Genomic DNA, 115,343 nt, shown 5'->3' with positions numbered 1-115,343 from the left:
AGTTAAAAATATCCAGATGTTACTATAAAAATTTAGGTTAAAGATTGATAATTATAGCAACTAATTCTGAACAATTTTTAGATTAGTAACATTAATTACTATACAATACACAAATAAATTAGTTAAATTTGCTTACTATAAATATGCGCGTAGGCGTAGCCCGCCGTAGGCATCGCGTTTCTTTAGAGACTGTATCTGTAAGTCTGCCTTTTGGCATTGGTTCAATGTCTTGGAAAGTTGACACCACACAAAAGAAAGCGGCTTAGTCGCTTTATGTGGAATTGGTGACGCGCATTGCTATACAACCTTTGGAAGTTGACCAGGGTTTAGTACGAGAAGCGATGAACTCTCTTTATAGTTTATTTGGTACAACCCGCGAAGTTCTCAAAGCCGCCGAGCTGGATGTGGGTGCTTCTCGTGATTCAGTGGGGGGAATTGCGATCGCTGTAAATCAACAATATACACTATGTAGCGATGGTTGCACTCACCAACAAACTTTAGTCATCAATGTTATAAGGTTGACTCTTAAGGTTACAGCATAAAGCCTTAGAGCTAGAACATAAAGCCTTGAGGTCATAACATTAAGGCTTCAGGCTATAAAATAAAGCCTTAAAGTTACAACATTAAGCCTTAGAGCTAAAACATAAAGCCTTAAGGTTACAACATTAAGCCTTAAAGTTAAAGCGATCGCTGTTGACATAGAATACAGACCATTTATAGGGGCACAGCAATGCTCATTTGTGTCAACTTAAGCTTAAACCCTTATTGCACAAGCATTTTACCCCACCCTAACCCTCCCCGTATGTATTGGGGAGGGAACTAGATTTCCGGCTTCCCCCCAATGCATCGGGGGGATTGAGGGGGGTAATTTGACTTGTGTGTACACGGTAGCCTTAGCAACGGGAGGGGAAGTTTTGCCTTTAGACAAAACTGGGGTGGAGTGACGCGGATAGTGATTGTAAGCAAGTGGACTTAATACCAGGTGATTCTAGGGCTTTGACGTTAAGTTGACACCTATGATCATTGCTGTGCGTTATTGTCTATTGCTTAAACATAATATTATTTTGCCAAAAATCAACCTTTGATGATTAAATTCCGAGAAATCACGGGCATCAATAAAAACTTTTACTAAAAAAATGCGTTTTTTGCTGAACCATAATCCAGGTTGATTGAGAGAAAATAGCCCTGTAAAGCTATTAAAAGCGTAAATTTATGCCTCGAAAAAAACGTAGTTCCCGAATTCTAGAAAAAGCTGAATTTAGAGTTGCCGGCTTGAAAGCTATCGATCCAAATATCAATTTTGATGATACTTACAACTTGCAAAACTTGACTCAATTAATAGACAATTTTCACAATATGCTTGATGAGTATAACGCTGCTCTAGCTATGATTGACTCTTCTAGAAAAAAGCTGGATGAGATGGAAAAAACCTTAAGTCAGGTTTCAGACAAAATGCTGACTGGGGTTGGTTTCAAGTACGGCAAAAACAGCAACGAATATGAACTTGCAGGCGGCGTTAGAGACAGCGAACGTATCCGTAAAAGCAGGTTGACACGCTTGAAATCTAACACAGATAAAACATCACATGAAAATGCAATAACCGCCTAGTACCGCAAAGCGGAAGTCAAAAGTTAACACTGAGCGTTCGCGCAGCGTCTCGCAGAGAAGTCGAAGTGTCAAAAGGCTTATAGAATCTGCTTTTAACTTTTTTAGAATGATATCTGTAAAAATTCAAGGTGTCCACCAGAACCCCGACTTCCTAAAGAAGTCGGGGTTCTATTTCATCACGAATGATTCAGGAATGCTATATCAGTAAACCAAAAAGTTTTTAAGAGAAGAGCGATCCATAGAAAGTATGTAGCTTATGATACTTACAAATACAGAATATTCTGACTAGCAGACATAGTATAGATTATGATTACTTATGATTAGCTAGCCGAAAATGGTCAATATTAACCTGATGGAATATAGATGCTTTCAACGACTTGATATTTCCGCTCAATAGCTTGAGATAAAAATGCTAACATTTGTTTTAATACAAAAAGTGTGCGATAAATTAATCGACTACCTTTCCTTTTTAGGCTGATTTTGAGCCGAAGTAGATTAACCCAAATATTAACAAGATATTGGATATACCAACAAATAGTAATCTCAAGACTGGATTTTTATTATTAGTTTTAATTCGACAAATATTTTTCAGCCTATAACTAGTTTCAATCCCAAATCTTTTTCGATAATCTTGATAGATGTAATCTAGATTTGTTTTTACCTTGTGAGCAACATAAACAAAGTATTTAACTCCACGCTGATTATGCTTTCCCTTTCGATATTTACAAATAATCCATACATCAAATGTAACTGAATCATCTTTATCCCTGGTTATTGTATAAGTAGTTTTATAACTTTTCCTGCCCTTTAAAAATTGCTTTATTCCTCCTTTCTTTCCCGTCTTGATAGCAGGCATAAGAAAAGGAATATCTAATGCCTGCAACCATCGGATTACAGGAGTATTAAAAAAGCCTCTATCTAAATAGAGTTTCTTCACATTTATTTTAAGAGAGTCGAGTTCTGCTAATAAATATGTAATCAGAGCAACACTAGTATCTAATTGGCGAACACCTCTAATTGCAAGGGTTACACGCTTATTATTAGTAATCACATATAAAGTTGCATAAGCGTAAAATGAATGAGTACCAGCTTTGGCTTGACTTTGATATATGTATGCTGATTCCCCTGATGTTGGCTTACCATAATAGCAAATTAAATTTAAATCAATCGCTATTTTTAAACAACCTTTTTTTAATCCTAAAGGAATTCGGCTTTTTAATGCAAGATTAATTTGTGTCTCTAGTTCCTCAAAATTATTAATCTTGTTGAGATGGTATCTAATATCATTGGCTGTGGGAACATTCTTTAATAGTTTAGCTGTGTTCTCAATACTATCTCCACTACTAGCTGCCTTTATTAGAATCTCAAATAAAGTTTTTTGGTCGCATACACCTTGAGTTTCAATGGAGAAATTTTCTACCAAACACTCAATAACTTGATCAAGGGTTTCTGAGTCTGTTAACGTCGGTTCTTCCGTAGACTCTCTCCTTTTGGTTTTTCCTAGAGATGAAATAGTCAATTTTCTCAGCCAAATATACGACACACTAGTTTGATCATTTCATATTTTGAAATACTGCAAAATATGATAACTATTTATTATATTGTCTGTATTTAATAATACTTGCTCTACTTATCTATTTATTGGTGATGCCTGTGGTGTGAGTAGCGATCGCCCTTTTGGAAAAACTTTTTGGTTTACTGTATATAGTAAACTTTGTATTAATCCAGAACTTCCGAAATCTTAAAATTGAATGACCAGGTTTATACATGATAAATTTGCCAAAGACTATCTAGAAGAACTACTAAAAGATTACGGAGAAGTCAAGGCATCAGAAAAAGTCTCAGGAGAGATTAAAGAAATAGATGTTTTATTCACTCCTGCTAAACAGCAAAGCTCTAATATCCAAATACTGGGTTTGCTAGGAAGATTTGCCCAACAGCCTGCAATTATATAGGACTCCTATTTGATTTTTGAAAAAACTCCGTACATCTGGAGAGTAGCGAAATCAAAGGTAGTGTGTCGGATAAACCACTCAAACATCCACTTTAAATGAGAGAATGAAGGAACCAAAGCACAAAAACGTCGAACCCATGTTTTAGCCTGCAACCAAATATCCTCAATAGGATTTTGTACTGGGCAATTGGGAGCTTTAGCGTTCGCAATGTATTTTCCATTGTTCAGATGACAACCCAAGATTTACCTCGTCCAAAAAACCTCGAACTTCTTTAGAACGGTGGTAACTAGCGCCATCCCAAAAAATTAGTAATTGCTGATCGGGAGAGTCAGCTAGCAGATATTGTAGGTAATCAATAGTATTTTTTGAATTTCCCGCATCATAAGCTTTGAGAACTAATTTTCCTTGCAGATAGTCAATTGCCCCATAGTATGTCTGCTTATCTCGTTCATTAACAACTGGGACTGATATTTCTTGGTCACTTTTTCCCCATACGTAACCATCTTATTTCTCCCCACATTAAATGGCATTCATCAATTAGCAGTACTCTCAACTTTCCTGTTTCGATTTCCACGCTTGTGATGTGCCAGCAATGTCTCAATCTCTTTTTTTTTGCTGCAACAGCATTCTCGTCGGCTTTGGGATTCAGCTTTGTGGTTTTCTTCCAACTGATGTCAGCGGCATCAAATAAGTCGTAGTAACTTTGTTTTGAATCATAAACTACGTCGTACTCAAAAGCTAATTTGTACTCCAGTTCACCCAGTTCCCAGCAGTTCTTGGTTTGCAGCCAACTCAACACTTCTTCTCGCTGTTCAGCACTCAGGTAGCTTTTTCTCACGAGTGTAGTTCAAGCACAGTCCATTAATTCCATCCTGCTCATAGGCTTGTTTCCAGCCTGTTATCGAGCCTAAAGACACATCTAGAATAGCTTGGATTTCTTCGTACAAGTAATCTTGGTAAATCAATTTAACTGCCAAAGCTTTTCTTGCTTCACGGGCATCACGACAAGCTGCTATGAAATCTTGTAACTCAGCGATGGCTACGCCCGCCGCAGGCATCGCAGTTGCCACTCCTCCAGGTAGTATTGCCGATTGTAGATGCTGGTTTATCATTGTCTGCTCTTACACTTGTCAACTCATCCGTATTATCTCGTAGTCTTTTTCAAAAATCAAATAGGATTCCTATAGTTTACAACTTGCGCGAAAACTTGAGAGTAAATCAAGAATTAGAAGCAGATGATAGGGAGTTAATTATGCGACTAGAACCACTTTATCAAAGAGACAGAGAACAAGCCAAAGAAGAGGGAAGGCAAGAGGGCAGGCAAGAAGGAAGACAAGAGGGCAGGCAAGAAGGAAGGCAAGAAGGAAAAGAAGACTTAATACTGCGTCTACTAAATCGTCGTATTGGTGAAATTGATGCATCATTAATCGGGCAAATTAAAGGTTTATCGATTGAACAATTAGAGAATTTAGGAGAGGCATTGCTAGATTTTTCTAGTGTTGCTGATTTAGAAACTTGGTTAAACCAACAATCAAGCTAAATTCATTTCGATTGATAATGAGCTAATTATGCGACTAGAGCCACTTTATCAAAGAGACAGAGAACAAGCCAAAGAAGAGGGAAGGCAAGAAGGAAGGCAAGAGGGCAGGCAAGAAGGAAGGCAAGAAGGAAGGCAAGAAGGAAAAGAAGACTTAATACTGCGTCTACTAAATCGCCGTATTGGTGAAATTGATGCATCATTAATCGGGCAAATTAAAGGTTTATCGATCGAACAATTAGAGAATTTAGGAGAGGCATTGCTAGACTTTTCTAATGTTGCTGATTTAGAAACTTGGTTAAACCAACAATCAATCTAATTCATTATTGCTACACCTTGCGACTAGAAGTCGCGGCTATACAGACTTGTGTTGAGCGAAGTCGAAATACAAAACCCACCTACGTGGGTTAAAAATTCTTGATTTACTCTTAGTCCACGGAGGTGGACTTTGTTTATGTAGTAGCGAATTCTATTCGCCTCATACTTTTCAAAATTTCAGTATAAAAAACCTGCAAACAACCGATTACCACTAAGGCTTTCAGTAATAAAAGTAAGCTAAACTCTTATAGCCAAGTATTGACTAAAAATATTTCATAATTAAAGATAGAACATCCCAATGGAGAACATAAAAATGCTAGAACAATATCGTAAACACGTTGCTGAAAGAGCAGCACTCGGTATTCCCCCTTTACCATTGGATGCGAAGCAAACATCAGAATTATGTGAATTACTGAAAAATCCGCCCAAGGGTCAAGAGGAGATATTATTACATTTATTGAGCGATCGCGTTTCTCCTGGTGTCGATCCAGCAGCTTATGTCAAAGCTGGATTTCTTACCGCCATTGCCAAGGAAGAAATCACCAGTCCGTTGATTGCGCCCATCGAAGCGGTGCAATTGCTGGGCACAATGATCGGTGGTTACAATGTGCAATCTTTAATCGATTTGCTACAATTGCCCACTGTATCCCTCTCCGACTCATCCGAAACACCTCTGGTAATGGGTGGACAAGGAAAGGAACCCATTTCCGCCTACGCCGCCAACGCCTTAAGCAAAATACTCTTAGTGTACGACGCTTACCACGATGTTTTAGAGTTGTCTAAAACCAATCCTTTCGCCAAGCGGGTGATTGACTCTTGGGCGGAAGCTGAATGGTTTACCCTCCGCCCTACAGTTCCAGAAGCGATTACTGTCACCGTTTTTAAAGTTCCTGGCGAAACCAACACCGACGACTTATCCCCCGCCCAAAGCGCCACAACTCGCCCAGATATTCCCTTACACGCCTTAGTGATGTTAGAGTCACGGCAACCGGGAAGCTTGGCAACCATTGCCGAGTTGAAGAAAAAAGGGCATCCTGTAGCTTACGTGGGGGATGTAGTTGGTACAGGTTCCTCGCGTAAATCTGCCATCAACTCCGTATTGTGGCATACAGGAAATAATATACCTTTTGTGCCAAACAAACGCGCTGGGGGTTATGTTTTAGGTGGTGCGATCGCGCCAATCTTCTTTAACACAGCAGAAGATGCCGGTGCTTTGCCTATTCAGTGCGATGTCACCAAACTAGAAACCGGTATGGTAATTACCATCCATCCCTACAAAGGCGAAATCACAAACGAAGCAGGCGAAGTCATTTCCACCTTTGCCCTCAAACCTGACACCATCCTCGATGAAGTTCGCGCAGGTGGACGCATCCCCCTACTTATCGGACGTACCCTCACCGACAAAACCCGTCTTGCACTTGGTTTAGAACACAGCACAGTCTTTACCCGTCCCCAGCAAGCCTTTGATACAGGCAAAGGCTACAGCTTGGCACAGAAAATGGTAGGTAAAGCTTGCGGATTACCTGGTGTGCGTCCCGGCACATCTTGCGAACCCATCATTACTACCGTTGGTTCTCAAGATACCACAGGCCCCATGACCCGCGACGAATTGACAGAACTCGCTTGTCTTGGTTTCAGTGCAGACTTAGTGATACAAAGTTTCTGCCACACAGCAGCTTATCCCAAACCAGTAGACATCCAAACCCATCACGAACTCCCCGACTTCTTTGCTTCTCGTGGCGGTGTCGCCCTCCGTCCCGGTGATGGTATTATCCACTCTTGGTTAAACCGGATGCTGCTACCCGATACCGTAGGAACTGGCGGCGACTCTCACACCCGCTTCCCCTTGGGTATTTCCTTCCCCGCCGGTTCTGGCTTGGTAGCCTTTGCAGCCGCCTTGGGTGTCATGCCTTTAGATATGCCAGAGTCAGTTTTGGTAAGATTCAAAGGTGAATTGCAACCAGGTATCACCCTACGGGATGTCGTGAATGCCATTCCCTACGTGGCAATTCAAAAAGGTTTGCTGACAGCAGAGAAGCAAAATAAGAAAAACGTTTTCTCCGGGCGAATTCTGGAAATAGAAGGTTTGCCAGATTTAAAAGTTGAACAAGCCTTTGAACTCACCGATGCTAGTGCGGAACGTTCTTGTGCCGGATGCACAATTAAGCTGAGTGTAGAGACAATTTCGGAATATCTGCGTTCTAACGTAGCGTTGCTGAAAAATATGATAGCACGAGGCTATCATGATCCGCGTACCATGTTGCGCCGTGTGGCAAAGATGGAAGAATGGTTAGCAAATCCCGTGTTATTAGAAGGCGATGCCGATGCGGAGTATGCTGAAATAATTGAAATTGATTTGAACGAAATCAAAGAGCCAATTGTTGCTGCTCCCAATGACCCCGATAATGTTAAATTATTATCGGAAGTTGCTAACGATCCAGTACAAGAAGTATTCCTCGGTTCTTGTATGACGAATATTGGTCATTATCGGGCAACAGCGAAAGTTTTGGAAGGCGCAGGTGAAGTAAAAACTCGCCTGTGGATAGCACCACCAACGCGCATGGATGAACACCAATTAAAAGAAGAAGGTGTATACAGCATTTTTGGGGCTGCGGGTGCGCGTACAGAAATGCCAGGATGCAGTTTGTGTATGGGTAATCAGGCGCGAGTTGCTGATGGCACAACAGTGTTTTCTACGTCTACCCGTAACTTCAATAATCGCATGGGTAAAGATGCGCGAGTGTATCTTGGTTCAGCAGAATTAGCCGCAGTTTGTGCGCTGCTGGGACGACTTCCGACAGTGCAGGAATATCTGGATATTGTGGCGAGTAGAATTGAGCCTTTTGCCGATGATTTGTATCGGTATTTGAACTTTGATCAAATCGCCGGTTTTGAGGATGAAGGGCGAGTGATTTCTAAAGAAGAACAAGCTTTGTTGGTCTAATCTAAATTAAGGTGGGCTTTTTTAGCTCACCTTGACATTAAATATTTTGAGGACGCGATAAATCGCGTCTCTACATGAGGGTTTTGGGCTTATCTGAACTGTATTGCGTTATTGCCATGAAAAGGATGTATCCTTTCATTTTCAAATACCTCTTGGGCAAGGATTTTTATATATCTACCCCTGTCTAAACTTGAGACAAAGTTAAGTTTGAGACTAAAGAAATTTTTAAACTGTCATTGGATAATAATTCTCAATATCAAATTTGCCAGGAATTTGGTTCTCCAGTTGGTAGGATTAAACTGAGTATAGGCGTAAAATGACGTAACCGTTCTAGCGTTCCTTCTACTGGCTCATCTAATTTTTTTGCAGCATGAACAATATGATCAGCAGGAATAATACCCTCTATCCAAGGTGCTAGTCCATCCAAATCCTGTGAAACGGCTACTAAATCATTTAAAGTTGGTGTGAAATTACCTAATGTCTCTACATCAATTTCAGGTACGCTAAATCCTAAAGCAGAGAATTTTAGTAAATGCCTGAGTGTTTCTAGTATAGGTTCATTCAGTCGAGCTGAAAATTGAATTACATGAATCAGAGAAAAACTATCTTCAACCCAAGGTTTTATTCCATTTAAATTTTGAGATAAAATTAGTATATCTCTAATTTTGACATTCCACTTTTTTAGTAATTTTAAGTTTACTAGTGGAAGTTTTAAATTTAGCAGAGAAGTAAATGCTTGGAAACGAATATAAATTTTTTCTACTGATTGATTCAATTCTGCTGCCCCCAAGACTAGATGCATCGCTGATACTTGTGCTTCTAACCAAGGGCTTTCTCCATCTAAGTTTTGGGATAGCAGAAGTAAATCATCTTCTGTTGGAATTAAATTCTCTAAGGCTGGCAGGTCTAATTGTGGTAATTGCAAACCTAAACAGACAAATTTTTCTAATCGCTGATAAGTAGCTGCTACTGATTTATTCAATTTTGCAGCCCCCAAGACTAAATGCATTGCTGATACCTGCGCTTCTAACCAAGGTCTTCTTCCATCCAAGTCTTGGGATAGCAGAAGTAAATCATCTTCTGTTGGAATTAAATTCTCTAAGGCTGGCAGGTCTAGTTGTGGTAATTGCAAACCTAAACAAACAAATTTTTCTAATTGCTGATAAGTAACTGCTACTGATTGATTCAATTGCTCTGCCCCCAAGACTAGATGCATTGCTGATACCTGCGCTTCTAACCAAAGGCTTCTTCTATTCAGGTCTTGGGATAGCAGAAGTAAATCATCTTCTGTTGGAATTAAATTCTCTAAGGCTGGCAGGTCTAATTGTGGTAATTGCAAACCTAAACAGACAAATTTTTCTAATTGCTGATAAGTAGCTGCTACTGATTGATTAAATTCTGCTGCCCCCAGGACTAGATGCATTGCTGATACTTGTGCTTCTAACCAAGGGCTTTCTCCATCGAGGTCTTGGGATAGTAGAAGTAAATCATCTTCTGTTGGAATTAAATCCTCTAAGGCTGGCGGGTCTAATTGTGGTAATTGCAAACCTAAACAGACAAATTTTTCTAATTGCTGATAAGTAACTGCTACTGATTTATTCAATTTTGCAGCCCCCAAGACTAAATGCATTGCTGATACCTGCGTCTTTAACCAAGGGCTTCTTCCGTTCAGTTTTTGGGACAGCAGCCATACATCATCTTTTATTGGAATTAAATCCTCTAAGCCTGGCAGGTCTAATTGTGGTAATTGCAAACCTAAACAGACAAATTTTTCTAATTGCTGATAAGTAGTTGCTACTGATTGATTCAATTTTGCAGCCCCCAAGACTAAATGCATTGCTGATACCTGTTCTTTTAACCAAAGATCACTTTCATCCAACCAAGACTCATTTTCATCCGGGTCTTGGAACAGTAGGCGGAAATCATTTTCTGTAAGAGTTAAAGACTTGATGCATTCTGAGTCAATATTTGGTATCTTAAATCCTAATTTTGGAGAAAACTGCTTTATGCGTCTAAGAAGCTCCTCTATTGTTTTATTCATTTTCTTTGACGCTAGTAGTATTTTATAAAAAAACGGTTCTTGCGGAGCTAACAATAAGCTATCCCCAGGTAAAAGTAAAATTCCTTTATCATTATGTTGGATGAGTTGAATAATTTCTTTAGTAAAAACTGTTTGCCTTAATCCATATTTTGTCAATAAACTTATTCGCTCAAATTCCAGCCATATACCAGCAATCTTATTAAGCTCGTTAAGTAAATCTAAACAATTGTGTGTATTTGTTTCTTGTAAGCATGTGTCTATTAACTCATCAATTAAAGAACAACTAACTTGAGCAATAGGTATATAAATATCCTTTTTCTCTTCTACTTGCCGAAAAATGTGAGCGAGAACCAAATTAGCCTGCTCAATGTGTTCTCGTATAACTAAATCCACTGCTGGATGATGACAAGTAACACGCAGTGTACGCCCCCTTCCAGAAGGATTCCAGCGAGCCTGTGCTATTGTAGAGCTTACATCGTTAGGTGTCAGGGGGTCAGACAAACCGATATGGTCTATCAAAACATCAGAGAGAGTGCGGATATCAATAGCTAGCAATCCTGCCAACTTCAGTAGATAACCCACCATTTTTTCTCGGATTTGCTGCTCTTCAGAATATCCACCCACTGTTAGTCTCGACTGTAGAGCTTCAGGACGGTCATCACGATCTATGCGCTCAACGTCTGCAAACAAGCAACGGGCAAGTTCCAACAAACGCTTTGGTTTCAATGTCTCCTTGCTTAGACGTGAGCTACACTGACTCACACTTTCCAAAGATTTAAGCAAGTTACTAGAAAGAGAGCCACCTTCTGATTCTGGCATCCAAAGCTCAAGTGTTTTCAGCAAGCATCGGTGTAGTAGCCATGCCATTACCGCATCTCTATCCTCTGTACGATCCTGATCTTGGAGACGTTGGGCTTTACGCACGAGACGAGGATTACTCTGATGTACTTTATCTATGGCACTCCGAATAACAGTTTCCGGTTTAGTTCCCTCTAATGACAGTGGATTTACCTTAGCTGCTTGTGTAAACCCACTAGCCAGTACTGCCTCACGCACAAATGGTGCAGTTACTACTAACGCTGTTTCAGCATCTGTCAGTTCAATGGGGGGATCGGAGCGAAACACTAACAAATCTAGCGCCTCTAGCACTCTGATTGGCAGTGCCTCATCTCGCCACTGATCTTGGGGAAAACTATTAATTGCTGCTTCCCACTCTTGCCAACAAGCAGCTAATATCTTAGCTACTTGCTGCTGGAGTTGTGCAACAATTAAATTTGCCTCAGTGCCTTTATTTTTCCAAAGTGGTGACTGTAATGCAGCTTCAGACCAGGGATTACTAGCTTTACCTTTACCTGTTGCCGCAGTAACGCTCTCACAAATTATCTGTGATAAGGTATTATCTTCAACAGCACTTTCATGAGCGTAGTAGATTTTCTGTGGCTGCTTACCTTGTTCTACTATTAAGATGTTTAGTCTTGCTTGTGTTTCGTCGAGAACTTCTTTTAAAGTACAGGCGAAGTGTTGTGGATCTAGTACCTCAGCCAGAGCTTTAGAGAAAAGACTAAACCCATCTTCACCTCCTACATACTGACTTACCTGACCAGGCCCACAGGCAAACACCATTACAAAACTACGCCGTGAAGCTTGTCGCCGATCACCTTTGCTCCAACCAACAAGATAAGTATTTTTGAAGCCTAACTTAACACCCTCACGGCAAGCATCAATGAAAAAGATAATAGTCTCTGCACCTGACTGATCGATGATGTCACCTATATCTGTAGTTACCAGATATTCTTCAACATACTCAGCGTCATCTAACACTGCATCGGATGGGATGAGGTAATCCTTACCTTTGCAATGCATTCCATGTCCTGAGAAATAAAGGAGCAGTGTCTCTACTCCTTGCGCCTCCTTGCATTCCCGCCGTAAGGCTTGTAATAATTTACTACGTCCAGTTTGTGAAATGCCATCTGTACCTAGCGAGTGGATAGTAAAGCCAGATTTTTCTAAAGAGGCGTGGAGGTTTTCTATATCTCGACAGACAATAGGTAGGTTGGTAATAGCATCACTTTCGTATTCAGGAACTCCAATCAGTAGCGCTCGACGTTTTTTCATTTACTACTCCGCAAAAGTTAGAGTAATTGCCCCTTTGCCACCTACCTTAGCTGTACCAATTAGCTCTACACCGCCTTCAGCACTCACCTCAACTTGAACTGTGACTTCTTTGAGCCGAAAGCCACCAACCTTCTTAATATCATTAAGCAAAGTACCTACTCCTTGGCATAACTTGTTTAAGTTATCTCGAAGTAATTCTGTGGGAATATCGCGTAAAACTACTTCTGCATCAAGAGAAAAAATGCCTTTTACTTCTTCGTCTTTGTCGGGTAGGCTCACTAAAATTGGAATCGTGTCCATCATTTATACCTTCTTCTAAAGTTTTAAACAGAGATAAAATTTACAAACAACCAAGTATTAATTCTAGCTTAGGCTTAACATAATATAATATAATTCTACTGATAAGTATAGATACTAGGTTTTTAAACTTACTATATGGGAGTAAAACAAAGGTGTAATTGTCTTTTTGATTAACCTCAAAGTGCGATCGCTGTAAACTGTTAAAGTCTAACTTCGTCTGAGATTACCACCTTGTTTGATGAAATTTTGCAACGAATGCGGGATAAAGTTTATTCTCGTCAGTATTTAATGACGCTACACGCTGAAGAAGAAATGAGCGATGACAATCTAACAATCTATGACATTGAAGAAGGCATCTTTACAGGCGAAATACTGGAACGTCAAAAAGATAAAGTGACAGCAGAATCTAAATATCGCATTAGAGGTTTAACTCTTGATGCAGGGGAAGTCGAAATAATTGCCAAGCTAAGTCCAACTGGAAAACTTGTTATCATTACAGTATACATACCCTAATAACAGGAAAGCGCCAAATGCTGTGTGATATTTGTGGAAGCGAAGGTGTAAAAGTCCGCCAAATTACTAGAACTTACGGCAAGGGTAAAGACCTGCTAGTAATAGAAAACATTCCAGTAATAACCTGTACTCATTGCGGCGAAAGTTATTTAACTGCTGAAACCCTTCACAGAATTCAACAAATTAAAACTAACCGGAAAAACTTAGCTGTGGAACGTCCTGTAGAAGTGGCTAGTTTTGGATCATGAATAATTGCCAAAATTAACTGTTGCTTCAGGTATTCTATTATTAAAAAGCATTTATGGACTTCTACACAACAGTTTTACAAAAGAGTGCTGGTTATTGGGTTGCTTTATGTTTAGAAAATGGGCTGGTAGGATAAGGGTTAAATCAAGAAGCAGCAATCAAGCAACTTAACGAAGCGATCGCCTCTTTTGTTCAGTCTATAAAATCGAATCTAATATTTACCATACTTCACTCACTATAGAAGAATTACATGAGTTTTTGGCAGTGGAAGACACTGAATTAGTATGATAAATCTTCGAGATCAAGAAAGTTTACGTCAAAGTTCGTAAATGTAGACGATCGTAGACTTCGGATATTAATGGCTGTACGATGTCTACGACGGGCTACGCCTACGCCATCTCACTAATTTTTTATACCAACCATAATTCATGTCTTCATCCCCAGATGCGCCTATAGTAGTCTGAGACTTGCTGCAATTGATTAGACAAGATCATAGTTGTTAGTTATCCATTTTTCTCCACCCTGCACAACGTTAGTAGGGAAGGGGTTGGGAGTTAAATCTATGACTCAACTTAGAAGCATAGACTAGATAGCCCTGAAAATGGGGCTGAAGCAGGAAATATAACTGTATTGTAACGGTGGCTTTAGTTGACGTTGCAAAAGTTTACATTTAGAATGGAGTCGTCAAAAACAGATAAGTATTTATTCTTATTTATCCTGATAATTTGACATTCAATGAGTATATGTTCTTATCTATATCAAAAATTTAATTTTCTAGAGTTAAAGAATGTTTACAAAAGTATTGATTCCTTAATACAATTAAATTAAAAGCGATAAGCCAAATTGATTGTCAGAAGTGATGAATGCTATTGAATTTCCCTGGCTAACAGCCATAATCCTCTTACCCTTGGTGGCTACCTTAGCCATCCCCCTAATCCCAGACAAGGAAGGTAGAACTGTCCGCTGGTATGGTCTGGGAGTTGCTTTTGCCGACTTTGCACTGATGATTTATGCCTTTTGGTATAACTACGACTTCCAGAGTTCAACACTCCAACTCGTAGAAAACTATCCTTGGATACCGCAGTTAGGTTTGCATTGGGCTGTGGGGGTTGATGGTTTATCGATGCCCTTACTACTTCTGACAGGCTTAATAAATACCCTCGCAATATTCGCGGCTTGGAAAGTTACCACCAAGCCGCGATTATTTTATGGTTTGATGTTAGCGATGTACAGCGCCCAACTTGGCGTATTTGTTGCCCAAGATTTGCTGTTGTTCTTCCTAATGTGGGAAATCGAGTTAGTGCCGGTTTACCTGCTGATTTCCATTTGGGGAGGACAAAACCGCCGTTATGCCGCTACCAAATTCATTCTTTACACCGCTGCTGCATCAATATTTATCTTGATTGCTGGTTTTGCAATGGCATTCTCTGGAGATACCATCACTTTCGACATGGCGACTCTAGGAATGAAAGAATATCCCAAAACCTTAGAATTGCTAGTTTATGCAGGTTTCTTAATAGCCTTCGGTGTGAAGTTACCAATTTTCCCTTTACACACTTGGCTACCTGATGCTCACGGTGAAGCATCAGCACCAGGTTCGATGATTTTGGCTGGTGTGTTGTTAAAAATGGGTGGTTATGCTCTCATCCGCTTCAATGTGGAAATGTTGCCCAATGCACATGTGACTTTTGCTCCAGTATTAGCAGTTTTGGGTGTGGTTAATATTGTTTACGGTGCTTGCTGTGCCTTTGCTCAAACCAATCTCAAACGCCGTTTGGCTTACTCTTCAATTGCCCACATGGGGTTTGTGCTGATTGGGATTGCCTCTTACACAGAGCTTGGTATCAGCGGTGCAGTATTACAGATGGTTTCCCACGGCTTGATTGCTGCTAGCTTGTTCTTCCTGTCTGGCGTGACTTACGATCGCACCCACACCTTGATGATGGATAAAATGGGCGGTATGGCCAAGGTAATGCCCAAAACCTTTGCTCTGTTTACCATTGGTTCAATGGCTTCTCTCGCCTTACCCGGAATGAGTGGTTTTGTGGGTGAGTTGATGGTGTTTCTGGGTATCGCCAGCAGTGATGTTTACAGTTCCAGTTTCAAAGTTGTAGTCGTGCTGTTGTCAGCAGTTGGCGTGATTTTGACACCGATTTATTTACTGTCGATGCTGCGTCAAGTGTTCTACGGTGAGCAAAATAAAGAGTTGCACTTGGATGCTGTAATATCTGATGTTAAACCCCGCGAAATATTTATTACTGCTTGTTTGCTACTGCCAATCATCGGAATCGGGTTTTATCCCAAGTTGGCAACGCAGACGTATGATGTGAAAGCAGTAGAATTAGCCGCTCATGCTCGTCAAGTTTTACCAGTTGTTGCTCATCAACAACCATCAAGTCTGTACTCGCGTATTTTCTCTGCACCAACATTGGCTACTTCTCAAGTTGAAAGTTCGATTAACATTTCTGAGTAAATTAACTTCCCATTAAGGGGTCTGCAAGTAAATTCTAAATATTAGGAGAATAAAGGGGTGGTTTCATAACCACCCCTAAAATTTTGGAATTATTGAGTTGAAATAGATTTTTAGGTAGGGGCAATTCATGTAGACGCATTCGCAGACAGATGCTACGCGAATACTAACGCACCTCACTCACTACCCCATGAATGCAACAATTGTTGTCAAGCTTGGACAATAAAGGTATCGCTACCGAATCACTGCTGTTGCTTTTGCTTTTTCGGCATCACAGGAGCCAAAAAATACTTGATGCCCGTTTATGCGGCGTAATCGGATAAAGTCGAGCTTAGGCTTGCTTATCTGAATTATCAAATTCTGCGACTCTATAAAAGTAATAGACATATCCAGAAATTAGTTATGCGTTACCTGCAACCCTTGTAGAGACGTTGTAATGTAATGTCTCTACATTCTTTTTCACCAGATGTTGAATACAAGAAGAAACGACAGAAATATCTCTGTAGCTTTAATGTTAGTTTTATTCATATACTAGCAAACGCAAGCCTGAATCTTAGAAAAAATTTAAGTTTTAATAAGTACCATATTTCCTCACAAGTTCCTCACATTCTTTTTTATCAGATGTCTAATATAAGAACAAATGACATAAATATCTCTATAGTTTTAAGATTGATTTTATTGATATTCCAGCAAAATCTAGCCTTAGTACTGACAAAGTTTAAGTTTTAATAAGTACTATATTTCCTCACAAGTTCCTCAGATTCTTTTTGTAACTTCAAGATAGAGACACTCAACTATTGCAATTAATTACCTTGAGGGTTTACAGCCTTCTGGCGTTGGGGTCTTTCGGCAAAAGCTAGACTACCTCTTTTTTTAGCAAAGGTATTGAGGCTTAATTCTACTTTTGCATCTACAGGAGAGTTATCTCATGGATTTTACAGAGAAATTGCCATTTTTTAATCTCAAGACTTTAGGCTATTACAGGTGAGTTCTACGAAGGTGTTGCTATACCTACACTAAGTTAATTCCTGCCACAGTTAAAAACGATTTAGTTTCTAAATAAAGTAAACCTTCTAGCAATTTATCCTGCACTAGTTAAATAGTTGAGGGAGATGCATTTTGACTGCATTTTTCATGAAAAAACAACTTTAACAACATAGGTACAATCAATATGAACTTTAAACAATTTGGTGTATTACTGTCTCTATCTACAATTCTTGGAATGAATGTGCTTACGACCAAGGTTTTGGCTGGAGAGCCTAGTATTACTTTTGGAGATGCACTCGGTTCTGGTGGATGTAGTGTTGCCGATCAGCTTCCTGGAGATGATGGTAGAAGCTTATCGATCGTCTTGGATAACTTTAGTGCATTCAATGGTCAGCGTCAAAAGTGTATTTTACGTGTTCAAACTTTTATTCCAAGTGGTTTTATAGTCCAAGATGTACAAGTACTGTACCAAGGAACTACTGATATTGATAGAGGGAGTAAAGGTACCAGCTTAAGCAGAACTTATAGCTTTAGTGGTGGTGCTCTTGGTCAAGCCGTAGCTCCCCCTAAAACTACCAAGTTTACATCTAGTAAGGCATTTGCGGAGCAAGATGAGATTACTGTTCTAGCTGCTACAGGTTTATGTAGTGGTGGTGGGCAAGGACTATTAGGTATTAATATGATTGCACAATCCTCACGAGCAAGTTCTATTTTCGTTGATACAGCCGATATCAATGCTGGGGATGTGAGACTTTATTTTGACCTAAAGCGTTGCTAGTAGTTGCTTTTAGCAATTCTGCGGATAGATGGTGATACACCGAACCAAATTCCAAATTTGGTGGTCTTCAATGAGTGATGGGTCTAAATCCCCCACTCATTGAATCTACCGAATGTATTCTTCTTTAAGATTACAAATTTCTGTTGATGGAGAGGAAGTTATGTTGAGATTAAGTGATGCACGTAATTTTTTCATATTAATCTGCTTGTTTTTTTTGTATTGTTATGATGGCAATTCATCTAGTACTGCTGCTGCAATAGACAACCAGCCAAAGTTTTTGGTTAATAAGAGATGTAATATAAGTTTCGATCCGCAAATAAATCAGTTTACACTTGGCTCTCCTATAACTGTAAACGCACAATCGCCAAGGGCTAGATGTATCGTTAGAATTGATACCTCTAATACTCAAAAGCAATTTAGGCTCGTGCCTTTAGCTTTAAAAGGTGTAGTCAAGAAAGCACCAGCACGAGTAGCTATCACATCATTTTTACTTGGCGATAAACCAACTCCATATCAAATGATCTATGGAAGTGCTATGAATTTTGATTTGACTAATCAAATACCTCCAACTAACTATACAACTACAGGAAAAAGTGTTTTAGGCGTTAATTTAGTATTAATGACGAACGGAGGAGAATTAGAGTTTACAGAAATGAAGTTTGCACTTCAACAACAATAAAATTTGGTTTTAGCGCTCCTTCAGGAGAAAGGTGAAGAACAGTAATATGTTGGGGTGGTGCGATCGCGGTTGATTAAATAGCAGTTCTCAATTCCATGTAATACAGTCCGTTTGTAGCCTTGGCGAATGGAATGACTCTGTTGGCGAATTGCGTAGGCGCAGCCCACCGTAGGTATCGCTATCCTCAAAAGCTTGAGATGTCGTAGCGTCTCACCTCAGAAATTGCGGTATGAGAGCTAATAATTTTTACTGAATCTAAAAAGAATTTATCATTACCAATGGCTTAGATTGGCTTGTAAACGAGTCTTCGATACTCGTGGATGAGTCTTTGATGACTCTTTTACTTCTTTAGCCTTTTTTTACAGGACTTCTCCAGCCCGAAAAATCTGTTCAGCAGTTAAATTCAACTCTGGGAATACTGGCGACTGAATGCGGTCATTTCCCCGAAATTGCCTAACTTGATACTCACCTTCAATTAATTGGTAAATCGAGATAGTTGGTTGTTTAGGATTGCCAATAAACCGCCTACCACCTAAACCTAAATAGTCTACAATCCAATATTCAAGAATGCCCAAAGACTCGTAATCCTCTAGTTTCAAAGCATAATCATCACTCCAGTTGGTTGAAACAACTTCTACAACCAACTTGACGGAACTACCCAGCGTAATGATAGATTCTTTTTTCCAGCGTGGTTCATTGCTGAGAGCTTGTCTATCAAGAACAATGACATCTGGTTCATAACCGGAATCAGTATTAAGTGACTTGATGACGCATTCTTTAGGGATAAAGCAAAGGATTGACAAACGGGCAATTTCAATAAACAAAGAACCATTTATAAACCCAGCTATCTCTGAGTGCTTCCCTCTTGGCTTAGGCATTTCAACAATTACCCCATCATGTAGTTCATAATGCCTGTCTGAAGATTCGGGATACCAAGCGATAAATTCATCAAATGTTACTTGTTTGGTTAAGGCTTGAGTCATGCTTTGCCTTTTGCTTGATGTCAAATTTGACCCCTCTCCAAACCTCTCCCCGACACGAAGAGAGGCTTAATCAGCGAACTTAGGTTAAACTTTCGCCGCAGCAGCTGGTAAACTCACTTTCAAGCGCTTAAACATTGCTTCTCGTGCTTGTACAGCAAGGCTATCGTCAAAAGGTTTTAAGGTAATTTCCTGCTGATACTTTAGCCGCAGTGCTGTTTGAATTAACCAATCGGCGACAAAGGGATTTTTTGGTAACAAAGGGCCGTGGGAATAAGTAGCGATCGCATTCTGATAAAATGCTCCTTCTGTCCCATCTTCACCATTATTCCCCAAGCCGTATACCACTCGCCCTAAAGCTTCCACTTTTCCTAGTTTGGTACGTCCGCCGTGATTTTCAAAGCCTACCAAATACGGTGTACTACCCGTCATCTCTTTTAAATCCCGCGCTAGACGTGAAGCTGTCACTTCAATTACCAAGTTCCCAATACAGCGCTTAGTATTTTCACCAGGATGCACAGAAACTAAATCGAGTATTCCCAAACCATCAATTCGTTGTCCCAAGCCTGGTTCATAATAATGTCCCAGTAATTGGGGTGAACCGCAAGTAAATACTCCCGGTGTTCCATTTTCGATTTTGTCGCGCATTGCGTCAGCTTTTGCACCTTGCAAATCACGCATGACAATTTCTTGCTGACGATCTTGTGCGCCACCACCAACTATGACATCTACAGTTTTAATATCTGCGGCTGTGGAATTTTGATCTAGGGGTAATACTTTCACATCGTATCCCCGCCATTGAGCGCGACGTTCTATAGTAATTACATTACCGCGATCGCCATAAGTACTCATCAGCGTCGGATAAAGCCAACCAATTGTTAATTCTAAATTTTGAGAACTCATATTCATAATTCGTAATTCGTAATTCGTAATTCGTAATTGGATTAGGTGTTGGGAACTGAGGAATGGGAAAAATTTCTTTAATTCCCACTACCCAATTTAAAGAATTTTACGACCAGTCAGAACTTCTCGCACTTCTAGCATGGCTGAATAGGTGGGTAGAATATGCAGAGTTTCATTCTCTGGTGTATGCTCTAATGCAGTAGCGATCGCTTGTCGCAAATCTTCTTCGACAATTAGATTTAAGTTGCTCTCAAGGGACTTTTGGCTGTAACGTAGACGTAGTGCCATATCGTAGACGCGATCGCCACTCACTACTAAAGTCCCGCCGCGTTCGACTAATTTCTCGGTGTCTACGTCCCAAATCCAGGATACATCAGTGCCATCGGGTGTGCGATCGTTCAAGACTAGCAGTGTGGTTTTATCTGTGCTTTGAGTAACTACGCGAATGGTTTCATTCGTTCCCACAGGATTTTTTGATAACAATATTCGCACTCGTTTACCGTTAATTACTAAATCTTCAGCCCGACCAAAAGCAGCTTGAAAATTGTTAATACTATCTCTGATTGTTGCTTCATCAACTCCTAACTCAATAGCCGCAGTTGCCGCCGCCAAAGTATTATATTTGTTGTACAAACCAACTAGAATTTGCGACCATTCACTACTTTCGAGAGTCGGTTTACTTTTTGTAAAACCACACTTAGGACAAGTAAAATCTCCCAAATGAGACAAATAAACACCCTTGTAATCTAAAGAATGTCCGCATTTTGGACAATAAATAGAATCAACAGCGTGAGGAATAGCTTCTAGATAATGTTCTGGTTCATTCAAGCCAAAAAATAACACCCGTTGGGGTAACTGCTGACCGAGGTTAGATAAAGTTGGGTCATCAGCATTGGGAATTACTACCGTTTCTGCTGGTAGGGTAGAAATAACTTTTGTCCAACGCTTACTGATTGTATCTACTTCCCCGTACCTATCGAGTTGGTCGCGAAACAAGTTTAAACAGAGAATAATTCGTGGCTGGAGTGGCGCTAATACTCTTGGTACAATATTTTCATCAACTTCTAAGATGGCGTAATCAGTATTTAGCGTACCTAGTAAGTTGGTGCTTTCTAACAGCGCCGTCATCAAGCCATTTTCCAGATTTGCACCTGTAGAATTATGAGTGACACGAAAACCCTTACGTTCTAATATCGTGCATAAAAGCAGCGCTGTAGTCGTTTTGCCGTTAGTACCAGCAATTAAAATCACTCCATTTTTAACTTGCTGACTCAATAATTGTAAGAGTCTGGGTTCAATACGACGAGCAATCGAGCCTGGTAATACACTAGCAGCACCCAGACGGAGCGATCGCACTATAAAGGTCACACTCTTTGCCACTGACACTGCGAAACCCAATCGCAGCCTATCTATGAATTGTATTTTGTTTCCCACATCTGTACCCTAGTCTTCTGGCGGTTGCTAATTAAAAGTGCAAATTTAATCTTGTGAGTTTAGCGAATCCTGGCTGAAAAAGCCAGTATTCGCAATTTGAGATTTTGGATTGTTGCGCTACTTTACCTCTGTTTTGACTTGCGCGTAGCGATACCAGCCACTTGCGAGAGATAATCTCAGTAGGCGTTATCTTAAAAAATAGTGCGTGGGCGTAATTACATATCCAGCCCAGTTGGCCAAATTCAGCACAAACTCACAACAAGTAGTAGCTTGCAAGGTTCCTTTTGATGAATAGCACAAAGTTTCTTTTTTTACATAAACAAATTACTGGCTGGCGAAGGTGGTTGTCCAAATGCCTGTTGTTGCTTGTAAGTCTTTTCATTATAAGTATGCAACCTGCATCTGCTGGTCTTAATAATGATTTATATGATGGCAACATCTTTGTCGTTTATGCTGGCAATGGTTCATTGGTTCCTCCCAGACAGTCACTAGCACAGACTTTAGCGGAACATAAACCCGTATTTTTGGCTTTTTATCTGGATGATAGTAGCGATTCCAAAAGATATGCCATTTCCATTTCACGGGTACAGGAATTCTATGGTCGAGTAGCAGAGATTATGCCGATTAATGTAGATACTATCCCGCCTAAAGAGACCTACGATCCAACAGAACCAGGATATTACTTTGCTGGGAGTGTTCCTCAAGTCGTGGTGTTAAATAAATCAGGTGAGGTAGTTTTGAATAAAAAGGGTCAAGTAGCTTTTGAAGAGATAGATGATCAATTTCGCAAAATCTTTGATTTATTACCACGCACTGAAACAGCACAGCTAAAGCGGCGAGCCTTTAACGAGTTTAGTAGTGAGTTAGCTAAGTAACTTATGGGGTAGACCAATTTGGTCTGCCCTAATTTTTAGTTATATCTGCTACTACATTGCCACCAAGGTCAAAGCATAATATTGAAATATCTGTGTTAACAATTGAGGAAATTAATCCATAGTCTATAGTCTGTAATCAATGCCCATTGCCCAATAATTAACTAGAGTGTATTCTGATGTCAAAGGTTTACACCACCCAGGAGCTAATTCAAATTTTGGCAGCCGAGCGCCAAGCTTGTCTGAAAGGAAAACGCTTAAAGTTAGAAATAAAAATCTCTGGCAATCCTGTAATTGACCAGTTTATAAGAACTGATGGGTTGCAACAGTTTACTGCCTATCAAGATTTTAAAACTGCAATTCACGAGTATCAGAAAGAAAATCGAGTTTCTGGTATTATTTGGCGAGAAGTGACAGTTAAAGGAAAAAACTTGCACTATCCCGAAATAGATACTGAGTTAATTGCCCTCAATGGTGACTTAGAGATATTAAAAGCCGCTAAAAATTCTATCGTAGAATTTTGGTATGAAGTCACTATAGGAATGGATTTATACTTGAGTTTCAATAATAGTAAACAACACCAACAAATTGTCACCTCTGATGTAGAGAGAATTGTTCAAAGAACAGAGTGGGCAAGTTTGTGCAAGTGGGAAAATTCTAGCTTTTTGGAAATGATTTTGCAGCTAGGATGGGGTAAACCAGAAGAAGCTTATTATAAACGAGGAAGACCGCGATCGGGTAGTGAATATATTCATGCAGTCAATCCCGGAAATCGTCCCATTGGTTGATTGATATGTAGGGTAGGAATACTGAAAACCACGACAAAATGACGGATAGAATTGCGTTTACTTTGCTTTCTTAATAAGGCACTCTATCTGTAACAGAAATTTTAACTGTACAGATAAGTAGTAGCATGAAAGTACGTGATGTAATCAAGCGACTGGAAGCTGATGGTTGGTATCTTGATAGAACATAAAGGTAGTCATCGACAGTTCAAACATCCTGATAAACCCGGTGTGGTTACAGTTCCAGGTAAATTGTCTGACGACTTAGCCCCTGGTACTCTCAGTAGTATTTGGAGGCAAGCACAGTTATAAGGAGAACCGCAATGCAGTATGTAGTGGTGATTGAAAAGGCTGAAGGTAATTACTCTGCTTATGTCCCTAATTTACCAGGTTGTGTAGCTGTGGGTGAAACTTTAGAAGAAGTTAAGCAGATGATTGCAGAAGCTATTGAATTTCATATAGAAGGAATGCTAGAAGATGGTTTACCTATTCCTAAACCTACAAGCATTGCTCATGAGGTTGAAGTTGCAAACTACAGCAAAATATAATTATAGAAAACTACTAAATTAGCACTAAACAATCCTTATAGTATTTTCTCAAGTTAGTTTTGAAAGTTTATAGTAAGGACTTTAGTGCTTAGAAAACAAGGACTAAAGTCCTTACTACGAACTTGTTAAGAAACGATGCTTATCGACTTTGAACTATGGACTCTTGACTAGAGTTTTCAAGTTCTGGAAGTTCTACTCTGGCGGGTTTCCAACCTCCTGCCCAAGCAAGACATAGATGACGGAAACGATCGCCCCGCACCTCAAAATTTGGGTACTGGTCGAAACTCGCACAAGCTGGAGATAGCAACACTACAGGCGCTTGATACTGCTTGGCTAATTCTGCCGACTTGGGAACTGCCCTTTCCATAGTTTCCACAATATGGTAGTTATCATACCCCACCTCTCGCAGACGTTTGGCAAATGCGGGTGCAGCAGAACCAATCAATAACACAGCAGCAGCTTTGGTTTGAATTTGTGCTAGCCAAGCAGTATCATCACCTGCTTTGGCTTCTCCACCAGCAATTAAAATCGCTGGACTGTTAACAGATGCTAAACCTACTTCAGCCGCATCATAGTTGGTGGCTTTGCTGTCGTTAATAAAATCAATCCCTTCCCATGTGCAGATATGCTCCAAACGATGGGCAACACCAGGAAATTCCCGAACTGCACGCGCGATCGCATCACGATTAATTCCCGCTAATCTTGCTGTTGCTACTGCCATCAACAGATTTTGCTGGTTATGTTCTCCCACCATTCGCAAACTAGATACTTTCACAATCGGTTCTGGTGTCGAGGTTGCAGTCAATTTTTCCACAACCCAGCCGTCTTCGATATAAAAGCCTTTTTCGCTAATCAGAAAATCTTTTCCTCTGACACTTGTCCAATAGGCATCAGGCCAAGCACTTAAACCTAACTGGCTCAAGTAGGCATCATCGCCATTGAATACTTGCAACTCCGACTGACGTAATAACTTGGCTTTGATGTTGTAATAGTTCTCTAAAGTCTGATGGCGACTGAGGTGATCCGGTGTGAAAGTCGTCCAAACACCGATCCGGGGAGCAAGAGAACTCGAAGATTCTATTTGATAGCTGCTAACTTCCGCAATCACCCAATCGAGTGAGGAGTGAGGAGTTAGGAGTGAGGAGTTAGGAGTTAGGAGTGAGGAATTATCAAATGCTCCCCCTGCCTCCCCTGCCCCCCCTGCTTCCCCTGCTCCTCTCCCCCTGTAAGATAGGGCAACTTCACAAGCGGCGTAGCCAATATTACCGCAGGCGGGTGCATTTAATTCTGCTGCTTGGAATATGGCAGCAATTAAAGCTGTGGTAGTAGTTTTGCCGTTAGTACCGGTAATTCCTACCCAAGGTAGCGATCGCAAATTTCGCCAAGCGAGTTCCATTTCGCCAATGGTTTCAATACCTAGTTGGCGTGCCTCAACTAATACGGGAATATCCCAAGGCACGCCAGGACTAACGACTATTAATTGGGGTAAATTAGCACCATTCAATTCTAGGGATTGTCCTAGTTTAACGGTTATTTGCTCGGCAGCGAGTTCTTGTTGTTGTTCTAGGAGGGTTTTGGAGGTGTTGCGATCGCTCAGCTCTACCTCCCAACCTTCCCGTTTCAACAATCTCGCCGCAGCAACACCGGACTTTCCCAATCCAATAACAGTAGCTTTGGACATAGATTGCAGCAGAGTGTCCCTGGTTAAGCACTCCCTATAGTAGCCTTTCTTGGCAAAAATTACACAAGTTTTTGTTGACCTACGCTACAGATTTTTGACGATCGCACCGAAGTCAGCTAAAACACGGGCATGATTGCGAACTAATCCCAGCAGATGTAGTCGATTACGCTTGACTTCTGGATCGGAGTCCATAACTAAAACGCTATCTGGGCCATCAAAGAAGTTACTAACTGCTGGAGCAATTTTTGTGAGTGCTGCTACTAATAGTTGATAATTTCGTGTCTGCTGTGCTGCTGAGGCAAGCGGCACTGATTCGATTAGCGCATTATACAAAGCTATCTCAGAGGGCTTTTGAAATAATTCTTGACGAACTACGGTTGTTGGTTCTAGTTGTTTTGTATCCAAATCACCTTGGGCGGCTAATCGTGTGGAACGGTTAACAGTTTCGTAGATGTTATCTAAGGTACTATCCTTGCGGATTTGTTGTAAGTAGAAGGCGCGATCGCGGACATCCAATAAATCTTTTAACGTCCGTTCTGTGTATTCTGGGTCATTTTCTCCCAAAACTGCATTTACTAAGTCGTAATCAATCTGCTTTTCTTCTTGTAGTAAAGTGCGGATGCGTTGCAAGAAGAACTCTTGTAATGCTGTGGTTAATGATGTCCCATCTTTATGATATTTTGCTGCAAAGTCTGTTGCTATTTGCGCCAATAAATCATCTAAATTTATCGGCAAATTATCAAACCAAACAATTTTAACTACAGCATTAGCTGCACGGCGCAAGGCGAAGGGATCAGATGAACCGGAAGGAATTAAGCCTAAACCAAAGATACTCACTAAAGTATCTAATCTATCTGCTAAACCGACAATTTTACCCGTGAGTGTTTCAGGTAAAATATCACCGGCTCCCTTTGGCAAATAATGTTGATAAATTGCCTTTGCTACTTCGGCATCTTCACCGCTGGCTAAGGCATATTTTTCTCCCATAATGCCTTGTAATTCGGGGAATTCATACACCATTTGAGTTACCAAATCTGCTTTACATAATAAAGCAGCACGTTGGATTCTTTGGCTTTGATTTTCCGCTAATTCTAATTGACTGCTAATTTGCTCGGCAATTTGAACTATTCTATCTACCTTGGCACGCACCGAACCCAATTCTTCTTGAAAAGTTACTTTTTCTAACTGAGGTAAAAAGCTTTCTATTGGCTTAGTTAAATCAGCTTCATAGAAAAATCTACCATCAGCTAATCTGGCACGAATTACCCTTTCATTGCCGACAGCAACAATATCTGATTTTTTGGGATCGCCGTTAGAAATGGTGATGAAATTTGGTAATAATTCTTGCTCAAAACTCCCTGGTTTGAATACAGGAAAATAACGTTGATGAGTAACCATCACTTCAGTAATTACCTCAGTTGGTAATTCTAAAAATTCTGGTTCAAATTTACCAACAACTGCGGAGGGATATTCTACAAGGTTGGTTACTTCCGCTAATAAATCGGGGTAAATTACTGTATACCCGCCTAAATTCTCTGCGACTGCATTTACTTGCTCTTTGATCAGATTTGCCCGTTCTTCTGGGTCAACGTTGACATAAGCAGACTTGAGGGCGGTAACATAATCAGTAGCTTGGGGAATTGTCACAGGTTCAGGATGCAAAACCCGATGACCTTGAGAAATGCGATCGCTCTGAACCGTTTTAGAACCATTTACTAATTCTAAAGGCAGCACCGTCTTATCTAACAAAGCTACCAGCCAACGAATTGGTCGGGAAAACCTCGCATCCCCATTCCCCCAACGCATTAACCGCTTACCTTCTAACCCCCAAATCCACTGGGGAACAAGTTCTGTCAAAATTTCCGCCACAGGACGACCGGGAATTCTTTTTTGCACAAAGACAAATTCCCCTTTGTCAGTGGGGCGAACTGACAGCGCATCCAGTTCCACACCTTGCTTTTTGGCAAAACCTGCGGCGGCGGCTGTCGGCTGACCATCTTTAAAGGCGGCTTGGGCGGGGGGCCCTTTAATTTCTTCTTCTCGATCTGGTTGCTGCGATGGTAGCCCTGTAATCACTACCGCCAGCCGCCGGGGAGTACCGTACACCTGGACACTTGCGCCCTTGAGACTGTTTGCTTCCAGGCTTTGGGGAATGCGTTCCTGCCATTGCACTAAAGCATCACTGAGAAAACTTGCAGGTAGTTCTTCTGTACCAACTTCTAATAGAAACCCAGGCATATAACACTGTTTTCAACTTTGCGTAGCTCAACTTTATCAGTTATTCTCAGGCGATCGCTCGTGATTTTTAGCTGAATCATAGACTTGACATTTTATGCAAAACTTTATAAAACAAGTGCTTCTCTTCATAAATTCATTACATTACATACCGTATTTTGTGCGGTATTTACGGATATATATTTCTATCGTAAGCTTAGTGTTGATTGATGCATTGATATATGCATTATGACAATCAATTTTGGAGTTATGACCATGAAAAATATTTTCGCCAAAATCACCGCGATCGTAGCAACCAGTGTTGCGATCGCTACTAGTGCTAACAACCCAGCCCAAGCTATTGAATTAAACTTTAACTGGCAAGGTGATGCTGGTTACTCAGCAACAGGTTCATTCAGCTACGACGAAACTACAGCACCAACAATCATTTCAGAACTTGGTAGTGGAGCCACCAATTTTTTACAATCCTTGAGTGTCTCTTTCTTAGACCCATCTAAAAATCTTCTGGGAACCTATAACACCGTTAGTGGTGGAGTATCAGAATCTAACTTCTTCGCTTTCAATTTTAATACTTCCACTCAGACATTATTTGGCCCCTTTGATGTCGCCGGAGGAACGGGTGTAATTGGAGAATATTTCTTCCAGGGAACGGTTGGCGACTCTTTGTTTTTACGTCAGGATATCGATCAACAGGGAACGTCAACAACACTGGATCAAAATTCCGGCTCTATTCAAGTGTCCAAAGTCCCAGAGCCTGCTTCTCTCTTGGGTTTGCTAGCATTTGCTGGTTTGGGTGTAGCTTCAACTTTCAAGAAAAAGCAAGCCTCTTACTAGAAATTAGGGCTTTCTAGTCAGAGCTTGCCAAATTTACTGAATCTCTATTCTAGCCCTACTAGTTCAGTTAACTAGTGGGGTTATCATATAACCTCATTAGAAATATGAGTAAAAAAAATTTAGAGACGTAGCACTGCTAAGTCTATACAAGGATTCTGGATAACGCATATTTAATTTCACCAAATGTCTATTAGTTTGTCATCAACACTTTTACAAAGCTCAGGGCTGAGTGAAATTAATTTTTACTTTTACCCCAGCATTTATGACTCAGCACCCAACACTGTTTTGCTCAGTGCCTTTGAACTACTCAAAAAGTTGGATTTTGCTTAATGAATACAATACTGATAACTTGGTTCAAAATACTTCATGTGCCAGTTGAAAAGGCGGAATGAGGGTTATATGCATAACAGTGAATATAATGTTACAATTCTCCAAGTATAAATTGAGGCATTAGTTCGGAGATAAACAGACCAACTATTGTCATCATCACTAGAAAATAAAGTCTATATTTCAATAGCCTAACCTGTGTATACAAAGTCATATTTTAATTTTTAAGTGTTTTATGCAGTACAAAAATTATCTTGTGAAAACTATGAAGAAAATTTCTAACCAATGTTTAACACATTTTTTTTAATCAAACAATTTAATCAGTCAAAATACAGCATTTGTAAATAAATGAGGTAACAAAATGCAGGGATACAAATCAGATATAAACAGTTTCTATCTCTGCCTACTGCTTCCAAAAAGCTAGCTTTGTACTTCATGCAAAAAAATTCTGTAAATAATAAAAATAGCAGCCCCCACTGGCTATTCATTAAGTCATCCGATCGTCTCATGCTATCTTCACAAAATTCATAAATAGTTCATGCATATTCTGATTTATTCCTACAACTATCATCCAGAGCCAATTGGAATTGCTCCGTTAATGACTGAATTGGCAGAAGGACTAGTAAAGCGAGGTCATCAAGTGCGAGTGATTACGGGAATGCCCAACTATCCTCAGCGCGAAATTTACGATGGGTATCAGAATAAATGGTATCTTACGGAACAAAAAAACGGCGTCACAATTGCGCGAAGTTACGTGCGAATTAAGTCTAAACCTAACCTCGTGGATCGGCTGTTGCTGGAGTTGAGCTTTGTTTTCACGAGCTTACCCCAAGCCTTTAAAGGTGGGCGGCCAGATGTGATTATTTTAACAGTCCCGCCGCTACTAGGTACGTTGCCAGCAACAACATTGGGCTGGTTATACAACTGCCCAGTAGTTCTAAATGTGCAAGATATTTTACCAGAAGCTGCTGTGCGTATCGGGCTATTAAAAAACAAGTGGATGATCCGAACTCTTGCAGCTTTAGAGAAATTTGCATATCGGACTGCACACACTATTAGTGTGATCACTGATGGGTTTCGGGAGAATTTAGTAAATAAGGGAGTACCGGTTAATAAAATCGTTTGTATTCCCAATTGGGTAAATGTAAATTTCATTCGCCCGTTACCGAAACAGAGCAACTCTTGGATATCTAACCATCAATTAGATGGGAAATTCGTAGTGCTTTATTCAGGCAACATTGCTCTAACGCAAGGTTTAGAGACAGTAATCGAAGCAGCCGTTTGTTTACGTCATATCAAAGATATTGTCTTTGTCATTGTTGGGGAATCAAGAGCATTGCAAAGGTTGCAGGAATATTGTCTATCAAATGGAGCTGATAATGTTTTGCTACTACCGTTACAGCCGCGAGAAAAACTACCTGAAATGCTAGCAGCTTCTGATGTCGGGCTAATTGTGCAAAAGCACAATGTGATTTCGTTCAATATGCCTTCAAAAATACCACTTTTGTTGGCGAGTGGTCGCCCAATTGTGGGTTCAGTTCCCGCCACTGGTACTGCTGCTAAAGCCATCGAACTCAGCGGTGGTGGGATAGTTGTTGAACCAGAATCGCCCCAGGCAATGGCCGCGGCGGTGCATGATTTATATGCTAATCCGGCTCTAGGGAGGAAGCTAGGTAACACAGGAAGACAATTTGCCGAAGAAAACTATTCCTTAGAGCAAGCGCTCGATCGCTATGAGTGGCTTTTTTCTCATATTGTTACCAACCGAAAATCAACTGTGGGGATTTTACCAAAATTCGATTCTAAAAAATCAGTTGTAGATGGTTGAAGGGGATTGAGGATTTCTCACTCGTTGGCTACACAGACAAAACCCCGATTGGGATAAATTAAATCACCCATTCGGGTGAGTTAAAGATCAACCGATCGGGTGAACTAACTGTAGGAAGTTGAGACTGCTCAAAAATAGGAATCTAGAGAACACTGGCTGATTGCACGTCGTTCTTGGTGAGGATAACTTGATGAAACTCGCAACTTTGATTAAGACAGATGAATTAATCAGCGTAGGCTTACTCCTTCCTGCAAAGAAGTAAAGCTACGCGTAGCGTGTCGCAGACAAGCGTCTCGTAAACAAAGCATCGCTCCAGACTTTTTTCTTCCTTAAGATCAGTATTCACTAGTACTCAAGGGCGATAAACTCATCTATAACTTATACCAATCTCGTCTGCTATGTGGTTATAATGCAAGCAAGCGCTTGCAGACACTCATAGAAAACTTAGCGTCAAGTACGGCACAAACTTATGCATCCTTGATGTAGTCAGCAACTAAGGTATTTGCAACGGCAAGTTTAACCACAGCGACAACACGAGAAATTGCTGGTGTTGCTGCGGTCAATGAGGTAACTTTATTTCGTCATTTCCAAAACAGAAAAGCAACTACTAACTTGCTCTAATTACCGAAGCGATGCCTTCTCTACGAGACGCTACGCGAACGGCGGGCTACGCCTACGCTTTACAGGCATAAGCGCTTTAGCTGCAACAACATGAACCGTGCTTTCTCTCTGAGCTAAGGCACTGGGTTTATACTGACTAACAAAAAACTATAAATTACACTTTAAGAAATTGAACGGAGTTAAGTAATGTACAAATCAACCATAATGTGCTGAACAAAATTGCTTCATTTTAGGTGCTAGACATCGTGAGCGATCGCCCAAATACCCAAACATATTTGTCACCAACATAGAGAAAAAAGGGCTAAAAAACTATTCAGATAATGCTTTTTTAGCGAAGAGTAGATTGCCCAAGTCTAAATCCACAAGACGAGAAAACGAAGATGTCCCATTCTGAGTTCCCTGACTCTCCCTTACCCATTGAAATAGAACAGCCTGCTGTTACTGATTCTAGTCAAGAGTCGCAACAATTGCCACAGCGATCGCCTAAGCCACCTGAAAAACGGCGTTGGCCTCTAATCTTGGGAATTATCCTATTAATTTCAGGTGTTGGTTTTGGTTGGCGCTGGTGGCAAACTAGTAATGCTAGCAATGCACCAGGTGGTGCTGAAGCAAATGCTGCTCAACCTAGAGCAGTTCCGGTCAAGCTAGCGACAGTGAAAACTGAAACCGTTCAAGAAAGTTCGGAGTTTATTGGCTCCTTAGAGGCTCCACGTTCAGTAATCATCAAGCCACAGGTTGAAGGGCGAATTACCGAGATTTTCATCCAAGAGGGCAACCGCGTTCAACAAGGACAAGTCATTATTAGTCTGCAAAGTGATAATGTCCAAGCTCAATTGTTACAAGCTAGAGGCGCACTCCAACAAGCCCAAGCACGTCTTGCTGAACTCAAAGCAGGTACGCGACAAGAAGAAGTTGCCCAAGCTAGAGCGCAGTTAACCCAAGCCCAAGCTCGCTTTAGAGATGCGCAATCGGGATCGCAACCAGAAGAAATTGCTCAGGCTGAGGCTCAAATTCAGTCAGCTAAATCCGATGTGGAACTAGCACAGTCACGCGCCAAGCGATATGCACAATTGAGAAAAGAGGGAGCAGTTTCCCAAGATACCTTAGAAGGATATGTCAAAGAACAGCAAAGTGCTGAAGCTGCCCTAGTCGTAGCCCAGAAACGCTTAGATCAACTCCGCCAAAGCAGAAGATCGAGTGTTAATGAGCTAGGTGGTGCTTTGGAACAACAGAAACAAAACTTAAGACAACTAGAAAATGGTTCGCGTCCAGAAGAAATTGCCCAAGCGCGATCGCAAGTAACTCAAGCAGCTGGACAACTCCAAGCCGCTCAAGTCCAACTGCAATACACAAAAGTCCTTGCACCTTTCACTGGCATTGTTGGTGATATTCCAGCAAAAGTGGGAGATTATGTGGAAAAAGCAGATCAACTGACTACACTAACCAGAAACGACTCTTTAGAACTGAATATTTCCGTTCCCGTAACTGAAGCCAGAAAGTTGCGCTTGGGCTTACCTGTGCAAATGCTGGATGTCCAAGACAAACCCATCGCAACGGGTAAAATCAGTTTTATCTCCCCAAATGCTACTTCCGCTTCGCAGACAGTTTTGGTAAAAGCCAACTTTGGCAATTCGAGAAATCGACTGCTTAATCTTCAGTCAGTGCAAACCAAAGTGATCTGGAATGAACGTCCAGGAATCTTAATTCCAGTTACAGCAATATCTCGCTTGGGTGGAGAGACTTTTGTATTTGTGGCGCAAGCGCCGCAAGAAAAGTCTAAACCTGGAGCGCCAGCTTTAGTAGCTCAACAAAAACCGGTGAAATTAGGAGTTATTGAGGGGAATAATTATCAAGTTATCGAAGGACTAAAAACGGGGGACAAAATTGTTGTTTCCGGCATTCTTAACTTAACCAATGGCGCTCCCATTACTCCTGAAACACAAGAAGTTGGTAGCCAGAAGCCTTAACTGAAGAGCGAAGATGAGGGCACGGGGGCAGAGAAGCAGAGGAGCAGGAGGGAAATAACCAATGCCCAATGCCCCATGCCTCATGCCAAATACCAAATACCCAAAGCCCAATTTTTAAACTATGTTTGTTGACTTCTTTATTAAGCGGCCAATTTTTGCGTCGGTATGTGCGATCCTCATCCTTCTAATAGGATTAATCAGTATTGCAACATTGCCGATCGCTAGGTTCCCAGAAATTAGTCCCACCCAAATCACCGTCACTTCCAACTATAGCGGAGCTAGTGCAGAAGTCGTAGAAAGCGGCGTTACCAATATCTTAGAAAGGCAAATCAACGGGGTTGAGGGACTCAGATATCTGACTTCTAGCAGTAGTAACGATGGTACGAGTACCATTACAGCCACCTTTGATTCCTCACGGGATAAAGATATTGCGGCTGTGGATGTGCAAAATCGTGTTTCTGTTGCCCAGCCGCAACTACCAGAGAGTGTGCAACGCACGGGAGTGCGGGTATCAAAAGAGTCTAGCAACATTCTCTTAGCAATTGGTTTATACCCTGAAAATAAAGAGTACGACAATATATTCTTAAGTAACTATGCTGACCTTTATTTAGCAGATGCTTTAAAAAGAGTTAAAGGCGTGAGCAACGCTCAAATTTTTGGTGAACGCCGCTACGCAATGCGTTTGTGGTTAGATCCGAGTCGCCTTGCTAGTCGGAGACTCACGACTAAAGATGTAGCGAATGCCCTATCCGAACAAAACTTGCAAGTTGGTGCAGGCAGAATTGGACAAGAACCGGCTCCTGAAGGACAAAGGTATCAACTTGATGTGCGTGCTGTCAGCCGATTAACAGAACCATCAGAATTTGAAGAAATTGTCCTCAAAACTGAAGGTGATGGCACATTAGTTAAGCTCAAAGATGTGGGTAGAGCAGAACTGGGTGCAGAAAACTACAGTTCATTTCTGCGATTTGGTGGTAAGGATGCTGTCGGTTTAGGGATTTATCAAGTTCCTGGCAGTAATGCCTTGGATGTGGCTAAGGGAGTCAAAGCCGAATTAAAGCGATTAGCTCCGAGTTTTCCCCCAGGGCTGAAATATGAGGTAGCTTTTGACACGACATCCTTTGTAGAAGAGTCCTTGGCAGAAGTGGTCAAGACTTTGATTGAATCGGTGGTGCTGGTTGTAATTGTAATTTTTGTGTTCTTGCAGGACTGGCGAACTACCTTAATTCCAGCGTTGACAATTCCACTTTCCTTAATTGGGACATTTGCCTTCGTCAAAGTTTTTAACTTTTCCTTGAATAGTTTGACTTTGTTTGGTCTAACTTTAGGATCTGGGATGGTGGTAGACGATGCGATCGTTATAGTGGAGCAAATTAGCCGCTTTATTAAGGATAAAGGTATAAGTCCTCGCCGAGCCGCCAGCGAATCAATGGCGGAACTGTTTGGGGCGGTGATTGCAACTTCACTGGTATTGATGGCGGTGTTTATACCAGTGGCATTTTTTCCAGGAACTACAGGCGCACTTTATAAGCAATTTGCTCTTACTATTGCCTTTTCCATTGCGATTTCGACTTTTTTGGCTTTGACTCTGACACCTTCTTTGTGTGGGGTGTTGCTGCGTCAAGGACAAACACCTTCAGGCTGGCTGGGTTGGATTTTTGGCCACATTAATCGCTTTCTCGACTGGGCACAGCATAATTATAAGCGATCGCTGAATTTTCTCACCCGCTTCAAAAGTGTCATTATCGGGTTGTTTATCGTCTCCTTGGGTATGACTGCTTGGCTGTACACCACAGTACCAACCGCCTTTCTACCCGATGAAGACGAAGGCTACTTCATCACAATTATCCAAGGGCCTCAAGGAGTTTCGCTGCAATATACCAGCGATGTGATTGCAGAGGTAGAAAAAGAAATTCTCCAAATTCCAGAAGTACTGGGGACTTTTGCGATCGGAGGATTTGGTTTTAGTGGTAGCACAGCTAACAGTGGCATCATATTTACAACTTTAAAATCTTGGGACGAGCGCTCAAAACCCAATCAATCAGTACAGGCGATTATTGGCAGCTTGCAAGGGAAGTTATTGGCAATCCCAGAAGCCAGGGTATTTCCTGTGAATCCGCCACCAATTCAGGGTTTAGGCAACTTTGGTGGCTTTGTCTTTCAACTGCAAGACCGCAGAGGTAACAGTGGCTTACAAAATCTAGTCCAGTCAATGGGTCAGTTGCTAGGTCGCGCCAATCAAACACCAGGATTACAGGCTGTATTTAGTACATTTGCCGCAGATACACCACAATTACTTGTGGAAGTAGACCGCAATAAAGCCAAAGCATTGCAAGTTTCCATAGATGATGTCTTCAGTACATTACAAACTGCTTTGGGATCGCAATATGTGAATGATTTCAATCTCCAGCAGCGCAATTACCGAGTATATATTCAAGCAGATCAACAGTTTCGGTCCAACCCAAAAGATATTGGCAAACTATACGTTCGTTCTCAAAAAAATCAAATGATTCCTTTGAGTAACTTAGTCACAGTTACTTCGACGGTGGGAGCGCAAACGATAAATCACTACAATCTGTTCCGCTCAATTGAAATTAATGGTGCTGCCGCCCCTGGCTCTAGTTCTGGAGACGCAATTAAAGCAATGGAACAAGTTGCTAAAGAAGTTTTACCAGCAGGTTATGGTTATGAATGGTCAGGAACTGCATTAGAAGAAATAGATTCTGGTAGTTTAGCACCCCTGATCTTTGGATTAGGATTAATCTTTGTGTTTTTGGTACTAGCCGCTCAATACGAGAACTATGTTGACCCCTTTATCATTCTGTTATCAGTTCCCTTAGCTATCTTCGGAGCGCTCATAGCTCAATCAATGCGGGGCTTTGCTAATGATGTTTACTGTCAAATTGGTCTAGTAATGTTGATCGGTTTAGCTAGTAAGAACGCGATTTTGATTGTGGAATTTGCTAACCAATTACGAGAGCAAGGTCTTTCAATTACTAAAGCAGTAATTGAGGCTTCACAAGAACGGTTACGTCCAATTTTGATGACTGGCTTTTCTACACTTTTAGGGATTTTTCCGTTAGCTGTTGCTACAGGTGCTGGTGCAGGAAGTCGGCAATCTTTGGGAACAGCAGTTTTTGGTGGGATGTTAATCGCTACTTTCTTGAGTTTGTTTGTCGTCCCGATTTTGTATATCGTGATTAAAACGACAACAGAGCAATTTATCAAACCAAATCGGCATCAAGAAGTACCAGTAGAAGCAGTGTCATTGAATGGTAGCACTGCTGTATATTCAAAAAAAGCTGAGGATTGATTATCTTTCGTTATCGATTGAAGCAAATGAATTTAGGGACTTGCAAAAATTCTACAAGGCCCTCAAAATTTCCATGTGGGCATGATAACAAACCAGAATGTATAGTACGAATGTACGCTGAAATCAAGACAATGGTAACAATAGCAGTCAATCCCTATCTCGATGGCAATTTTGCTCCAGTCCATGAAGAAATTACCACCGACAAATTGCCAGTCATCGGTGAATTACCGCTTGACCTATCAGGGATGTTTGTGCGGAATGGCCCTAACCCTCAATGGACGCCTATCGCTCAATATCATTGGTTTGATGGGGATGGGATGTTGCATGGTGTGCAAATTAGCAACGGCATAGCCACTTATCGTAACCGCTATGTCCAGACAGCCGGATGGAAAAAAGAACGAGAAGCGGGTAAAGCTATCTGGAGTGGGTTGTTAGAACCACCACAGATGGATAATCCTTACGGTGCTTACAAAAATACTGCCAATACTGCCTTAGTGTGGCACGCTGGTCAAATGTTGGCGCTGAACGAGGGAGGTAAACCTCATGCCATTAAACTGCCTGAATTAGAAAGCATTGGCGAGTACACCTACAATGGCAAGCTGGTTTCTGCCTTCACAGCGCATCCCAAGGTAGACCCCGTTACAGGGGAAATGATCTTCTTTGGCTATTCTCTGTTTGCGCCACCGTATCTGAAATATAGTGTGGTCTCAGCACAAGGCGAATTGTTGCGGACAGTGCCAATTGAACTGCCAATAGGCGTGATGATGCACGATTTTGCCATCACTGAAAACTACACAATTTTCATGGATTTGCCACTGACTTTTAACCCAGAGAGATCGCAACGGGGAGAACCTATAATGATGTTTGAGCGCGATCGCTCTAGTCGTTTCGGTATCGTACCACGTCACGGTGACAACAGTAATATCCGCTGGTTTGAAAGTCCTGCTTGCTACGTCTTTCATACCCTCAACGCTTACGAAGAGGGAGACGAAGTAGTGCTGATTGCGTGTCGCATGAGTTCTACAACTGTTTTGAGTTCTGATGATTCGCAACCCGATCCAAACGCAAATATTCCCCGTTTGCATCGCTGGCGATTTAACCTCAGCACGGGGACAGTACGTGAAGAAATGCTGGATGATGTCGCTTCGGAATTTCCCCGCGTCAACGAAAACCGATTGGGGCGACAAAACCGATATGGCTACACTAACAAAGCGGCAAACAGTCCCGTACCTTTATTTGACGGTATCATCAAATACGACTTCAGCAATGGAAAATCCCAAATACATGAATTTGGACAGGGACGCTATAGCGGTGAAACTGTGTTTGCGCCGCGTCCTGGTGCAACGGCTGAGGATGATGGTTGGCTGATGACTTTCGTCCACGATGAGAATTCAAACACTTCAGAATTAGTAGTGCTGAATGCTCAAGATGTGATGGCTAAACCTGTAGCGCGGGTGATAATTCCCCAACGAGTGCCTTATGGGTTTCATGGTGCTTGGTTTGCCAAAGAATAGCAAATGGGTAGTTAGAAATCGCGTCTACACAGACGAAACCCGCTTAGGCGGGTTTCAAATTCTTTGGCAGGTGAACTTGCTTTGTGTAACCGCGATTTCTAATCTCCAGGTAGAATCCTCTCTATTGCCGATCGCAAATTATTTTTCCCTATACCCCCCAGCGTAGTCAATCACGCAGATTGTTCTATATGATTTGTGAGTTCCATAAGCAACACCAGAGACTTTAAAAGCACCATTAAAAATGTTTTTTCGATGGCCGCGATCGCGCACACCATCATCAATAATTAACTGCATAACGATATCTTGAGCGCTGTTTGGCCCATAACTGATATTTTCGCCTGCGGTTGTTTGCCATGTACCATAGCGGTTGATGCGAGTAAATGGGTTGCTACCATCACTACCATCGTGACCTATAGCACCTTTTGGGCCTTGGTCTTTTACGTGGTCTTTTGCTCCTAAAGACATACCTTTAGATGCACTCAATGCTCCTATAGGACGTGCTGATTTGAGAAATGCGATCGCCTCATCAACTGCTTTAACTCCTTCTTGAGTTCGCAGATAAGTATTATTAGAAATTTTGACTCGGTTCCCCTCAAAGCGCTTTCTATAGTTTTCCAGAATTGGGAGGTATGCTTTAGGATTTGTTCTTACCTTATTTGTTTCAACAATTACCTGTTGTTCTAACGATGAAAGGTAACTCGCTTTTGCTAATAAAGTTGGACTAGTTTGTTCAACTACTGCTGGGTTAGAGTTGGCTACAGACGGGTTAGATTGAAACAGTTGATCTGAGCAGCCAAATATTAAGGTAATTGGCAAAAATACCCAAAAATTTATGCGACGCATCGATTACCTCACAATTTTTCTATGGATTAATTTAGTGAATTAGAAGAAATAAGAATTTTAAACGCACAGATAAGTCTGTAGACGCTTCTGCCGTTAGAAACAATATCAGGAATTAAGTGAGTTCGCTAAAGAAAGCGCAGATTAACGCGCCAATAATATTGATAAAGTTGCGATTGCCTTTGTTCCTAAAGTGTTATAAATCTATCACTTAACACCTGTTGTAACATTACAAACACTAAAACGTAAATAAGAACAAAAATCTTTTTTATACTTTCAGAAACCAGCGTTGCCGATACATCAGAAAACCAACAGCCCACCACAACAACACGGTGACTAAGGCAAATAACAGGGAACCATTCAGCACTCCCGCCCAAGATGCGAAAAAATTCTGGTAAATCCAATTGTAGGTACTGGGAGCGTCTTTGCCAGTACCAATAGTAGTTTTGACTAAAATTTTAATTAACAAAACCGATGCAACGAAAAGAGCGATCGCATTTAAGCCCATAATTTCAAAAGGTTTACTCCAGCGACGCATCAGCCGTACTTCGATAAGTTCATAACAAGCTGCTAGTAATAGTAACGCCCAACCTGTTGTAAATACTACATAAGAACTTGTCCACAACTTTTTGTTAATTGGGAATGTCCACCCCCATGCCCAACCGATAATTAAGCAACCGACTCCAAATAATCCTAAACCGATACTTGTACGTGACTGTACAGGTTGACTGCGTATCCATTGACCTGTGAAGTAGCCAGCGAGGACGCTTACTATCGCGGGAATAGTACTGAAAAGGCCTTCTGGATCTCCCATAAAGTTGAAACCATCACCCTTGTATAAATGTGCTTTGGGAATAATCAGGCGGTCAACATAAGCGCCGAAATTACCTTCTCGCGTCAAAACTCCCGCACCATATTCTGGCACTGCTACATATATCATCGTTAGCCAGTAGCCAATGAGTAGAACTGCTGCTAATATCCATTGACCTTTGCGCGGAAGGTTGAGAACAGCTAGAGAAGCCAGCAGATAGGTAAGGCTGATGCGCTGCAACACTCCCATAATGCGGATACTACTCAAATCAAAAGTCCAAATACCTTGATTCCAAAAGCCATTTAGTAGTAAACCGAAAGCAAATAGAATGGCGGCGCGGCGTAATATCCGCCAGTAAACAACTGAGGTTGGTTTATTGCCTTCGCTGTATTTTGACAGCGAGAAAGTCATCGCTACACCGACAATGAAGAGAAAGAAGGGAAATACCAAGTCCGTTGGTGTGCAGCCGTGCCAATCGGCGTGGGCTAAGGGAGGATATACATCATCTGCGACACCCGCCATATTAACGAGAATCATTCCAGCAATGGTAATGCCGCGAAAAACATCCAGTGAAGTCAGGCGCATAAGCGGAATTTTATGTTACATGAGTATCTAAAGTACTCCGCTTGATGCAGGTAAGCAAGCAAAATTTATAGGTCTACTTACCAAATATAGTTTTTCATCAAGGTTCCTGCCTATAGTATCTTGTACCAAATTAGAAGTAGGCGATCGCATCCAGACCACAGTTTTAGCTATCCAAAAAGGATTGGTAGTACCAGAACTGTTAATAAAGCTAGATATACTCAAATTTCAATCAATCTCTCCATCGTTATTTAAGTAAAAATGCAGTTGTATTGTCACTAGGCTTAGTATAAATTGCTATAAACAAAAGCTGTGATAAAAAAAACAGCTAACTTTACTCAAGGCGTGCTTGCTTATATAAAAACTAAAAATATCGCGGTTTTGTCTCATTAGATAAAAGGTTTAATTACCGATTTAATTTGGGAATGAAAGCGAATGCAGAGTCATTCACTTTCTATTTTGTTCTGCACGATAAATATTACTAAGACAAAGCTCATAAATTGTATTTAAGGAATAATAATTATGATAAAACAGCCAGAAAATTATCATCCTAAAACCAGAAACAAGTCTACTATAAAATTAATAGATGCAAGCACAAATATTGTTTTTATAGATCCAAAAGTTATAGATTACCAAAGCTTAATGGCTGGTATCACACTCGGTAGTGAAGTTGTTATTCTTGATGCCAATAGAGACGGGTTAGCACAAATCACCGACTTTCTAGCAAAACGTCAATCCAATTCAGTTCAATCAATTCACATTGTTTCCCACGGAAGTGTGGGGAGTTTGCAACTAGGGTCAATCAACTTCAACCTTAGCAATCTGGATAGCTACAAAAATCAGTTACAAAAGTGGGCAAGTGCTTTAACTGATAAAGCTGACATCCTACTTTATGGCTGTGATGTAGCCAGCGGTGAAGGCACAAAATTTGTACAGCAGATTAGCCAAATTACTGGAGCAGATGTTGCCGCTTCCACTGACAAAACCGGAAGTGCAGCTTTAGGTGGCGACTGGGATTTAGAAGTGAAGACAGGGAAAATTGAGGCTTCCCTGGCATTTCGACCTGAAGTAATACAGGCTTACCAATCGATTTTGCCAGCTACTTTTACTGGCACATACTCTCAAAACTTTAACTCATTAGCTATTTCTGGAACACCAGCTTGGGTTAATGATTCAACTATTTCGGGCTGGTATTCTACGAGAACAACTTACAGCCCTGGTACTGGCAGTAATAACACAGGTGGATTGTACAGTTTTGGTAGTGCTAATAACCCAGACCGGGCACTTGGTTCTCTAGCTTCTGGTACTACAGGAACTATTTATTATGGGTTGCGCCTCCAAAACAACACAGGTTTAGCAATTACTAAGTTGCAAGTAAGTTACACAGGTGAACAATGGCGTAATGGTGGTAATACATCACAGCAACAGTTGAAATTCAGTTATCAAACTGGGTCAACTATCACAAGTTTAACAACAGGAACATGGACGCCTGTCACCTCGCTAGATTTCACCGGGCCAATTGCAACTGCAACCGTGGGTGCCCTGAATGGGAATTTGATTGCCAATCGAGTTGTTATAACGCCTGTAATATTTAATCTAGCGACCCCAATTGCTAACGGTGAAGAGATTATATTGCGTTGGGAAGATATAGATGATGGAAGCAACGATCATGGTTTAGCCATTGACGATGTATCTATCAAAGTAGAGAACACCACCTACATAGTAACTAACATCAATGACAGTGGTACTGGCTCGTTAAGGCAAGCTCTTATCAATGCCAATAACGATCCAGGGATTGAGACAATTATCTTTGATCCGACTGGGATATTCGGTGATGCTACCCCCGACACTATTACCCTCACTTCTGGGGAATTGAATATCACTGAAGGAGTGATCATTCAAGGAACTGGGGCGAATAAACTCACCATTAGTGGTAACAATACTTCCCGTATTTTTAATGCTAGTGCCTCGCTATCAATTGATGGATTGAAGATAACTGAGGGAAATGCAGGCAGTAGCAACGGTGGCGGCATTTACAGCACTAGTAGTGTCACAGTCAGCAATAGTAATCTTTCTGGCAACATAGCGACCCTTGGAGGAGGCATCTACAGCACTAGTAGTGTCACAGCTAGTAATAGCACTATTTCTGGCAACACAGCGAACACTAATGGCGGCGGCATCTACAGCACTAGTAGTGTCACAGCTAGTAATAGCACTATTTCTGGCAACACAGCGAACACTAATGGCGGCGGCATCTACAGCACCATTACCACACTTACTAATAGCACTGTTTCCAGTAACACCGTAAAAGTCAACGGCGGCGGTATCTATTCTGGCGGTGGCACCGTAAGTAATAGCACTATATTTGGCAACACCGCTGATAGCGATAACAATAACACAGGTAATGGTGGCGGCATTTATAGATCTGCTGGTACTTGGAGCATCAGCAATAGCATCATTGCTGGCAATATTGATTTAAGTAATAATGCACCCGATGTCTATGGTAGCAACTTCAATGGTAATGCTTACAACCTGATTGGCAAAATTGCTGGTAAAATATCGGGGACTTTGGGTACGGGTACAGATATTATTAACCCCAACCCCGGACTCAAACCGTTAGGAGATTACGGTGGTTCTACACAAACTCATGCTCTATACTTTAACAGTCCTGCCAGGAATGCTGGCGATCCGGCTTACAATGGTAGCTTAAATACCGACCAACGCGGCACAGATTTTAACCGTATTGAAAGCGGCAGAATTGACATTGGAGCATTTGAATATGTGCTTCCAAAAGTCAACTTTGGTGCTGCTACGTACAATACAACAGAAGATAGTACCGCCACTACAGTAACTATTTCTGTTACCTTAAATGCCTCTCCTGAAACGGCTGTCACAATTCCTATTGTCGTCAAAAACAGTAGTACGGCGACTAGTGGCAACGATTACACTTTTTCCCCCACTACCATCTCCTTTACTGCTGGGGCAACAGGTGCAAATTTAACACAGCTAATTACTTTTACTATTAACCCAGACGATTTACCTGAGAATGCAGAAACAGTTGTACTCAACTTCGGCACGCTAACAGGGGCTGATTTGGGGACAATAACTGAAACTACTCTAACTATTGCTGCTAATGATGCGATTCAATATGCAATTTCCACTCCCACTTCAACTTTAACTGAAGGTAATAGCGGTACTCAAGCTATTACCTTCACGGCTACTCGCAGTGGTGGTATTGGCGTGGCTAGCACCGTAGATTATGCTTTTGGTGGTGCGGCAACTTTTGGCAGTGACTATAGCAATATTCAGGTTACGGGTGGAGGAACTGCTGCATCTGGGACTTTAAGCTTCGCTGTTGGGGAAACCACAAAGACAATTACAGCTAATGTTTTGGGTGACAACATATTTGAACTCAATGAAGACATTACTGTTATCCTGAGTAACCCCAGCCTCATAACTGGAGCGCCAAATTCCACAATTACTAACAGTTCGGCTACAGTAAACATCATTAACGATGATAGCCAACCAACTATCAGCATCTCAGATGTCTCAGTTACTGAAGGCAACACAGGTACAACAACTAACGCTAACTTTACTATCAGTCTTTCTAATCCCAGTTCTCAGCAGGTTACTGTAAATTACAACACGAGTGATGGCACTGCTAACGCTACTGACTCTGATTACAATTCTGCTTTAGGGACGATTACTTTTAATCCTGGCGAAACCAGTAAAACTCTTAGCATTGGTGTTCTAGGCGATAACAAATTTGAAACTGACGAGACATTTTCTGTCAATCTTTTGGGTGCGACAAATGCCACGATCGCAGATAGTTTAGCAGTTGCTACCATCATCAACGATGATAACCAACCAACTATCAGCATCTCGGATGTCTCAGTTTCTGAAGGCAATACAGGCACAACAACTAATGCTAACTTTATCGTCACTCTCTCCAATCCTAGTTATCAGCAAGTTACTGTAAATTACAACACGAGTGATGGTACTGCTCAAGTTGCTGACTCTGATTACAACTCTGCTTCTGGGACGATTACTTTCAATCCTGGGGAAACGAGCAAAGTTATTAGCATTGGTGTCATCGGTGATAACAAAGCTGAAACCAACGAGACATTTTCTGTTAATCTTTCGGCTGCGACAAATGCCGCGATCGCAGATAATTTAGCAGTTAGTACCATCATTGATGATGACAACCAACCAACTATCAGTATCTCAGATGTCTCTGTTACTGAAGGCAATACAGCTACTACAACTAATGCTAACTTTACTATCAGTCTTTCTAATCCTAGTTCTCAACAGATTACTGTAAATTACAACACGAGTGATGGTACTGCTCAAGTTGCTGACTCTGATTACAACTCTGCTTTAGGGACAATTACTTTCAATCCTGGGGAAACGAGCAAAGTTATTAGTATTGGCGTCATCGGCGATAACCAAACTGAAACTGACGAGACATTCTCTGTCAATCTTTCGGCTGCAACAAATGCCGCGATCGCAGATAGTTTAGGAGTTGCTACCATCATCAACGATGATAACCAACCAACTATTACTATCTCAGATGTCTCTGTTACTGAAGACAACACAGGTACAACAACTAACGCTAACTTTACTATCAGTCTTTCTAATCCCAGTTCTCAGCAGGTTACTGTAAATTACAACACGAGTGATAGTACTGCTAATGCTGCTGACTCTGATTACAACTCTGCTTTAGGAACGATTACTTTCAATCCTGGCGAAACTAGTAAAACTCTTAGCATTGGTGTTCTAGGCGATAACAAATTTGAAACTGACGAGACATTTTCCGTCAATCTTTTGGGTGCAACAAATGCCGCGATCGCAGACAGTTTAGGAGTTGGTACTATCATCAACGATGATAACCAACCAACTATCAGCATCTCGGATGTCTCAATTGCTGAAGGTAACATAGGCACAACAAGTAATGCTAACTTTACTATCAGTCTCTCCAATCCTAGTTATCAGCAGGTTACTGTAAATTACAACACGAGTGATGGCACTGCCCAAATTGCTGACTCTGATTACAACTCTGATTCAGGAACGATTATTTTTGCTCCTGGCGAAACTAGCAAAACTCTTAGTATTGGCGTCATAGGCGATAACCAAAGTGAAGCCAACGAGACATTTTCTGTCAATCTTTCAGGCGCGACAAATGCCGCGATCGCAGATAGTTTAGGAGTTGCTACCATCATTGATGATGACAACCCAACAACTGTCAGTATCTCGGATGTCTCAATTGCTGAAGGTAACACAGGCACAACAACTAATGCTAACTTTATCGTCACTCTCTCCGCACCGAGTTTACAGCAGGTTACTGTAAATTACAACACTAGTGATGGCACTGCGAAAACTTCTGACTCTGATTACAACTCTGCTTCCGGGACAATCGTTTTCAATCCTGGCGAAACCACCAAAACTCTTGGCATTGGTGTCATCGGTGATAATAAAGCTGAAACCAACGAGACATTTTCTGTTAATCTCTTCGGCGCTACAAACACTACGATTACTGATAGCTTGGGAGTGGCTACTATCACAAATGATGATGCTCCCCCCACCATTAGCATTGCAGATGTATTAGTCAAAGAAGGCACAACAGGAATGATAACTAATGCCAATTTTGTCGTCACTCTCTCGAATGAATTTTATCAACGGGTGATTGTAAATTACAGTACGAGTGATGGTACTGCTAAAGAATCTGACTCGGATTACAATTTTGGGCTGGGGACAATTATTTTTGACTATGGCGAAACCAGCAAAGTTATTAGTATTGGCGTCAGAGGTGATAATAAAGTTGAACCCAATGAAACATTTTTTGTCAATATCTATGGTGCAGCAAATGCCACATTTAATAATAACCAAGGAGTTGGCACAATCAAGAATGATGACTAATCGTTATTGAGCAGAACATTAGCGATCGCTGCAATTATCCCAGCCCAGAGTAGGCGTTGGGATAATACTTGTATTATAAGTTGCGGCTTGTTAATTTTTGCGCCCATTTTCTCGTATGAAAAGTATTATATATAACAAAAAGTATACTTAGCTAACCTTGGCTAGCATTTTACAATCCAGGATTAAGCCATTCCCAAAAAAATTTATCCTAAAATCAAATATTCAGTAAAATTACGTATGCGGATTGAAGTCTTCTCAATGAATAGTAGAATTAGCCCATACAGGAGAAGACTGTGACGCTCTTAAATGAAGCTCAAGTAGAGCAACTAAAGGAAATAACCACACGCTTGCGACAAGTAAGACAAGAAAAATCTATCCGCATAGAAGAAATAGCCTCTCAGACAATGCTTCGAGTAGGTATTTTGCAAGCGTTAGAAGAAGATCGATTTGAAGAATTGCCTGAGCCGATTTTTCTGCAAGGATTCATCCGTCGTTATGGAGATGCTTTAGGGCTGGATGGAAATGCTTTATCGTACAGCCTTATAAGCAATGTTGTCTGTCAAGATTCTAAAAATGCTCACCACAATTCAGACAACAAACAAAATACATACATACCTCTTGTTCTGACCTATATTTTATTATTGGTCGGTGCATCTGCTGGTCTTCTTCATATACTTAATCCACAGCTTACAGCTGAATCGCTGACTCCAGAAGATAATAATCAACAGTCAATAGTCAGTAATCAGACTAACAAATGACCAAAAAAGCAGAAAGAGTGGAGAGACGCGATTAATCGCGTCTCTAATGAGTAGAGGAGAAGAATTAAGAACCAATGACAAATGACCAATGACAATTTTCAAGATATTTGCGGTTTACGCAGATGCCAAGTAGTAGATTGCTCATAAGCATAAGCTACCTGAAACAGTAGGTCTTCTCGCAGAACATTGCCAATTAGCTGTAATCCTATCGGTAGCCCCTGTTCGTCAAAACCACATGGCAAACTTAAACTGGGTAAACCAGCAAGATTCACAGGAATAGTCATCAAGTCAGTTAAATACATACTCAAGGGGTCAGTAGTTTTTTCCCCTGCTTTGAATGCTGTAGTGGGAGATGTGGGACAAACTAACACATCAACCGCGCCAAAAGCCTTTTCAAAGTCTTGTTTAATCAAAGTACGGACTTTTTGCGCTTTCAGGTAGTAAGCGTCATAATAGCCAGCCGAAAGGGCGTAAGTGCCAATCATAATCCGGCGTTTTACTTCTGTACCAAAACCAGCAGCACGGGTACGAGTGTACATTGATAGCAGATTATCGGCATCAGGAGCGCGATACCCATATTTCACGCCATCGTAACGAGCCAGGTTTGCTGATGCTTCGGATGGGGCGATGATGTAGTAGGTGGGTAAGCCATAGCGAAAGCGGGGACAAGAAATTATATGAATTTCCGCTCCCAAGCTTTGTAGTTGATCTACTGCTTTGGTAACAGCTTGTTCCACTACAGGGTCTAAACCTTCACCAAAAGTTTCTTTAATGATACCAATTCTCAGCTGACCTCTGGGTTTGAAGTTTGGTTTTAAGCTAGCAGCATAGTTGGGAATGGCAACTTTTAGGCTAGTAGAGTCTTTGGGATCGTAACCTGCGATCGCACTTAATAATATTGCCGCATCTTCTACTGTGTTTCCAAATGGCCCAATTTGATCCAAAGACGAAGCGTAAGCCACCAAACCATAACGAGAAACCAAACCATAAGTGGGTTTCATCCCCACCACACCACAAAAAGATGCAGGTTGGCGAATCGAACCGCCAGTATCAGAACCGAGAGCAACTACACATTCTTGGGCAGACACCGCCGCCGCCGAACCCCCTGAAGAACCACCTGGAACTCGTGACAAATCCCAAGGATTAGCCGTGACTTGATAGGCAGAGTTTTCTGTGGAACTACCCATTGCAAACTCATCCAAGTTGGTTTTGCCTACCATTACCGCCCCAGCATCTGCCAGTTTTTGCGTCGCCGTTGATTCATAAGGCGGCACAAAATTTTCCAAAATCCGGGAGGCGCAGGTGGTAGGAACTCCCTTGGTACACATATTGTCCTTGATACCCACAGGAATGCCCGCTAGCAGCCCAATTTCTTCTCCTGCTGCAATTTTGGCATCCACAGCACCCGCCTGCTCTAATGCCCGATCTGCCGTCACACATAAAAAGCTGTGCAATTTCGGCTCTAACGCTTGAATGCGCTCTAAAGCTTCTTGGGTAATTTCAACGGCAGAACGTTCTTTTTTAACCAGCTGTTGGTGCAACTCGCGGATGGATGCCATGATTGCTCTCTTTGTGACTCAAATCACTGATTCTAGTACATATTGGTCGATATTGGGTATTGGTTATTGGGTATTGGGCAATTGCTTATTCTCCTCTGCTTGCCATTCTCCATTCATCTGACTAAGCGGATTATGCGGATTAATATGTATTGAAATGTGTTTAATACGTTTTTAAAAACAGCAAATACATGGCTATCAACCATCTATTGAATAGTTTGCCAAAGTTTTCATCTATATTGACTACTTTTGTGTAAGAGTATAGCAGTGTTTTCTAGTGATATAATTTTGTATTACAACCTTATTAATACTACAAATTTCATAATTTTATCAATTACACAAAATTTTTCGAGGTAAGGTAGGATGATAAAAATAGCCACACGTAAATATTTAGGCAAACAAAATGTTTATGACATTGGGGTTGAACGTGACCACAATTTTGCGATCAAAAATGGCTTAATAGCTTCTAATTGTTTCAATAAATCTCATTCCACTGCCTATGGTTATGTAACTTATCAAACAGCATATTTAAAAGCTAATTACCCATTGGAATATATGGCGGCACTGTTAACGGCTAACAGTGGTGATACCGATAAGGTACAGCGATATATTACTAACTGTACAAATATGGGGATTTCCATAGATCCGCCAGATATAAATCGTTCTGGTGTTGATTTTACGCCGACGGCAGGCAAGATTCTGTTTGGATTTTCGGCAGTGCGTAACGTGGGACAAAATGCGATCGCTTGTATTTTGGAAGCGAGAAATGAGACAGGAGAGTTTAAATCACTCGCTGATTTTTGCGATCGCGTGGATTTGCGTGCTGTTAACCGCCGAACTCTGGAGTCGTTAATTTACTGTGGAGCCTTTGACAAAATTGAATCCAACCGCCAACAGTTAATTAACGACTCAGAATTAGTGTATGATTGGGCACAATCGCGTGCGAAAGATAGAGCTAGTGGTCAAGGGAATCTATTTGATTTATTGGGCGACGGCTTCTCTTCGGCTCAGAATAAAAGAGCAAGTAATGCCTTTGAAACTGCTCCAAAATCTAAACCTATAATGGATTTTACCGCCCAGGAAAAGTTGCAAAAGGAGAAAGAATTACTAGGATTTTATGTATCAGATCATCCCCTGAAATCCTTACGACAAATAGCACCACTTTTGACACCAATTAACCTTTCGCAACTGGCAGATCAAAGAGAAGAAACGAGGCTTTGTGCAGTTGTGATGTTAAATAACGTGAAAAAAGTGGTGACGAAAAAAGGCGATCAGATGGCAATCTTGCAAATAGAAGACCTAACTACACAATCAGAAGCTGTAGTTTTTCCGAAAACTTACGAACGCATTAGTTCCATACTCCAAGTTGATACTAGATTGATTATTTGGGGAAAAGTAGATCGACGTGACGAGCAAACTCAATTTATTCTTGAAGATGCAGAGCCAGTGGAAACAGTACAAATGGTGATGGTGGAATTAAATCCACAACAAGCAGGTAATATGGAAGACTTACATCGCTTGAAAACAATTTTGCAAGAGCATTCAGTAGACAAAGAAAAGGCAAAAATGCCAGTGATTGGAATTATCCAAACTGAAACTTCTCGTAAACTTGTTCGCTTAGGTTGGCAATTTTGTGTACAAGATTCTAGAATTACCGTTCAAGCTTTGCAAAATGCCAGTTTTCCTGCTCATATAAAATCGCTGACTGGTAGCTGAGGCCAGGAGTCAAAAATCCACCAATACTGAAAAGCAACTTAAAAATTCGTTTGATTGAACTGTCAACAGTACATTGCCTTAAGTATCTAGGATTTTAATCGTTTTTTTAGTTACTTATGCGGATGATAATTTCCTTGAGAGAGTGGTATCTTTTGATGCTAATACCCTTAAGGCTGCGACTGGGGGAAGGAGTTAAAACTTGATGATCGTCAACGAGCTACATAGATTTGTTTCATACTGTAAAAAAATTCAACCCCAAACTCACGATGACATTCAAAAATTTTTTGAAGGAGTAATCTTGTTTCCTTATGATAAGGAACTTCTATTGCAAGCTTATTTGTTTCTAAATATTAAAGAATTGTTCCCCTCGTGCGCTGAATTGCTGTTATTTGAAAAGTCTCCAATTTCAGATTATACAGATTTAGGAAAGTGTGATTTTGTCTTCCTAACCTTTAAAGGTAGTCTCTTTTTAATTGAAACTAAGTTTATTGATACAGAAGCAACTGGAGCAACAGAACGAAAAAGAAGAAATAAGCATAGAAACAAGGTATTTGAGCAAGTTATTACTTTAAAAGGTAGATTTAGCGAATATTGGAGTATGAGGCTAGATCAATTAGAGTGTGGGGTTTTCACAACAGATGCAGAAGTTGCTTGGCGAGGAAATGGTGTGAATGTCACATCTAAATCGATATCTATAGATAAGCTCGAACAATGGCGAAGAAGTTATCACAGTAGTGAAAAATTTTTATCTCATCAAGATGGATCAAAGTTTGAGGAGAAGGTGAATTTGAAAGGTTGAACTAAGACCCAAATATAGTTATTACAGTGAATGGTGTATGGGGCATAAAAGTAATTAACAATGCCACATACACCAACCCAGAGAAATTATCTGGGTTTTTCTTCCCATCAATCTTTACTGCCAAACATAGATAAGGACAAACAAAATAATCCAGATAACATCGACGAAGTGCCAAAACAATGAAGTTGCATTGACGCCGAAGTGACCTGTATCGTAGTTTCCAGGGATGAAAGAACGTACCAAAATTATTAACTGCAACAGGATACCAGTGAAAACGTGCAAACCGTGGAAGCCTGTAAGCAGATAGAAGGTTCCACCAAATACCCCAGAGGTGAAACCAAAGGCGAGGCCGTTCCATTCAATCGCCTGTCCAACTAAAAAGTAAGTTCCCATCGCCATTGTTGCCAAGAGAAACAGGCGAAATTTTACTAAGTCGTGGCGTTGAAGGGCGCGTTCTGCTAAGTAAATTACAAAGCTACTAGCAACAAGAATTACTGTGTTGATTGCTGGTTCTTTTATTTCTAGTCCAGAAACACCTGCTGGTAGCCAGTTAGGTGTTGTTGTTTTGTAGATGGCATATCCGATGAAAAAACTTAAGAAAATGACGCTTTCTGAGAGGAGGAAGACGATGAAGCCAAACATTTTGTTGCCTTCTTCATCGTGGCTGTGTTCTGCGGCTGTGTGGGGCAATTCGTGGGAATTGATATAGCTGTCCATTTTGGTTTTTGAGGGGGAGTTTGAAACGCATAGGCACTTTGCCTTCCCGCAGGGTAGGTACGCAAAGGGAAGCGCAGAGGTACGCGGAGGGTTTTTGCGTCTTCCCGATAGTTTGCGTTTATTCTGGGAGGTTGGCTGTTAAGGGTTCTGATTTGCCGTAGCCGTAGGGTTCGGAGATGATGATGGGAGTTTCTTCAAAGTTTTCTACTGGGGGGGGTGAAGAAACTAACCACTCTAGTCCGATTGCTCGCCAAGGGTTAGCGGGTGCTTTCTCGCCTTGCATCCAAGAAATCACCATGTTGAATATGAAGGGCAAGGTGGACATTCCTAAGAGAAATCCACCGAGGCTGGCGATGATGTTCCAGAATTGATACTCTGGGGCGTAGGAAGCAACTCGGCGTAACATTCCTTGCAATCCCAAGGGGTGCATGGGCAAAAAGTTGAGGTTTGTGCCGATGAAGGCTAACCAAAAGTGGATTTTACCCCAGCTTTCTGAGTACATCCTTCCGGTCATTTTAGGGAACCAGTGATAGATGGCTGCAAATAAGCCCATTGTCACGGTGCCGTAGAGGACGTAGTGGAAGTGTCCGACTACAAAGTAGGTATTGTTAACGTGGACATCAACGGGCACGGAGGAGAGCATAATGCCTGTGATTCCGGCGAAGACAAACATGACTAATGCACCCAAGGCAAACAGCATGGCGGTATTTAGCCGCAGTTTACCGCCCCAAATAGTTGCTACCCAAGCAAATACTTTAATTCCTGTGGGGACAGATACACACATCGTTGTCAGCATGAAAATCAACCGCATCCAGCCAGGAGTACCGCTGACGTACATGTGGTGTACCCAAACAATACCGCTGACTACGGCAATCAAGATAGATGAAATGGCAACTACTTTGTAACCAAATAGGGGTTTACGTGAATAAACTGGGAAAATTTCTGAGAAAATGCCGAAGATGGGCAAAATAATCACGTAAACGGCTGGGTGGGAGTAGAACCAGAAGTAATGCTGAAACATTACTGGATTCCCACCTTTGGCGGGGTCGAAAAAGGCAGTGCCAGCTGTGAGGTCAAGTAGCAGCATCACCGCGCCAGCTGTCAGTGCAGGAAGTCCAAATAGTTGGATGATTTGGGCGCTAAACACTGCCCAGACAAACAAGGGCATCCGAAAAAAGCCCATTCCTGGGGCCCGCATCTTCACAATTGTGGTGACAAAGTTCACTGCCCCCATAATCGAGGATACGCCGGATATTGCCACTGCTAACAGCCAGAGAACTTGACCATTAATTAAGTTACCTGTGGGATTCTGGAGACTGACTGGCGGGTAAGACCACCAACCGGCTTGGGCTGGGCCTCCAGGGACAAAGAAGCTACCCATCATCAAAATCCCAACTACTGGTACCATCCAAAAGGCGACGGCATTCAGGCGGGGAAATGCCATATCTCGCGCCCCAATCATCAGGGGTACTAAATAGTTGGCAAAACCAACCAGTGAGGGAAATGTCCACAAAAACAGCATCACGGTGCCGTGCATGGTGAACATCCCGTTGTAGACGGTGCGATCGACTAAATCTGATTCGGGTGTCATCAGTTCTCCCCGCATCACCATCGCAAATATACCGCCGACAAGAAAAAAGAAAAATGAGGTAACGAGATACTGGATACCAATAACTTTATGGTCGGTACTAAAGCTGAAGTATTCTTTCCAGCTACTCGGAGATTCGTGGTTAGGCTTCTCATCAGGGAGAAGGATACCTTCAATAGGAACATTAGTCATGGTTACTTTCCTTTCAACCAGGAGAATTGACTAGAGGAGGTGCAGCAGGTGGAACTGTAACCCAACCTGTTTGGACTGATTGATTGGATGTTTGAGCATACTCAGAAGCCGCTTGATTCTTTGCTGGGGATGGCTTTTGAGTTGCAGCTTGTGCCAGCCACTGCTGATAATCTTCAGGAGATTCGACGACTACATTCGCTTGCATCGTCGCAAAGTATGTACCGCTGTATTGAGAATCGGTTAATCGGTATTTGCCGGGGCGGATGGGAGTAAATTCAAAGTCGATCGCGTGGTTAGGAATAATATCCTGCTTGAGGCGAAATGCAGGTATATAAAAGCCGTGCAAAACATCCTGTGATTTCAGCGCTAAACGTATCCGGCGATCGCTTGGTAAATGCAATTCGGTACTGGTAATATCTCTTTCTGGGTAATGAAAAACCCACGCCCACTGTTTAGCTAGTACGTCGATTTTCTCAACGGGTTCTGCTAAGGCTTTAGCTGGTGCTGCATAAGCTGATTCCATTGCCAGCGGATTATGCAGATGAACTATTTCCGATGGGCCTTGAATTCCCATTTGTTCGTAAACTTGGTAGCTGTAGCTTGCAATCCAAAACACCAAGAGAATTGGGATTGCTGTCCAGACAACTTCTAAGGCGACGTTACCTTCTATCGGGGGGCCATCAGTGAAGTCATCTTTGACTGCCCGATGGAAGATGACAGAATACATCAGAGTACTTGTTACTCCCAAGAAGATGAAGGCACCGAGGGTTACTAAGAAGCTAATCAAATCATCAATGAGTAGGGATTCGGCTGCTGCTTGAGGAGGAAGCCAGGAGTAAGCCTGCTTGCCGATCCAGAGACTCATAGAAGTCACTGCGATCGCGCCTGTAAGCAGCGTCAAAATATTTAAAATCTTCTGGATTTTCATGGTCATTAGTCATTAGTCATTAGTCATTGGTCATTGGTCATTGGTCATTAGTCATTGGTCATTGGTCATTAGTCATTGGTCATTGGTCATTGGTCATTGGTTAGTAACTTTAAATAAATGACAAAGGACAAAGGACAATTGACTAATGACTCATTTGAGTGTTGTGTTGAGGTCTTGGTGCGATCGCAGCAAATTATCTGCTGTATTGTGTACGCCAAACTCGGCAGCCATTTGCGCCCCTAGTGTCCCGTGGACGTACAGAATGAACATGACTGCTATGCCTGCCAACAGATAGATCCATTGCACTTCTCTATCTGTCTGTTTATATTCTTGTTTGGCCCAAACGAAGCGCTGCCATGCTCTCCAGATGGTCAAGACAACAATCAGCGCTAATAAGAACACCCCACCTACACCATGCCAAAGCATAGTTTCCATTGCCTGCAATCCCCAGGCACTTTTCATATCAGCCGGTGGTGTTGCCAACAGCATTTCGTAAAAGCCTGCTGCCACTGTGAAAAATGTGATGATGCTGGCAGCTAGCATGTTGTACCAGCCAACATCAAATAAGTTGTCACGTTCCACAGTAATTGCTAAATATTTGAAGACCCATTTTTCAAAGGGGAACAGAACACCAACAATATCAAAGGTCATTCCAATGATGAACAAACCTATTGTCAGATGGACTAAGTTGGGATGAATGGGAATCGTGTAAGGTAATCCGTTTGCGCCTAGAGAGCCGCTTAATTGGTCAATTAATTCTGAGTTCATCGCAACAGACCATCCTTTACTGCTTCCACAACTGGCACTGTATGCAATCCATACACCCAAACAAGTTCATCTCCGAGATATACTTGTAAGCCAACTATTAAGGTTAAAACTAGTCCGGCTCCCAAATAATAAATCGGTATTTTTTTCGGATTGTGGGCACGAATTACATAGCGCCAAGCTGTTATCGCTGTGATAATTCCCGAAAGCGACCAGCCAATTAGCGTATGCAAATTCAGCACCGATTTAGCTAGGCTGTAAGGCTGTGCTAATCCCGCTTCAAACTGACCAAAAATGATCGCGACGAAGATGGCGATCGTGGCAACTAACATATTCCACCAACTCACCTCAAAAAGACCGGATTTACCAGTAAAATAGCCAATTACATCGCAGAAGAAGGAAAACAACACCATCGCAATTACGAAGTGGACAACGATGGGATGAATCGTATCTGGATAGGGCAAATTGTGGTCGTTCAAGGATGTCAAATACTCAATCATCGTCTTCTCCTGGACATATCTACCGCACTTTGGTCAATAAATTTTGGATTTTGGATTGGCGATCGCGCAGTCTTAGCGAGCGTCTTTTAGATTTATTCCGTCCCAGACGAGATATAAACTAGAAGACCCTAATCAAAAATCTAAAATCGCTAGTCAAACTTCAATAATTGATGGACACTCACTAACATCACCACAAGTATCCATCCATAATTGATCGAATTCTGTTCAATATCTGCGCGGTGCAATATGCTTAATCATGTCTTAGCTTTTTGTAGCCAAATTTGGTTAAATTGCCTACATGGAATAATTTTTGTTTTGATTCATTTCCTTATGCCAATAGTCTGCAACAGCAATTCTTGATGTAGCTAAATCAAATCGCTGTCGTTTGTTGATTTGCTTAACCTATCCTTTAGCTTAAGTAAATTTTTATGAATTGTCAAAACAATAAATATTAAACTTTTAAAAGTTAGTCTACAAACAAAAAATTATTTTCACAATGTATTTATTTTTGCACTTTTTTAAATATAAAAAACTCGAAATTGAATATTTGTCTGTAAGGTATTTCACAATAATAAAATATTGGTTTGTGATGCAAATAACAAAAATATTTGAACTACTCAAAAAGCCCCTTAAAAAAAGAAAAGTAAGAAATCAAGGTTAAGTCAGAACTCAGAAATATAGTTTATTGCAACAGGTTGGCTTTTTTCTCTGATATTATTTTCATAATTCTTTCATTTTTAACTTACTTCTGCTAAAGTGAGACAAAAGTGAGAAGATTATGAAATTACTATAATGAAATTTAATATCAATAACTTTCAGATGCAACTACCGCAGCACGGACAAAAATTGGTTGTAGCGTCTGTGCTGCTATTGGGACTGTGTTTGAGTGGGTGTAGCCCGTCAACCTCCAATTCTCAATCACAGTTAACTCCAAACTCAAGCACAACTAGCACCAGCAACCTAGATAAAAAAGGTAAAAAAGTGGTTCTTACCACCTTTACAGTTATTGCAGATATGGCGCAAAACGTGGCGGGAGACAAGGCGATTGTTGAATCTTTGACCAAACCAGGGGCGGAAATTCATGGTTACGAACCAACTCCTAGCGATTTGGTGAGGGCACAAAAAGCAGACTTAATTTTGAATAATGGTCTAAATTTAGAGCGTTGGGCACAGAAATTATATAACAGCGTTCCTAATGTACCTCACGTTACCCTAAGTGAGGGAATTAAGCCTGTAGAAATTACGGAGGATGCCTACAAAGGGAAACCTAATCCCCATGCTTGGATGTCACCACAAAATGCCTTGATTTACGTAGATAATATTCGCAAGGCATTGGTTAATTTAGACTCAGCGAATGCAGAGACTTATAACACCAATGCCAAAGCATACAGCCAAAAGATTAAGGAAGTTGACGAGAAACTGCGAAAAGCCGTGTCAGTAGTTCCAGCAGACAAGCGCTACATGGTAAGCTGTGAAGGCGCTTTCTCATACGTCACCCGCGATTATGGCTTGAAAGAAGCTTATCTCTGGGCAGTCAACTCTGAACAACAAGCTACTCCCAAACAGCTAGAAAAAGTCATTGATATAGTTAAAAAAAATAAGATACCTGTAGTTTTCTGTGAAAGTACAGTCAATGATGGAGCGCAACGTCAGGTAGCTAGAGAATCGGGAGCAAGGTTTGGTGGAGTGTTTTATGTTGATTCCCTCTCTCCAGCAAATGGGCCAGCACCAACTTATCTCAAGTTGCTAGAACTTAATATTAATACTCTAACTCAGGGATTAGAGGAAAAGTGAGCAAGTATGCAAGAATAAATTTAATTATTTAAAATTAGCTTGTAGTAAGGACTTTAGTCCTGTTTTGTTCTCTAGAAAACGTTAAGTATTCGCAAAAAAGGCTGGAGCCGCTCATTACAAACTAATGATTAATCTTAGAGGTGATTTTTAGTGAAATCTATTAGTATTGATGTCGAAAATCTGACAGTTGCTTACCACGGCAAAGTTGCTTTACATGGTGCTTCTTTGCGAATTCAAGCAGGTTCAATTAGTGGTTTAGTGGGGATGAATGGTAGTGGTAAATCAACCCTGTTTAAGGCGATTATGGGTTTTTTGAAGCCAGTTACAGGACGGGTTTTGATTAATGGTTTACCCATAAAAGCTGTACAGAAAAAAAGCTTGGTTGCTTATGTACCACAGTCGGAAGAAGTAGACTGGAATTTTCCAGTAAGTGTCCATGATGTGGTGATGATGGGACGCTACGGATACATGAATATACTGCGAATTCCGTCGGCGAACGATCAAAGAGTGGTGAGGGAAAGTTTAGAGAGAGTACAAATGTGGTCGATGCGCGATCGCCAAATTGGAGAACTCTCTGGCGGACAGAAAAAACGTGCCTTTCTCGCCCGTGCTTTAGCACAAAAAGGAACAGTTTTACTATTAGATGAACCTTTCACTGGGGTAGACATCAAAACAGAAAAAGCGATGATTGATTTATTGCTGGAATTGCGAGAAGAAGGTCATACAATTTTAATTTCTACCCATGATTTAGCATCTATCACTACTTTTTGTGACCAAGTAGTACTCATTAATCGTACTATTTTAGCTTATGGTGATACATCAGAAGTCTTCACAGAAGAAAATCTATCACGCACTTTTGGCGGTTCTCTGGGAGATTTATCCCTCAGCAAAAGCCAGATAATCCGCAGAAATCAAAATGAATCTGATTAATCACTAATTAATATTGTTAAAAATATGAATACTCTTGCATTCTTAGACTGGTTAACCACACCCCTACAGCATGAATTCATGGTGAAGGCAATTTGTGTAAGTGCCTTAGTTGGGGTGGTCTGTTCTGTTTTATCTTGTTTTATGACCCTCAAAGGTTGGGCATTGATGGGAGATGCTGTTTCCCATGCGGTAATGCCTGGAGTTGTAATTGCTTATGTTTTAAATATCCCTTTTGCTGTAGGCGCTTTTGTCTTTGGAGTGGGTTCAGTTATTGCGATCGGTTATATCAAAGCAAAGACGAGAATTAAAGAAGATACTGTCATCGGACTTGTATTTACAGGATTTTTCGCTTTGGGTTTGGTACTAGTTTCTAAAACTCCAAGCAGCGTAGACTTGACGCACATTTTATTTGGGAATGTCTTGGGTATTTCTAATGAAGACATTATCCAAACAGTTATTATTAGCATAATTACTTTAGTAACAATAGCTGTTTTACGCAAAGACTTACTATTATTTTGTTTTGACCCCACTCATGCACGTTCCATTGGCTTGAATACAGGTGTACTACACTATATTTTACTATCATTACTCTCGCTAACTGCTGTCGCCGGACTCCAGACTGTGGGAATAATTCTGGTTGTAGCGATGTTAGTTACTCCGGGAGCAACAGCTTATTTATTAACAGACCGTTTCGACCACATGATACTAATTGCAATGGCATCGGGTGTATTTTCTAGTGTTATGGGGACTTACATCAGCTATCATATCGATGGTGCAACTGGGGGTTGTATAGTGGTGTTACAAACCTTGTTGTTTGTTATAGCAATGATTTTTGCACCTAAACATGGGTTACTGGTAAGAGCAAAGAAGCAAGAAAACACTGACTGATTGAATATGAAAGAGCCTTTGCTATTCACGTAACCCCCATTCCGCAGGTGTGAGGGCGAAACAAGTGTCGTTTAAAATTGTGGTAATTGGTACTTCTTTAGGCGGATTATCAGCATTGAAAATTGTCTTGGGGAATTTACCGGTAGACTTCCCTGTGCCGATCGCGATCGTACAACATCGTCACAAAGAGTCTAACAACACACTCCAGGATTTATTACAAGAATCCACCTTGTTGAAAATTCGAGAAGTGGAAGACAAGGACGAAATACTACCGGGGCATATCTACCTAGCCCCAGCAGATTACCACTTACTGGTTGAACCAGGTCACTTTGCTCTTTCGACTGATGAACCTGTTTCTTATGCCAGACCATCTATTGATGTGCTATTTGAGTCGGCAGCCGATGTCTACACCGAGCAAGTTATTGGTGTAATATTGACAGGAGCAAACCAAGATGGTATGCAAGGTTTTAAGAAAATAAAAGCGCGGGGAGGAATTACTATTGTACAAGAACCTGCCACAGCGGAGAGCGACATTATGCCAGAGGCCGCAATTTCTGCTGTTGCAGTAGACTGGATTTTGACACTCTCAAACATTGCTTCCCAGATGGTCAAGCTTTGTCAATCATCACAGAAATAAACCGATGCAGATGGAACCCAAAGTCAACATCCTCCTAGTAGATGATAAGCTGGAAAATTTGCTGGCACTAGAGGCAATCCTAGAAAAACTAGGGGAGAATCTCGTGAGAGCTACTTCTGGGGAAGAAGCTTTGAGGTGTCTGCTGCATCAAGATTTTGCAGTGATTTTGCTGGATGTGCAAATGCCAGGGATGGATGGCTTTGAAACTGCTACCTTAATTCGCAATCGGGGGCGATCGCGTCATACTCCAATTATCTTTCTTACCGCCTTTAGCACCAGCGACCAAATGCTGTTTAAAGGTTATGCCTTGGGTGCTGTTGATTATCTGCTCAAACCACTAGACCCTAATATCTTGACTTCTAAAGTCACAGTATTCGTAGAACTATTTAAGAAAACAGAAGCCGTCAAGCAACAAACAGCGCAGTTGGTAGCTGTGAATACCGAACTCAGGCAAAGTGAAGAACGATTCCGATCGCTAAGTACCTGCTCACCCGTTGGCATTTTTGAAACTGATACTGAAGGCGACTGTAAATATACTAATCCCCGTTATCAGGCAATTTGTGGCTTGAAAGCGTCGGAGAGTTTAGAAAAGAAATGGCTGGAATCTGTTCATCCAGAAGACAAAGAACGAGCGATCGCTAGTTGGTCTGCTTACATCTGTGAAGGTCGGGAATACTTAGAAGAATTTCGCTTTCAAGCTGCTCACGGTAACATTCGTTGGGTTCAGGTTCGCTCATCACCGATGCTTTCCAGTCAAGGAGACTTGTTGGGTTATGTAGGCACTCTCGAAGATATTACCGAACGGAAGCAAGCAGAAGAAGTTCGCGCTCAAGTGATTCGCGAACAAACGGCAAGACAGGAAGCAGAAGCTGCGAATCGGATGAAAGATGAGTTTCTAGCTGTTCTCTCCCACGAACTCCGCACGCCTCTAACCTCAATGCTCGGCTGGTCAAAAATTCTCCGCGCCAAGAAACTTGACGAAAAAGCCACTTCCCGCGCTTTGGAGGCGATCGAACGCAATGCCATATCTCAGATGCAACTAATTGAGGACATCTTGGACGTATCTCGGATTATCCGTGGTCAGTTGCGGTTAAACGTCTCGGCAGTGAATCTAATCTCAGTGATGGAGGCAGCTTTAGAGGCAGTGCGTCCCCTAGCAGAGCCAAAAGATATTCAATTAAGTACTGTGCTGGATACTTCGATCGGGTCAGTCTATGGCGATCCAGCCCGTTTACAGCAAATTGTCTGGAACCTACTAACTAATGCTATAAAGTTTACCCCTAAAGGTGGTAGGGTGGAAGTCAGGCTGTCAAAGCATTTTGGATTGCCGATTTCAGACTTTCCTGCGGAACGCTACGCGAACGGTGTGAGTTCTACTTCCACAAGCTTCAGTACAACCCAATCGAACGATTTTGGATTTGAATCTCATAGTGAAAATTTAGACTCTTCAAACACTGAAGAAAGCAATAATCTAAAATCCGTCTTGGAAAATTCTGATGGTCGGGAGCCGAACCTGAAACTTTCCGCAAAATCTCAAAATTCAAAATCTCAGTACGCCCAAATTCAAGTTATCGATACAGGCATTGGTATCAGTTCCGAATTTTTACCCAAAGTATTTGAGCGTTTTCGGCAAGCAGACAGCACCACAACGCGATCGCACAATGGATTAGGACTAGGATTAGCGATCGTCCGTCATCTAGTAGAACTACACAAGGGGACAATTTTTGCCCAAAGTTTAGGCACTGGGCAAGGAGCAACCTTTACTGTAAGATTACCACTCTTACAAGACAATAGAGGAAATAGAGAAGCAACAGGAAAAATTTCTTCCTCTTTAGCATCTACCCCCCTTACTGGATTAAGAGTTTTAGTTGTAGATGATGAAGCAGATACCCGTAACTTTCTCAGTTTTATGTTTGAGGAGTATGGGGCTTTTGTCATTGCGGTAGCATCGGTTGATGAAGCACTTGCAGTACTTGAACAAGCAAAACCAGATATCCTGATTAGCGACATCGGTATGTCAGAGCAAGATGGTTATACACTAATTAGGAAACTGCGCTCTCTAGAACCAGAAAAAGGTGGACGCATCCCCGCGATCGCTTTAACAGCATACACGCGAGAGGAAGACCGCTTGGAAGCGCTAAGAGCAGGGTTTCAGAAGCATTTATCTAAGCCGATAGACCCCAATAAGTTGATTTCTGCGGTTGTCAATGTATTAGAACTGTCTATTGAAGTTCCAGTGAGTTGATTTGGCCTGGGAGTCGGAGGAGGGGAGCAGGGGAGCAGGGAAGAAATTACATTAAGTTTTTCCCCTCTGCCTCTTATGCCCAATCCCCAATTAAGACGAAGTTAAGGCATGTTTTTTCAGTTCGTCTAGAGAAACCATTTCTAAAGCTCTAGCATGGGTTGCTGAAAGTATGACGGGTGGAGCAACGCCAGCTTCTAGAGCTTCTTGCCAGCGAGAAGCACACAAACACCAGCGATCGCCAGGCTTCAATCCAGGAAAATTAAAATCAGGAACAGCTGTGCTGAGGTCGTTCCCCTGCGATTTGGTGAACTCCAGGAATTCTGATGTCACTTGGGCACATACCACATGCGACCCGAAATCCTGACCACCTGTACGACAAAAACCGTCGCGGTGAAACCCAGTCATGGGAGAAGTACAGCAAACCTCTAGGTTTCCATCGATTACATTTTTAGCGTCTGTCATCGTTAATTCGTTGTACTTGATTTTTCCACTTGATATAAGCTTATATTTATTGTCAATTCCCTGGTTAAATAAAAATCGCGATCGCTAATTAATTCCCAAAAGCAGGGAATGCTAAAATTACTTATCTCAAAATCGTTAAAAATAAATTTCTCAGCAGAATATTTAAGAGCGATCGCTCTCAGTTTAAATAAAAAATAAAACCCCTAGCTAACTACCAGGGGTAATGCAAGTCAGTACTTTTCGCATGGAATGTATCCTACTCACATACCATAGCAACCCTCTAATTTAGAGATATGCCATTTTGCCAAACAAAAAAAGCCCTCAGTGGTAAGCTGAGGGTTAATTTTTTAGAATAGCGGTAATATACAAACTTATTATTCCCAGAGAAGAAAGCAAATAATACTTGTAGCCTCCAACATCAGAATTTCTTGTTCCCTTTTCTACGAAAGGCTACGCGAATAGAGGGTTACTTCCATTCAGCAATCGTAGATATAAAATCAGACACCGATTCTAAAGAGAGATATAACCAGATACAGCAGTTTTCTTTTGCATGAGGTACAAAGTCACTGGTTTTGAGGCAGGAGGCAGGAGGCAGGAGGGAGAAGAATAATTTGATTTGTGAATCCTTCCTTGGTTCTGTACCTCATTTAGCTGCAAACTGCTGTATGTGATGTCACATATAAAGATAACTTCGGCGTATTCCTGCCTCGTTGTTTGCTTTTAAATAAGCAAACCTGATAACTAGCATCAGGTTTACTGAAGTAATAAAAGTTGATTAAAAATTGTAAAGCATTGTAAAGTAGATTCACAGGCAAAGACTTTACCGCCTGATTCATAAATAACTAACCGCACTTATAAAACAATGACAGCAACCTTACAACGTCGCGAAAGCGCCAACGTATGGGATCGATTCTGCGAATGGATCACCAGCACCAACAACCGCATATACATCGGTTGGTTCGGCGTAGTAATGATTCCAACCTTGCTAGCCGCTACCGCTTGCTTCGTAATCGCCTTCATCGCCGCTCCTCCAGTAGACATAGATGGTATTCGCGAACCTGTTGCAGGTTCCTTAATCTACGGAAACAACATCATCTCTGGTGCAGTTGTTCCTTCCTCCAACGCTATCGGTTTACACTTCTACCCAATTTGGGAAGCAGCTTCTCTTGATGAGTGGTTGTACAACGGCGGTCCTTACCAATTGGTAATTTTCCACTTCCTGATTGGCATATTCTGCTACATGGGTCGTGAATGGGAATTATCCTACCGCTTAGGTATGCGTCCTTGGATTGCGATCGCATATTCTGCTCCAGTAGCAGCAGCAAGTGCAGTATTCTTGGTATACCCCATCGGACAAGGATCATTCTCTGATGGTATGCCTTTGGGAATAAGCGGAACATTCAACTTCATGATCGTGTTCCAAGCAGAACACAACATCTTGATGCACCCCTTCCACCAATTAGGTGTAGCAGGTGTATTCGGCGGAAGTTTGTTCAGTGCAATGCACGGTTCTTTGGTTACATCTTCCTTGGTTCGTGAAACAACTGAAACCGAGTCTCTTAACTACGGTTACAAATTCGGTCAAGAAGAAGAAACCTACAACATCGTTGCGGCTCACGGCTACTTCGGTCGTTTAATCTTCCAATACGCTTCTTTCAACAACAGCCGTTCACTGCACTTCTTCTTAGCAGCATGGCCTGTAATCGGAATCTGGTTTACCGCCTTGGGTGTAAGCANCAATGGCGTTCAACTTGAACGGTTTCAACTTCAACCAATCAATCATTGACTCTGAAGGTCGTGTGATTGCAACTTGGGCGGATGTAATCAACCGCGCTAACCTGGGTATGGAAGTAATGCACGAGCGTAACGCTCACAACTTCCCTCTAGATTTGGCTGCTGGCGATTTTGCTCCTGTAGCTCTAACCGCTCCTGCTATCAACGGTTAATTCTGAAGTTTAGCTAAATCAAAAAGCGCTCTCCGTAAAAGGAGAGCGCTTTTTGTTTTAATGTATAGGAATTACAAGTTGTTTTAACCCTAAAACATGAACATGCTCTTCCACTACCTCAAGACTCTCGACTTTAAATTTATAGATAATATCATGTCCGCATAATTAGTTATGATTCCTACAGTCATTGCACCCCACCCCCAACCCCCTGGGAGACAAAGCGCAGCTTTGGCGGGGTGGGGTTCTTGGGGTTTAATAAGTAATCAAGCGGACATGATATAATTGCCGTCTCAATTAGAACTTCTTTCAGGAACTCAGCTATTTCATCCTTCAGTACATATCTCTTCAACATTTATATAATTTATATAATTTAGAACTTACGCATTGACAAAGACAGCCAACTGTGGATTACCTCTCATTACAAGGCAGAGCCTTGTAATGCTCTTATGGGAGGCTCTGCCTAGAGTCAAACAAGTAGGCAGCAGCCCACCTTGATCGCATTCCCAGGCACAGCCTGGGAACGAGGCAGGGTAAGACTTTTAGTTTAACAAGCTGACTATTCACATAATAATCAATGTGTAAAGTGCGTAAGTTCTATAATTAGCCCTTTCAAGGTGGTGAAATTTGGAACGAAGATTGGTTATTTTAACGTTCAGAAAGCCCAAAATCTGAGCCGAGGATTCAAGATGGTAGGGCTGAAACAACGTATGTTCATTTGTCACCTTGAAAGGGCTAGTCCTATAATTTAAAGATCAAAACCGTTGAATTTTATTTCTTCTACTTTCAAATAGTATTGCTGTGGTAAAGCCGTAGTCAATGCTTCTATGCTGACAGTTTTTATAGATTGTAATAAATTAATCAGGATTTTTAGTATTAAATATTCGGCAAGTCCAAGTTCCTGTTTCAGGTGTTTTTCGTAGAATTCAGGCAATTTTATCATTAAATAATGCTTATTGCGAATTAAGGCTCTTTGTTGTTTGCTCATAAATTGCCACATTCATTAGTATGTAGGCATTTCAGGCTATTTTATCTTCCCCCTAGCTGTGCAAGTGATATTTTCTTAGTGTAAACTATCAGACATATTTTACACTGCGAGATTTGCATAAATATTGAACCGACATGTACCTTTGTAGGAAGTCTCTTTAAATACAGACCAATTTTTTATCCCTAAATATCAAAGAGCTTATACATAAAATTCTGAATCAGTAAAAGATTGAATCGTAAAAAACAAATTTTCCAAAAAGAATTAATAATTATTTTAGATTTAAACTCATTAAATTTAGTACAGAATAAAAACTTTTATCACATAACCACTAATGCTATTTTCTGAAAATGAAAGCCAAAGGGGTTTTAATTTCCTTTTCTCTAAAAATCCCAATCCGATGTGGGTCTATAACCAGAATAATCTGCAATTCTTAGATGTAAATGAAGCTGCTGTTTTTCACTACGGCTACTCACGAGAAGAGTTCTTGCAAATGCGAATAACTGACATTCGCCCTTCAGAAGATGTGCCTCTCTTGCTTGAATATTTACGACAAAAGCATTCTAGCTTGGACTTTACTGGGCGATGGCGACATCAGCGAAAAGATGGACAGATTATTGATGTTGAAATTTTCACACAGACAATAGACTATGGAAGTTATAAGGCTCGCTTAGTTCATATACGAGATATCACAGAACACAAACAAATAGAAAGAACTCTTCAACAAAGTGAAGCTAGATTTCGAGTTATTTCTGAAGCTATTCCTGTTCCATTCATTATTTCGCGTGTGTCTGATGGGTTAATTTTAGACGCTAATACAGAGTTGCTTCAAACATTTCAGTTTTCTCCAGAGTATTTAGTTAATCGCAAAAAAATTGTAGATTTGTATCATAATCTTACAGATTTAGAAGCACTGTTAAAAGTTCTTAATCAGCAAGGTTTTATTCATAATTATGAACTGCAATTAAAAAAAGCAGATGGAACTCGTTTTTGGGCGATCGCTTCTTTACAATATTTAGTTTTTAACAATGAGTCAGCCATTTTAACAGTATTTAATGATATTAATGATCGCAAAAATGCCGAAACCAAACTTCAAGAACAAAATGAGTTTTTGCGGATAATTTTTGAGAATATACCATTGATGATTGCCCTGGTCAATGCCAATGGTAAACTCCAGTGGGTGAACCAAGAATGGGAAAATATTCTCGGTTGGAAATTTCAAGATTTCCAAACTCGTGATGTTTTGGAAGCACTATACCCTAATCCTGAATATCGACAGTATGTAATTAGTTATATGCAGTCTGCACAACGCAATTGGGGTGACTTTAAAACTCAGGTGCGCGATGGTCGTTTATTGGATACGTCTTGGACTAATGTTTACCTTTCAAATGGTCAAATTATCGGTATTGGGCAAGACATCACAGAACGTAAGCAAACTGAACTAGCTCTAAAAGCCCAAGCCGAGCGGGAGCAATTGATGCGAACTGTTGCTCAACGGATTCGTCAATCTTTGAATCTTCAAGATATTCTCAATGCAACAGTTCAAGAAGTGCGAGATTTACTTGGGGTTGATCGAGTAGTAGTTTATCAGTTTGACTCAGAGATGATCGGCACAATTATGGCGGAATCAGTGGAACCTGGATGGACGGTTTCTTTAGGTGTAGAGATTCCTGATACGTGTTTTCAAACAGGTGCAGGATTGGAATATTATCAGGGACGCAAACGAGCGATCGCTAATATTTATGAAGCTGGACTAACTGATTGCCATATTCGCCTGTTAGAACAATTTGAGGTGAAAGCAAATTTAGTTGTGCCAATTTTACTAGAAGTAAGCTCTCAAAACCCTGGCTCTCACATTTGGGGTTTACTGATTGCTCACCAATGCTCTAGTTTTCGTGAGTGGGAAGAAAATCAATTAGATTTGCTCGATCAAGTGACAGTCCAATTAGCGATCGCCATTCAACAATCCAGCATCTTAGCGCAAGCTCAAACAGAACTTGTTCAAAGACAAAAAGCTCAAATAAAGTTAAAAACAGCCTTAGCTGAAAAAGAAGTTCTTTTAAAAGAAGTTCATCATCGAGTTAAAAATAATTTGCAAATTGTTTCTAGTTTATTACAACTTCAGTCTCAAACACTCAAAGATCCAGAAATAATCAAAGTTCTTCGAGAAAGTCAAAATCGAATTGAGTCAATATCTCTAATTCACAAAAATTTATATACTTCCGCTAATATCGGACAAATTGATGTCGCTGACTATATCAGTAATTTAGCAGCCAGCTTGCTCATTTCCTATCAAATATGCCCTGGTAAAATTTCTCTAGAAACTGATATAGATTCAGTAAGCTTGAATGTCGATCAAGCTATTGCCTGTGGATTGGTGATTAACGAATTAATCTCCAATGCCCTCAAACACGCTTTTCCCAATCAACAAGTAGGCACAATTAGTATTGCTTTACACAACGTTGGCAATAGTATCGAGATGACTATCCGAGATAATGGGATTGGTTTACCAGATAATTTAGATTGGAGAAACACTGATTCTTTGGGTCTGTCGTTAGTCCATGACTTGGTTACAGAACAACTAGAAGGCGATATTACTCTAGAACGCGATCGTGGAACAGTATTCAAAATAAAATTTACGCAGTTAACTTTGCATTAATAAATATCAAATGGGTCAAGCTAGGATTTTAGTTGTTGAAGATGAAGTGATTGTGGCTAGAACTATTGCTAGTCAACTCAGTCAATTAGGATACATTGTTACGGGTACAGCTTCATCTGGAAAAGTTGCCATTGCCAAGGCATCGGAAACTCAACCAGAACTAGTATTAATGGATATTATTCTTAAAGGTGATATGGACGGTATTACTACCGCCAGTCAAATTCGCGAGCAGTTAGATGTACCTGTAATTTATTTAACCGCTTATGGCGACGATCATACTTTAGAAAGAGCCAAAATTACCCAGCCTTTTGGATACATAGTTAAACCATTTACTACAAAAGATTTAAAAATTGCGATCGAGATTGGTCTTTTAAAACACCAGTTAGAACGTGAACTCCGGGAGAATCGAGATCAGTTAGCAACCCTTTTAAACTCAATGAGTGATGCTGTAATTGCCGCAAATGAGCAGGGAAAAATAACATTTATGAATCCTGCGGCTGAGACGCTGACTGGCTGGCAGCAAAAAGATGCTTTAGGAAATGAGGCTGCGAGGATTTTTCATATTGTCAATGAAGTTACAGAGGCTACATTAGAAAATCCTGTGACAAAAGTACTGCGTGAGCAACAGGTTGTTTATTTAGGGGAATTCACATCTCTGATTACAAAAAATGGCAAAAGAGTTCCCATTGGCGATAGTGCTTCACCACTGAAGCGAGGAACTGACCAGATAAATGGTGTAGTAGTTGTTTTTTGGGATCTTAGCGAACGACGGCAAACAAAATTGCTAGAGCAAGCATTAGAAAAAGAGCAAGAACTTAACCGTCTCAAGTCCCTATTTATCTCTACTGTATCTCATGAGTTCCGTAATCCCCTGACTGTTGTTCAAACGGCAGTAGAACTCATAGAAATGCAAGGAGCAAAGTTGACAGATACAAAAAGAGGTATCTATTTGAAGCGAATTCAAGGAGCTGTGCAATCTATGGAAAAGCTCATGGAGGAGGTGCTATTTATGGGTCGAGCGGAAGCAGAAAAACTCATATACAACCCTGTTGCCCTTAACCTGGAGCAATTTTGTCGAGAGTTAATCGAAGATTTTTCGATTGTTGAAAACAGCGTATGTGAAATTATTTTTACCTGTGATAGTGAGAATACATCCGCTGTGATGGATGAAGGACTCTTACATTACCTATTTGGAAATCTGCTCTCAAATGCGGTTAAATATTCTCCCCAAGGTGGCAAAATTCAATTTGATTTAATATGCGACCCCATTGAGAAAGTAGCAACTTTTTATATTCAAGATCGAGGTATGGGCATTCCCGAAGCAGACCAAGCTCGACTTTTTGAATCATTCTACCGAGCCTCAAATGTCAAATCCATTCAGGGTACTGGATTGGGCTTAGTAATTGTTAAAAGATGCGTTGATGCTCATCAGGGTCAAATCAGTGTCACAAGTGAAGTTGGAATTGGTACTAAATTTACAGTAATTTTGCCCTTAAATTCTGAATCATGAGTTATAAATTCTTCTTCAACTCACATCCTGATTTTTGTCGCCAACTTGGGTTTGGTAGTGGCGCCATTTTTCTTGCTGACGCGCTCTTTTCTCCTCGGTGAGGCTATCAAAACAATAGGGACAGGAGATACCTTGCTCATATTTGGGAGACGCTTTATCTTCCTCAGAAATCGGACGCCCACAACAGAGGCACAACTCATAACTTCCTTTCTCCAACCCGTGACTAACGGCTACCCGCTCATCAAAAACAAAACATTCTCCTTCCCATAAACTTTCTTGTGTTGGAACTTCCTGCAAATACTTAAGAATACCGCCTTTGAGATGAAAAACTTCTCCAAAGCCTTGGGCAAGCATGAAGGATGAAGCTTTTTCACAGCGAATGCCGCCTGTACAAAACAGAGCAACCTTTTTGTGTTTAGTTGGGTCGAGATGGTGGCGCACATAATCAGGAAATTCGCGGAATGATTCAGTTTGGGGATTTTCTGCCCCTTGGAAAGTACCGATATTCACCTCATAATCATTGCGGGTGTCAATCACGGTTACTTCTGGATTGGAAATTAAATCATTCCATTCTTGAGGATTGACATAGATACCAACTTGCTCGTTTGGGTCAATTTCTGGCAACCCCAAAGTAACAATTTCTTGCTTCAACCGCACCTTCATCCGCTCAAAAGGTGGGGTTTCGGTATAGGACTCTTTGGATTCTAAGTCTGCTAGACGGGGGTCAGAACGTAGAAACCAGAGAACTGAGTCAATGGCCTGACGCGAACCGGCAATTGTACCGTTAATCCCTTCAAGTGCCAGCAAAATCGTCCCCTTGACACCTTGCGCTTGGCAGTAAGACAGCAGAGGATCTCGTTTCTCGGTAAAATCTGGCAGCCTAACAAATTTATACAGTGCTGCAACAACTTGAATATTTTCTGGCTTCATCCCTTTGGTAATAGAACAATATAAGTTACAATAACAACGGTAATCAAAGTTATCTACTATTTTAATTTTATGGGGGTTTAGCTCAGTTGGTAGAGCGCCTGCTTTGCAAGCAGGATGTCAGCGGTTCGAGTCCGCTAACCTCCATTGGAAATGTTTGATTAAAATGTGCAATGCTTGCGGTAAATGCTCACCTACGCACATTCAAATCAATTAAAACCCCATTCATTATCAAAAAATGGGATTATTTTCCCTTGTTAGGCAAGGGGTTCGGGGAGAAGAAATTATGGTATTGCATTCATTGCACCAATTCAAAGCCGTGCTTAGTTAGAAGAATCTCTGGATAAGGAGGTAAATTCTGACTTGACAGCACTCAGGTAATTTTGAACGATCAAAATTTGACTTATCTATACTTAGGGGGTTATTTGGAAAAGCGTCCATTGGGGTTAGTGGCAATTGTTCTGTACAAATCATTTGCCGCCTTGCTGCTTATGGTTACTGCGATCGCTTTATTATTGACATTAAAAAATTATCAAACTCTAGAGGCGTTTTCAAAAAATTATGTTTTAGAAAGTAAATCGATAATTATTGATTGGCTTTTAAAAAAAGTTGTTAACTTAAATCCTAGAACTCTAGCATTTAGCGGCATCGGAACAGGAATCTATGCTATTGTTACTGCTATTGAAGCTGTTGGTTTATGGTACGAAAAGCGTTGGGCACATGTCTTGGTACTGGGACTTGTCAGTATCAGTATTCCACCAGAGATTTATGAATTGATTCAGGGAATATCTCTGATAAAAATATTCGTTTTTTTGTTGAATTTAGCAGTGTTTGGCTATCTATTCCGAAATTTTCCTAAACATCCAAACTAAGTTTTTGATAAGAATAAAGGTAGGAGGAAGAAAGCTACTTGAAATGTTTGACGACAAGAGGCTACGGGTTTACGCAAAACCAAGACCCCACGTTGTACAATCGCTAGAAATACAATCTGGAGAGCAACTTGCCTAGATCGATTCAGTCTACTCAACCACCACTAAAATTTATTCCTCAACGGTTGAATCCGCTGGTACTCCATATTGTTCGGTGGTTACTGCCGATCGCACTACGGTTTCGTACTCGCCCTTGGCTACCAGCTGGGATTGTCAAAGTTGAAGCTCAGAATGTTGAGGTATTAGCTGAACTCTATCAACAATTCCAGGCTGGAAAAATTCGCTTTTTGTTGGCATTTCGCCACCCAGAGGTGGAAGATCCTCTTTGTATGCTGTATTTGCTTTCCCGCATTGTGCCACAGGTTGCTCGTCAGGAAGGTATTACACTAAAATCCCTGGTTCATAGCTATTTTCTCTATGACCGGGGTATGACGGTTTGGGCTGGAGATTGGCTAGGTTGGCTGTTTTCACGGGTGGGGGGTGTGCCGATTCATCGCGGTAGACGACTAGATCGGCAAGCTATTCAAACAGCACGAGAGTTGTTTGCTAATGGCGAACTACCGATCGCAGTGGCACCGGAAGGAGGTAATAATGGTCATAGTGGTATTGTTAGCCCACTGGAACCCGGCGTTGCTCAAATGGGGTTCTGGTGTGTAGAAGACTTACAAAAAGCCAACCGGACTGAGACTGTGCTCGTTGTGCCGATCGCTATCGAGTATCGCTACGTTGAGCCACCTTGGTCTAAACTGGATTGGCTGTTGAGCAAATTGGAAGCTGATAGTGGCTTGTCGGCAATGGAAGTTGATCGGGGCGGTGGCGAAGATATCTACTATCAACGCCTCTGTAGGTTAGCTGAATATCTCATTACCGAGATGGAAGAGTTTTATCGTCGCTTCTATCATCAAGACATCCCAAAAACCATCTCAACTGATGAACCTGCTACTCCTAATCAGGTGTTGATTGCCCGACTTTACCGCTTACTAGATAAGGCTTTACAAGTTGCCGAACAATATTTTGGAGTTCAAGCACAGGGAAATTTTATTGACCGCTGTCGCCGCTTGGAAGAGGCTGGTTGGAGTTACATTTACCGAGAAGATTTACCAGATATTAATGCTTTAGCACCCTTCAAACGCGGTTTAGCAGACTGGATTGCAGAAGAAGCTGACTTGCGAATGCGGCACATGCGGATAGTGGAAAGTTTTGTTGCAGTCACAGCTACTTATATTCAGGAACAACCAACGGCAGAACGGTTTGCGGAAACAGCTTTGCTTGTATTCGATATGCTTTCTCGAATTCAGGATACAACGCTTCCGGGACGACCTCGGTTAGGTTTGCGACAGGCACAAATCACTGTGGGAGAGCCAATTTCAGTTACAGAACGCTTCAGAAATTGTCAGGGCGATCGCCAAGCGTCTAGACAGGCTGTGAGCGATTTGACAAAAGATTTGCAAATCGCTTTAGAGAAGATGATTAGATAACGGAAATTTAAGACTTTTTCGCTCGAATTTTGTCAAATATTGCACCTTCATCAAAAAATTTCTTTTGAATTTCGTCCCATCCTCCTAAATCTTGAGCTTTGAAGATCGTTTTAATTTTAGGAAATTTGCCTTCCGTTTCTTTTGTAACAGTCATGTTAACGGGACGAAATCCTAATTTGGTAAACTCTCGTTGCGACTGTGGGGTGTAAAGAAATTTGATAAATGCTTCGGCAATCGGGCGAGTACCATGTTTATCAACATTTTTATCTACAACAGCAACAGGATTAATGTGTTAGCGGAGCTTAACGAAGTTATCGCTTACAAATTTTTTAACACAAAAATAAGGATTCCAAGTTTTAAGAGCGGGCACTTTATCCTTGAAAAGCTGCCATCTTATCCTTTAAGTGACAACAGTTTTGAGTAGCTAGATTTTAATAATGGAGCTAAGCGGATTCGAACCGCTGACCCCCTCAATGCCATTGAGGTGCGCTACCAACTGCGCTATAACCCCAGAACCTTTAGTAGGTAAGCTTTTAAAGCTTACTAATTAGTTAATATAAACTGCATTAACTTAACTATTATGCAAGTTTATGCAAGTTAAGTCAAGACAACTATATTAAGTTATATACCAGCTAGTATGTCTACTTCAGCTTGATGTGCCTTAATTTCAACAATCACCGTATTTTCAGCAGTGTCAGCTAAATCTTAGACAAGTATTTCTTATTTGTATTGAACAAAAGTCTAGAAAATCTTAATCTTAAATGAGCTTTCAAGGCTTCAATTCCAACTTTCATGACTATCACGCTCTTGAATAAGAATAGTCATTTGATGGTCAAAAGAGCCTTATATAGCAATTCCGCTCCCTTGTACTACAGATGACTAGAAGCTGAAACCCTTATATAGATTAACTTTTAAAGTGGCTCAGGTCGGAGTTGAACCAACGACCCCAGGCTTATGAGTCCCGTGCTCTAACCAACTGAGCTACTGAGCCATGTCTTTCCAAATCATCAACTATGATAGCATAGAAAATTGCATAAGACTAGCCCCTTTTGCAATTTTGTTATAAGTTCCATCCCTATTGAGTCAATACAAAGTAGAAGAGGGAGAGAAGCTCCCTCAACTAACAAGGTAATAATTTAGTTACAGACAGCCAATTATATGCGTTCCGGTAACATAGCTATTGGGTTAACAGCACCCTTGCCTGATGGATGGATTTCAAAGTGGGTGTGTGGCCCAGTACTGTGACCAGTGGTACCCATTAAAGCAATTGTTTCTCCCTGATGTACTGCCTGACCAGGTTGCACCAGAATCTTGCTGTTATGAGCATAGCGAGTCGTGCTGCCATCAGGATGGCGGATTTCGACGAGGTTGCCGTAGCCACCATTGTTCCAGCCAGCTTTTTGTATCGTCCCCTCAGCAGAAGCGACAACTGGTGTGCCAGTGGAGTTAGCAACGTCAATTCCTTTGTGCATTCTACCCCAGCGCCAGCCATAGCCAGAAGTAAGGGTGCCCTTTGCTGGCCAGGTGTAAGCTAAGGTTGAGGAAGATGGAGGAGGTGTAAGTTCGTCAATGGGTCTAGGAAGATATTGATCCACTGCTGCCAAAGGTGGTAATACCTGTGGAGAAACTGTGGTTCCTCGCATCTTTCCTAAGGAGTCAGAGGCATTTACTCTTCCAGAAGGCGTTGCAACCCTTGTGGCAGATTGAGTACGAGAGGGAGTCCACTGGCTAGCAGAACCTAGATTAGGCAAGAATTCTGGGTTTACTGCTTCGGTAGGGCGTACAGTAGTACGGAATTGGGACTTAATTGGCTGAACGCTATAGTTAGCCCGAATCGGTGTCGGAACTGGAATTGGTATTGCTACACTATTTGGTCTAGATGCAGGGTTAGGTACACTGAAATTATTGGGCGTAGAAATAGGAGTGAGCATAGCAGCATTATTTGCTTCGATCGCTGCTGCTGGCACAACTAAATTACCAGACTGTTGAGCGCGATATTTCTGCTGTAACCTCTGGATTTCCGCTTGTAAGCCCCGCAAACGGTCATTATTGTTATTATTTACCCTTGCTACCCTATTTGCTGGTGTCTTAGGCTGTTGCATTTCGGCAAAAGCTTGTGGCACTGGAATGTCACCGCCGACGCCATAAGATTTAGCTGTAGGCAGGGGGGCAGGTTCTAATTCGGTTGCACTATTTGCCTGAATCTGTACAGTTACCGGTGTAGGGACGGCAACGCTACTGTTGTCGGCAATAGTTGGCGATGGTGAATTAGGTAGATATGAGTTAGCACTGCCAATATTCAAAGGGGAGGTAGCTACCTTTGGAGTTTTGCTAGACTCTACAAAAGTGGGCTGACTCGCTACAGTTGCCTCAACTTGAACAGCAGGAATTTGAACAGCAGGAGTTTGAACAGCAGGAATAACTAGTTTTTGACTAATTCGCAGTTCATTGGGATTATTGAGGTTATTTGCTTTAACTAGTTCTGATACTGAAGTATTGTATCTGCTGGCGATCGCTGCTAGCGTATCTCCAGGTTTAACTTCATAAGCTGTATGTGCCGAGGAGGCAATTACTATTGGCGCCGCTGGTACAGATGCACTTGTTTGTGTCTTCTGTTTTAACCTCGATATCAGGTTCGCTTGGCTTGCATCGTTAGAAGTGTCTGACTGGGCTGCTAATGCAGTCTTCTCAACTACAGTTGTCGGCTGCACCAATGCTATATCAGCTTGTGAGAAATTTTTGGTTTCTCCAGACTGCAACTGCGCCAGACTCTTTCTTAAACGGTTCGATTTTTCTTGTAAGCGATTTAGTGCGAACTCTTGTTGCGCCTTAAGTTGTGCATTTATTTCACTGTTACCTGCGGTTGACGTTGCCACTGTTTGTGGCTGGGCAGTTAGTGATGTATTTGTACTATCAACACCATCAGCACTATAGTCAGACAGCTTATTAACTGTTGGAAAACTAGTTTCGGCTAAGGTATTGTTCAATCCCTGTGCCATTTTGGGCTTCAGGTAGGTGGAATTTTTATAACCTGCTGTTGTTTGAGAAAACGTGTTTGATGCAGGAACTTGCAAAGATATTCCACTTGCCGCGACTTGCCATTTAGCTTCAAGCCCAGGCACTTGTGATACTGCCGTTGGTTCCACGATTACAGGATTTTCCGGCACGCTCGCTGATGAGACTGCTTGGGACTCCAGCTTTGTGGAGGCAAATTTCACCTCGGTGTCAGGAACAGCAGGAATCGCTGAAGTTGCCTTTTGGCTACCTACTGGCACCGCTGCTTGGGCTTGATCGCTTTGTCGAGTCACCAAAAGGCTGGTTGCTCCCATAGAGATTGCCAAGCCAATCATCGCCGCTTTTGTCCGCACCCGGCTGTTAACTTTTGGATTCATCACATTTAGCAGTTCTACCGGGGCATCATCGCTGCTAGGGGTATTGTTCAACACAGCTTTTACTCTCTTTTTCAATGCTCGTTTCAAAGACGACCTCCTATGATCACTAGCGCTTAATTAACCTCGATTTTTCAGTTGGATACTAGTCAATGATTTAGATCACAACAAATGATAGATCGAGATCACATTCACCAGAGATGCTTACGCAAGATTAACCTGCTTCTCTGATTTAGACAAGTTCACATCTGTTTGCAAAACTTAAATTTTGCTGTGTTTACTTGTCCGAACCACTCCTAACACCACTTAGGACGATTATTACTCTTTACCATTATCCGCTCTTGTCTTGCGTCAATCGCGGGGACTGGACAAGCTTATTTGCCAAGTCCAAGTCGCTGCTGAAAATTAAATTGCGGCGACTTCTGGAAAAGTTATGCCCCCTGCTGTAGATATCTTCAAGATATTTCTACCCCATCAGTCTTCTCAACACGAGACTTTACGTTGATTATTCCCTAAAAAACAACCGTATTAACTATCGGCTACTTTTGGGCTGATTTCTGTCCTTGATTGAGCAAAAATAGCTCAAATGTAATACATGACTGGATTTTAGCAATTTCGTTTCTAGTTTAGAATGTTTTAAATTCATCAAAATCTATCATTCAAATTTGGCAATATCCCAAGTTTCATATACAAATTTCTTATAATAACCTTACTATACTTGTAAGTATCTTCCACTACATTTTGCGAATAAACCCAATTTTTGGTATATTGTTTTACATATTCTTGCTGTCACCAAGAAAATTTTTGCAGTCACAAATAAATCGTCTAATAGGTTTCTGGAAAGCTCATAAGTAAATACACTTATAACCAGGAATGTAAGCAACTATTGTAAATAGCCTAACTGACGACGGGTTTCAAATAAACCTATTGCTACACTCACTGACAGATTCAAGCTGCGAACCCCCGGTTGGCTCATGGGAATATAGAGGGTAGCATCGCAATCTGACAGAATTTCTGGTGGTAAGCCCGTGGTTTCACTACCAAACAGTAGCCAATCATCAGGTTGAAACTGAAAGCTTACATAATTACAATTTCCATTAACCGTATAACCCAACCATCTGCCGCCACGCCTCTGATGTATGGTTTTAAAGGCTTCGAGGGATTCGTGATAGTGTAGTTTGACATAAGGCCAGTAATCTAAGCCGGCTCTTTTGAGGTAGCGATCGCTAATTTCAAATCCCAAAGGCCCCACCAAATGCAACTCTGTACCCGTAGCTGCACAAGTACGGGCAATATTACCTGTATTAGGAGGTATCTGCGGGTTAACTAAAACTACCTGAGGCATTATCCGTACAATTTACGTGTTGTATAAAACAATTTATTGTCAATGTTAAATCTACCAAAAGGTAGAGGCTATTCATAGGTTTTGTTAATAATAATCAAGCATCATCTATCGATTAGATTTTTAAAACGAAGTACAAACCATCCCAGAGCAATGCCTGAGAGGATATTTGGCTACAATCGGTAAATATTAAGTTTTGTGTAGAAAAAGTAAGTACTTGTGTCTTTTGGGGCTGGTAGTGCCTGCAATAAAATCTACCATTTGTATGAAGACGGGAGCTGGGAGTAGGAAGTAGGGGGATAAGGGGATAAACAAAGTGTTTTCTCAATGCCTAATCCCCAATGCCTGTTGAGTTAACCCAGCAGAGACGAACATAATTTGTCTTCGAGTTCGATTTCGCGCTCTTGGGTGGCGATAATAGCCTGAGTGATGACGCGGTGGCTGTCAAAACCGACTGCGTGTAATTGCAACCACTGTTGAGCTTCATTGCCTTCGCGGAGGATTTTGTGCAAAGGGGAAAGGAAACAGTTAAAACCTTGTTGCTTGGCGATCGCCCAAACATCTTGGTACATTTGAGCAATCCAATCTCTGGCTAAAATATTTCTACCATCTTGCCAATGCCTTAAATGAGCATCAAGACTACCAGCAGCAGCAGCAGCTTCGTTGTCAGCAGTCAGAGTAACAAGTTCTTCAGCAGAGAAAGTACTTTGGGTTAAGGGATCGATGCTGGGATTTTCGATTATTTGCAACAAACGCGCTTCTAATAAGGCAGTAATCGCCAGTAAGGCAATGGGATCTGTAACTAAATCACAAATTCGCAGTTCTAGGCGATTCAAGTCATAAGGACGGCGATCGCCATTTGGTCGCACCGATGCCCACAAATGCCGCACGTTTTGCATGGTTCCGGCAACGAGTTGCTCTTCTACCCACTGGATATGATCGGCGTGGCTGGCAAATAAGGGGACATGGCTAGGCGTTTGTGGGAAAACGCCCCAACGGGTAGAGTGATAGCCAGTAGTTTTGCCATCCAAGAAGGGAGATGAGGCGCTGAGGGCGAGAAATAGGGGCGCTTCCATACGGATGACTCGACACGCCCGCATTAATACTTCTGGATCGCTGATGCCGATATTGATGTGTACGCTAGCGGTAACTACTTTCGTGCCGTAGGTATTCTCAATGTAATCATGATAGGGGTTTGCTGGATCGGAACGGAGAAAGCGATCGCTCCCACCCAAAGATAAAGTACTCCCTGGTATTAAGGTGTAATCGCCCAAACGATTGAGGTAGTTTCGCAACTCCCGCCGAGGACGCAACAAAGCACACAATAAATTTTCGTAATTATGGGATGGTTGGGTTATGTACTCAACGTTGCGGCTATCTGGTTCGCGCATAAACCCATCCAAAGCCGCAACAATTTTGTCGGAGAGGCCGACGATTTCACCTTGAGGCGTGCCAGTGTACATCTCAATCTCAAAGCCTTTTAATAAGACCACCTTGTTCTCCTCGGCTCTCTCTACCTATAAATTGTATCGAACAAGACGAATCTCTGGATCTATCTTTAAGTCAATCAAAGGTTAAGAATCATTTAATTGCCAATCACCGCAAAATCAAGACAGTATATTTCTGGGCTGTTTTCTGATAAATTATTACTATTGGAGTATGAAAAATATCCTACCGTAGGTTAAGTACGGTACAAAATAAAATCATTGCGTGAATCACTCTCTTGAACAATATTGAGACGTATAAACTGCGCCCATACTTCATCACTAAGTAAGTTTAAAGCAGTTTCGGGATTGTTAATTGCGATCGCGCCGATAACTTTCCGCCATCCCTGTTGCAATTGCTCAATAAAAGCTTCTTCGACAGAAACTTGACTCAGCAACGAAAGTGCAGTTTTAAAACTTGCTGAATCACCTGATAAATTTTTCGATTTTAATCCCTGTAGTACTACATTCAACCATACAGGCAGAAGTTCCAACCAATTATTTTTCTCTATCCCTTTGAGTGCAATATCTTCCATACCTAACGCACCCCATACATATAAAGACTCTATTGCAAGTTTAGAATCGCGGTTTTGTAGAGGATTTTGCCATAATTTTTGAGCGTGATTTTGGAAGCGATTAGCGAGAAATTCATAAGCTTCCTGGACTTGAAGGGGAATTGTTACTTTATAAACTGACTCGCCTAGTGGTAGGTAATTGCCGCGATAAGATAGCCAGTTATGAGATCCGCAAAGATAGATTTCTCGATCAACTATTACTTCTTTGACATGGGAATCTCCCAACCAAAAAATCAGTACGGATGGTAAACCATCAGGTGTTTTTATCGCTCGAAGTTTTTTTTCTACTTCTGGTGGAATTGGTTTCTCTTCATCTTCTTGTCGCCGCGCAATTCCATATCCAATTAAAATCCATACTCCGCGATTAGCTAATTTCTGTAATAGAGTAAGAAATTTTTCATTGACAACTGCTTGATTCACGCGAGGAGAATAAATCAAAACTTGGCTTTTAGCCGAATTTAAAACTTCTAAAAAAGCTTGGCTAATTTGTCCATTTTGTAACTGAATGGCTTCACCTACTACTGATTTTTTATCAGATTTTGTAGTAGTTTTAATCGCTTTTGTGCGAATATTTTCGAGTCTAGATTCTATTTCAGTATTTTTCTGCTTGAGAATGGTTTCACGTTCACAATTGAGGGTTTCGTTTGACAATTTACATAATGTTTGCAAAGAGATTTTACCTTCAGCGTGTAGAACTTCTAACCAATTTGATGCTGACTCTAAAATTTGCTTTCCATTTCTTATTTGGATACTCAATTTATCTTCAAAGGCATCAAAGATAACGAAAAGCGATATCTTTAGCCAAATTTTTTGAGTCGAAGCTAGTACCTTGGAGGAAGTGACAATTTTTCCCTCTTCTGGAACATGAAGTGCTAAACCTGAAGCTTGAATACTTTTTTGGATTTCCTCAAGCGGTAAGGAAGCAATATCGGCAATTGTATTATCAATAGTTATAAAGTCTGCCAAATCAGGCAAATTTATTACTGTCTCATTTAAGGATTCAGATTGAAAAGTTATCTTGTCGCTTAAAGGGTCTGTAATAGCATAAATTTGTATAGGATATGGTGGCTGTGGTACAGACCCTTTTTCATAAAATAATCGACCTTCAGGAGTAACTGTTAGTGGCGATGTTGGTAATAGAGTTTGTAAGGAACGAAGAGTTGTAGTAGTAGTTTTAATAAATACAGAATCAAGCCCAAGTACAGAAGCTAATTCATCCTCTGTTGGCGGAGGTTGAAATTCAATAGCAGCACGGATGATAAATTCTTCGAGTACGTTAAACTGGCGTGGTTCTTTGATGCTAACTTCTACCGGAGTTTGACGCAAACTATAACGGAATTGACGCGCTGCTAAAACTGATAAACTAGAACTTTGCGCTTCAATTCCGTCTACAATATTTTTGAGATTGTCATCAATTGGTTTAGCAGAAGAGTCTAGAAACATCAACGTAACAAGATTGGATAATTCAATTTCTACAAATACTTGTAACCCATAAGGCAAAGTAATTCTATGCTTTCAACAACCCTTGACGACGACTAGACCACCAAGCAAATCCAGCACCAGTCACAAACATTAGCAGACCATAAATTGCCCCAGGAATAGCCATTGTAGGACTATTCAGCAGGGTAGGGGTAGAAGCGATCGCGATCGCTAGAGTCCCATTTTGAATTCCTACTTCTACTGTAATTGCCGTAACGCGTTTTTCTCCTAATCGGGTTAAAGTAGCGATCGCAAAACCTAAAGCCATTGCAACCACATTCAAAATTAGAGTTGCCCCACAATCGGCAACACGATCAACTGCGCCCAAACCAATCACCACCGCTTTCGGATAGATTACAACTCGCTTGAAGTCCTCTAGGGTCAAGGTTAACCCCATACCCAACATGATAATAAATAGAGCCAAGGGCAGAAAAACAGCCGTCAGAAAATTTGCTTCCATCCTTAACCCGCGTTGGTAACAATAAAAGTTCCTCTGGATTTTACCGTATTCCCGTTAAAATTCTAGTTATTGCTTGTGACAATCCATATAATTAACCACAGATAAACATAGATTCTCATAGAGGCGCACAGATGTACGCCCCTAAGCAAGCCTTATTTCATTCAAATGAAAATCGCTACAGCAGTCAGGCTTCATGGAAGAGGAGCGGTTTCTACCTCTTCTAAGGATGGTGGAGATTTAGAAGGACTAGCGCTACTTTCTGGTGTTGAAAGCTCATCATTTACAACTCCATCCCATGAATAATTGCAGATTTTAGTGCGAAGTAATGTACCAAATGTCAGGTTAATTACTACAGCGAAGGAATCGATAAAAATTAGATTCAAAAAGCGATCAATCATTAGACCCCCTTGAGCTAAATTAAGCATCAAGTGATACTTGCTTTCTTACTACACGTGCCACAATGTCTTTTCCAGAAATGCATGGTGTCTCATATCGTGTCCGGCTAAAGACTAGGGCGAACGCAGGGGGGGGTGGTTTGCGGAAAATCCCCATTTTAGTTAGGAGAATTCAAGCCATTGGGAGCTAGTCCTAGTCCAGTTCCCGCCGGACGAAATTCTTGGGCTTTTTCGTATACTTGAACCTCTATCCCTTGGCTTCTCAGTGCGATCGCAGCAGCTAAACCGCCTGGCCCAGCACCGACAATAGCAACTTTCTCTACTATGTGTTTGGATAATTTCTGAGTGAGATTTGTGTTCATATTATTAAGTCAGAATTCACTGGGATTCTAAATATCAGGAAGTCAAGCTAGAACAATCGCAGACTTTTTCTCGCTACTATAGTAAATGATGTAATTATTATCTACATAAGACATGGAAGAAAATTCCTTAGCTTCAAGAACTTCAGACTCACTTACTCAGGAAGTGAAAATATTCGGTTCAGAGGAAGTAGAATTATCACTGAATGTTAATAATACATCTTACTCCTTGAAGATAGAACCTCGTGTTACATTACTAGATGCACTTCGAGAAAAGCTGGGTTTGATGGGCACTAAAAAAGCTTGCGATCGCGGTGAATGTGGTGCATGTACTGTATTAGTTAATAATCGGCGCATTAACTCTTGTATGACTCTAGCTGTAATGCACATCGCTGCTGAAATTACCACAATTGAGGGATTAGCACAAGATGGTAAACTCCATCCTATGCAAACAGCCTTTATTACCCATGATGCTTTTCAATGTGGCTACTGTACATCAGGTCAAATTATCTCAGCCGTAGGGATGATATTAGAAGAATCGCCAAAATCTGAAGCAGAAATTCGAGAAAAAATGAGTGGAAACCTTTGCCGTTGTGGAGCATATCCAAATATTATTGCGGCGATTCGAGATGTGCTAGAGGAAAAGGAAGATGCAGCCATTTAGTTATGCTAAAGTCACCTCAGAAGAAGTGGCGATCGCCACAGTTGAGCAAGATAAAACTGCTGCATTTATTGCTGGTGGCACAGATTTACTGGGATTAATGAAAGATGGAGTCCAAACAGCGAATATATTAATTGATATTAATAGTTTGCCCTTAACAGATATTAAATTTCAACCGAATGGAATCCGCATTGGTGCGATTTCTCGAATGAGCGATGTGGCTTTTCATCCCCAAATTCAGGAATGTTATCCCGTAATTAGCCAAGCTTTATTACAAAGCGCTTCACCGCAACTGCGAAATATGGCAACAGTGGGTGGGAATTTACTGCAACGAGTCCGCTGTGGTTATTTTCGCGATCCGGTTTTTCCTTGTAATAAACGCACTCCCGGTATAGGTTGTTCGGCAATTACAGGTTACAATCGAATGCATTCCATTTTCGGAGCAAGCGAACATTGCATTGCCGTTCATCCTTCCGATTTAGCTGTAGCTTTGACGGCATTAGATGCAGTGATTTGTATCCAAGGAATAGAACAATCACGGCGAATTTCAATTCATGATTTTTATCTCTTACCAGGTGAGACACCAGCAAAAGAAACTCTATTACAGCCTGGAGAATTAATTGTTGCTATTGAAGTTCCAGATTTTGCATATAAGTCCCATTATTTAAAAGTAAGAGATCGAGCTTCCTACGAATTTGCTCTCGTTTCCGTAGCTGTTGCCTTAGATATAGAACAAGACACGATAAAATCAGCACGTATCGCTTTTGGGGGAGTAGCACCCAAACCTTGGCGTGCAAGGGATGCTGAGGAATTTCTCAAAGGGAAAGCAATTAACGAAGATATCTTTACAGCCGCAGCAGCAGCAGCCGTCAAAGAAGCAAAACCGCAAACACACAATGAATTCAAAATTGAATTAGTCAAACGCGCTTTGGTACGCGCGCTCTCAGTTGTGGCAGAAAAATTATGAATAAAATTATTGGGAAACCACTCGATCGCGTTGATGGTAGGCTGAAAGTAACGGGAGAAGCGCCTTACACAGCCGATGTGCCAATCGAGAATTTAACTTATGGAGTGATTTTTCAAAGCGCGATCGCCAGCGGTAAAATTATCCAAATAGACACAACGGCAGCCGCAGTCGCCCCTGGTGTAATAGATATCATTACTTACCAACAAACCCCATCTCTAATAAAAATACCCTTCTTTGGCCCTCCACAACCTCAGTCAACTGAAAAAGACCATAACATTTACTACGATGGTCAACATTTGGGGATTGTAATTGCCCAAACTTTAGAACAAGCCGAAACTGCTGCCTCTAGGATAAAAATTATCTACGAAGAAGCCATTCCGACAGTCACAATGGCACATACAGAGATATTTGAACCCGAATCGATATTTTTGGGCATGATGCCAGGTAAAATCACTAGAGGAGATGTTGAATCGGGGAAAGTACAGGCAGATGTTTTGATAGAGCAAGTTTATACTACGCCAATAGAACATCATAATCCCCTAGAACCTTCTGCAACGATCGCAATGTGGGAAGGGGATAACTTGACGCTGTATGAAACCACTCAAGGCGTTTCTGCAACCCAAAACCGAATCGCATCTATTCTGAATATTCCCGAAGAAAATGTCCGCGTCATCTCCAAATATTTAGGCGGCGGATTTGGTTGTAAAGCACTGCTGCGATCGCATACGATTTTAGCCGCGATCGCAGCTCGTCAAGTAAAGCGCCCAGTAAAAGTAGTGCTAACGCGATCGCAAATGTACACAGCTTGCGGCCACCGTTCTGAAACTCAACAGCAGCTAACGTTAGGTGCAACCAAGGAAGGCAAACTAACTGTCATCGAGCAAATTGGGACATCTTTAACTTCCCTGTTTGATGACTTTGCCGAACCAGTAGGTGCAGCAACAACGATGATGTACGCCTGTGCCAATTTGGAAATAAAATACCGTTTGGGACGCATCAACGCCGGTACACCAACCTTTATGCGTGGCCCAGGAGAAGCGCCGGGAATGTTTGCCTTAGAATCGGCAATGGATGAACTGGCATACACCTTAAATATTGACCCAATTGCACTAAGATTGAGAAATTATGCAGATATCGATCCGCACAAAGGATTACCTTGGTCAAGTAAATCTCTGAAAGAATGTTATCAAAAAGGCGCAGAAATTTTTGGGTGGCCACAACGCAATCCAGTTCCCCGTTCCACGCGAGAAAATCATTTCCTGATTGGTTGGGGAATGGCAAGTGCGACATTTCCCACCAATGCTAGAACTGCATCAGTCAAGGTAGAAATTTTTGCCACTGGAGAAGTAAAAGTACAAAGTGGTACTCAAGACATCGGTACTGGTACTTATACAGTGATGACGCAGGTAGCTGCTGAAGTATTAGGATTACCAGTGCAGTTTGAATTAGGTGATAGCAATCTTCCTAAAGCACCCATTACAGGGAACTCAATGACAGTTGCGAGTGTTTCCCCGGCGGTGCATCAAGTTGCGATCGCTGCACGGGATAAGATAATTAAAATGGCGATCGTAGATTCTAATTCTTTGCTTTACGGATCGCAAGCAGAAGATATTACCGTTGAGTCAGGGCAAATATTCTTAAAACAAGACCCATCGAAACGAGACAGCTACACCGATATTCTGCGCCGTCATGGATTAGAAAGTTTAGAAGTTACAGAGGAATCGTCACTCAATCCAGAAAGCAAAGAATATGCCAAACACTCATTTGGGGCGATATTTGTTGAAGTTGCAGTTGATGAATTGTTAGGAGAAATCAAAGTTAGACGTTGCGTAGGCGTTTATGATGCAGGACAAATTCTCAACTTCAAGACAGCGCGGAGTCAAGTTATCGGCGGAATTACCTGGGGAATTGGTATGGCGCTGATGGAGAAAACTGTAATGGATGCTAATCAGGGCAGAATAGTTGGTGCTAACCTTTCCGATTACCTGATTCCGGTTCATGCAGATATCCCTAATATGGAAGTGCAATTTGTTGAAGAACACGATCCTTATGTGAATGCATTAGGAACCAAAAGTCTGGGGGAACTCCCAATTGTTGGGGTAGCGGCTGCCATATCTAATGCAGTTTATCATGCCACAGGTAAACGGATTCGCGATCTGCCAATTACACCAGATAAGCTGTTGTGAATGAATCGGTTTGTAGAGAGAAGTTCAGTTAAGAACAATTGTAGGTTGGGTTAGGCAAAGCGCAACCCAACAAAGCCGAGGAAATGTTGGGTTTCGTTCCTCAAACGCCACTTGCCTCTCCCTTTAGGAAAAGGGGAGACCCCAAGGGACAAGCTGGGAAACCGGAAGTTTCTATGTGGAGTTTGCCTGTATAGCTACGACTTCCAACTGTCTTTATTATTCTTTTTTCAGAGCCATTAAATAACATGAAGATGCTTGAAAATCTTGTTGTAGTCTAGCAGAATAATATTATAGCAATCCTAAATCATTTGTGAAAAATTAGATCCCCGACTTCTTTGAGAAGTCGGGGATCTGGACACCGCGCATTTTCACAAATCAAATAGGATTGCTATAGTTAAAGTATTTTGAGGAAATCCATCATGTTAAAAACAACTTCTAAAAAGGAAAAAGATTCTTTTTCTATTACCTTTTCTGACCTTGATGACAATTTTTTATCTGAATTAAGCTACGATGAAGCCTCTGAAATTACGGGAGGTTTTCAAGTTAACAATGATTCAGGAAGTACGAGAGCTTTTTACAATTTTGGACAGTTTGTACAGCCAAAACGCCAACTTTTACAACCTGGAGAAAGCGGTGATTATAATGGAGAATATATTTTATATAGTTCTTCAAAAACCAGCTTTGAACCAACAATATCAGAAAAACTTTCTCCAACAGACATAGTTAGTTTTCGTCTGGATGGAGATACGGTAGTTATTGGTAGTGGAGCCATCCTTTTTAGCATCGCGCCGTAAGGCTAAGTAGCTGGACAAAAATATTTACAGTCATTGCATACTTCCGTCAAAAATCAGGTGTCATTAGAGGACTTCCAGTTAACAAACATACCATTGTAGGGGCGCAAGACCTTGCTTACGCCCCTAACGCTTGGTCTATTTAACTGAAAATAGCTGTATCTAAATTATTAATGGCTTCGATTGGTCGATTTGTATTTTGGAAAAGTACACCAATATTAACCAAGGTAACAGCTTCACTAGAGCGATCGCACACACTAGGGGCAGAGCTTAGTTGTAAAAATCGAGTGCTTTTTGCTTTTCTCCTAAATTTTTGTAGACTTCACCGATGTTATTGAGTGTAGTCGCTTTGACCCTTTTCTACGAGACGCGACGCTCTTTCTTCAACGCCGAGCGCAATGAATCAAAAGCCTTCACCCTAAATCTCTCTCCCAAGCTTGGCAGAGTGACTTTAAAATTCGCTCCCCTTCTCCTAATTTTGGGAAAAGGGGTTAGGGGATGTAACAAGATCCCGCAGGGTGGGCAAATTTTGCATTTGTACAACAGGTCTAAGAGGTTGTTTGAAAAGTCGTTGGCTGTGATTTTAATTGCATTCTTACCCCCCTTAATCCCCCCGATGTATTGGGGGGAAACAAGAAAATCCGGTTCCCTCCCCTTTATAAGGGGAGGGTTAGGGTGGGGTAAAACCTTGGTTAATCAGCTATTTAAAACTTGTGTGTACACCGTAGCTTAGAAAGGGGGGAAACCGGAAAATCTAGTTCCCTCCCCTTTCTAAGGGGAGGGTTAGGGAGGGGTAAAAAAATATTTGATACATCAATCATGACTTTTCAAACATCCTTTAATCAAGTTGAGTATTTACCATTAATTTCTATATAACCCTCTGAAAGATCGCAACCCCATACAGTTGCAGAGGCTTCGCCAATATTAAGGCTAACATGAATATCTACTTTGTCTTTAGACATAATTTGCCGTAACTGTTCTAGATTTTCCTGAGTTAAGCTACTAGGATAAACTTTCACATTATCAAAACTAATAACAACTTTATCTGGATTTATCTGCTGTTCATTTTCACATTTGCCTATAGCCATAGCAACTCTTCCCCAATTCGGATCTGCTCCATAAACAGCAGTTTTTACTAATGGTGAATTTACAATTGCTTTCGCTACTGTTTTAGCTTGTGCATAGTTAATCGCTGAATCTACAGTTACCTCAATTATCTTAGTAGCACCTTCTGCATCTCGTGCAATTTTCAGCACTAATTCCTGTGCAACTTCTTGCAATGCACTAGCAAAATCTAGTTCTGAAACTTCACCGGCTATTCCATTAGCAAGAATCACAGCAGAGTCACTAGTAGAAGTGTCAGTGTCTACACTCAAGCAATTAAAAGTTTTATCTATAGTAGAGCGAAAAATAGAACGAAGGCTATTTGCAGAAATTGCAGCGTCAGTAAAAAAGAAAGTTAGGAGAGTAGCCATATTAGGCTCAATCATGCCAACACCTTTGGCAATTCCTACTAGCTTGGCATTTCCTATTTGCCGTGTAGCTAGTTTCGCGACTGTATCGGTGGTCATAATACCACGAGCGGCGGCATTAAAATCAGCATCAGTCAATTTTTTGCCAAATCCTAATAAACCAGCCCGGATTTTTTCAATAGGGTAACGTCTGCCAATTACACCTGTAGAAGCTATCACAATATTATTTGCAGCAATTCCAGTTTCAGTTGCAACTAATTGCAGAACCTCTTGGGCGTCAGCAATACCAACAGAACCATTAGCTACATTTGCATTTTTAGATATAACGACAATTCCTTGTGCTTGTGAATCTTTTAAATTATCGCGGCTAATAGTAACACTTGGGCCAGCAAAAAGACTTTGAGTGAAGACTCCATCTGCAACACAAGGAACTGATGATTTAATAAATACAAAATCATCAGTTGTATCTCGTATTCCCAAATTAGTGATGAATGCACTAAAACCTTGAGGTGTGGAAGATATAGTTAATGACATTTTTCGATATTTAATAATTTGCTTTCATTATCTCATATCAAGTTCGGTTAATTACTTATCATAAAATCTATTAATGCAGCTTGGGGTGGATGGCAGTGAAACCCAAGCTAAATAACAAATAAATTCATGAAATATTAACATCAAAAACCTATTGTTTTTGAAAAAAATTGCTAAATATTCAAAGATTTGACAACATAAAAACTTTTTTACTCCCCACACTCATCTAGAAAATTTTTGGTTATAGAGGACTATAAATCAGCTAATGTAAGAGTGAATGTAGTCCATCCATTGCCACTTTCTACTTTAATATTTCCTTGCAATTGTTCGACTAATTTCTGGACTATAGATAAACCTAAACCCGAACCACCTTGATTCCAGATATCTGTATTAGGGAGACGATAAAATTTATCAAATATCCGTGGTAACTCTGTCAACGCAATTTCTGCTGAATTACTGACAGTAATAATTGTTTTTGCAGGTTCTTCCGAGGAATTGTGACTTACACTTAAGACAATTTCACCACCCGCAGGTGTGTATTTACAGGCATTATTGAGCAATTCTACTATAATGCGTTCCAAGCTAATGCTATCTGACAATAGCGACGGGAGATTTGCAGGGATATTCGGCTGTAGAGTTTGTTGATGTTGTTGAACACGAATTTGAAACGGCTCGATAACCCAAAGTAACCACTGTTGTAAGAGCAACGCATCAGGTGTAATAACTGGATAGGATGAGCTTTCTAGCCGTTGTAAGTCTAGTAGATCGTTAATTAATTCTAGTTCGCGATCGCACTCACTTTCCATTAATTTTAGACAGCGTTGAGCTTCCTCAGTATTATTAGACAGTTGTATCATTTGAATCATCATCTTGATATTACTCAGAGGCGATCGCAGTTCGTGAGAAACTAAATTCAAAAAGTCATTTTTGAGTTGATTTATCTCTTCCCATTGCTCCACAAGTTGTTCTTGCTCAATTTGCTTTTGACGCGCCTCAATCGCTCGTTTATGCTCAGTAATATCTCGAAATACTAATACAGCACCTGTAATATTATCTTTGTCATCTTTAATCGGTGCAGCGCTGTCATCAATTGGTATTTCTGCACCATCTTTAGTAATCAGAATTGTTTCTGCGGGGAGATGAACGATAATACCATCTTGAAGAACTTTTATAATCGGACTTTCAATAGAGTTATGAGTTTCGCCATTAGCAATATTAAATATCTCTGAGGACTTTCTGCCACAGGCTTCTTCCTGTTTCCATCCAGTCAGATTTTCTGCAACCGGATTCATAAAAGTGATTAAATCTTGTAAATCGCTAGCAATCACACCATCACTGATACTTCTTAAAAGTGCATCTAGCCATTTTTTATTAACTTTTAATTGCCTTTCCAAACCATGTTTAGTCAAAGTTATTTCAATATTTGTTTGTAGTTCTCTTTCTTTAAAAGGTTTCAGGAGGTAGGCAAACGGCTCAGTTATCTTAGCTCGTTCCAATGTATTCTCATCTGCATAAGCAGTCAAATAAATTACTGGGATATCCAGACGCTTATAGATTTCTTCAGCAGCTTCTATCCCGTCCATTGAGCCTTTAAGTTTGATGTCCATCAGTACTAAATCTGGAGATATTTCTATTGCTATATTAATTGCTTCTTCTCCTGAAGAAGCAATAGCAGGCACTGTATAACCAAATTTTTTAAGCCGATATTGTAAGTCTTTAGCAACAATAGCTTCATCTTCCACAACTAAAATTTTTGCGTTTGTCATCTTTTATTAATTGTCTATTTATGTTAAAGGAAATGTCACCTGACACTCTACTCCAGTAGAGCCTGTAATATTTATATTTCCTGCTAACTGATGGGTTAAAGCATCTACTAACTCCCATCCTAATGATGCGAGTTTATTAAAATCAAAGTTTGCTGGTAAGCCAATCCCGTTATCACTAACTATTAGCATTAAATTATTGTTAATTATTTTCTTGATTTCAATATTAATTGCACCATTACTATCTTTGGGAAATGCATATTTTAAGGAATTAGATACAAGCTCATGGATAATTAAGCTACAAGGAATTGCTGTATCTAAACCGAGAAAAATACAATCTTCGGCATTTATTGTCAAAGCGATCGCATCTTCATTGATTTCATAAGCAGTAAATAAACTTGCTACCAAATCTCGAATATATTCACCAAAATTAATCCTTGCTAAGTCTTGAGATTGATACAATTTTTCGTGAACGAGAGCCATTGATGCAATCCGCTGCTGGCTTTGTTGAAATATTGTCAAATCGTCTTTGTCTTTGATATAGGCAGATTGCAGGTTTAGCAGACTGGAAATAACCTGTAAATTATTTTTGACCCGATGGTAAATTTCTTTTAATAACACCTCTTTTTCTAATAGTGATGCTTGAATTTGCTCCTCCCACTGCTTGCGTTCGCGCTGTGCGGCTTTCCGTTCGTTAATGTCTTCAACCACAGAAATAAAATATTTTGGCTCCCCATTAGGTTCGCGCATTAAAGACACAGTGAGATTAACCCAAACTAAGGAATTATCTTTGCGGAAATACCGCTTTTCCATCGAGTAAGTTTGAATATTATCTGCTAAAATCTGCTCAACATATTTCAGGTTAGTATTAAGATCGTCCGGGTGAGTAATATCTTGGAAAGTTAACAACTGTAGTTCTTCGAGTGTGTAACCGAGAATATCGCAAAGCTTCTGATTAACCAACAACCAGCTTCCATCGATTGCGACATGGGCAATGCCAACAGCAGCTTGATGGAATGCAGCCCGAAATTGCTGTTCGCTCTCTCGCAATGCTTCTTCTATTCGCTGGCGTTCAGTAATTTCTGTCTGTAATGATTTGTTGATTCTTGTTAACTCTGCTGTTCTTTCCTCAACCATGCTTTCTAATTGGTTAAGTAGGCTATTTAGTCTCTCCTCTGCTTGCTTGCGATCGGTAATGTCAGTATGCGATCCTGCCATTCGTACTACATTACCATTTTCATTCCACTGTGCTTGCCCTCGATCTAAAATCCATTTATAGGTGCCGTCTTTACATAAAGCTCGATACTCGGTGATGTAAAACGGTGTTTTCTGAGCAAAGTGATCTTGAACCGCTTGTTTCACCCGCTCAATATCGTTCGGATGCACTCGTGTCAAGCATTCATCTAAATAGTTAGAAATTTCGTGGTTTTCGTAACCTAGCATTTCTTTCCAACGAGCCGAGAAGAAAACTTCATTGGTTTTAACATTCCAGTCCCAAATTCCATCATTATTGCCGCGCAAAGCTAATTGCCAGCGTTGTTCGCTTTCCCTCAACACCTCCTCAGTCCGTATGCGTTCAGCAATTTCTTTTGCTAGTTGGTAGTTTGCAGCCTCTAGTTGAGCAGGACTCGGTAGAGCCAGCAACTGCGGCATTAATGACAAAAGCTCTAGAGCCGTTAATACGGAGACAAAAGCGGTGATAGCTTTGAGTAACCCTGATAGCCAATAGGTAGGATACCAAAGCGTCCATACATCCATTAAATGAGTTGTGCCACAAGCAACGATGAATGTACCAAACATTAGGAATATCCAGCCGAAAGGCATATCTCGCCGTTTACGAACAAAATAAACCAGCATCACTGGAATTGAATAATAAGCAAGTCCAGTCAACACATCTGAAATCAGATGCAACCACACCAATCCTGGTTTCCAGAGGTAGCAATGTCCGTGGGGAATAAACTGGCTAGTAGAGAAAAAATTATTTAAAAATTCCATTATAAAAACCTATACATTGCATAAGTCTTCACCAAAGCCTGAAGTGCGAAAGAAGAGATTCTGTGTTCGTCATCTTTTCTGAGTTTTTTAATCTGAATAATATAAGATTTATTAAAATTAAAATACCGCGATCGCTTTGGTTATTGTTACCGTATATCCTCTGAAATCAACCATTTACATATATAAAAACCTTTAAAAATTACAGCAATATTTAAGTTATATAATAATCTAATTTTAATCTAGCTGCATACGTGTATTTGCGCGCTAACTCAAATCACTTTGGGGAAATCAACATTATTAATCTGTCATATAGTGTTCAGTTAAAGGCTTATTATTAACACCGCAGAGAGCAGGGAAGAAGCTCACGATCAAGATTTGGAGACAGAGCAGTTGAAGATAAAGTAGGGGTACGTAGGCGAACGCGAGTGCGTCTCGTAGAGAAGCCCGTCGTAGACATCGCCATAAATTACATTTACTTTCGGAATGTCCTAACTGCGGTGCAAGGTTTAAAATTCCAGCTTTGTGGATAGATGGACATTGCCAGAGGTGTTTTATGAGATTTACAGAGATGGTAAATTATCAAAAACTTGTAGAAGTTTGACAGATTCTTTCAACTTTGTCTAAATGCGATCGCTCTTATTATTTCACATATTTTTAAAGGTTATAAATTGCGCCATTCTCAGCTAACCACTGCTTTCGCTTCAGACAATCTGGCACAATAGGCTCCACCCTATGCCAAAATGCAGTGCTGTGATGCGGTTCAATTAGATGCACCAGTTCAGGAACTGCCAAATACTCAATACAATCATAAATTTGAGGCGATCGCTGTAATAAAACTTACTTTTATCGCTCTTCCATCACTCTTGGAGAAAGCAATCGCTGCAAGGCTTACGAGACTTAACTTTCCAGGTTTTGGCTACATTTTTGAATTTATATTAGAAAATAAAGCCTCAAACCTTGATTTAGTCATAGTTTCAGTTTTCTGCTTCGATTATTGTTTTCTGAGAGTGATGGAAGAGCGTTATATCATGTTCGCATAATTACTTATGATTTCCACAGTCATTGCACCCCACCCCTTAATCCCCTCCCCGCTTGCGGGGAGGGGAGACGAAGCGTAGCTTTGGCGGGGTGGGGTTCTTCGGGTTTAATAAGTAATCAAGCAAGATATTACCTGCAAAATCAGTTTTATTGTTCATGCATCGGTGTGTTATGCCATTGCATCGGCTTGTTATGCCATTGCATCGGCGTGTTATGCCATTGCATCGGCGTGTTATGCCATTACATCGGCGTGTTATGCCATTACATCAGCGTGTTATGCCATTGCATCGGCTTGTTATGCCATTACATCGGCTTGTTATGCCATTGCATCGGCTTGCCTGCTTGTTCTAATTCAAACTCTACAAGTTCGAGCGATCGCTTTTGATTGTATCGTTAGAGCATCCACCGCGTACCTTTTCCAGATTCAAATAATTCTGGTTCTAATCTTTGATATAGGGTATCCAGACTGCATAGTAGTCACTAATTTGTTAACCGTGACAAGATTTTGTTAAAATTGACATTAATCTGTTAACAGTGACAAATAATTAGTCACTATACAAACAAAAATGGACGTAACTGGATTCGAACCAGTGACCTCTACGATGTCAACGTAGCGCTCTAACCAACTGAGCTATACGTCCTTAACCACACAGTTATCAATGGTAGCATATACTTCTCTGATAAGGCAAGATAAAAGACCAAATCAGGCAAAATCTATCAGTCCCTAAGTAATCAAGCGCAGATGATGTGAAGTATTTGTTTGATTTGTAAAAAAGGTTGCACCACTTGCTACAAATCAAACAAATAAGTCAAATCCTTTTTCCTTTTGCCTCCAGCAAGACTGCCTGATTTCCTGCAAGCGTCTTTAAGTTTCTCGAATCCAAAAGGCCAATCCTCCCCCACGACCGCGAGCTGCAATGAAATCTTCTGTCACTAAAAAGAAGCCAAAGAAGGGTAGTTTAGCTATAGGTTGGTTGTAGAAATCTTCTGTTTGAACTTTACCAGCACGGATTGCTCTGTTGTAAATAACACGACTAAACAAACTGATAATCATCTGGTTAAAGTCAAAAGCCAATAAATTTTTCTTCCCGAAATATTGCACTGGCCCCGTGAGCTTCAGTGAAACTGGGTTAAGCTCAACCTGATTAGCAATTTCGCCTCTGTCTGAATCCTGTTCCAAAGTGGCATTAAAGGAAACATGGATTGCCATAAACTTGGGTACATAGAAACCGTTGCCTAATACAATTCCCCCGCTACCTCTGTTTTTCTTAGTGCCAGTGACAAAGCAAAGTTGCCATTTACCGAGCAGAAACTCAAACGCATAAGTCAACTTTTGTTGCTTGGCAGTTTTTTCGGCTTGTAGCAATGCCTTTACTAATATTTCAGCACTAGGGCGTATACTTTTTGGTTCTCTATACTTAGCCGCAGCCTGAGATAGCACGTTAACAAAGTCAAATGTCGCTTTAGGTGTTAAATTAGCCGTCATGAAGCCACTCTGGATTTAACTATTTCTTTGATTTTCTGATAGATTGTAGCGTTCATCTGCAAGAAGACACATCTTTCATCCGTAGTATCGGCTAGAAGTATAGACCTCTTGCAAAAGTCCCTAACACCCCACCCCCAACCCCTCCCCGCAAGCGAAGAGGGGTGTGGGAGGTNGTGGGAGGTGTGGGAGGTGTGGGAGGTGTGGGAGGTGTGGGAGGATGGGGAAGAAGTCTTACCCCCCACACTCCCCACACTCCTCTTTCCCCTCTGCATTTCCTACCTTCACCAGGGATTACCAACCATTGTAAATCCAGCCCAATAATAAGGATGCATAAGTGATTCATCAGCACTGTCAGCAGGTAAAGGCAAATTCCCAACCACTCCTAAACCTTGCACTTGTCCATCCTTGACATAAATTTGCCCTTTGAGCATAGCTACCTGAGCCTGTCTGAGAGCTTCTGCCTTAATTGGAGCTGTCTTTAAGTTCTGATAAAATTTTGTCATCAACGCTGCTGTCCCAGCATCATTAACCGACCAAAGACTAGCAACACTAGTTTTCACACCTGCCAGCACTGCTAAACCCGCAAATCCCAGTTCGGATTCTTCATCCCCTAAAGCTGTTCTACAAGCACTTAGCACCAGCATTTCAACTTCAGGTTCATTCAAGCGCAACTGTCGTAATTGATTCAAGCGTAACTTGTCTTCCCACAGTTGAATATAGGAATTATTCAAAGCGCCGGTAGCAAAATCGGCATGGGTTGCCATGTGAATAATTCCAAAAGGTTGTTGGCGGCGGATAGTTTTGAGATTTTCTAAGGTGGCTTGCTTGTCTAACAATAATTTGCCTTGCCAGAGTTTAGATATTAGTGTTGATAACTCAAGGGGGACTGCTGGTAAAGGCTCTTGTCCCTGAGTACTCTGAGAAACTCCCAGCGCTAAAATTTGAGATTTTTTAATGTCTTTATAGAGGGTATTAGTCAGACTAAGACTAGGCATTAAGCCAATACTGTATTTTTCTACTAGAAACCCCTTTCCATCGTGAAGTGCTGCCATTGGGGTTGAACGTAACCCAATGTCTGGTAAAAAGACCAGATTGTTGATTCCTCTCGCCTGTAAATCTGCCTCTAATGGTGCAACAATCCAGCGATAAAGTTGTTGAGATGAACGCAAATAACCTGTGCGACGACGGTTTTGCGGACTAACGATTTGGTCACGAAATTCTTGAGCTACTTGGAGAACTTTGGCTTTAGTTGTTTCTGGGATGCGCTTGCGGATAGGATTACCTTTTCCGGTTACTACTACTACTTCTAGTTGGTCGCTATCCTTTTCTGCTATGGTATTTAACTGTTTCGTAAACTTTTGAGCTTTACCTAAATTTCCCTCTGGTAGAATTTCCACAGGGACAAAACTGATGTAGATAAATGCAGGTTTCACACCAGTAGCTTCTTCAATTTTGCGAGCAATTTCTTTGGCATCATCTAGGGTTTTGATTCTAGGGGTGGGTATGCCTAAATGGTCGGCAAAATCATCTGTGAAATTGTCTTCGGGAGTGGGATCGGTATTAAGAACGGGGTTCTCAATCTTAGGATTATTGGGGACAGGGTTATTCGGTTTACCTGGTGGATTGCATTGGAATGTGCAGGGGTCAGGATTTGGAGTAAATGTTGGGGTAGGAATCGGAGTAGGAATCGGAGTAGGAATTGGGGTAGGAATTGGGGTAGGAATTGGAGTAGGAGTCTGACTGACGTTGATTCCTATCTGTACAGGTGCAGAAGAGGAAACGCCGTCATTTGCACTAATTACAAAGGCATTTAGTGACCCATTCGTATCTGCTGGAGGTGTGTATACCAAAGTATCGCCGCTAGATAAGGTTGTAACACCAGGGATGACGGGAAGGCCATTGACACTGAGGTTTCCCGTATCCACCACATCAACCTTGATGGAGGTGATGTCATTATTAGCATCGCTAACGAGTGGAGCCAAACTAGAGAACGTCAAGGTCACTGCTTGATTAGTCTGGGTATTGGGTAGCGATGAGTTTGACGTTAATATCGGCGGGGTGTTGACAGATGTAATGGTGATTCGGGTTAGAGTGCCAGTAGCATCTCCACCATTTGGCAAGACTGGAAAGTTGCCAGAAGCGAGGATTGAAGTGTCTCCCGCATCAATTGTTCCGGCTGTGCCATTGGTACTCGTCGCATCACCTACGATAAATGGCACATTATTTTGACCACCATCATGTCGAATTGCCACATTACCTCCCGCAATCCTAGCGGTTCCTTCTCCTCCAAAATCCAAAATTCCGCCAGTAGCGATGGTAGTACCTGTGCTTCTTCCTTGTACCAGTCCATTTGTCAGCACTTGGACATTGCCACCTTGAACAGTGTTGGCATCACCAAAATCCCTTGTGGCCTGTGTGTTGATGCTGTTAAAGCGAATTGTGCTGCCAAAGGGATTGGTAGTTCGTAAAGTAACGTTGCCACCTGTAGCAATTGCAGTACCATCAACGTTAGTGGCTGTTGCTGAGGCGTCAATGCCGTCATTCACGGTGATATTATCTCTGGCAGTTAAACTAACTGCACCAGATTTAGCTGTAAAATCTCCACCTGGTACTGTCTTTGATGCAGATGAGTTAATGGCCCCTGTGGTAATACTGCCTGCTGTAGTTGTTACGATTACATTGCCACCTGTACCTGAGTTATTACCATTAGTTGCAGAGGAAGTAATTCTACTTATGATGATGTCGCTTGTGGCACTTAAATTCACCGTTCCAGCTATAGATGTACCACCATATCCAAAGCCAGTTGTATCCAAATTTCCCAATAATAGACTGGCTCCCGATATGGTAATGGCTCCCCCGGTTGTCTTGATTGTGTTGGCAGGATTGGCAAAGTTTACAGAACCATTTTGTGAAGCCAGGCTGAAGCTACCGCCATTACCCAAGTTTAATGTAGCGACACCAGGAGTAGTTACTAAGGGCGTAGCTCCTGTGATGTCATTGATGGTAATGTTGCCTGTAGCTTGTAAGTTAATATTTGCACCCGAAGCTGCGATCGCACCCCAAGAAACAGTGTTAGCCCCAATATCTGCATTGCCAAAGGCAATATTGCCTGCTGTAGCATCAAATGTCCCTACCCCACCATCGATAATGGTCAATGTACTGGGGTCTAGCAATAAAGTGCCAAAGTTGCCATTGACGGCTGAAGTATCTACTAAACCGTTAAAATTTAAGAAATTTTTGCCTGATACTTCTACAAAACCACCATTGCCGGCATTTGCTCCTCCACGAGCCGAAATGTTACCAAAAAGCTGGGTTGTGTCGTTACCCCAAATAATTACCCGTCCGCCATTTCCATTCAAATTACTATCAGCATTAATGACGGATTTTGAGTCCACATAAGTCCCATCTGCGTTGGGTAAAGTCCCTCTACCTTGATAATCTCCACCAATTAGCACAGTACCGCCGCCATTATTTCCAGAGGCGTTAATATTGGCATCAATCACCGCGACTTTTTTACCCAAAGCAGTTACCGTACCGCCTGTTTGACTCGATACATTCACTGTCCCAGCAACAATCGTTGTACCTGGAGTTGTGGGAATTGTGACATTGGAGTTTGTTAATTTTACAGTTCCATCAGGATTGGCTGTTAACCCTGTGTTACCCACTGTGAGCAATTCTGGTAAAGAGGCGATGGGAATTGTCCAGTTATTGGGTTGGTTGCTACTAGAGGCGAGGGGCTGAATTTCTAAACTTAAAAGATTTCCTGGCTGACTAAGACGCACCCAATTTTGTCCTGGTACGGATGTGACAGAAATCTGCCCTCCTGGTGCTGAAAGTTGCCCGGTGTTGACTACAGTACCGCCTAATAAATTCAAATTTTGCCCAGTACCTACTGCCAAATTTCCAGCATTTGCGATCGCTCCTGGCTGGCTAATACTAAAAGCAAATCCGTTGGGGTTTCCAACTAAGGCACTGTAGTCATTAACACCGATGGCATTGAACCAACTGCTACCAAAACCAATGCCATTCGCTGTTGTCACCGTGAAAGCACCAGGCACATTTAAACTGGCGTTTGCTCCAAAAATAAATCCGCCTGGATTCATCAAGAAAAGGTTAGCATTGCCACCTGTTACCTGAATTAAACCATTGATAACCGAAGCATTCCCGCCTGTAATTCGACCAAGGATATTTTGCAACGCCGGACTAGCTTGAAAGTTGGCGATTTGTTCTGGTAAAATCCCAAATTGTTGAAAGCTGTGAAAGAGGTTTGCATTATCACCAGAAATTGTGCCGCCAGTGATATCAAGTCGATTGCCGTTGGGAGTCACAATTGTACCTGTACCATCGTTAGCAGGAACTATTTGTTGTGCTTGGGCTAATCTGGGACTTACCAGCGAGGCAATAACTAGGGCTGAAGCGGCGATATTAGAGAATAGACCTCTTGCATAAATCAAAAATAAGAAAGAACCCCACCCCGCCAAAGCTACGCTTTGTCTCCCCTCGCGAACAGCGGGGAGGGGTTGGGGGTGGGGTGTTAGGGACTTTTGCAAGAGGTCTAATAAAAAAGATTTTTTGCGGCGTAATATGAAGCGACCTGTGGGCAATTCTACATCGATTTGTAACTTGTCTGCTAATCCGCGTCGCCAAAGTGCTTGAGCGATCGCTCGTTTAGACCAAAGTATTTGTTCTTTGTTTCTAGTAACAGAGATGCTTTGGGAATGATTTCGATATAAGTAGAGTGGCTGTTTAACTTGGCGTACCTGGGCTACTTCTGAAAGTCGGAGACAAAGGTCGTAATCATAAGCACTACCAGCAAAGGACGCATTGACACCTCCTACTCGGTCGTAAACTGAACGCCGCATCAAGCGGAAGTGAAACGTCATGAAGTTTACCAACAAACCTTCTTGAGAGTAAGGAATGTCACAACGATGACCGTAGCCCATAACTTTGCCGTCTCGATCAATATTTAAGTAGTCGGTGTAAACAAATCCCGTTTTTGGATGGCGATTAAGTACTGTGGCGGTTTCGGCGAGGGCGGTAGGGGCGAGGATATCATCACTGTCTACGATGCCGATGTAAGTGCCGCTAGTTTGGCCGATTGCTGCCTTACAAGCCGCAGTAACTCCTTGATGGTGTGCTTCGACTACCCGCACTCGCCCATCTTGTTGAGCATAAGCCTGAGCGATCGCCACCGATCTATCTGTAGAGCCATCATCCCAAATTAGTAGCTCAAAGTCTTGCCATGTCTGCGTTAAGACGCTAGCGATCGCTTCTTGAAGGTAAGACTCCCGATTGTAATTGACGATGACAATGGAAATCAGTGGTGACATCGAAGTTTTCCCAATTCTACCTGTTACCACAATATAATGCTAAGGACTATCACTTAGAATAATTCGCTGTTAATTATAGTTTTAGTTACAAATCTTTTGAAATTTGAATATCAAAAATATGATATTGAAATACTTATCGTGGGGATTGGGTACTGGGGATTGGGTACTGGTGACTGGGAAAAATTCTTTTAAGATTTGGTTGCGGTATGAATCCACGTACTTGTCTTCAAGGATACCCAGCGCTTAGTCCCTAAACCCCAATACTTCTCTACGAGAGGCTACGCCAAAGGCAAGCCTTGGCTCCAGCTCTATCGAGCGAAGTCAAGATGCTCGGTACAAGTTCCCAATCCCCAATCCCCATCAGCCCAGTCGTTAAATAAGGCACTCCACTGAAGAGAAATGAGAAAAGAAACAGAAACTGGTGTTCAGCCTAGAGCAACGACTCAGCAAAAAATTGTCTATTTATCTCATCAGTTAGACACTTGGCGGAGTTTGGCAACTACTAAATGCAGTAAGCACAGTTTCAGCTTTCGGTGTGGCTTGTTAATTCTGCCTGCGGTCTGGATTGTAACTGCAAATGAACTTAGAGCTAGAGCTAATATTTTTACACCTGACTCGATTCAAAATAGTAGTCAGTCAGAGTTACAAATAGTACAGGAAACACAACCTACCCCAGCAACTAACCCGAACCCACAACCAGAAACACTACAACGCATTCGGGTTCGGAAAATTCAGGTTGTAGGTAGCACAGTTTTTAAGGAAAATGATTTTAATCCAGTAGTGAAACCGTTTGAAGAACGGGACTTAACTTTAGAAGAAATCAGACAAGCCGCCGATGCCGTTACCCAGCTTTACCTAAATAAAGGCTATATAAATTCCAGAGCAATTCCAGATACTCAACAATCAAGTACCGCAGATGGTGTTGTGGTAATTCGGGTGTTGGAAGGGCGTTTGACAGAGATTGATATCCAAGGGACGCGGCGATTAAACCCATCTTATATTCGTAGTCGCATCCAACTAGGTGCTGGTATTCCTCTCAATACTATTAAGCTCGAAGAACAACTGAAATTGTTGCGACTCGATCCCTTATTTACAAATGTGGAAGCGAGTTTGCGTCCAACGGGTAAAGTTGCTCAAAGTATTCTCGTTGTCAGAGTTGAAGAGGCAAAAACTTTAATTGGTAGCTTGGGTGTAGATAATTATTCGCCTCCCAGTATTGGGGCGGAAAGATTGGGTGTTGAATTGCGATCGCGCAATTTAACCGGTATGGGAGATGAGTTAGCTGGCTCCTATTACCATACACTCTCTGGTGGTTCCGATGCCTTTGATTTTAGTTATCAGGTTCCGGTGAACGCCATGAACGGCAAAGTGCAGATTCGAGCGGCATTTAATCGCAACGAAATTACTGAGCCACCCTTTGATGCCTTTGACATTCGGGCAAACCAGGATCTTTATGAAATCAATTATCGTCAACCATTGATGCGATCGCCCAAAGAAGAATTTGCCTTATCTTTAGGATTTACCTATCAAGATGGTCAAACTTTCCTTTTTGATAACCTCGCAACTCCCTTTGGCATTGGGCCTGATGCCAATGGCGTTAGCCGCACCAGTGTAATTAAATTTGGTCAAGATTATATCAGGCGCGAACCTCAAGGAGCTTGGTTTTTGCGATCGCAATTTAATTTTGGCGTTGATATATTAGATGCAACTATCAATAATGACCCCATACCCGATGGTCGCTTTTTCAGTTGGCTAGGTCAAATACAGCGCGTGCAGCAACTCAGTAACGATCATCTATTGCTCATCCAAGCAGACTTGCAGCTTACACCAGATAGCCTTTTACCTTCCCAGCAATTTGTGATTGGCGGCGGACAATCGGTAAGGGGATATCGCCAAAATATCCGTTCTGGGGATAATGGATTTCGGGTAGCGATCGAAGATCGGTTTACAGTGCAGCGCAATGAATCTGGATTATCGACAATTCAACTTGCGCCATTTGTGGACATGGGAGCCGTCTGGAATCAGTCTGATAATCCCAATCCGCTACCCAATCAAACTTTTTTAGTGGGCGCAGGCTTAGGATTATTATGGAATCAGGCAATGGGAATTGATAATCTCTTTTTGCGCCTCGATTATGGATTTCCATTTATCGATCTGAGCGATCGTGGTAATAACGCTCAGGATGATGGCTTTTATTTTAGCCTTCACTATCAACCCTAGCTAAGGAACTTTCAGTTAAAAAACATTCTATCCCTGCGGGACGCTCCGCGAACGTCAGGGCGCAAGGCCTTCATTGGTGTCAACTTAACGCTAAACCCGCTTGGTGAAAACGTTTTGCCCTCACCCCCAGCCCCTCTCCCCAAGAGAGAGGGGAGCTAGACATTCAATTCCCCTTCTCCTTTGGGAGAAGGGGTTAGGGGATGAGGGCGTGAGGGATTTGCAAAACGCCTGTCTGATATAGTTTTCGGCTTAAGTTGACACGTATGCAAAGCCTTACGCTCCTATAAATCTACAAATAATTTGGGATAATTTATTTTTTGTTAGTGCCTAAAGACTATGGTAATCATAACTAATTATGCAGGCATGATATTATTTGAGCCGCATTTGAGCAAGTCGAGTTTAATCAGCAAAACGCTATTTCAGTTACTCCTTTTAGTGTTTTCCGCAAGTAATATGCCATTTGACCTACTCCTTTTGGTAGATAATGTACTTAATTCAGTATTTTCCACAGTTAATTATCTGTTCTTCTGCTTTATCCTAATATTCAACTAAAAAATTAACTTCTTTTTTCAGGAATTTAAATTTGATTCTGTGTATATACACAGAGGGAAAAGTTTTAGTTTATAAATATAAGAAGGAAAGAATAACAAAAGAAAACTTATGACACAACCTAACTCGCAAGACAAAAACAGCTTTCTTTACCCTCGTAGCCGGTATTATGGTAAATTTCAGCCAGAGAACTTAGTGTTTAATGCCAACCTCCAAGAATTCTCTCAAAAAATTAGTTACATCACTGGGCTAGAAACAGGGGGTAAATTGTCTCAGGAAGAGGCTTACCAGCAGATTAAGTCACTCTGGAAAGAGTTGAAACATAGCAAAAAGCAACTCTCTATTGGCGGAAATAGAGAAGTTTAAACTAATGTGAAGAAGGTATTGGGAATTTTTATTAAATCCATTGCAAAAATACTATTGCAAAAATACTTGAGCCGCCAAAGACTCAAGTCTCTAGCTAATAGTAAAAGTCCGTTAAAACCGACTAAAATTACTATCATTAGCCAGTTTCAAACGACTTGAGTTATTAGCCCAGAAATTAATTTTAGGGCGGTTTTTTGTCCTTTGTCAAGAAGTCTTCTTTTTCGTCATGTTAATTCTAGTAGTTACAGGTAACAAGTAATAGACACTGAATTTTGCGTATTTACATTCTTTCTCGTCAGATGTCTAGTTAATTACCTTCTAGCAAAGTCCAGAAATAGCCATCTGGTGCGATAAAGGAGAAACTCGTTTCGCCAAATTCATTACTAATAATGTCTGTAACTTTTTGTGCAGTACTCGCCTTGATGCGATCGCAATATTCCTGTATTCCCTTAACCCGATAGGTATATAAAGACATACCCAAGCTACCTGGTTGGGCGGCTTCAAAGCGCGATTCTAAATTAATAAATTCTGGAAATCGAACGATATAAAGTCTACCACTACGTGTAGCCATCAGGTCAGACTTAGAAGAGCGAGGATCGTCAAAGGTAGTGACAATAAACTTTTCACCAGGATTAAGGTCAAAAATATCTTTACCTGCTGGCGAAGATTCATAGCTAGTTTCGACATCATCACGCACACGCAGCAAACCCAAAACTTCTTCATAAAACTTCAGAGTTTCTTTGCTGTCATCTTGAACAATAATCCCCATGTGCGTAAACTGACTAGTCTTGAGTGCCGCATTGTGGTTAACTTGTCCGTAATGCGGTAGCGTATAGCCAAATCGTTGAAACAAAACCTGTCTAGCTAAGGGTTGTAGTAGCAGCATTTCTCGGACACCAATTGCTGGCTCAAGAAAAGGGCGGCTTTTTCTATCTTTGTTGTAGATGACTTCCCAATAAGGGCTAGAGTATCTAATAGGTAAACCTGCTGCTTTTGCATCCTCTATATGATTTAAAATACTCAAGACATCCGCAGTTAAACTTGTTGCCCAGCGATTTCCCTTAATTTTCATTGACGCAATTCCCAAACCTTCATTGGTGGGATTTTGCCAAACCATCAACCGAATCAAACCATGATCTGCATTTTGATGGTAAAGGCGAATTGAGCGTAAAGACGAATTCACCCCATATAATTGATGGGCTACATCTGCGGTTAATTCACCCACTTCACCAATGCGATAGCCAAATTGCTCCCAATAGTGAATTGCAGAAATTGGCTCTGGAATGCCGATACACACTTCATAAATACCTTCAATTGCGGTTTGTTGTTCGTGAGTCATAATCAGTGCTGAGTTGGGAGAGACGCGATGAATCGCGTCTGTACAAGAGTCAGAAGTAGAGACGGGATTCATCGCGTCTGTGTTTACAAAAGTATCTCTTAAAAAATCCGAAAAGCAACAACTTTATTTTGTAGCTTATGATGTACCTACAAAAGTGAGATTTAGCGATCGCAATCAAATTTTTCAACAGGAGTTAAGCTATGACGCAGCGACTGACTCAAGAGCAATTATCACAAATAGTCACAGAAGTAGAAGGTCTGCAATTGCGTCGGGAAGCGGAACTAGACCAACAGCAGGTGAGAGAAATTTTACAGGAGTTGAATTTACCGCCAGAGTTACTAGATGAAGCGCTGATTCAGTTAAATCGCCGCCAAGCACTGGAAGTACAGCAACGCCGAAATCGCTGGATTACCTCTGGAGTGGTGGTAATTATAGTGGTTGCGATCGCATCTACAATATTTTTCATGCAGCAGCAAAGTTTTACACTTTCCCGTGTTTCTGCTCAACAAGACCGCATCACTTTGACACAAGATAATGGCGGCGACTTAAAGACAATTTCTCGCCAAACCAATCCAGAAGTGTTGTATCGTGTCACTTTAAAGGATGCACCTTTGGGTAAAAAACTGGCTCTCTCTTGTAATTGGATTGACCCAAGTGGTCAAATTGTCAAGCAAAACAACTATCAAACCCGCGAGATTAATACGTCTGTCTGGGATACCCAGTGTCGCTACACTATTAACCCGGCTGCAACTGTTGGCAATTGGCAGGTGCAGATGTTCCTAGAAGGTCGGCAGATTAGCGATGCAACCTTTGAAGTTAAATAGTCCAGATGGGTATCCCGCATCACTTTCTTGGCTATTGGGGTTACGGCGCTCAACAGGAGTTGGAAGCGCTGTTAACTAGTGTTGTGAAAAACCTCGCCCCTAAAAGGGAAAATTCAAAGCCTTTTCCCATCTGGAATGTTGTTTATATAGAAATCGATGGAAATTCCAGAAGTCAACAAAATCAGGACTTACACGCTGAACACCTGAAATCTAGATCCCCCCTAGCCCCCCTTAAAAAGGGGGGAACCTTGAAAGCCCCCTTTTTAAGGGGGTTGGGGGATCTCTTCTGTGTAAGTTCTAAAAATCAAATTGCTGCTACTTCAGCATCAGGATTATTTAGTTCACCCGATGCTTGGGTAAGTCTCCAAGAAAACAACTGCCTAATTTTGGGAAGAGAACCTTTCGGAAGAGTTCCTTTGTATTGGACTGTGCAAGGACAAATAATTTGGTTTGCATCCCAACTGCAATTACTTTTACCGATTTTGCAACAGTCAGAAGTTAGCATTCCTGGGTTATATGGCTATAGCTGTTTTTCTTACGTTCCTACACCCTTAACTCCTATTAAAGAAGTGTTTGCAGTGACGGCGGGAACTGAATTAGTTTGGCAGAGCGATTGTCAATCAGGTATTCTGCAAACACCTGAATCTAAAAAAATCCACACGTGGCGGGAAGCGCCAGAACAGTTAACAGATGAAGCTACAGCAATTACTGAATTGCAAACTCTCCTTAAAAACTCGATTGAGCGACAAATTGCAGATTTAAAGGATGAGCCTGTCGGGGTGTTTCTCTCTGGCGGACTCGATTCTTCAGTGGTGGCGGCGCTGCTAGTACAAGCAGGGGTGAAAGTCCGCGCCTACACTTTAGATTTTGGTGACGCAGGTATTCCAGAATATCGCTATGCTGAACAAGTCGCCGAGTTTCTCAAAATTCCGCTAATTAAAGTTGCAGTAACCCCAAGTTCGATCAAGAATGCCTTAATTCCGACTGTGCAAGCATTAGATTTGCCCTTTGGAGATGGTGTGTGTGTGCCGTTGTATCTCTTATCTCAGAGGGCTAGTCAGGAAACTCAGGTAATTTTTAATGGTGAAGGTGGAGATCAATTGTTTGCCGGTTGGACGAATAAACCTTTAATTGCCGCAGGTGTTTATCAAGCAGAAAATCCCGCCGGACAGGAAACTTTTATCCAGCAATATCTCCGCACCTTTCACCGTCTTGGGGGATATGAATCTCAAGTTTATCAGCCGGAGGTTTATGCACAGATCCAAAATTTGCATCCTGAAGATTGGCTGTTGGCGGCTTTAGATCGCAATGAATGCCCATCTTTGCTGCATCGCCTCCGCCGTGCTAGTTTGATGCTCAAAGGGGCGCAGAATATCCATCCCCGTGCGACTGCATTGGGGTTTGCTCATAGATTATGGGTGCGATCGCCTTTTTGTGATTTACCTTTAGCTGAATGGACATTCCGCCTATCTGGAGAACTCTGTTTGCAAGGTGCTTGTGAAAAATATATCCTCAAACGGGCTGTAGAAAATTGGCTTCCGCCGGAAATTGTCTGGCGACAAAAACGTGGTATGGGGGTTCCTTTAACTTCTTGGTGTTTAAATGATTTTTGGCATCAACTCGGCATTTGGCTCAATCCAGAAAGACTTCGCGCTCACAATCACTTTTATCCTCACATCGCAGCACAAATCGTTGAAGGCAATCTCGGAGCAGCTATTCAAGGCCGTCGGATTGGTGAAACACTCTGGTTACTAATTATGTGGCAACTTTGGCGATCGCACGTTTTAAATGAAAAACAAAGTAAACAATCTTGGGATCATCCCTTTTGGTTACATCGTTGGCTATGGAGAAATTACAAAATAATTCGTAATTCGTAATTCGTAATTTACTGTATCAGTGTTTTTGGTAAATGGTATCAAATAATTTAAGTCAAAATCGTCTTAATCCCTTATTCTCCAAGGAAGTTGCTCAGGAGTTACTGAATAACTACGGTTCTCCGCTTTATGTTTATAATGGCGATCGCTTGCGCGAAACTATTGAGCGGATTAGCAAAGCAGTCAGTTATCCGCGCACGCAATTTCGCTTTGCCAGTGTTACTAATGGCAACATTGCACTGTTAAAAATTTTTCGTTCATTTGGATGGGGACTTCACGCCAATACGCCAGGAGATATTTATTTAGGATTGCAAGCTGGTTTCGATCCTAGTGAGATTGTTTATAGCGGCAGTAATTTGAATCAGGCTGAGATGCTACAAGTTTTGAATTGGGGAGTTACAACTCTCAATTTTGATAGCCTCGCTCAATTACAGTTGTGCTGCGAAGTTTTGCCCAAACACAGAGAGAAATCGATTCGGCTAGGTTTACGCCTCAATTTGCCGGAAATTACTGGAGATAGCCGCATTGGTGTACGTCCAGAGGAATTTGGTGATGCGATCGCTTTAACTGATGAGGTGGGATTAAAGCTGAGTGGTTTACACTTCTATCGAGGGACGGGAACTAACGCCACAGCAGCTTTTACCCAAGCGATCGATACGGTAATCGCTATTGCACAAAAGTTACCAGATTGGGAATATTTAGATTTTGGTGGTGGCTTTGGCTATCCTTATCACCACAACAAAACAGCCTTTGACTGGGAAATATTTGGGGCTGAATTAACCGAGAGAATTACTCATTTAGGACGGAAAATTGATTTGGTGATTGAACCGGGACGAAGTGCGATCGCAGAATGTGCAACTTTGCTTGCTCAAGTTGTTTCTGTAAAATGGCAAGGAGAAAAACAGATTGTTGGAGTTGATACCACCGTTGCTAATCTTTCAGTACCCTCAGTACACGGCGGCTACCGAGAAATTATTACTTGGAAACAAGCAGACAATCCATTCACAACTGATATTTGTGGGAACACCACATATTCACGAGATTATCTGGGGAAAAATTGCCAACTCCCAGCGCTAGAAATTGGTGATATCGTTGCCATTCTAGATGTCGGTGCTTATGGTTATGCGATGTCGTCTCACTTTTTACACCGCCCTAAACCTGCGGAAGTCTTGCTAGAAAATGACAAACATCGCTTGATTCGTCGGCGGGAAGACTACAGTGTTTTACTAACAAATCAGGTGCTAGATAATTAATATCCAACAACCATTATGAAATGTATTAACTGCGGAACTGACAATAAACTAAAAGATCGGACAGCTAATCAAGGTCGGTGTATAAAATGCAATCATCCCTTTGCCTTTGAACCGACTAGTATGAGTAATATTCAGATTACTGATCCTTTTTTTGCAAAGGCGATCGCTGACATTTCTGCAAATAACACCTTATTTTTTACACCCAAGCAACTGCTTTATTTTTTAGATAATCGTCTAAGAAAAACCTCAAAGTCAATTTCACGATTTGGCTGGTTACTTCCTTTTTTATTTATTAATTTCGTTACATCACTAACGATTTTTATACCGATAATAGTAAATCTTGCATTTATTAATTTCTTTTATGCAAGTAGCAAATCAACTAAACTCAATCTTGTAAGTCGCAAACAGAATGCGAGGAATTTACAAATTATAGGAGTAATTATCCTTTCCATAGGAATTCTGGCTTTAAAGTCATTTACCCTCTTTGTCATTATTGTGCTTATGGGAATGCTACCTATATATTTAGGAACTCGACAGCTAGGGCGAATTCAATTATTAACACAAGATTTTTTAATTTCTGAATCTCAGATTAACGATTGGCTAAATCGCTGGCAGCAAATAAATGGTTCCATTCTCAAAATTCTTCCCTCACCAAAGCAGGAAAATACAGCAGCCACGATTAATCCTGATGTAACCGCTTACAGTTTTGATAGATTAGTCGTTTGTGATACTGCTAGTATTGCCCAACTATTAATTGCTAATAATTTTCACTTTGAAAATAACTGTGCAATTCTCAGCATTACTGGATATCCCCAAAGCATTTTTGACACCACAATGCAAATGCTGCGCCGCAATCCCGATTTGAAAGTCTATGCAATACATGATTGCAATCCACGAGGAATTGGTTTAGTTCATAATTTGAAAACCAATGCTAATTGGTTTCTCAATAACGAGATTGCGATTATTGATATTGGACTAACGCCACGTCAAATTATCGCCACTAAGCGCGGAATGTTCATTCAATCCTCCCCAGAGTCGGCGCAAGCAGCTAAACAATTACCTGAAGAAATCCGTCAAAGTTTATCTGCTGAAGAATTAGCATGGTTAGAATCGGGAAAGTTTGTGGAATTAGAATCTTTCACTCCCCAAAGAATAATTAAAGTTCTGCAAAAGGGTATTGCTGGCAGCCAAACTTTAGAAAGTGATGACAGTAGCTTGCTTTTAGTCGGCAATACAGGAAATGATATGTACGTTGTTGAAAGTTTTGGTTAGTATTCTCATTTCAATTGTAGGGGCAATTCATGACCATTGGTGTCAACTTAACGCTAAACCCGCTTGGTGACAACGTTTTGCCCTCACCCCCAGCCCCTCTCCCATCCGTGAGAGGGGAGCTAGACATTCAATTCCCCTTCTCCCAAGGGAGAAGGGGTTAGGGGATGAGGGCGTGAGAGATTTGCAAAACGCCTGTCCAATATAGTTTTCAGCTTAAGTTGACACCAATGATTCATGACTTGCTCCTACATGAATAAAGTGCAGTCTAAGATAAAATTTATTTAATTGATCTCCAGATTAGATTTATTCAATTTGTTGGTTTAACCAAGCTTCTAAATCAGAAATAGCTGAAAAATCTAACAAAGCCTCTCCTAACGCCTCCAATTGTTCAATAGATAATCCTTGAACTCGCTCAATAGTAGATGAATCAATCTCACCAAAACGGCGATTTAGTTGACGTATAATTAAACGTTGTTCGCCTTGTTGTACAGCTTGCTCTCGATCTTGTTGATAAAGTGGTTGTAATCGCATAATTAACTCCCGATCGTCTTCTTCTGAATTTTGATTAACTTGCAAGTTTTGCCGCAAGTTATAAAGTAATTCTAGCGTTGCTCTGCGAAATGGATGATTTGATGATAGTGCTTCTAATTCATCTATTGCTTGTTTTTGTACTGTTCCTCGACCGAGAATTCTTAACCACAGAGTTTCTTGGGTGCGCGGTAACTGGTGAATCGCAACGATCGCAGTCCGCAAATACTCTGCGATAAAATGTACTCCAGGTAGCCAATCTACTTTTTGAGTAGCACCGAATCCTGACAGCAGTGTTGTAGATGCTGTTGGGGTGAGTATCCATAATTTGGGAAGTTCTAATTCTGGAATGGAAGTTTTATTGCGATTTGCTTGACGTTGTAATCCACCCGTTACTTCTAATAATTTTAACAGACAATCACAAATTTCTTCTTTTGATGCAGCGTTACGGAAAGGTTAAACAATGGCTGTGTAGCGGCAAATCTTCCTAATAATAGTAGTGTTTCTAAATTAGTGCTTTGTTTTGTTAAAGGAGAAAATAAAACATCGATTTCTCGAACTTCTCCCGCCACACGGCTAGAACCTTGCACTTCTCCATAAGGTTTTAATAATTCTTCCAAATAATCTTTTGCAAATTGATCATGGATAAATCTAGTCATTCAGCCAAAAAAGATTTAGGCAATAGTGAAGTATGGTACTTATATTACCGTCAACTTAGAAGTAAGAATATCTCTAATATGTATAATTTGTAATTTATCTTAAACTTCTTTCCATCAGCATTTGAGGTTCGACATTCTCAACATTAGCGATCGCTTCTAACTGAGAAATACTAGCGATCGCATCAACAATCCTACCTGATTTGGCACGCAACCAAGCGGTATGGGGCGCATAAGCAAGCCTTTGTGCAACTTCATAACCTGCTCGATTAATTACCTCGCGTTGCGACTCCACATCAACGCTTTCAGCAAAGCGGATAAAAACCAGTCCAGTTGGTACTGCTAAGGAAGCATTGGATTCTAGTGTATAAACCGGACTCAATATACCCTGTTCTGATTGATTGGGTTCGCCTGAAAAAACTGCGATCGCACCGTCGTTAAGTCGTAAAATTGCCCCTATTGCCACAGTGCTGGGTTGATTGTAATGTACTGCATAGTACCCAGGTTTACGAGTGTAAGATACAGCAGTGCGTAGGCTTACATCGCCACTAACGCGAATTTGTTCAGGATACTCAGAAAAGTAGTCTTTTTGAAATCTCACTTCAACAATCAGGGGTAAAGAATACGCCTGTAAAAAATACTCAGCCGGAAAATAAAACATCTTTCTCAAGTTCTAATGATGTTATAGCGTTTTCAGTGGTACGAAATACATTTTTTTCATCGTGATGCACAGTTATACGCCCCTACAGATAGTGAAGATTCTTAAAGCAACCTGATTTTGAATCCCCTCTTTTCTGGAAAGATGAATCGAAGGTTTATATGAACTTAGATAGATTAAATTTTGTATCGTAATACACATATAACACATGAACTAAAAAGCATCCATAAACTAAAGGTAAGCCTACGATGCGGGCCGCAAGCTTTAAAAGTAAGGCATAATACGGTTTTCCCAATTCCCAATTTTCAAAACATTTAGGAGATTAAAAAATGGTTCAGGTTAGTTATGGTGGACAGAACGGCCAAAAGTATGAATTTGCTATCAGTAAGGAACACGTTGTAGTGCGTACCGAAAGCCGCAGCACTCTTGTGGGTGCAAGATCCTTTGAAGTCGCACCTGTGTCACCTACAGCTCGTAGCATCCTCAATCAATTTGAGTTAAAAACACGGTTTCGGCAAGCGGGTGTAGAAATTCTGCAAGCTAAAGTTCCAAATCAGGGGGCCGCTTTGCGCGATTATGCCCGTGAAATTCTCAACAGAGAGTCTGAAGTCCAATTTGCCGGACGTGTCCTCATCGATCCAGTATCCCAGCAACCTGTAGTCTACACTGAAAACCTTTTTGTTAAATTTGATAGTGAACAAGAGTCAGGTGTCTGCCAAGAGGTTTTAAGACGTTACAACTTAACAATTAAACGCCAACTTGAATATGCACGAAATGCTTACTTTGTCAGTGCCCCTGCAAATACCGGTATAGCCGTCTTTGACATTGCCGAAAGACTTCTAAATGAGGAATCAGTTGAACTGTGTCATCCTGAACTAGCGCGTGAGTCACGCCAACGTCAGGTTTTCCCGCAGCAGTGGCACTTAAAGCAAACAACAATTAATGGTAAGACAATTAACGCCCATGCCAACGTTGAAGCCGCTTGGAAGTTGAGCAATGGCACTGGGACAATTATTGCAATTATCGATGATGGTGTGGATCTCGATCATGAAGAGTTCCGTTCCTCTGGCAAGATTGTTGCCCCGCGTGATGTCACACGTAAAACGAACAATCCCAGACCGGGAAATGATAATAACCACGGTACATCCTGTGCAGGAGTAGCGTGTGCAAACGGTAACTTTGGGGCATCTGGTGTAGCACCGGGTGCAAAGCTCATGCCGATTCGTTTAGCTTCGGCGCTGGGATCGCAGGATGAAGCAGATGCTTTTGTTTGGGCAGCTCAAAATGGTGCTGATGTTATTTCTTGTAGCTGGGGACCAGCAGACGGTACTTGGTTTGAGCCAGACGATCCTGCACACAAGCAAAAAGTACCTTTGCCTGATTCCACACGACTTGCTATAGATTTTGCAATCAATAAAGGGCGCAATGGCAAGGGCTGTGTAATTTTATTCGCAGCTGGCAATGGTAACGAAAGCGTCGATAATGACGGCTATGCCAGCTATCAAAAGGTGATTGCAGTGGCAGCCTGTAACGACTACGGCACAAGAAGCGCTTACAGTGATTTTGGTCAGGCGGTTTGGTGTGCCTTCCCCAGCAACAATGGTGATATTTCTCAAACCACTGGAATTTGGACAACCGATCGCTCTGGTGTACTCGGTTATAATTCGGGTAATCGAAATCTGGGTGAAGCTTTAGGCAACTATACGAACGAATTTGGCGGAACTTCTAGTGCTTGTCCAGGTGCAGCAGGTGTAGCAGCCTTGATTCTTGCCAGAAACCCAAATCTGCGTTGGGATGAAGTGCGAGATATTTTTAAACGCTCCTGCGATCGCATTGATTCAGCCGGAGGTAAATATGATGCCAATGGTCGCAGCCCCTTTTACGGTTACGGTCGAATTAATGCTCTGAAAGCTGTAGAATTAGCCAAGCCCGCGCAAACATCGCCCATTAGTATTTTCCAGGCAGTGCAAGACATCCCAATTAACGACTTGCAAACATCAACATTATCGTTGGCGATCGCTAATACCACCCTCCTCAAATCCATCAAAGTTAATGTAGATATCGAGCATACGTATATTGGGGATCTTATAGTTACTCTCCTTCCCCCAGTGCAAACAGGTATACTTCCCATAGTTCTGCACGATCGCCAAGGCGGAGCTACAGATAATATTAAAACAACTTATGACGAGGTAAACACCCCTAAACTTGCTGCCTTTAAAGGTAAAAGTCCCCAAGGAACCTGGACTCTGGAAGTTGCAGATAAAGCTGAAGGAGATACAGGAAAGATTCGCAGTTTGACTATTGAAATCGGATTTTAAGTAGGAGCGAAGGGTTTTTGGGTTTCTGCATAGATTCGGGAATCATAACTAATTAGCCAGACTTGATATTACCCCCCTTATAAAGGCAGGGCTGTTTCATTCCATTTCAAACAGGATTTGTCAAGATGGTTAGCGAGAAAATTGTAAGTAATGCTAGTCATGAAATGAACATTTAATCACTGAGATATCAGTAAAATAGTTCATTTTCTCTGCACGCTGGTAACAAAATAACCAATTTTTAATTGCTAGAACCCTTGATTTTTAAAGCTCTTTGGGGAATGATATCATGTCCGCTTGATTACTTATTAAACCCGAAGAACCCCACCCCGCCAAAGCTACGCTTTCTCTCCCCTCCCCGCTTGCGGGGAGGGGTTGGGGGTGGGGTGCAATGACTG

Annotated in this window: 78 protein-coding genes, 4 tRNA genes and 10 pseudogenes; 50 read left to right on the top strand and 42 right to left on the bottom strand. The window is 41.3% G+C overall.

Annotated features, from left to right (window positions below; all coding sequences use genetic code 11):
- Positions 1-224: 224 nt before the first annotated feature.
- Together CDG76_RS38550 and CDG76_RS23385 are read left to right on the top strand one after the other, a co-directional pair.
- Positions 225-449 (top strand): annotated as a pseudogene (locus tag CDG76_RS38550) (hypothetical protein); the annotation flags it as partial.
- A gap of 763 nt (positions 450-1,212) precedes the next feature.
- A complete protein-coding gene (locus CDG76_RS23385) occupies positions 1,213-1,608 on the top strand; it encodes a hypothetical protein (protein ID WP_094351297.1) in 396 nt (131 codons plus the stop codon).
- Between the two features lie 344 nt (positions 1,609-1,952).
- Here the strand turns inward: CDG76_RS23385 and CDG76_RS23380 are convergent.
- Positions 1,953-3,127: pseudogene (locus CDG76_RS23380) on the bottom strand (ISH3 family transposase).
- Between the two features lie 232 nt (positions 3,128-3,359).
- Between CDG76_RS23380 and CDG76_RS23375 the strand changes: the two are divergent.
- Positions 3,360-3,560 (top strand): annotated as a pseudogene (locus CDG76_RS23375) (DUF4351 domain-containing protein); the annotation flags it as partial.
- Between the two features lie 8 nt (positions 3,561-3,568).
- Here the strand turns inward: CDG76_RS23375 and CDG76_RS23370 are convergent.
- A pseudogene (locus CDG76_RS23370) lies at positions 3,569-4,675 on the bottom strand (IS630 family transposase).
- Between the two features lie 65 nt (positions 4,676-4,740).
- Here CDG76_RS23370 and CDG76_RS23365 point away from each other — a divergent pair.
- From CDG76_RS23365 to acnB, 3 genes and pseudogenes are all read left to right on the top strand, one after another.
- Positions 4,741-5,103: pseudogene (locus CDG76_RS23365) on the top strand (DUF4351 domain-containing protein); the annotation flags it as partial.
- Between the two features lie 13 nt (positions 5,104-5,116).
- Positions 5,117-5,419, top strand: a pseudogene (locus CDG76_RS23360) (DUF4351 domain-containing protein); the annotation flags it as partial.
- Positions 5,420-5,731: 312 nt separating this feature from the next.
- Entirely contained in the window at positions 5,732-8,362 is a 2,631-nt protein-coding gene (acnB, locus tag CDG76_RS23355; protein ID WP_094351295.1) for a bifunctional aconitate hydratase 2/2-methylisocitrate dehydratase, read from the top strand.
- A 256-nt stretch (positions 8,363-8,618) separates the two neighbouring features.
- Here acnB and CDG76_RS23350 read toward each other — a convergent pair whose 3' ends face one another.
- Positions 8,619-12,518, bottom strand: coding sequence for a caspase family protein (locus tag CDG76_RS23350; RefSeq protein WP_094351294.1), 3,900 nt, complete (start codon positions 12,516-12,518; stop codon positions 8,619-8,621).
- Between the two features lie 3 nt (positions 12,519-12,521).
- Complete coding sequence (locus tag CDG76_RS23345; protein WP_143854155.1) at positions 12,522-12,821, bottom strand: Pepco domain-containing protein; 300 nt, start codon at positions 12,819-12,821, stop codon at positions 12,522-12,524.
- Between the two features lie 228 nt (positions 12,822-13,049).
- On the opposite strand from CDG76_RS23345, the gene CDG76_RS23340 reads away from it, so the two are divergent.
- The 3 genes from CDG76_RS23340 (at position 13,050) to CDG76_RS23325 (ending at position 16,050) form a co-directional block, all read left to right on the top strand.
- A complete protein-coding gene (locus CDG76_RS23340; protein ID WP_223265343.1) occupies positions 13,050-13,331 on the top strand; it encodes a DUF4258 domain-containing protein in 282 nt (93 codons plus the stop codon).
- A gap of 17 nt (positions 13,332-13,348) precedes the next feature.
- Positions 13,349-13,579, top strand: coding sequence for a type II toxin-antitoxin system MqsA family antitoxin (locus CDG76_RS23335; RefSeq protein WP_094351292.1), 231 nt, complete (start codon positions 13,349-13,351; stop codon positions 13,577-13,579).
- An 857-nt stretch (positions 13,580-14,436) separates the two neighbouring features.
- Positions 14,437-16,050, top strand: coding sequence for an NAD(P)H-quinone oxidoreductase subunit 4 (locus CDG76_RS23325; RefSeq protein WP_094351291.1), 1,614 nt, complete (start codon positions 14,437-14,439; stop codon positions 16,048-16,050).
- Positions 16,051-16,281: 231 nt separating this feature from the next.
- Here the strand turns inward: CDG76_RS23325 and CDG76_RS37600 are convergent, their stop codons facing one another.
- Entirely contained in the window at positions 16,282-16,434 is a 153-nt protein-coding gene (locus CDG76_RS37600; RefSeq protein WP_190240954.1) for a hypothetical protein, read from the bottom strand.
- Between the two features lie 784 nt (positions 16,435-17,218).
- On the opposite strand from CDG76_RS37600, the gene CDG76_RS23320 reads away from it, so the two are divergent.
- Together CDG76_RS23320 and CDG76_RS23315 are read left to right on the top strand one after the other, a co-directional pair.
- The gene (locus tag CDG76_RS23320; protein ID WP_094351290.1) at positions 17,219-17,812 is read left to right on the top strand and encodes a DUF4360 domain-containing protein; all 594 of its coding nucleotides are present in this window, start codon (positions 17,219-17,221) and stop codon (positions 17,810-17,812) included.
- Positions 17,813-17,924: 112 nt separating this feature from the next.
- A complete protein-coding gene (locus CDG76_RS23315; RefSeq protein WP_094351289.1) occupies positions 17,925-18,491 on the top strand; it encodes a hypothetical protein in 567 nt (188 codons plus the stop codon).
- Between the two features lie 20 nt (positions 18,492-18,511).
- Here the strand turns inward: CDG76_RS23315 and CDG76_RS37595 are convergent, their stop codons facing one another.
- The 4 genes from CDG76_RS37595 to CDG76_RS23300 form a co-directional block, all read right to left on the bottom strand.
- Positions 18,512-18,679: a hypothetical protein gene (locus tag CDG76_RS37595; RefSeq protein ID WP_190240953.1), complete on the bottom strand. Its 168-nt coding sequence runs from the start codon at positions 18,677-18,679 to the stop codon at positions 18,512-18,514.
- Positions 18,680-18,850: 171 nt separating this feature from the next.
- On the bottom strand, positions 18,851-19,474 hold the full coding sequence (locus CDG76_RS23310; RefSeq protein WP_094351288.1) for a Uma2 family endonuclease: 624 nt from the start codon (positions 19,472-19,474) through the stop codon (positions 18,851-18,853).
- An 84-nt stretch (positions 19,475-19,558) separates the two neighbouring features.
- Complete coding sequence (locus CDG76_RS23305) at positions 19,559-20,374, bottom strand: type 1 glutamine amidotransferase (protein ID WP_094351287.1); 816 nt, start codon at positions 20,372-20,374, stop codon at positions 19,559-19,561.
- Positions 20,375-20,470: 96 nt separating this feature from the next.
- Positions 20,471-21,808 (bottom strand): Mur ligase family protein, encoded by a 1,338-nt coding sequence (locus CDG76_RS23300; RefSeq protein WP_094351286.1) that lies wholly within the window; start codon positions 21,806-21,808, stop codon positions 20,471-20,473.
- 287 nt (positions 21,809-22,095) lie between these two features.
- Here CDG76_RS23300 and CDG76_RS23295 point away from each other — a divergent pair, with 287 nt between their 5' ends.
- The 4 genes from CDG76_RS23295 (at position 22,096) to CDG76_RS23280 (ending at position 24,013) form a co-directional block, all read left to right on the top strand.
- Positions 22,096-22,683 carry a thylakoid membrane photosystem I accumulation factor gene (locus CDG76_RS23295; protein ID WP_094351285.1) on the top strand — a complete coding sequence of 196 codons (588 nt, stop codon included), beginning with the start codon at positions 22,096-22,098 and terminating at the stop codon, positions 22,681-22,683.
- Between the two features lie 176 nt (positions 22,684-22,859).
- On the top strand, positions 22,860-23,468 hold the full coding sequence (locus CDG76_RS23290) for a hypothetical protein (protein ID WP_094351284.1): 609 nt from the start codon (positions 22,860-22,862) through the stop codon (positions 23,466-23,468).
- 162 nt (positions 23,469-23,630) lie between these two features.
- Complete coding sequence (locus CDG76_RS23285) at positions 23,631-23,777, top strand: type II toxin-antitoxin system HicA family toxin (protein WP_317616135.1); 147 nt, start codon at positions 23,631-23,633, stop codon at positions 23,775-23,777.
- An 11-nt stretch (positions 23,778-23,788) separates the two neighbouring features.
- Positions 23,789-24,013 carry a type II toxin-antitoxin system HicB family antitoxin gene (locus tag CDG76_RS23280; RefSeq protein ID WP_094351283.1) on the top strand — a complete coding sequence of 75 codons (225 nt, stop codon included), beginning with the start codon at positions 23,789-23,791 and terminating at the stop codon, positions 24,011-24,013.
- A 139-nt stretch (positions 24,014-24,152) separates the two neighbouring features.
- Here CDG76_RS23280 and murD read toward each other — a convergent pair whose 3' ends face one another.
- Together murD and glyS are read right to left on the bottom strand one after the other, a co-directional pair.
- Positions 24,153-25,694: a UDP-N-acetylmuramoyl-L-alanine--D-glutamate ligase gene (gene murD, locus CDG76_RS23275; protein WP_223265342.1), complete on the bottom strand. Its 1,542-nt coding sequence runs from the start codon at positions 25,692-25,694 to the stop codon at positions 24,153-24,155.
- 84 nt (positions 25,695-25,778) lie between these two features.
- On the bottom strand, positions 25,779-27,932 hold the full coding sequence (gene glyS / locus CDG76_RS23270; protein ID WP_094351282.1) for a glycine--tRNA ligase subunit beta: 2,154 nt from the start codon (positions 27,930-27,932) through the stop codon (positions 25,779-25,781).
- 252 nt (positions 27,933-28,184) lie between these two features.
- Here glyS and CDG76_RS23265 point away from each other — a divergent pair, with 252 nt between their 5' ends.
- From CDG76_RS23265 to CDG76_RS23240, 6 genes are all read left to right on the top strand, one after another.
- Positions 28,185-28,763, top strand: coding sequence for a PEP-CTERM sorting domain-containing protein (locus CDG76_RS23265; protein WP_094351281.1), 579 nt, complete (start codon positions 28,185-28,187; stop codon positions 28,761-28,763).
- A gap of 865 nt (positions 28,764-29,628) precedes the next feature.
- The gene (locus CDG76_RS23260) at positions 29,629-30,918 is read left to right on the top strand and encodes a glycosyltransferase family 4 protein (RefSeq protein ID WP_094351280.1); all 1,290 of its coding nucleotides are present in this window, start codon (positions 29,629-29,631) and stop codon (positions 30,916-30,918) included.
- Between the two features lie 540 nt (positions 30,919-31,458).
- The gene (locus CDG76_RS39695; protein WP_442946387.1) at positions 31,459-31,539 is read left to right on the top strand and encodes a hypothetical protein; all 81 of its coding nucleotides are present in this window, start codon (positions 31,459-31,461) and stop codon (positions 31,537-31,539) included.
- Positions 31,540-31,919: 380 nt separating this feature from the next.
- Positions 31,920-33,506, top strand: coding sequence for an efflux RND transporter periplasmic adaptor subunit (locus CDG76_RS23250; protein ID WP_094351279.1), 1,587 nt, complete (start codon positions 31,920-31,922; stop codon positions 33,504-33,506).
- A gap of 121 nt (positions 33,507-33,627) precedes the next feature.
- Positions 33,628-36,819, top strand: coding sequence for an efflux RND transporter permease subunit (locus CDG76_RS23245; protein ID WP_094351278.1), 3,192 nt, complete (start codon positions 33,628-33,630; stop codon positions 36,817-36,819).
- 131 nt (positions 36,820-36,950) lie between these two features.
- Positions 36,951-38,333, top strand: a complete 1,383-nt coding sequence (locus tag CDG76_RS23240) for a carotenoid oxygenase family protein (protein ID WP_094351496.1) — start codon at positions 36,951-36,953, stop codon at positions 38,331-38,333.
- A gap of 138 nt (positions 38,334-38,471) precedes the next feature.
- On the opposite strand, the gene CDG76_RS23235 is transcribed toward CDG76_RS23240, so the two are convergent.
- The 3 genes from CDG76_RS23235 to CDG76_RS38545 form a co-directional block, all read right to left on the bottom strand.
- Entirely contained in the window at positions 38,472-39,176 is a 705-nt protein-coding gene (locus tag CDG76_RS23235) for a CAP domain-containing protein (protein ID WP_094351277.1), read from the bottom strand.
- Between the two features lie 265 nt (positions 39,177-39,441).
- The gene (locus tag CDG76_RS23230; protein ID WP_094351276.1) at positions 39,442-40,569 is read right to left on the bottom strand and encodes an acyltransferase family protein; all 1,128 of its coding nucleotides are present in this window, start codon (positions 40,567-40,569) and stop codon (positions 39,442-39,444) included.
- Between the two features lie 27 nt (positions 40,570-40,596).
- Positions 40,597-40,791 (bottom strand): hypothetical protein, encoded by a 195-nt coding sequence (locus CDG76_RS38545; RefSeq protein WP_223265341.1) that lies wholly within the window; start codon positions 40,789-40,791, stop codon positions 40,597-40,599.
- Between the two features lie 297 nt (positions 40,792-41,088).
- Between CDG76_RS38545 and CDG76_RS23225 the strand changes: the two genes are divergently transcribed.
- Entirely contained in the window at positions 41,089-46,482 is a 5,394-nt protein-coding gene (locus CDG76_RS23225; protein WP_094351275.1) for a Calx-beta domain-containing protein, read from the top strand.
- 293 nt (positions 46,483-46,775) lie between these two features.
- Positions 46,776-47,240 (top strand): helix-turn-helix domain-containing protein, encoded by a 465-nt coding sequence (locus CDG76_RS23220; protein ID WP_094351274.1) that lies wholly within the window; start codon positions 46,776-46,778, stop codon positions 47,238-47,240.
- 98 nt (positions 47,241-47,338) lie between these two features.
- Here CDG76_RS23220 and gatA read toward each other — a convergent pair whose 3' ends face one another.
- Entirely contained in the window at positions 47,339-48,799 is a 1,461-nt protein-coding gene (gene gatA / locus CDG76_RS23215; RefSeq protein ID WP_094351273.1) for an Asp-tRNA(Asn)/Glu-tRNA(Gln) amidotransferase subunit GatA, read from the bottom strand.
- Positions 48,800-49,159: 360 nt separating this feature from the next.
- On the opposite strand from gatA, the gene CDG76_RS23210 reads away from it, so the two are divergent.
- Positions 49,160-50,512: a helix-hairpin-helix domain-containing protein gene (locus CDG76_RS23210; protein ID WP_094351272.1), complete on the top strand. Its 1,353-nt coding sequence runs from the start codon at positions 49,160-49,162 to the stop codon at positions 50,510-50,512.
- A gap of 202 nt (positions 50,513-50,714) precedes the next feature.
- Complete coding sequence (locus CDG76_RS23205) at positions 50,715-51,311, top strand: hypothetical protein (RefSeq protein WP_094351271.1); 597 nt, start codon at positions 50,715-50,717, stop codon at positions 51,309-51,311.
- A gap of 114 nt (positions 51,312-51,425) precedes the next feature.
- On the opposite strand, the gene CDG76_RS23200 is transcribed toward CDG76_RS23205, so the two are convergent.
- The 5 genes from CDG76_RS23200 to CDG76_RS23180 form a co-directional block, all read right to left on the bottom strand.
- Complete coding sequence (locus CDG76_RS23200) at positions 51,426-52,028, bottom strand: cytochrome c oxidase subunit 3 (RefSeq protein ID WP_094351270.1); 603 nt, start codon at positions 52,026-52,028, stop codon at positions 51,426-51,428.
- Positions 52,029-52,146: 118 nt separating this feature from the next.
- Entirely contained in the window at positions 52,147-53,808 is a 1,662-nt protein-coding gene (ctaD, locus tag CDG76_RS23195; RefSeq protein WP_094351269.1) for a cytochrome c oxidase subunit I, read from the bottom strand.
- A gap of 13 nt (positions 53,809-53,821) precedes the next feature.
- Positions 53,822-54,736 (bottom strand): cytochrome c oxidase subunit II, encoded by a 915-nt coding sequence (locus CDG76_RS23190; RefSeq protein ID WP_094351268.1) that lies wholly within the window; start codon positions 54,734-54,736, stop codon positions 53,822-53,824.
- 150 nt (positions 54,737-54,886) lie between these two features.
- Positions 54,887-55,504, bottom strand: coding sequence for a DUF2231 domain-containing protein (locus CDG76_RS23185; RefSeq protein ID WP_094351267.1), 618 nt, complete (start codon positions 55,502-55,504; stop codon positions 54,887-54,889).
- Positions 55,501-56,001, bottom strand: coding sequence for a DUF2231 domain-containing protein (locus tag CDG76_RS23180; protein WP_094351266.1), 501 nt, complete (start codon positions 55,999-56,001; stop codon positions 55,501-55,503). The genes CDG76_RS23185 and CDG76_RS23180 overlap by 4 nt, the downstream gene beginning before the upstream one ends.
- A 792-nt stretch (positions 56,002-56,793) precedes the next feature.
- On the opposite strand from CDG76_RS23180, the gene CDG76_RS23175 reads away from it, so the two are divergent.
- From CDG76_RS23175 to CDG76_RS23155, 5 genes are all read left to right on the top strand, one after another.
- A complete protein-coding gene (locus tag CDG76_RS23175; protein ID WP_094351265.1) occupies positions 56,794-57,795 on the top strand; it encodes a metal ABC transporter substrate-binding protein in 1,002 nt (333 codons plus the stop codon).
- Positions 57,796-57,945: 150 nt separating this feature from the next.
- Positions 57,946-58,725, top strand: coding sequence for a metal ABC transporter ATP-binding protein (locus CDG76_RS23170; RefSeq protein ID WP_094351264.1), 780 nt, complete (start codon positions 57,946-57,948; stop codon positions 58,723-58,725).
- A 24-nt stretch (positions 58,726-58,749) separates the two neighbouring features.
- On the top strand, positions 58,750-59,613 hold the full coding sequence (locus CDG76_RS23165; RefSeq protein ID WP_094351263.1) for a metal ABC transporter permease: 864 nt from the start codon (positions 58,750-58,752) through the stop codon (positions 59,611-59,613).
- 64 nt (positions 59,614-59,677) lie between these two features.
- Positions 59,678-60,250 carry a chemotaxis protein CheB gene (locus CDG76_RS23160; RefSeq protein WP_094351262.1) on the top strand — a complete coding sequence of 191 codons (573 nt, stop codon included), beginning with the start codon at positions 59,678-59,680 and terminating at the stop codon, positions 60,248-60,250.
- 4 nt (positions 60,251-60,254) lie between these two features.
- Entirely contained in the window at positions 60,255-62,495 is a 2,241-nt protein-coding gene (locus tag CDG76_RS23155; protein WP_094351261.1) for a hybrid sensor histidine kinase/response regulator, read from the top strand.
- A gap of 90 nt (positions 62,496-62,585) precedes the next feature.
- Here CDG76_RS23155 and CDG76_RS23150 read toward each other — a convergent pair whose 3' ends face one another.
- Positions 62,586-62,957 carry a DUF2237 family protein gene (locus CDG76_RS23150; RefSeq protein ID WP_094351260.1) on the bottom strand — a complete coding sequence of 124 codons (372 nt, stop codon included), beginning with the start codon at positions 62,955-62,957 and terminating at the stop codon, positions 62,586-62,588.
- Between the two features lie 862 nt (positions 62,958-63,819).
- On the opposite strand from CDG76_RS23150, the pseudogene psbA reads away from it, so the two are divergent.
- Positions 63,820-64,903 (top strand): annotated as a pseudogene (gene psbA, locus CDG76_RS23145) (photosystem II q(b) protein).
- 755 nt (positions 64,904-65,658) lie between these two features.
- Here psbA and CDG76_RS23140 read toward each other — a convergent pair.
- A pseudogene (locus CDG76_RS23140) lies at positions 65,659-65,843 on the bottom strand (IS4 family transposase); the annotation flags it as partial.
- A gap of 376 nt (positions 65,844-66,219) precedes the next feature.
- Here CDG76_RS23140 and CDG76_RS23135 point away from each other — a divergent pair.
- Positions 66,220-68,544 carry a PAS domain S-box protein gene (locus CDG76_RS23135; protein WP_094351258.1) on the top strand — a complete coding sequence of 775 codons (2,325 nt, stop codon included), beginning with the start codon at positions 66,220-66,222 and terminating at the stop codon, positions 68,542-68,544.
- A 10-nt stretch (positions 68,545-68,554) separates the two neighbouring features.
- Positions 68,555-70,054: a hybrid sensor histidine kinase/response regulator gene (locus tag CDG76_RS23130; protein WP_094351257.1), complete on the top strand. Its 1,500-nt coding sequence runs from the start codon at positions 68,555-68,557 to the stop codon at positions 70,052-70,054.
- A 15-nt stretch (positions 70,055-70,069) separates the two neighbouring features.
- Here the strand turns inward: CDG76_RS23130 and trhO are convergent, their stop codons facing one another.
- Positions 70,070-70,984: an oxygen-dependent tRNA uridine(34) hydroxylase TrhO gene (trhO, locus tag CDG76_RS23125; protein WP_094351256.1), complete on the bottom strand. Its 915-nt coding sequence runs from the start codon at positions 70,982-70,984 to the stop codon at positions 70,070-70,072.
- A 71-nt stretch (positions 70,985-71,055) separates the two neighbouring features.
- On the opposite strand from trhO, the gene CDG76_RS23120 reads away from it, so the two are divergent.
- The 3 genes from CDG76_RS23120 to CDG76_RS23110 all read left to right on the top strand — a co-directional run bounded on the left by CDG76_RS23120 (position 71,056) and on the right by CDG76_RS23110 (position 73,388).
- Positions 71,056-71,128, top strand: a tRNA-Ala gene (locus CDG76_RS23120).
- 278 nt (positions 71,129-71,406) lie between these two features.
- Positions 71,407-71,853: a DUF2127 domain-containing protein gene (locus tag CDG76_RS23115; RefSeq protein WP_094351495.1), complete on the top strand. Its 447-nt coding sequence runs from the start codon at positions 71,407-71,409 to the stop codon at positions 71,851-71,853.
- A gap of 128 nt (positions 71,854-71,981) precedes the next feature.
- Positions 71,982-73,388 carry a 1-acyl-sn-glycerol-3-phosphate acyltransferase gene (locus CDG76_RS23110; protein ID WP_094351255.1) on the top strand — a complete coding sequence of 469 codons (1,407 nt, stop codon included), beginning with the start codon at positions 71,982-71,984 and terminating at the stop codon, positions 73,386-73,388.
- Positions 73,389-73,395: 7 nt separating this feature from the next.
- Here CDG76_RS23110 and CDG76_RS23105 read toward each other — a convergent pair.
- The 8 genes and pseudogenes from CDG76_RS23105 to CDG76_RS23070 all read right to left on the bottom strand — a co-directional run.
- Positions 73,396-73,674 (bottom strand): annotated as a pseudogene (locus CDG76_RS23105) (sulfate ABC transporter substrate-binding protein); the annotation flags it as partial.
- A gap of 152 nt (positions 73,675-73,826) precedes the next feature.
- Positions 73,827-73,899, bottom strand: a tRNA-Ala gene (locus CDG76_RS23100).
- A 406-nt stretch (positions 73,900-74,305) separates the two neighbouring features.
- Positions 74,306-74,379: transfer RNA gene (locus CDG76_RS23095), tRNA-Met, on the bottom strand.
- Positions 74,380-74,542: 163 nt separating this feature from the next.
- Complete coding sequence (locus CDG76_RS23090; protein ID WP_094351254.1) at positions 74,543-76,867, bottom strand: peptidoglycan DD-metalloendopeptidase family protein; 2,325 nt, start codon at positions 76,865-76,867, stop codon at positions 74,543-74,545.
- 793 nt (positions 76,868-77,660) lie between these two features.
- Complete coding sequence (locus CDG76_RS23085) at positions 77,661-78,122, bottom strand: tRNA (cytidine(34)-2'-O)-methyltransferase (protein WP_094351253.1); 462 nt, start codon at positions 78,120-78,122, stop codon at positions 77,661-77,663.
- Positions 78,123-78,472: 350 nt separating this feature from the next.
- On the bottom strand, positions 78,473-79,612 hold the full coding sequence (gshA, locus tag CDG76_RS23080) for a glutamate--cysteine ligase (RefSeq protein WP_094351252.1): 1,140 nt from the start codon (positions 79,610-79,612) through the stop codon (positions 78,473-78,475).
- Positions 79,613-79,800: 188 nt separating this feature from the next.
- Positions 79,801-81,621, bottom strand: a complete 1,821-nt coding sequence (locus CDG76_RS23075; protein WP_094351494.1) for a hypothetical protein — start codon at positions 81,619-81,621, stop codon at positions 79,801-79,803.
- 64 nt (positions 81,622-81,685) lie between these two features.
- Positions 81,686-82,117, bottom strand: coding sequence for a hypothetical protein (locus CDG76_RS23070; RefSeq protein ID WP_094351251.1), 432 nt, complete (start codon positions 82,115-82,117; stop codon positions 81,686-81,688).
- 165 nt (positions 82,118-82,282) lie between these two features.
- Between CDG76_RS23070 and CDG76_RS37585 the strand changes: the two genes are divergently transcribed.
- On the top strand, positions 82,283-82,420 hold the full coding sequence (locus CDG76_RS37585) for a hypothetical protein (RefSeq protein WP_190240951.1): 138 nt from the start codon (positions 82,283-82,285) through the stop codon (positions 82,418-82,420).
- Between the two features lie 250 nt (positions 82,421-82,670).
- Here the strand turns inward: CDG76_RS37585 and CDG76_RS23060 are convergent, their stop codons facing one another.
- Positions 82,671-82,874, bottom strand: coding sequence for an NAD(P)-binding protein (locus CDG76_RS23060; RefSeq protein WP_094351249.1), 204 nt, complete (start codon positions 82,872-82,874; stop codon positions 82,671-82,673).
- A gap of 112 nt (positions 82,875-82,986) precedes the next feature.
- Between CDG76_RS23060 and CDG76_RS23055 the strand changes: the two genes are divergently transcribed.
- From CDG76_RS23055 to CDG76_RS23040, 4 genes are all read left to right on the top strand, one after another.
- The gene (locus CDG76_RS23055) at positions 82,987-83,535 is read left to right on the top strand and encodes a (2Fe-2S)-binding protein (protein WP_094351248.1); all 549 of its coding nucleotides are present in this window, start codon (positions 82,987-82,989) and stop codon (positions 83,533-83,535) included.
- Positions 83,522-84,499 (top strand): FAD binding domain-containing protein, encoded by a 978-nt coding sequence (locus CDG76_RS23050; protein ID WP_094351247.1) that lies wholly within the window; start codon positions 83,522-83,524, stop codon positions 84,497-84,499. The genes CDG76_RS23055 and CDG76_RS23050 overlap by 14 nt, the downstream gene beginning before the upstream one ends.
- Positions 84,496-86,685, top strand: coding sequence for a xanthine dehydrogenase family protein molybdopterin-binding subunit (locus CDG76_RS23045; protein WP_094351246.1), 2,190 nt, complete (start codon positions 84,496-84,498; stop codon positions 86,683-86,685). The genes CDG76_RS23050 and CDG76_RS23045 overlap by 4 nt, the downstream gene beginning before the upstream one ends.
- A gap of 419 nt (positions 86,686-87,104) precedes the next feature.
- A complete protein-coding gene (locus CDG76_RS23040) occupies positions 87,105-87,479 on the top strand; it encodes a hypothetical protein (RefSeq protein WP_094351245.1) in 375 nt (124 codons plus the stop codon).
- A gap of 839 nt (positions 87,480-88,318) precedes the next feature.
- Here CDG76_RS23040 and argJ read toward each other — a convergent pair.
- From argJ to CDG76_RS23015, 4 genes are all read right to left on the bottom strand, one after another.
- Positions 88,319-89,482: a bifunctional glutamate N-acetyltransferase/amino-acid acetyltransferase ArgJ gene (argJ, locus tag CDG76_RS23030; RefSeq protein ID WP_094351243.1), complete on the bottom strand. Its 1,164-nt coding sequence runs from the start codon at positions 89,480-89,482 to the stop codon at positions 88,319-88,321.
- A 248-nt stretch (positions 89,483-89,730) separates the two neighbouring features.
- On the bottom strand, positions 89,731-91,245 hold the full coding sequence (locus CDG76_RS23025) for a hybrid sensor histidine kinase/response regulator (RefSeq protein ID WP_094351242.1): 1,515 nt from the start codon (positions 91,243-91,245) through the stop codon (positions 89,731-89,733).
- Positions 91,246-91,263: 18 nt separating this feature from the next.
- On the bottom strand, positions 91,264-93,237 hold the full coding sequence (locus tag CDG76_RS23020; RefSeq protein WP_094351241.1) for a PAS domain S-box protein: 1,974 nt from the start codon (positions 93,235-93,237) through the stop codon (positions 91,264-91,266).
- A 654-nt stretch (positions 93,238-93,891) separates the two neighbouring features.
- A complete protein-coding gene (locus CDG76_RS23015; RefSeq protein ID WP_262984359.1) occupies positions 93,892-94,011 on the bottom strand; it encodes a YgjP-like metallopeptidase domain-containing protein in 120 nt (39 codons plus the stop codon).
- Between CDG76_RS23015 and CDG76_RS36430 the strand changes: the two genes are divergently transcribed.
- Positions 93,978-94,277 (top strand): hypothetical protein, encoded by a 300-nt coding sequence (locus tag CDG76_RS36430; RefSeq protein WP_143854153.1) that lies wholly within the window; start codon positions 93,978-93,980, stop codon positions 94,275-94,277. The two genes, CDG76_RS23015 and CDG76_RS36430, sit on opposite strands and share 34 nt — an antisense overlap.
- Positions 94,278-94,439: 162 nt before the next feature.
- Positions 94,440-94,787, top strand: a complete 348-nt coding sequence (locus CDG76_RS36425; protein WP_143854152.1) for a hypothetical protein — start codon at positions 94,440-94,442, stop codon at positions 94,785-94,787.
- 55 nt (positions 94,788-94,842) lie between these two features.
- On the opposite strand, the gene CDG76_RS23010 is transcribed toward CDG76_RS36425, so the two are convergent.
- The 3 genes from CDG76_RS23010 to CDG76_RS23000 form a co-directional block, all read right to left on the bottom strand.
- A tRNA-Val gene (locus CDG76_RS23010) sits at positions 94,843-94,916 on the bottom strand.
- A gap of 224 nt (positions 94,917-95,140) precedes the next feature.
- Positions 95,141-95,761, bottom strand: a complete 621-nt coding sequence (locus tag CDG76_RS23005; protein ID WP_094351240.1) for a hypothetical protein — start codon at positions 95,759-95,761, stop codon at positions 95,141-95,143.
- 281 nt (positions 95,762-96,042) lie between these two features.
- Positions 96,043-101,091 carry a CHAT domain-containing protein gene (locus CDG76_RS23000; RefSeq protein WP_094351239.1) on the bottom strand — a complete coding sequence of 1,683 codons (5,049 nt, stop codon included), beginning with the start codon at positions 101,089-101,091 and terminating at the stop codon, positions 96,043-96,045.
- Positions 101,092-101,490: 399 nt separating this feature from the next.
- Here CDG76_RS23000 and CDG76_RS22995 point away from each other — a divergent pair, with 399 nt between their 5' ends.
- Entirely contained in the window at positions 101,491-103,311 is a 1,821-nt protein-coding gene (locus CDG76_RS22995; RefSeq protein ID WP_094351238.1) for a ShlB/FhaC/HecB family hemolysin secretion/activation protein, read from the top strand.
- A gap of 660 nt (positions 103,312-103,971) precedes the next feature.
- Positions 103,972-104,226, top strand: coding sequence for a DUF7219 family protein (locus CDG76_RS22990; RefSeq protein ID WP_094351237.1), 255 nt, complete (start codon positions 103,972-103,974; stop codon positions 104,224-104,226).
- Between the two features lie 307 nt (positions 104,227-104,533).
- On the opposite strand, the gene CDG76_RS22985 is transcribed toward CDG76_RS22990, so the two are convergent.
- The gene (locus tag CDG76_RS22985; RefSeq protein WP_094351493.1) at positions 104,534-105,565 is read right to left on the bottom strand and encodes a VOC family protein; all 1,032 of its coding nucleotides are present in this window, start codon (positions 105,563-105,565) and stop codon (positions 104,534-104,536) included.
- Positions 105,566-105,765: 200 nt separating this feature from the next.
- Here CDG76_RS22985 and CDG76_RS22980 point away from each other — a divergent pair, with 200 nt between their 5' ends.
- From CDG76_RS22980 to CDG76_RS22965, 4 genes are read left to right on the top strand one after another with little or no spacing between them, the layout of a single operon-like run.
- The gene (locus tag CDG76_RS22980) at positions 105,766-106,389 is read left to right on the top strand and encodes a DUF3859 domain-containing protein (protein ID WP_094351236.1); all 624 of its coding nucleotides are present in this window, start codon (positions 105,766-105,768) and stop codon (positions 106,387-106,389) included.
- A 5-nt stretch (positions 106,390-106,394) separates the two neighbouring features.
- Positions 106,395-108,266, top strand: a complete 1,872-nt coding sequence (locus CDG76_RS22975) for an asparagine synthetase B family protein (RefSeq protein WP_094351235.1) — start codon at positions 106,395-106,397, stop codon at positions 108,264-108,266.
- A gap of 32 nt (positions 108,267-108,298) precedes the next feature.
- The gene (locus tag CDG76_RS22970) at positions 108,299-109,516 is read left to right on the top strand and encodes a diaminopimelate decarboxylase family protein (RefSeq protein ID WP_094351234.1); all 1,218 of its coding nucleotides are present in this window, start codon (positions 108,299-108,301) and stop codon (positions 109,514-109,516) included.
- Positions 109,517-109,531: 15 nt separating this feature from the next.
- Complete coding sequence (locus tag CDG76_RS22965) at positions 109,532-110,788, top strand: hypothetical protein (protein WP_094351233.1); 1,257 nt, start codon at positions 109,532-109,534, stop codon at positions 110,786-110,788.
- Positions 110,789-111,091: 303 nt separating this feature from the next.
- Here CDG76_RS22965 and CDG76_RS22960 read toward each other — a convergent pair.
- Positions 111,092-111,975: pseudogene (locus CDG76_RS22960) on the bottom strand (DUF4351 domain-containing protein).
- A 94-nt stretch (positions 111,976-112,069) separates the two neighbouring features.
- On the bottom strand, positions 112,070-112,633 hold the full coding sequence (locus CDG76_RS22955; RefSeq protein WP_094351232.1) for a hypothetical protein: 564 nt from the start codon (positions 112,631-112,633) through the stop codon (positions 112,070-112,072).
- A 326-nt stretch (positions 112,634-112,959) separates the two neighbouring features.
- Here CDG76_RS22955 and CDG76_RS22950 point away from each other — a divergent pair, with 326 nt between their 5' ends.
- Positions 112,960-114,948, top strand: coding sequence for a S8 family serine peptidase (locus tag CDG76_RS22950; RefSeq protein WP_094351231.1), 1,989 nt, complete (start codon positions 112,960-112,962; stop codon positions 114,946-114,948).
- The last annotated feature ends 395 nt before the right edge of the window (positions 114,949-115,343 follow it).

Source organism: Nostoc sp. 'Peltigera membranacea cyanobiont' 210A (assembly GCF_002246015.1).
Classification (GTDB): domain Bacteria; phylum Cyanobacteriota; class Cyanobacteriia; order Cyanobacteriales; family Nostocaceae; genus Nostoc.
The sequence above is the reverse complement of the archived record's forward strand: the minus strand, read 5'-3'. Positions and strand labels throughout refer to the sequence as shown.

Coding starts and splice junctions, on each gene's coding strand:
- CDG76_RS23350 (WP_094351294.1), bottom strand. CDS start 12,518: ATGAAAAAACGTCGAGCGCTACTGATTGGAGTTCCTGAATACGAAAGT.
- CDG76_RS23000 (WP_094351239.1), bottom strand. CDS start 101,091: ATGTCACCACTGATTTCCATTGTCATCGTCAATTACAATCGGGAGTCT.
- CDG76_RS22990 (WP_094351237.1), top strand. CDS start 103,972: ATGACACAACCTAACTCGCAAGACAAAAACAGCTTTCTTTACCCTCGT.
- CDG76_RS23260 (WP_094351280.1), top strand. CDS start 29,629: ATGCATATTCTGATTTATTCCTACAACTATCATCCAGAGCCAATTGGA.
- CDG76_RS23050 (WP_094351247.1), top strand. CDS start 83,522: ATGCAGCCATTTAGTTATGCTAAAGTCACCTCAGAAGAAGTGGCGATC.
- CDG76_RS23155 (WP_094351261.1), top strand. CDS start 60,255: ATGCAGATGGAACCCAAAGTCAACATCCTCCTAGTAGATGATAAGCTG.
- CDG76_RS23310 (WP_094351288.1), bottom strand. CDS start 19,474: ATGACTCAAGCCTTAACCAAACAAGTAACATTTGATGAATTTATCGCT.
- CDG76_RS23290 (WP_094351284.1), top strand. CDS start 22,860: ATGTCAAAGGTTTACACCACCCAGGAGCTAATTCAAATTTTGGCAGCC.
- CDG76_RS23315 (WP_094351289.1), top strand. CDS start 17,925: ATGTATTCTTCTTTAAGATTACAAATTTCTGTTGATGGAGAGGAAGTT.
- argJ (WP_094351243.1), bottom strand. CDS start 89,482: ATGTCATTAACTATATCTTCCACACCTCAAGGTTTTAGTGCATTCATC.
- CDG76_RS23245 (WP_094351278.1), top strand. CDS start 33,628: ATGTTTGTTGACTTCTTTATTAAGCGGCCAATTTTTGCGTCGGTATGT.
- CDG76_RS23055 (WP_094351248.1), top strand. CDS start 82,987: ATGGAAGAAAATTCCTTAGCTTCAAGAACTTCAGACTCACTTACTCAG.
- CDG76_RS23210 (WP_094351272.1), top strand. CDS start 49,160: ATGATAAAAATAGCCACACGTAAATATTTAGGCAAACAAAATGTTTAT.
- CDG76_RS23295 (WP_094351285.1), top strand. CDS start 22,096: ATGAATAGCACAAAGTTTCTTTTTTTACATAAACAAATTACTGGCTGG.
- ctaD (WP_094351269.1), bottom strand. CDS start 53,808: ATGACTAATGTTCCTATTGAAGGTATCCTTCTCCCTGATGAGAAGCCT.
- CDG76_RS23265 (WP_094351281.1), top strand. CDS start 28,185: ATGAAAAATATTTTCGCCAAAATCACCGCGATCGTAGCAACCAGTGTT.
- CDG76_RS23335 (WP_094351292.1), top strand. CDS start 13,349: ATGCTGTGTGATATTTGTGGAAGCGAAGGTGTAAAAGTCCGCCAAATT.
- CDG76_RS23305 (WP_094351287.1), bottom strand. CDS start 20,374: ATGAGTTCTCAAAATTTAGAATTAACAATTGGTTGGCTTTATCCGACG.
- CDG76_RS23320 (WP_094351290.1), top strand. CDS start 17,219: ATGAACTTTAAACAATTTGGTGTATTACTGTCTCTATCTACAATTCTT.
- CDG76_RS23345 (WP_143854155.1), bottom strand. CDS start 12,821: ATGATGGACACGATTCCAATTTTAGTGAGCCTACCCGACAAAGACGAA.
- CDG76_RS23230 (WP_094351276.1), bottom strand. CDS start 40,569: ATGCGCCTGACTTCACTGGATGTTTTTCGCGGCATTACCATTGCTGGA.
- CDG76_RS23190 (WP_094351268.1), bottom strand. CDS start 54,736: ATGAAAATCCAGAAGATTTTAAATATTTTGACGCTGCTTACAGGCGCG.
- CDG76_RS23185 (WP_094351267.1), bottom strand. CDS start 55,504: ATGAACTCAGAATTAATTGACCAATTAAGCGGCTCTCTAGGCGCAAAC.
- trhO (WP_094351256.1), bottom strand. CDS start 70,984: ATGAAGCCAGAAAATATTCAAGTTGTTGCAGCACTGTATAAATTTGTT.
- CDG76_RS22970 (WP_094351234.1), top strand. CDS start 108,299: ATGGTATCAAATAATTTAAGTCAAAATCGTCTTAATCCCTTATTCTCC.
- CDG76_RS23175 (WP_094351265.1), top strand. CDS start 56,794: ATGAAATTTAATATCAATAACTTTCAGATGCAACTACCGCAGCACGGA.
- murD (WP_223265342.1), bottom strand. CDS start 25,694: ATGTCCAAAGCTACTGTTATTGGATTGGGAAAGTCCGGTGTTGCTGCG.
- CDG76_RS22995 (WP_094351238.1), top strand. CDS start 101,491: ATGAGAAAAGAAACAGAAACTGGTGTTCAGCCTAGAGCAACGACTCAG.
- CDG76_RS23045 (WP_094351246.1), top strand. CDS start 84,496: ATGAATAAAATTATTGGGAAACCACTCGATCGCGTTGATGGTAGGCTG.
- CDG76_RS23060 (WP_094351249.1), bottom strand. CDS start 82,874: ATGAACACAAATCTCACTCAGAAATTATCCAAACACATAGTAGAGAAA.
- gatA (WP_094351273.1), bottom strand. CDS start 48,799: ATGGCATCCATCCGCGAGTTGCACCAACAGCTGGTTAAAAAAGAACGT.
- CDG76_RS23040 (WP_094351245.1), top strand. CDS start 87,105: ATGTTAAAAACAACTTCTAAAAAGGAAAAAGATTCTTTTTCTATTACC.
- CDG76_RS23325 (WP_094351291.1), top strand. CDS start 14,437: ATGAATGCTATTGAATTTCCCTGGCTAACAGCCATAATCCTCTTACCC.
- CDG76_RS23200 (WP_094351270.1), bottom strand. CDS start 52,028: ATGGACAGCTATATCAATTCCCACGAATTGCCCCACACAGCCGCAGAA.
- CDG76_RS22965 (WP_094351233.1), top strand. CDS start 109,532: ATGAAATGTATTAACTGCGGAACTGACAATAAACTAAAAGATCGGACA.
- CDG76_RS23280 (WP_094351283.1), top strand. CDS start 23,789: ATGCAGTATGTAGTGGTGATTGAAAAGGCTGAAGGTAATTACTCTGCT.
- CDG76_RS23165 (WP_094351263.1), top strand. CDS start 58,750: ATGAATACTCTTGCATTCTTAGACTGGTTAACCACACCCCTACAGCAT.
- CDG76_RS23240 (WP_094351496.1), top strand. CDS start 36,951: ATGGTAACAATAGCAGTCAATCCCTATCTCGATGGCAATTTTGCTCCA.
- CDG76_RS37585 (WP_190240951.1), top strand. CDS start 82,283: ATGAAAATCGCTACAGCAGTCAGGCTTCATGGAAGAGGAGCGGTTTCT.
- CDG76_RS23285 (WP_317616135.1), top strand. CDS start 23,631: ATGGTTGGTATCTTGATAGAACATAAAGGTAGTCATCGACAGTTCAAA.
- CDG76_RS23020 (WP_094351241.1), bottom strand. CDS start 93,237: ATGGAATTTTTAAATAATTTTTTCTCTACTAGCCAGTTTATTCCCCAC.
- glyS (WP_094351282.1), bottom strand. CDS start 27,932: ATGCCTGGGTTTCTATTAGAAGTTGGTACAGAAGAACTACCTGCAAGT.
- CDG76_RS23005 (WP_094351240.1), bottom strand. CDS start 95,761: ATGACGGCTAATTTAACACCTAAAGCGACATTTGACTTTGTTAACGTG.
- CDG76_RS23205 (WP_094351271.1), top strand. CDS start 50,715: ATGATCGTCAACGAGCTACATAGATTTGTTTCATACTGTAAAAAAATT.
- CDG76_RS23025 (WP_094351242.1), bottom strand. CDS start 91,245: ATGACAAACGCAAAAATTTTAGTTGTGGAAGATGAAGCTATTGTTGCT.
- CDG76_RS23150 (WP_094351260.1), bottom strand. CDS start 62,957: ATGACAGACGCTAAAAATGTAATCGATGGAAACCTAGAGGTTTGCTGT.
- CDG76_RS22950 (WP_094351231.1), top strand. CDS start 112,960: ATGGTTCAGGTTAGTTATGGTGGACAGAACGGCCAAAAGTATGAATTT.
- CDG76_RS23250 (WP_094351279.1), top strand. CDS start 31,920: ATGTCCCATTCTGAGTTCCCTGACTCTCCCTTACCCATTGAAATAGAA.
- CDG76_RS37600 (WP_190240954.1), bottom strand. CDS start 16,434: ATGTCTATTACTTTTATAGAGTCGCAGAATTTGATAATTCAGATAAGC.
- CDG76_RS22985 (WP_094351493.1), bottom strand. CDS start 105,565: ATGACTCACGAACAACAAACCGCAATTGAAGGTATTTATGAAGTGTGT.
- CDG76_RS36430 (WP_143854153.1), top strand. CDS start 93,978: ATGCAGTGCTGTGATGCGGTTCAATTAGATGCACCAGTTCAGGAACTG.
- CDG76_RS23180 (WP_094351266.1), bottom strand. CDS start 56,001: ATGATTGAGTATTTGACATCCTTGAACGACCACAATTTGCCCTATCCA.
- CDG76_RS23385 (WP_094351297.1), top strand. CDS start 1,213: ATGCCTCGAAAAAAACGTAGTTCCCGAATTCTAGAAAAAGCTGAATTT.
- CDG76_RS23085 (WP_094351253.1), bottom strand. CDS start 78,122: ATGCCTCAGGTAGTTTTAGTTAACCCGCAGATACCTCCTAATACAGGT.
- CDG76_RS22975 (WP_094351235.1), top strand. CDS start 106,395: ATGGGTATCCCGCATCACTTTCTTGGCTATTGGGGTTACGGCGCTCAA.
- CDG76_RS23130 (WP_094351257.1), top strand. CDS start 68,555: ATGGGTCAAGCTAGGATTTTAGTTGTTGAAGATGAAGTGATTGTGGCT.
- CDG76_RS23235 (WP_094351277.1), bottom strand. CDS start 39,176: ATGCGTCGCATAAATTTTTGGGTATTTTTGCCAATTACCTTAATATTT.
- CDG76_RS23225 (WP_094351275.1), top strand. CDS start 41,089: ATGATAAAACAGCCAGAAAATTATCATCCTAAAACCAGAAACAAGTCT.
- CDG76_RS23070 (WP_094351251.1), bottom strand. CDS start 82,117: ATGGAAGCAAATTTTCTGACGGCTGTTTTTCTGCCCTTGGCTCTATTT.
- CDG76_RS23075 (WP_094351494.1), bottom strand. CDS start 81,621: ATGTTTCTAGACTCTTCTGCTAAACCAATTGATGACAATCTCAAAAAT.
- CDG76_RS22980 (WP_094351236.1), top strand. CDS start 105,766: ATGACGCAGCGACTGACTCAAGAGCAATTATCACAAATAGTCACAGAA.
- CDG76_RS22955 (WP_094351232.1), bottom strand. CDS start 112,633: ATGTTTTATTTTCCGGCTGAGTATTTTTTACAGGCGTATTCTTTACCC.
- CDG76_RS23135 (WP_094351258.1), top strand. CDS start 66,220: ATGCTATTTTCTGAAAATGAAAGCCAAAGGGGTTTTAATTTCCTTTTC.
- acnB (WP_094351295.1), top strand. CDS start 5,732: ATGCTAGAACAATATCGTAAACACGTTGCTGAAAGAGCAGCACTCGGT.